This is a genomic window from Kitasatospora sp. NPDC004723 (assembly GCF_040609255.1).
Taxonomy (GTDB): Bacteria; Actinomycetota; Actinomycetes; order Streptomycetales; family Streptomycetaceae; genus Kitasatospora.
In genome coordinates this window covers 1-84,525 of the sequence record NZ_JBEXJT010000038.1, presented here as the reverse complement: position 1 = coordinate 84,525, position 84,525 = coordinate 1, and the positions used below count along the sequence as shown (strand labels likewise).

Below are 84,525 nucleotides of genomic sequence, written 5' to 3'. Positions count from 1 at the left end.
ACCCCCGCCCGCCGCGCCCGGCGGGGAGGGGGGGGGGGAGGCCCAACGGGTCCACGTGCTGTGCTTCTGCGCCCGGACCGGGGGTCCGGGCGCTTCTCCGTGCGGGCGGCGAGGGTGGGCGCCCGCGGCCGGGCCGGTCAGACGGCCGCCGGTACGGCGTCGTTGACCAGGTCGACGAACTGGCGCGGGGTCTCCGCGGTGCCGGCGAGGTCGTCGGCGAGCTTCACGCCGTACTCGCGCTCGACGCGGGCGACGGCCTCCAGCAGCGCGAGGGAGTCGTAGCCGAGCTCCTCGAACGGGGTGTCGGCGATGTCGCCGTCGAGGTCGACCGCCTCGTCCTCGCCCGCGCACTCGCGCATGATCCGGGTCAGGTCCTCGATGGTGATGCGGCTCATGGGTCTGCTCACTCTCTGTTCGGTGGTGCTCGATGGAGCTCGGTGGGGAGGAAGCGGGGGGCGGGGGCACGGGGGGCGCCCCCGCCCCGGGGGTCGTCAGGCGCAGGCGCGGACGACCATCGCGGAGTTGAAGCCGTGCCGGCCGCGGGCCAGCACCAGCGCGGCCTCCACCGGCATGGACCGGGCCTCGCCGAGGACGAGGTCGAGGCCGTGCCGCGGGCTGGTGAGGTTGACGGTGGGCGGTACGAGGCCGTCCCGGATCGACAGCAGCGCGGCGGCCACGTCCAGCGGGGCGCCGCCGGCGCCGAGCCGCCCGGTCATGGTCTTCGGTGCGGTGACGGCGACGCCGCCGGTGCCGAAGACCTCGTTGAGCGCGGCCGCCTCGTCGGCGTCCTCCTGCGGTCGGCCGTCCGCGTCGGCGAAGACCACGTCGATCCGGCCGGGTTCCAGCCCGGCCTCGTCCAGCGCGAGCCGGATCGCCCGGGCCAGGCCGCGCGGGCGGCCGCTGCCCCGGGGCGGGTCGAAGGTGGAGCCGTAGCCGGCGATCTCCCCGTAGGGCCGCTCGACACCGCGGGCCCTGGCCGACTCGGCGTCCTCGGCGATCAGGATGGCGCCGCCCTCGCCGGCCACGTAGCCGCTGGCGGCCTCGTCGAACGGCAGGTAGGCGCGGTCCGCCTCGGCGACGGTGGTCATCTCGCCGGTGCCCATCCGGGGCGTCCAGGCGTACGGGCACAGCGCGCTGTCCACGCCGCCGGTGACCATCATCGGGTGGCCCTTGCGGATGCCCCGGCGGGCGTGCGCCATCGCGTCCAGGCCACCGGCCTGGTCGGAGACCAGGACGCCGGAGGGGCCGCGCAGGTCGTTGCGGATGGAGATCTGGCCGGTGTTCACCGCGTAGAACCAGGCGAAGGACTGGTAGGCGCTGACGAAGCCCGGGCCCTGGCTCCACAGGTGCTGGAGCTCGCGCTGGCCGAACTCGAAGCCGCCGAGGGTGGCGGAGGTGACCACGCCGGCCCGGTACTCGCCGAGCGCGGCCGGATCGGCCTCGGCGTCCCGCAGCGCCCAGTCGGCGGCGGCCAGCGCCAGCCGGGTCATGTGGTCGGTCTGCGGCAGCAGGCGGCTCGGCAGGTGCTCGGCCGGCTCGAAGCCCGGTACCTCGCCGGCCAGCCGGACGGGGTACTCGGAGGCGTCGAAGCGGGTCAGTTCGGCGATGCCGCTGGTGCCGGCCAGGGTGGCCGACCAGTAGGCCTCGGTGCCGAGACCGTTCGGCGCGACGACGCCGATGCCGGTGATGACGGTCGCGCTCATGCGGCCACCGCCCCGGGGCGGGCGAGCACCATCGCGCTCTGGAAGCCGCCGAAGCCGCTGCCCACGGTGAGCGCGACGTCGGTGCGGTGGTCCCGGGCGGTCAGCGGCACGTAGTCCAGGTCGCACTGCGGGTCCGGTTGGTGCAGGTTGGCCGTGGGCGGTACGACGTTGTGCTCGATGGCGAGCGCGCAGGCCGCGATCTCGATCGAGCCGATCGCGCCGAGCGAGTGCCCGATCATCGACTTGATGGAGGAGACCGGGGTCCGGTGGGCGTGGTCACCGAGGGCACGCTTGAACGCGGCGGTCTCGTGCCGGTCGTTCTGCTTGGTGCTGGAGCCGTGGGCGTTGATGTAGTCGATCCGGTCGCCGTCCATCCGCGCCTCGTCCAGGGCGACCCGGATGGCCTCGGCCATCTCCCGGCCGTCCGGGCGCAGACCGGTCATGGTGAACGCGTTGGAGCGGGTGGCGTACCCGCCGATCACCGCGTACACGTGGGCGCCGCGCTTGCGGGCGTGCTCCAGCTCCTCCAGGACGAAGACCGCGGCGCCCTCGGCCAGCACCAGCCCGTTCCGGCTGATGTCGAACGGCCGGGAGGCGTGCTCGGGGTCGTCGTTGCGGGGCGTGGTCGCCTTGATGACATCGAAGCAGGCCACCGAGATCGGCGAGATCGGCGCCTCGGTGCCGCCGGCCAGCATGACGTCCACGCGGCCCTCGCGGATCAGGTCGGCGGCGTAGCCGACCGAGTCGAGCCCGGAGGTGCAGCCGGTGGAGATCATCGCCGCCGGTCCCTCGGCCGCGACGTCCCAGGCGAGTTCGGCCGCCATCGAGCTGGGCGCCAGGTAGTCGAACAGGTACGGCACGGTGTAGCGGTGGTCGACCTCCCAGTGCCGGCCGCCGTCGCTGGTGACGACGTACTCCTGCTCCAGCTTGGTCGGGCAGCCGACGGCGTTGCCGAGCGAGACCCCGATCCGGTGGGTGTCGAGCCCCTCGACCTCGAGCCCGCTGTCGGCGATCGCCTCCCGGGCCGATACCAGGGCGAACTGCCCGGCGCGGTCGAGCCGGCGGACCTCCTGGGGGGAGAGTCCGTGCACGGCCGGGTCGAAGTCGCATTCGGCGGCGACCCGGGAGCGGAAGGGTGAGGCGTCGAATGAAGAGATGGTACGCGTCGCGGTCCGGCCGTCGGTGAGCAGCTGCCAGAACGCCTTTGTTCCGACCCCACCGGGGGCCACCACACCTATTCCCGTTATTGCCACTTTCCTGGTCAATTTCCCCGTACTCCTCCGCCTGAACACTGTCGCGTACATGCAACCGCGACACCCCGGCACCGGACCCTCCGTGCCGACGCCAACAAGCCTGCAACCGACACCTTGAGCGCCACTGGAGGCCCACTGGAAGGAGGATTCGGGAAATTACAGGACGGCTCCGAAATGTCCAAGAATTAACTCCTTCGCCCCATCGTGATCGAGATCACACAGGGAGCACCCACCGCCGGAAGCCACCTACCGTACGCTGGTTAACCAATCCGGATTGCGATACTCCGCCATATCTTGGCGCTCGCTCGACGGCACGGCGGGGGTGCGCCGGATATATCGGGGGCTCGACGAGAGAATTTGATTTTTTAACAGATCCACGGGGGAAAGATGGATATTCGTGTTCTTGGGCCACTGTCGGTCAAGACAGACGAGTGTGCCTTCGAGCAGGTGGCGCCCAAGCCGCGCAAACTGCTCGCGCTCCTGCTGGCCCACGGCGGCCAGATCGTCCCGCTCTCGGCGCTGATGGCCGAGCTGTGGGGCAGCGAACCGCCGGTCAGCGCGATGACCACGCTGCAGACCTACGTGCTGCAGCTGCGCAAGGCGCTGGTGACCGCACTCGACCTCGCCGACCACACGACGGCCAAGGAGGTCCTGGTCACCCGGGCCGGCGGCTACCTCTTCCAGGCCGGCGGGCGCACCCTCGACCTGGAGGTCTTCCAGACGCTCACCACCCGCGGTCGCCACCTGCTCGCCGAGGGGCGCGAGCACGAGGCGGCCTCCGTCCTCGACCGGGCGCTCGCCCTGTGGCGCGGCCCGGCCTTCGCCGACGTCAACGTCGGCCGCCTGCTGGAGGCCGAACGGGCCCGGCTGGAGGAGTGCCGACTGGCCGCGGTCGAACACCGGGTCGAGGCCTACCTCCGCCTGGGCCGCCACCACGAGGTGCTCGGCGACCTGGCCGCGCTGTCGATCAGCCACCCGTACCACGAGAGCCTGCAGGCCCAGTACATGCTGGCGCTCTACCGGGCCGGCCGACGGCCGATCGCCCTGGACGTGTACCGCCGGATGCGCACCACCCTGGTGGACGAGATCGGCCTCGAACCGTCGCCCCGGGTGCGCGCCCTCCAGCAGGCGATCCTCGTCTCCGACCCGACGCTCGACCAGGCCCCCGGCCACGGAGACCTCTCCCTGTACCAGGTCCCCGGCCGGACGACGACGCCCGCCGCGCTCCACGCCTGACCACGGCCCCGCGAACGACGAAACCCCGGAGTAGCACCGTGGCACATCCCATCCCGCCCACCGCTCCCGACCAGGTCCAGCTGCTGACCCCGGACGGCCGCCGCGTGGCCCACCCCGACTACCGGCTCGACGCCGGGCCCGACCTGCTGCGCGCGCTCTACCGCGACATGGCGGTCGCCCGGCGGATCGACGCCGAGGGCGTCACCCTCCAGCGCCAGGGCGAACTCGCCCTGTGGCCCTCGCTGCTCGGCCAGGAGGCCGCCCAGGTCGGCGCCGCCCACGCGCTCGCCGACGACGACCACGTCTTCCCGAGCTACCGCGACCACGGCCTCGCGCTCGGCCGCGGACTCGACCCCCTGAAACTGTTCGCCCTGTTCCGCGGCGTCAGCAACGGCGGGTGGCGCTCGGCCGAGCACAACTTCCACCTCTACACCCTGGTGATCGGCTCCCAGACGCTGCACGCCACCGGCTACGCGATGGGCGCCGCCCTGGAGGACGCCGGGAGCGCCGTGCTGGTCTGCTTCGGTGACGGCGCCACCAGCCAGGGCGACGTCAGCGAGGCGTTCAACTACGCCGCCGTCTACGACGCCCCCGTGGTCTTCTTCTGCCAGAACAACCAGTGGGCGATCTCCGAACCCAACCACCGGCAGACCCGGGTACCGATCCACCAGCGGGCCGCCGGCTTCGGCTTCCCGGGCGTGCGGGTCGACGGCAACGACGTGCTCGCCTGCCTCGCGGTCACCCGGGCCGCCCTGGAGCGGGCCCGGACCGGCCGGGGCCCGATGCTGATCGAGGCCTACACCTACCGCATGGGCGCCCACACCACCTCCGACGACCCCACCCGCTACCGGGACGCGGCCGAGGTCGACGCGTGGACCCGCCGCGACCCGATCGCCCGGATCCGCGCCCACCTGGAGCGCGAGGGCCTCGCCGACGAGGCCTTCCTCGCCGGTGTCGACGAGGCCGCCGAGGCCGCCGCACTGCGGGTGCGCCAGGGGGTGCGCACCATGGCCGATCCGGAACCGGAGGCCATCTTCGACCACATCTACGCGGACGGACACGCGCTCGTCGACGAGGAGCGCGCCGAGTTCCGCGCCTACCAGGCGTCGTTCGCCGGAGCGGAGGGCCGCTGACATGGCCGCCATGACACCCGGGCGCACCGACACCGGGACCGACCCGACCGTACTGAGCCTCGGACGGGCGATCAACACCGCCCTGCGGCACGCCATGGAGGCGGACCCGAAGGTCGTCCTGATGGGCGAGGACATCGGCCCGCTCGGCGGCGTCTTCCGGATCACCGAGGGCCTGCACAAGGACTTCGGCGACCGCCGGGTGCTGGACACCCCGCTCGCCGAGTCCGGCATCGTCGGCACCGCGATCGGTCTGGCCCTGCGCGGCTGGCGCCCGGTCCTGGAGATCCAGTTCGACGGCTTCGTCTTCCCCGCCTACGACCAGATCGTTACCCAGCTCGCCAAGCTGCGGGCCCGCTCGGGGGGCGCGCTCGCGCTCCCGGTCGTCATCCGGATCCCCTACGGCGGCGGCATCGGCGCGGTGGAGCACCACAGCGAGTCCCCCGAGGCGCTGTTCGCGCACATCGCCGGGCTCAAGGTGGTCTCCCCGTCCACTCCCGAGGACGCCTACTGGATGCTCCGTCAGGCCATCGCCGGGAACGACCCGGTGATCTACTTCGAGCCGAAGCGCCGGTACTACCAGCAGGGCCCGGTGGACACCGCCGCCGCACCGCACCCGCTGCACGCGGCCGTCGTCCGCCGCCCGGGCCGGGACATCACCCTGGCCGGGTACGGCCCGACCGTCGGCACCTGCCTGGAGGTGGCCGAGGAGGCGGCGGCGGAGGGGCGGAGCGTCGAGGTGGTGGACCTGCGCTCGGTCTCCCCGCTGGACACCGACACGCTCGCCGAGTCGGTCCGGCGCACCGGCCGGCTGGTGGTCGTGCACGAGGCGCCGGTCTTCTTCGGGGCCGGCGCGGAGATCGCCGCCCGGATCACCCGGGACTGCTTCTACCACCTCCAGGCACCCGTGCTGCGGGTCGGCGGCTACCACGCCCCGTACCCGCCGGCGCGGCTGGAGGAGGAGTACCTGCCGACGCCGGACCGCGTCCTGGACGCGATCGACCGGTCCCTCTCCTTCTGACCCCCTCATCCGAGCACCCCGAGGAACCCGTGACCAGCCGCATTCGTGAGTTCGTCCTGCCCGATGTGGGCGAGGGGCTGACCGACGCACAGATCCTCCAGTGGCACGTCTCGCCCGGCACCCCGGTGCACGACGGGATGGTGGTCTGCGAGGTGGAGACCGCCAAGGCCGCCGTCGAGCTGCCGATCCCCTACGACGGGGTGGTGCACGAGCTGCGCTTCCCCGAGGGCACGACGGTGGACGTCGGCGCGGTGATCATCACCGTGGACACCGGCGCCGACCGGGAGGCCACGACGCCCGCCCGGGAGCCCAACCTGGTCGGCTACGGCGCCGCCGAGCCGGCCCGCCGCCGGCAGCGGCCCGTGCCGGCCGCACCCACGCCCGCCGCCCCCGCGGCCGTGCCCGCGTCCGCGCCGCCCGCCGGTCCCGCGCCCGCGCCGTCGGCCCTGCCCCTGGCCAAGCCGCCGGTCCGCAAGCTGGCCCGGGACCACGGCGTGGACCTCGCCGCCGTCCCGCCCACCGGCCCGAACGGCGTGATCACCCGGGCCGACGTGCTCGCCGCCGCCCGTCCCGCCGCGGCGGCGGCACCCGCCCCGGAGGACGGCCCGCAGGACCGCCGGATCCCGGTCGAGGGCGTCCGCCGGGCCACCGCGCGGGCCATGGTGGCCAGCGCCTTCACCGCCCCGCACGCCACCGAGTTCGTCACCGTCGACGTCACCCGGACGATGCGGCTGGTCACGGCCCTGCGCGAGGATCCCGAGCTGTCCGGCGTGCGGGTCAACGTCCTGCTGCTGGTCTGCCGGGCCCTGCTCGCCGCGATCGCCCGGCACCCGGAGATCAACGCCTCCTGGGACGAGGACGCGCAAGAGATCGTCCAGTACGGCCGGATCAACCTCGGCATCGCCGCGGCCACCCCGCGCGGCCTGCTGGTACCGAACGTCAAGGACGCCGGCCGGCTGACCCTGCGCAGGCTCGCCGAGGAACTGGACGCGCTGGTCACGACCGCCCGGGCCGGGCGCACCACACCCGCCGCGCTGACCGGCGGCACCGTGACGATCACCAACATCGGCACCTTCGGCGTTGACACCGGCACCCCGATCCTCAACCCCGGGGAGGCCGCGATCCTGGCCTTCGGCGCGGTCCGGGAGCGTCCCTGGGTGCACAAGGGCGAGGTCCGGCCCCGGCAGGTCACCACGCTCGCGCTCTCCTTCGACCACCGTCTGGTCGACGGCGAGCTCGGCGCGCGGGTGCTGGCCGACACCGCCCGCCTGCTGGAGGACCCGCGCCGGCTACTGGCCCGGTCCTGACGCGCGGGAGGCCGGCCGGTGGCCGGCCTCCCCCCGGCGGTCAGGGCGCGGTCAGGCCCGCCACCAGACGGTCGGCCGCGCCGTACGGGTCCAGCTCGCCGGTCACCACCCGCTCCGCGAGACCGGCCAGCTGCCGGTCGCCGTGCAGGTCGCCGATCCGGGCGCGCAGCGCGGCCAGCGCGATCGCCTCGATCTCGTCGGCGGCCCGGCGACGGCGCCGCACGGCCAGCTCGCCGTGCTCGTCCAGCCAGGCGCGGTGCTTCTCCAGCGCCTCGACCACCTCGTCGACGCCCTCGCCGCGGGCCGCGACCGTCTTCACGATCGGCGGGCGCCAGTCCCCCGCGTCCCGGGCCTCGCCCAGGCCCAGCATGTGGTTGAGCTCCCGGGCGGTGGCGTCGGCGCCGTCCCGGTCGGCCTTGTTGACCACGAACACGTCGCCGATCTCCAGGATCCCGGCCTTGGCGGCCTGGATGCCGTCGCCCATGCCGGGGGCGAGCAGCACCACCGTGGTGTCGGCCTGCGCGGCGATCTCCACCTCGGACTGGCCGACGCCGACCGTCTCCACCAGGATGACGTCGCAGCCGGCCGCGTCCAGTACCCGCAGCGCCTGCGGGGCCGCCCAGGAGAGTCCGCCGAGGTGGCCGCGGGTGGCCATCGAGCGGATGAACACCTCCGGGTCGGTGGCGTGGTCCTGCATCCGGACCCGGTCGCCGAGCAGCGCGCCGCCGGAGAACGGCGAGGACGGGTCGACCGCCAGCACGCCGACCCGCTTGCCCAGCCGCCGGTAGGCGGAGACCAGCGCCGAGGTGGAGGTGGACTTGCCCACGCCCGGCGAGCCGGTCAGGCCCACCGTGTAGGCGTGCCCGGTGTACGGCGCCAGCGCGGCCATCACCTCGCGCAGCTCGGGCGCGGCGTTCTCGACCAGCGAGATCAGGCGGGCGACCGCCCGCGGACGGCCCTGCCGGGCCTGCTCGACCAGGGTCGGCACATCGATCATCGGTAGCTGCTCCTTGCGCCGAAGGGCCGCGGACCACTTGTGGTGGTCCGCAGCCCCGTTGTGAATCGGTCGGTACTCCGGTCAGGCCTTGGGCACCCGGACGATCAGCGCGTCGCCCTGGCCGCCGCCACCGCACAGCGCGGCCGCGCCGACGCCGCCGCCGCGGCGCTGCAGCTCCAGCGCCAGGTGCAGCACCACGCGGGCGCCGGACATGCCGATCGGGTGGCCGAGCGCGATCGCGCCGCCGTTGACGTTGACGATCTCCGAGGAGACGCCGAGGTCCTTGGTGGACTGGAAGGCGACGGCGGCGAAGGCCTCGTTGATCTCGATCAGGTCGAGGTCCTCGACCGTGATGCCCTCCTTGGCGACGGCGTGCCTGATCGCGTTGGACGGCTGCGACTGCAGCGAGTTGTCCGGGCCTGCGACGTTGCCGTGCGCGCCGATCTCGGCAATCCAGCTCAGGCCCAGCTCCTCGGCCTTGGCCTTGCTCATCACGACCACCGCGGCGGCGCCGTCCGAGATCTGCGAGGAGGTGCCGGCGGTGATGGTGCCGTCCTTGGTGAAGGCCGGGCGCAGCTTGGCCAGGCCCTCCGCGGTGGTGTCGGCGCGGATGCCCTCGTCCTGGCTGAACAGGACCGGCTCGCCCTTGCGCTGCGGGATCTCCACCGGGACGATCTCGGCGTCGAAGACGCCGTCGGCCTGGGCCTTGGCGGCCCGCTGGTGCGAGGCGGCGGCGATCTCGTCCTGGACCTCGCGCGGGATGCCGAGGCGGGTGTTGTGCTTCTCGGTGGACTCGCCCATCGGGATGTTCTCGTAGGCGTCGGTCAGGCCGTCGTGCGCCATCGCGTCGAGCAGCTCGATCGCGCCGTACTTGTAGCCCTCGCGGGACTTCGGCAGCAGGTGCGGGGCGTTGGTCATGGACTCCTGGCCGCCGGCCACCACGACGTCGAACTCGCCGGCCCGGATCAGCTGGTCGGCCAGCGCGATGGCGTCGAGGCCGGAGAGACAGACCTTGTTGATGGTGAGCGCCGGGACGTTCATCGGGATCCCGGCCTTGACGGCGGCCTGGCGGGCGGGGATCTGGCCGGCGCCGGCCTGCAGGACCTGGCCCATGATCACGTACTGGACCTGGTCACCGGTGATGCCGGCCCGCTCCAGCGCCGCCCTGATCGCGAAGCCGCCGAGTTCGGCACCGGAGAAGCCCTTGAGGGAGCCGAGCAGCCGGCCCATCGGGGTGCGCGCCCCGGCGACGATCACTGAGGTGGTGTTGGTCATGGGACGAGCCCCTTCGCACGTCGTGGCCAGGTGGAGGATTCCGCTCAATGTACTGACCTGGTACCCGCCCGTCACCGGACCCAAGATGTGATCGAGCGCACTGGCACCATCCAGTCAACACCGTGCCGCGTCGATCCGGGTGAACCCTGCCGCCCGGCCCGTGTGAGCAGACTCGCACCCCGATCGCTGGCGCCGACGTCCGGCATGCGCTGCACTGTTGCCGTCCCGTCGCACCCGTCCCGGACCGGAGGCCCCCGTGCTCACCCGCATCGACCACATCGGCATCGCCTGCCGCGATCTCGACAAGACCGTCGAGTTCTACCGCGCCACCTACGGCTTCGAGGTGTTCCACAGCGAGGTCAACGAGGAGCAGGGCGTCCGGGAGGCCATGCTCAAGATCAACGACACCGGGGACGGCGGCGCGTCGTACCTCCAGCTGCTGGAGCCGATCCGCGAGGACTCCCCGGTCGGCAAGTGGCTGGCGAAGAACGGCGAGGGCGTCCACCACATCGCCTTCGGCACCGCCGACGTCGACACCGACTCCGAGGAGATCCGGGCCAAGGGCGTGCGGGTCCTCTACGACCAGCCGCGCACCGGCTCGATGGGCTCGCGGATCACCTTCCTGCACCCCAAGGACTGCGGCGGGGTGCTGACCGAGCTGGTCACCGCCGCCGGGCCCGACGCGCACTGAGGGCCGCCGCCGTCGCGGGGCGGCGCCCGGCCGTCCGCCGCCCCGCCACCCTCATGACCCGTCAGTAACCTCACCGGGCAACCCGGAAAACCCCCACGCGACCATTCCCCCGCAAGACGCTCCCACTACAATGCCCAGGTGCGCGAAGACTCCGGGGGACGGGGACGACGAGCACGGCCGAAGACAGGCCCGTCCGCCCCGGTGGGAGGCCCGTCGCAGGGGAGTCCATTTCGCGGGCACGGCTGAACAGTCGCAAGACGGATCTGTCACCATTCTCCACAAGGCAAGAGTTCGCCCAGGAGTCCACCCGGACGGGGGAACGCGGATCGACCGCGCTCCCGCCCCGGACTCCGACGACCGCGGCGGGCGTCCCCGACTAGGCAGGGGCGTCCGGACGGCCGCGGATGCAAGGACCAGTCGGACCGGTGCCCGGACAACGGGAGCACGGACCGGCCGGGTCGAGGACGCGACCAGGAGATGGATGGGACCGCGGAGTGCGGGGCTACGACCGCTACGAGGTTGACGATCACCTCTCCCAGTTCGAGGCCGAGATGGATCGGACTCGGAAGGAGCGGGACAAGTCAGTCGAGCATGCCGAGGACCTCGCCTACCAGGTGGAGGTGCTCCGGGCCAAGCTGCACGAGTCCCGCCGCATGCTCGCCCAGCCGCGCGCCTTCGACGCCGTGTCCGGCCAGGCCGAGCAGATGCTCCGCACCGCCGAGATGCAGGCCCAGCAGCTGCGCGCCGACGCCGAGCGCCAGCTGCGCGACTCCCAGGCCGCCACCCAGCGGATCATGGCCGAGGCCGCCGAGCGCACCGCCCGGCTGGAGGCCGAGCTGGCCGCACGCCGCCGCCAGCTGGAGGAGGAGCTCGCCGAGCTGCGGCGCAGCGCCGAACAGCACGTCAACGAGAACGTCAACTGGGCCGAGCAGACCCGGGCCGGCACCGAGCAGGAGGCCCAGCGCCTGCTCCAGGAGGCCCGCGCCGAGTCCGAGCGGATGATGGCCGCCGCCCGCGCCGAGGCCGCCGCGCTCTCCGACCAGGCCCGCGCCCAGACCGCCGCCGACGTCGACGCCGCCCGCGGCGAGGCCCAGGCCGCCGCCTCGGCCGCCCTCCAGCGCGCCCAGAGCGACGCCGAGCGCCTGCTGCGGGCCGCCTCCGAGCAGGCCCAGCAGGCCGGCGCCCAGGCCGCCGCGGACGTGGACGCCGCCCGTGGCGAGGCCCAGCAGCAGCTCGCCGCCGCGCACGCCGCCGCCGAGCAGCAGCTGGCCGCCGCCCGCGCCGAGATCGGCCGGCTCAAGGAGGCCGCGGCCGCCGAGCAGGCCCGCGCCCAGCAGGAGCTCGGCCACGCCCAGGCGGAGATAGCACGGCTGCGCGCCGAGGCCGTCGCCGAGGCCGAGCGGGCCCGGCAGGAGGCCGCCGAGCTGCGCTCGCACGCGGAGGCCGCCGCCGAACAGCTGCAGGCCGATGCCGAGGCCGCCGCCGAGCGGAAGGTCGCCGACGGCGAGGCCGCCAGCGAGCAGCGCTCGCAGACCGCCCGCGCCGAGGTGGCCCGGATGGTCGCCCAGGCCACCAAGGAGGCCGACGCGATCCGCGCCGAGGCCGCCACCAAGCAGGCCGAGGCGGACGCCGCCAAGGCCGCCGCCGCCGAGGAGAGCGAGCGGCTGCGTGCCACCGCCGAGTCGGTGGCCGGACAGCTGCGCGCCGAGGCCGAGGCCGCGATCGCCGAGCTGCGCGCCCAGGCCGACCGGGATGTCGCCGAGCTGCGGGCGCAGGCCGGGGCCGCCGCCGAGCAGCTGCGCGGCGAGGCCGAGGAGGCCGGCCGGGCGGCCGGGGCCACGGAGGCCGCCGCCCAGCTGGCCAAGGCCGCGAAGTCCGCCGAGGAGATGCTCGACCGGGCCGGCCGCGACGCCGAGGCCGCCCGCACCGGCGCCACCACCGAGGCCGAGCGGATCCGCGCCGAGGCCGCCGCCGAGGCGGAGCGGCTGCGCGAGCAGGCGCAGGCCGCCGTCGAGGCCGCCCAGAACGCCGCCCTGGACGACGCCGCCGCCGTGCGCGAGCGGATCCAGGAGATGCAGGACGAGGCCGCCCGGCTGCGCGCCGAGGCGGAGGAGCTGCGCTCGCAGGCCGCCGCCGAGGCCGACCGGGTGCGTGGCGAGGCCCGCCGCCAGGCGGTGCTGCAGATCGAGGAGTCGGCCAAGAGCGCCGAGGAACTGCTCACCAAGGCCAAGGCCGACGCGGACGACCTGCGCGCCGGCGCCGCCGCCGAGATCGAGCGGCTGCGCGAGCAGGCCAAGGAGCAGGCCGCCGAGACCCAGGGGCGGGCCGAGCAGACCCTGGAGCGGGCCCGCGCCGAGGCCGCGAAGACCACCGCCACGGCCGAGCAGCAGGGCCGGGACGCGCTCACCGCCGCCAAGGCCGCGGCCGCCGAGAACCGGTCCGCCGCCGAGCGCGAGACCGCCGAACTGCGGCGCGGGGCAACCGAGTTCGACCAGCAGGTGCGCGCCGAGGCGACGGCCGCCGCCGAAGCGGTGCGGGCCGACGCGCAGGCCGAGGCGAACGCCGTGCGCGACGCCGCGGTGGCCGACGCCGAGCGGGTGCGCACCGAGGCCGACGCCGAGGCCGCCCGGGCCCGGGCCGAGTCCGAGGCCGCCGCCGAGGCGCTGCGCGAGGAGAGCCGGCGCGAGCGCGCGGAGGCCTCCGCCGGGCTGCTCCAGGAGCGCGAGGAGACCGCCGAGCAGCTGTCCGCCGCCACGGCCGCGCGCGAGCAGGCCGAGAGCGCCGCGGCGGAGCTGACCGAGCGCACCGCTGCGGAGACGGCCGCCGTCCGCGAAGCCGCCGAGGCCCACGCCGAACGCGTCCGCACCGACGCCGAAACCGCCGCCACCGAACTCACCGAACGCACCACCGCCGAAACCGCGCGCCTGAAGGCCGAGGCCGAACGCACCCTCGAAGCCGCCGAAACCGCCGCCGAACAGCGCCGCGCCGAAGCCGAAACCGCCGCGGCGGAACTCACCGAGCGCACCGCCGCGGAGACGGCCGCCGTCCGCGAAGCCGCCGACACCCACGCCGAACGCGTCCGCACCGACGCCGAAACCGTCGCCACCGAACTCACCGAACGCACCACCGCCGAGGCCACCGCCGTCCGCGAAGCCGCCGAGGCCACCGCCGAGCGGCTCCGCACCAACGCCGAAACCGCCGCCAAGGAGCTGCGCGAGCGGGGCGCCGCCGACCTGTCGCTCGCCGAGGAGCAGGCCGGGACGGTCCGTGCCGAGGCCGGCCGTGAGCTGTCCGAGGCCCGCGCCACCGCCGCGGCGATCCGCACCGAGGCCGGCGAGGAGCTGGAGCAGGCCCGGCGCGACGGCGAGGAACTGGTCGAGGCCGGCCGGACCGAGGCCGCCGCGCTGGTCGAGGCCGCCGAGGAGGAGGCCGCCGAGGTCCGCCAGTCGGTGGCCGGGCTGCACGAGACCGCCTCCCAGCAGATCGCCGAACTCCGCGCCACCGCCGAGCGGGATGTCGAGGAGCTGCGCGAGCAGGCCGAGCGGGCCGCCGCCGAGGTGCGCGACACCGCCGACCGGGAGACCACCGAGCTGCGGGCGCTGGCCGACCGCGAGACCGCCGAGCAACGCGACACCGCCGAGCAGGAGGTCGCCCGGCTGCGCGAGACGGCCGAGCACGAGACCGCCGACCTGCGGGCCCGGACCGCCGCCGAGACGACCGCCCTGCGCGAGCAGACCGAGCTGGAACTGGCCGCCGACCGCGAGGCCGCCGAGGCCGAGCTGGCCCGTCAGTTCGCCGAGGCGAAGGCCTACGACGAGCAGCTGCGCGCCGAGGCCGAGGACACCCTGCGCGCCGCCCAGGAGACCGCCGAGCAGCAGCGCGCCGACTCCGAGCAGTGGGCCGCCCGGACGGTGGCCGCCGGCGAGGACCGGGCCGCCGCCACCGTCGCCGAGGCGGAGGAGTTCGCCGCCGCCCTGCGCGCCGAGGCCGAGGAGTACGCGCTCGCCACCCGCACCCTCGCCGACGAGTACGACACGGCCACCCACGGCCGCGCCGACGCCTACGACGCCGAGGTCCGGGAGACCGCCGAACAGTTCGACAAGGCCACCCGCGAGCGGGCCACGTCCGTACTGGAGAAGGCCTTCGCGGACGCCGAGGCGCTCGGCGAGGACGCCCGGACCACCGCGCTGGCCACCACGGCCGCCGCCGAGGAGCAGGCGGACGCGATGGTCGCCGCCGCCCGCAAGGAGGCCGACCGGCTGGTCGTGGCCGGCGAGGCCGCCGGGCAGGAGGCCGTCGAGAAGGGCCGGTCCGACGCCGACGCGCTGCTCTCCGAGGCCCGCCGGGACGCCACCGCGATCCGCGAGCGCGCCGAGGAACTGCGCGAGCGCACCGACGCCGAGGTGGAGGCCCTGCACGAGCGCGCCCGCAAGGAGAACGCGCAGGCCATGAAGTCGGCCGGCGAGCGGGTGGACGCGCTGGTGACGGCCGCCCAGGAGCAGCTGACCGAGGCCGAGGAGCAGGCGGTGGCCACCGTCGCCGAGGCCGAGGACCGGGCCGCGGCGCTGGTCGCGGCCGCCGAGGACCGGGCCAATGAGCTGACCTCGGAGGCGTCCACCGAGGCCAGCAAGGTCCGGCTGCAGGCCGTCCGCAAGGCGGAGGGCCTGCTCAAGGAGGCCGAGACGAAGCTCGCCAGCTCCACCGACCGCGCCGAGGCCCTGATCATCAAGGCCGAGGCCAAGCTGAAGTCCGCTCAGGACGAGGCGGAGGAGCGGCTGGAGTCGGCGTCGGCCGAGGCCGAGAAGCGGCTGCGGGCCGCCGACCGGGCCGCCGACGAGCAGGTCGAGCTGGCGAAGGCGGAGGCCGAGCGGCTGCTCGCCGAGGCACGGGCCGAGGCGCAGCGGGCCACCGACGAGGGCCGGCGCGAGCTGGACGAACTGGTGCGCCGCCGCAAGGACATCAACACGGAGATCTCCAGGGTGCAGGACGTGCTGTCCGCCCTGGAGGCCTTCGAGGCTCCGTCGCCGGTCGCACAGGCCAACGGGGGAAGCACCACCAAGAAGGACGGGGGGGCCAAGGCGGGTGCCGGAATTGGCTCTCCCCGGTCGGGCGGCAATCGCTCCAAGAGCGCACCACCCGATTGAGCGGACATTGTCCGCGGGACAACGGCGTTTCGTCGCCGACACTCCGGTACCGTGTCAGGATTCCCTCAACCACCTCAGCGGTTTGACGACAGGAAGCCCAGAACCCCATGAGCGACAGTCACTCCCCTCACGGCTTCGACCTGGTGCGCCGTGGGTACGAGCGCGCCCAGGTCGACGAGCGGATCACCAAGCTGGTGGCCGACCGTGACAGTGCCTTGACCCGGATCAGCGCCCTCGAGAAGCGCATCGAGGAGCTCCACCTGGAGACCCAGACCGCCCAGGCGGCGGTCGCCGAGGCGGAGCCGTCGTACGCCGGTCTCGGTGCCCGGGTCGAGAAGATCCTGCGGCTCGCCGAGGAGGAGGCCAAGGACCTGCGCGAGGAGGCGCACCGCGCCGCCGAGCAGCACCGCGAGCTCGCCGAGGCGGCTGCCCAGCAGGTCCGCACCGAGGCCGAGAACTACGCCAAGGACCGCAAGGCCAAGGCGGAGGACGAGGGTCTGCGGATCGTCGACAAGGCCAAGAGCGACGCCGCCCAGCTGCGCGCCGAGGCCAACAAGGACGCCCAGAACAAGCGCGAGGAGGCGGACGCCCTCTTCGAGGAGACCCGCACCAAGGCCGCCCAGGCCGCGCTGGAGTTCGAGACCAACCTGGCCAAGCGCCGCGAGCAGTCCGAGCGCGACCTGGCCGCCCGTCAGGCCAAGGCCGAGAAGCGGCTGGCCGAGATCGAGCACCGCGCCGAGCAGCTCCGCCTGGAGGCCGAGAAGCTGCGGACCGACGCCGAGCGCCGCGCCCGCCAGACCGTCGAGACGGCCCAGCGCCAGTCCGAGGACATCGTGGCCGACGCCAACGCCAAGGCCGACCGCATCCGCAGCGAATCCGAGCGCGAGCTGGCGGCGCTCACCAACCGCCGCGACAGCATCAACGCCCAGCTGACCAACGTCCGCGAGATGCTGGCGACGCTGACCGGCGCGGCCGTGGCCGCCGCCTCGCTGCCGAACGACGACACCATGGGCGTTCCCGCCCAGCAGTCGCGCTGACGCGGCCCGCAGGCCCCGACGGCCCCCGCCCTCCCAGGGCGGGGGCCGTCCCCTTTCCTCAGCGCGGGTAGGCGCCGTCCGGGCGCTGGTGCCCGCAGCTCAGCTGGTTGCCCTCGTCGTCCGAGACCGTCCCGAACCACGAGGTGCACCAGACCGACACCGAGTCCGGCCAGTACTGCACCTCGAAGGGGTGCCCGGGGCCGTAGTCGCCGTACGAGGTGACGATGAACGTCTCCCCCGGGCGCATCCAGTAGTCCTCGCCCAGCGGTTCCAGGGTCAGTTCGAGCAGCCCCTCGCCCCGATTGGTCAGCGGCATCCGGCCGGTCACCTCCAGCGCGGAGAAGTCCCAGCCGCCGGTCTCCGCCCGCTCCTCCCTCATCCCGCCGCCACCCTCTCCAGCAGGCGCAGCGCCACCGCGTCGAACGCCTCCGGCGCCTCGATCGCGCTCAGGTGGCCCACGCCGGGAAGCACCGTCAGCTCCGCGTCCGGCAGGGCCTCCACCATCAGCTCCGCCTCGGTGAGCGGCATCAGCGCGTCCTCGGCGCCCGCCACCACGGCGGCCGGCACCCGCAGCCCGGCCAGCACGTCGAGGCGCTCCGGCCGGGCCGCCATGGCCCGCTGCGCCCAGGCGACGGCGGCCGGCGGGGCGGCCTCGACCAGTTCCTGCACCCGGCCGACCAGGTGCTGCGAGCCCGGGGCCAGCTGACCGTTGGCCACCCGCTCGTCGAGCAGCAGCCGGACGCTGTCGCGGGCCAGCACGGCGGAGGCGATCCGCTCCCGGTTCGTCCTGGCGGCCTCCGGGTCGGCGGTGGCCTTGGTATTGGCCAGCAGCAGGCCGGCCAGCCGGTCCGGGTGCCGCTCGGCGAAGGCCATCGCCACGTACCCGCCCATGGAGAGCCCGCCGAGCACCGCCCGGTCGATCCCCGCGGCGTCCAGCAGCCGGGCGACGTCGTCGGCGACGGCCTCCAGCGAGGGTTCCTCGGAGCCCAGCCCGGCGGCGCCGAAGCCGCGCTGGTCGGGCGCGATCACCCGGGCCCGGTCCCCGCCCGGGCCGGGCAGCTCGTCCAGTTGGGCGGACCACATGGCGGCGTTGAGCGGAAAGGCGTGCAGCAGCACGAGGGGTGTTCCGGTGCCGCTCTCGCGGACCGACACTGCGGAGGGGAGCTGGGTCATGGGGCCACCGTATTCCGGTGCGCCCGGCGGGCCCACTCAGCAGGCCGCCTTGTCCGCATTGTCATAGTCTGACGGAGAGTGAGGGAGCTCCCATGATCGAGTTGCACGACCTGACCAAACGCTACGGCAGGACGCTGGCCGTGGACCGGCTGAGCTTCAAGGTCCCGGAGGGGGTGGTCACCGGGTTCCTCGGGCCCAACGGCGCCGGCAAGTCCACCACCATGCGCATGATCCTCGACCTCGACCGCCCCACCGGCGGCCGCGTCACCATCGACGGCAAGAGATACGGACAACTCAGCGAACCGCTCAAGTACATCGGCGCGTTGCTGGAGGCCAAGGCCGTCCACCCCGGCCGCACCGCCCGCGACCACCTGCTCTGGCTCGCCCAGAGCAACCGGATCCCCGAGCGCCGGGTGGACGAGGTGCTCGCCCTGGTCGGTCTCACCCCGGTCGCCCGCAAGCGCGCCCGCGGCTTCTCGCTCGGCATGGGCCAGCGGCTCGGCATCGCCAGCGCGCTGCTCGGCGACCCGGAGATCGTGATGTTCGACGAACCGGTCAACGGCCTCGACCCGGAGGGCATCCTCTGGATCCGCAACCTCATGAAGCGCCTCGCCTCCGAGGGCCGCACCGTCTTCGTCTCCTCCCACCTGATGAGCGAGATGGCCGTCACCGCCGACCACCTGGTGGTCATCGGCAAGGGCCGGCTGCTCGCCGACCTGCCGATGTCCGAGTTCATCCGCCGCAACTCCCGCTCCGCCGTCCGGCTGCGCAGCCCGCAGCCCGAGCGGCTGCTCGACGCCCTGGCCGGCGCCGGGCTGCGGCACGAACCCGGGCCGGACGGCTCGTTCGAGGTGGTCGACGGCGACCTCGCCGCGCTCGGCGAGCTGGCCGCCGCGCACGCCGTGGTGCTGCACGAGCTGAGCCCGCAGCAGGCCTCGCTGGAGGAGGCGTTCATGCAGATGACGGCCGACGCGGTCGAGTACCACGCCGGCTCCGGGCCGGTGCACGGCCCGGACGGCACACCCGCCGCGCCCGGCACACCCGCCGCACAGGACGCAGCGGGAGCACCGGGCGCCTGGGGTGCGAACTGGAAGGGCGGCCGGGCCGGACAGCCCGCCTCCCCCGGCACGGAGGAGAACTGAGATGGCGTCCTTCCCCGCGGTCCTGCGCTCCGAGTGGACCAAGATCCGCAGCGTCCGCTCGACGGTCTGGACCCTCGCGCTGACCTTCGTGGTCACCCTCGGCATCGGCGCCCTGCTGTCGCTGCTCACCAACAACAACTTCGAGGAGTTCCGCAGCGACAACTCCCCGTTCGACGCCACCGGCACGTCCTTCGCCGGCATCATGCTGGGCGAGCTGGCCATCATCGTCTTCGGCGTGCTGGCCATCGGCAACGAGTACAGCAGCGGCATGATCCGGGTCACCCTGGCCGCCGTCCCGCAGCGCGGCACCCTGCTCACCGGCAAGGCCGTGGTGCTCGGCACCCTGGCGCTGGCCGTCTCGCTGGTGACGGCCTTCCTCACCTTCTTCACCGGCCAGGCGCTGCTCGGCGAGCACTCCACCTCGCTCGGCGAACCGAACGTGCTGCGCGCGGTGTTCGGCGCCGCGCTCTACCTCACGATGCTCTGCCTCTTCTCGGCCGGCGTCACCGCGATGCTGCACAACCAGACCCTGGCGCTGGGCGTGCTGGTGCCGTTCTTCTTCCTGCTCTCGCCGATCCTCTCGGCGGTGCCCGGCGCCAAGACCGTCGCCCACTACTTCCCGGACTACGCCGGCTCCCGGATGCTGCTGGTCTACGAGCAGCACGACCAGCCGTACGGGCCGTGGGCGGGCTTCGCCATCTGCCTGGCCTGGACGCTCGCCGCGCTGGTCGGCGGGGCGCTGGTGCTGAAGAAGCGCGACGCCTGAGCCCGGGGCGGGTCAGTACCGGGGAGCGCCGCGGCCGCGGAGCAGGTTCGAGGCCCGGCGCTCCCGCGCGCCCCAGCAGGCCCGGTGCCAGTGCCGTCGGTCGTCCACCCCGGCGCCGTGCATCGGCCAGGCCACGATGTGGCCCGTGCCGGACGGGATCTCCTGGTCGCAGCCCGGGCAGCGGTAGTGCCGGCCGGCCGTCCCGGCAACCGTCTGGACCACCCAGTCGTCGCCCTGGTAGTTCTCGGTCCGGCGCATCGAGCCGCCCAGCGGTGCGGCCGGCTCGGCCTGGTCGCGGTCGGCGGCGGTCTTGATCCGGTTGCGTCGGGGCGACACGGCGGCTACCTCTCTACGAGTTGCGGGAACCGTTCCAGCCTACGGCCGGGCGCCACCCGACCGGGCCACTATCACGGCATCGGAGGATGATCGGGTGTTTCCCATGAGATCCACCCGTTTCTCCGGTAAATCGGTGCTCCGGTGTGCCATTGGCACATGACATGGGCTACTCACGAGGGGACAGGCGGGGCCCGCAGACCCTGCGCGCACCCGAGGAGGCCTCAGAAATGACCAGAACGAGCACCGCCACGGCCGTCGCCACCACCCCGGCGACCCCGCTACCGGCGGCCCAGGGCGCGAGCGCCGCCACCGCGGACACCGCACCGGTCCGGGTCGGCGCCTTCCTGCTCTCCGCACAGTTCCCCGGCCAGACCCACGGCGAGGCGCTGGACCGCACCGTGCGGGCCGCCGTCGAGGCCGAGCAGGCGGGGCTGGACAGCGTATGGCTGGCCGAGCACCACTTCGTCCCGTACGGCGTCTGCCCGAACGCCGCCACGCTGGCCGCGCTGCTACTGGGCCGGACCACGCGGATCGGCATCGGCACGGCGGTCAGCGTGCTCTCCACCACCCACCCGGTGGCGCTCGGCGAACAGGCCGCCCTGCTCCACCTCACCTCCGGCGGACGCTTCACGCTCGGGGTGGGGCGCGGCGGCCCGTGGATCGACCTGGACGTCTTCGGCAGCGGCGTGGACGCCTTCGAGGAGGGCTTCCCGGAACGGCTCGACCTGCTGCTGCGCTGGCTGCGCGGCTCCCGGGTGGGCGCGGCCGGACCGCAGTTCAGCTTCCCCGAGGTGGCCGTGGTGCCCCGGGCCACCGAACCTCCCCGCCGCCCGGACCTCGGCGCCTGGCTGGGCCTCGCCGACCGGACCGGCGCCGGTGTGCTGCGCTTCCCCCGTCAGCGCCAGGACGCCGACGGTCCCGCCGACGAGCAGCTCACCACCGTCGGCCGCCCGCCGGCCGGACCGCCCGTGGTGGTCGCCTGCACCTCACCCGGCGGGGTCCGCACCGCCGCCGAGCGCGGCCTGCCGATGCTGCTCGGCATGCACTCCGGCGACGACGACAAGCTGCGCATGCTGGAGCTGTATCGTTCCGCCTGGCTGGCGGCCGGACGCGGCGAGGAACAGCTGCGCCGGGTCGCCCGCCGACACGTCGCGGCCGGGGTGGCCCAGGTCGACGACCGCACCTCGGCGGCCCGGGCCACTCTGCTCCGTGCGATGCCCGGCTGGTTCGAGTTCGGGCTCGGCGCGCACCGCACGGTGGACGGCCGGGAACGCAAGATGCGCGACCCGCGCCAGTACACCGAGCTGCTCTGCGACCTGCACGCGGTCGGGACGCCGAGGCAGTGTGCGGACCGGCTGCTGGCCACCGCCGAGCGGACCGGCATCCGCCGCTTCGCCCTGCTCGCCGAGGGCAGTGGCGACCGGGAGGCGACCCTGCACAACATCGCCCGGCTCGGCTCCGAGGTCCTGCCGCAGTTGGGCTGAGATCAGCAGTCGCGGAGTTCCTCGGACTGGTTGAGCAGCTGTGCGCGGACCGATGTGAAGCGTTCGTACCGCTTCTTGTTGGCGGAGGACGGCACGAAGACCGCCACCCGGTGACAGTTCTGGAAGGCCAGCTGAACACCGAAGTGCCGCTCCAGGGCACCCCGGATCGCATTGCTGGCGAGTGCCCGCAGGAGCTGGCCGCGGGCCTGCTCACTGGGCGGCGGTACCTGGTTGTCGGCGAAGTCGGTGCCGTCGACCTTCGCCTGGGCGACCAGTGAGCTGATCAGGTCCCAGGCGTACGGCAGGGAGACGCGGACGCAGTCGACGAACTCCCGCTCGTCGACCTCGTCCCGCTCGGCCTTGTCCAACAGGGCCGGTGAGACGTCGAGCGACATGGGTTCTCCTCTCGCGGTCCACCCGCGCGACGCCCGGGTGGTGATGCGTAGTCCAAGCTGAGGGTGAGGGTGGGACGCGTGTGTGTCCGGGGCACCGTCGGACGGGTGTGACGCCGCCGGACGGCCGGGTTTCCGGCACCGCGCCGACGCGGGGGCGCCGCAGACCTTTCGAGGGACGTCGGTCGAGGGCGCCGGCCGCTCAGAACAGCGTGGCAGTCAACGACGGGCCAGGCCGGTCATTCCTGCGGATTGCTCCGGGAATGCGCCCGTGTGCACCACATTGGCCGGATCCCGTCGGATCGTTCATCTGAAGTCTCCATCCCCGTTGACAGCGCTCCCGCAAGCAGTCCGTCACACACCGTAGCGGCCTATCATGGTGGCCGCCAGGGTGCCGACGGGCTTTCGAGGATCGCAGGGCATCCATCGTGGCGGGGTTCGTGGATTCTTCACCCGCTCGTCGTGGAATCGCATCAACTGGCCCCGGTGGGCTAGCGTGGTCGACCGTGCGTCTCGTAATTGCCCGCTGCTCAGTCGACTATGCCGGTCGGCTCTCCGCCCATCTGCCCTCCGCCACCAGGCTCATCCTGGTCAAGGCCGACGGCAGCGTCAGCATCCACGCCGACGACCGCGCCTACAAGCCGCTCAACTGGATGTCCCCGCCGTGCGCCCTCAAGGAGGCCGACGGGGTCTGGACGGTGGAGAACAAGGCCGGCGAGAAGCTCATCATCACGCTGGAGGAGGTGCTGCACGACTCCTCGCACGAACTCGGCGTGGATCCCGGCCTGATCAAGGACGGCGTCGAGGCCCACCTCCAGGAGCTGCTCGCGGACCGGATGGAGGTGCTCGGCAGCGGCTGGTCGCTGATCCGCCGCGAGTACCCGACCGCGATCGGCCCGGTGGACATCCTGTGCCGCGACGCGGACGGTACGACGGTCGCCGTCGAGATCAAGCGCCGCGGCGAGATCGACGGTGTGGAGCAGCTCACCCGGTACCTGGAGCTGCTCAACCGGGACCCGCTGCTGGCGCCGGTGAAGGGCGTCTTCGCCGCCCAGGAGATCAAGCCGCAGGCGCGGGTGCTGGCCACCGACCGCGGCATCGGCTGCGTGGTGCTGGACTACGACGAGCTGCGCGGCATCGACGACGACAAGCTGAAGCTGTTCTGAGCGGTCAGGTGCCGCTCGGCGACGGGGACGTCGCGGACGCCGTCGGACTCGCCGAGTCCGACGGCGTCGTCGTCGGCGGCGAGGGCGTGGCGGTCTGCGCGGGCGCTGTGCTCGGCGGGGTGGACGGCGGGGTGGACGGCGTGGTCCCGCCGGTCGGCTGAGTGACGCCCCCGGCGCCGCCCCCGCTCGTCCCGCCCGACGTGGAGCCGCCGGAGCCGCCCGAGGTGCCCGAGCCGCCGGCCGCGCCCGCACCGCCCGTCCCGCCACCGGAACCGGCGGTGCCGCCCGCCGGGGGCTGCGGCGGGTTCGGGGCGGCGGGCTGGGAGGAGGCGGCCGTGCTGCTCTCCCCCGGGCTCGGCGAACGGCTCGGCCGCTTCGACGCCGACGTCGAGGCCGACGGCGAGCCGGACGGCGTCCGCGAGGCGGTGGCCGCGCCGCTCGGCGCGGGCTCGTCGTCGGGCTCCCCGGAGGCCGCCGCGGCGGCCCCGTCCGAGGGCAGGTCGGTGGTCGGCGCGGCCGACGGGGAGGTCGAGGAGGCCGAGGGTCGCGGCGCGCCGGAGCGCGGCGAGCTTCCCGCGCCCGGCAGCACCGAGCCGTCGTCGCTGCTGCTGTGCGGATCGTTGCCCTTGTCCTCGCCGGCCACGGTCATCCCGACCGCCGTGCCGAGCACCCCCAGTGCCAGGACCGCCGCCGAGGCGGCGATCGCCGTGCGCCGGCTCCCCAGCCGCAGCGGCACCCTGGCGATGGCCCGCAGCCCGGGCCGACGGGCCGGAGCCGCCTTGGCCGGTGCGGCGGGCGGCAGCTGCCGGCCCTCGGCCCGCAGCAGGTCCAGCATCCGGCGCGCCCCGGCCGCGCCGCGCCGCTCGCCGAGCGCGCCGCGCAGCGCCAGCGCGGCCTCCAACTCGGCGATGGCCCGGCCGGGTTCATGGACGCAGACGGCGTACACGCCCAGCTCGTGGCGGAACCAGGCCTCGTCGGCCCGGGCACCGGTGTGCCGGGCGGCCTCCAGGCCGAGCTGCAGGGCGCGCTCCCAGGCCCCCCAGCGCAGCGCCAGCGCCAGCGCGGGGGCCGCGGCCCGGGCCAGCCGCAGCACCGCGTCGTGCCGCCCGGCGGCCCGGTCGGCGAGCAGGACGCCGATCACCACCTCGGCCTCGGCGGCGATCTGCGGCAGCGAGACCGAGGAGTGGCCGACCCACCAGGCGAAGTGCTGGGCGGCGCCGTCGGCGCTGCCGCGGGCCGGCCAGTGCGGGGCGAGCAGTTCCAGCGCCCCGGCGGTGAGCCGGTGGTGGCCGCCGATCGAGACGGCGAGCCCGGCGTCGGCGAGTTCGGCGAGCGCGCTCTCGCCCTGGCCGACGTCGATCAGCGCGGGAAGGTGCGGGGCGGTCGGGCATTCGCCGCCGAGCGCCACGGCGAGCCGCAGCACGGCCTGCGCGGTCTCGCTCAGCCCCTCGGCGAGCCGGACGGCGGGCAGCGTGGACTCGGCGACCGAGGGCAGTGGCACGGTGCCGCGCAGCGCGGCCTCGCGGACCGCCGGATCGGGGTGGTGGACGGGCTCCTCCACCGCGCCGAAGACGTCCATCCGGTCCTCCTCGGCGGCCACCAGGGCGTCCACCGCGATGTCCCGCTGGCGCAGCAGGGCGGCGGCCTGGACGAAGCGCAGTGGCAGTCCCTCGGACTCGAACCAGAGGTCCACCGCCCATGCCTTCTCGGCGGCGTCCAGCGGCCGCCCGGCCAGCCGGGCGGCGAGGGCCAGGCAGGCCGGCCGGGAGAGGCCGGCGACCAGGTGGTCCCGGAGCCGGGAGTCCGCCGGGAGCAGCGGGCTGTCGGGGGCGGCGGAGATCAGGAACGCGCAGTCGGGGGCGGCACCGAGCAGCGCCTCCAGTTCGGCGCCGGTGGGCACCACCTCGTCGATGACGACGATCGCGCCGACCCGGGCGAGGTGTTCGACGAGCTGGCCGGGGTCGGGGCGGAAGCCGGGGGCGTGGTGGGTCGCCGCGAAGAGGTCCTGGAGCAGGTCGGCGGCGGTGCGGCGGTGGCCGCAGAGCTGCACCACGCCACCGGGGGCGAGTCCGCCGGCCGCCGCGGCGACGGCGGACAGCAGGGCGCTGCGGCCGGAGCCGGCCTGGCCGACCAGGCGTATCGACCGGCCTTCGGCGAGCTGGGCGAGCAGTTGGGCGACGTCGTCCTCGCGGTCGAGCAGCGGCAGGTCGGCGGGCCCGGCGCCGAGGGCGAGCGGGCCGACCTGGCGGCCGGCGTCGCCGGCCGGGCCGCGGGCGGGCGCACCGGGGACGACGGAACGGGGCCGGGGGCGCCATTCCTCGGGGCAGGGGCGCACCTCGGAGCCCTCGGGGCCGCCGACGGTCACCAGCAGTCCCCCGGAGACCAGTTCACCGCTCCGGGTGCGCACGGACTCCTGCCGGAAGTCACCGGTTGGCTGTGCCACGTTCTGCTCCGCCCCACGCTCGCGCCGTCAACCCCGACCGGCCGCCGCGCGCCCGGCAAGGGCGGGCCGGGCGGCCGTGTCCTGACGCCAGACTCTCGCACATCCGTGCCCACCCGCGCAGCGTCGCGCGGTCAGCGGCCCGGGGCCCCGGGCCGCCGGGTGGTCAGAGCGCGGGGAGGGTGGCGCCGTGGGCGTCGGCGGTGACGCCCTCGACGGCGAGGATGCGGTGCAGCCGGGTGGCCACCAGCAGGCGCTGGAGCTGCGCGGGGACGGAGCGGAGCACCAGGCGGCGGCCGATCCGCCCGGCCCGGCGGTGGGTCCCCATGATCACGCCGAGGCCGGTGGCGTCCCAGAACTCCAGCCGGGCGAGGTCGAGGACGAGATCGCCGAGCCCGCCGTCGACGGCCTGGTGCAGCCGGGCGCGCGCGTCGGCGGCGGTGCGCACGTCGAGGCGGCCTTCGATGGCCAGCGCCGCGTGGTCGCCGGTGATGCGCATGCTCTCCTCCTTCGCGTGGCGGGCCTGGGATGCGGGTGTGCGGGGGTGTTCGGGTGCGGTGCGGTGCGGTGCGCGGGTGCGGCGTGCGGGTGTCGGTGGGTACGGGTGTCGCCGGCGGTGCCGGGCCGGAGGGGGCGGTGGCGATCCGGGCGCCGGGCGGGCCCCGCGGCCCCACGCGCCGGCCCCGGCCGGAATGCCGGGTTCCCCGTCATCCATCTGACGGTGAGCCGGCCCCCTGGGTTGCTGGTCATGGCCGGATCTGAAGCGATTTCACTCGTCCGAGGGAATATACGCAGGAACTCTCCACACTTATGCTCGATTACCGCCCAAATCACCCGTCTGCGGCACCGGCGTGAGGAAACTCACCCGCCCCGGGAGGGACGGGCCGCCCGGTTCCACGACCGCACGGCCCGCCCGTTCACCGGCTCAGCGCCGGCTACCCGCCGTCACTTGCCCGGGTACGGGTAGAAGCCGCGGCCGCTCTTGCGGCCGAGGTCGCCGGCGGTGACCATGCGCGCCATGACCTCCGGGGCGGCGAACTTCTCGTCCTGGGTCTCGTTGTAGATGTTCCGCGCGGCGTGCAGCAGGATGTCCACGCCGGTCAGGTCGGCGGTCTCCAGCGGGCCCATCGGGTGGCCGAAGCCGAGCCGGCAGGCGGTGTCGATGTCCTCGGCGCTGGCGACGCCCGACTCGTAGAGCTTGGCGGCCTCGACGACCAGCGCGGTGATCAGACGGGTGGTGACGAAGCCGGCCACGTCGCGGTTGACCACCACGACCTCCTTGCCGACACCCTCGGCGAAGGCGCGGGCGGCGGCCAGCGTCCCGTCGCTGGTCTTGTAGCCGCGGACCAGCTCGACCAGCTTCATCAGCGGCACCGGCGAGAAGAAGTGCACGCCGACCACCGACTCGGGGCGCGAGGTGGCGGCGGCGATCCGGGTGATCGGGATGGCGGAGGTGTTGGAGGCGAGCACCGCGCCGTCCTTGGCGAGCTTGTCGAGCTCCTTGAAGACGCCCTCCTTGACGTCCAGCTGCTCGAAGACGGCCTCGACCACGATGTCGGCCTCGGCGACGGCGCCCAGGTCGGTGGTGGTGGTGATCCGGGCGAGCGCCGCCTCGGCGTCCTCGGCGGTGAGCCGGCCCTTGGAGACGAACTTGTCGTACGAGGCCCGGATGCCGTCGAGGCCGCGCCGCAGCGCCTCCTCGGTCACGTCACGCAGGACCACCGGGTGCCCGGCCTGGGCGGAGACCTGGGCGATGCCGGCGCCCATCAGGCCGGCACCGATCACGGCGATCTGCTTGCTGGACGCATTGCTCATGGCTTGGTCTCCCGATGCCGTCGCCGCCCCGATGGGCGGGCCCTGAAGGCGGCTCAAGGCAGGGGTCGCCCACCGAGCCGCATCGCTCATGGGCCGGACTTTAGTCCCCGGACGCGGCCCGTGGTGCCATCCGAGGGTGTGATCTGCGACCGACCTGGTCACCTGAGCAAATCACTCGATCAGATCATCAGCCCGAGGTCCTGGGCGAGGATCGCGGCCTGTACCCGGCTGCGCAGCCGCAGCTTCGCCAGGATCCGGCTGACGTGCGTCTTGGTGGTCGCCTCCGCCATCTCCAGCCGCCCGGCGATCTCACCGTTCGACAGGCCGGCCCCGATGCAGGCCAGTACCTCCCGCTCGCGCGGCGTCAGCCCGTCCACCGCCACCCGCAGCTCCGGCCCGACCACCCGCTCCGGGCGCGCGAAGGTGCCGATCAGCCGTCGGGTCACCGAGGGCGCCAGCATGCCGTCCCCGCGGGCCACCGTGCGGATGCCCTCGACCAGGGTGTCCGCCTCCAGGTCCTTCAGCAGGAACCCGGCCGCCCCGGCCCGCAGCGCACCGTAGACGTACTCGTCCAGGTCGAAGGTGGTCAGCACCAGGACCTGCGCCGCCCCGGCCGCCACCACCTGGCGGGTCGCCGAGACGCCGTCCAGCCGCGGCATCTGCACGTCCATCAGGACGACGTCCGGCCGCAGCTCCAGCGCCAGCCGGACGGCCTCCTCGCCGTCCGCCGCCTGCCCGACCACCTCCAGGCCCGGCTCGGCCCGCAGGATCATCACCAGCGCCGCCCGCACCGCCGCCTGGTCCTCCGCGACCAGCACCCGGATCGTCATGCCCGTCCCGCCCCTTCCTCCGTCCCCAGCGCCCGCGGCAGCACCGCGCGCACACTCCAGCGATCGTCCCGCGGCCCGGCCTCGAAGCCGCCGCCCAGCAGCGAGGCCCGCTCCGCCATGCCGACCAGCCCGGCCCGGGCGCCCGGCAGCGACCGCCCCGCCCCCTGGCGGAACGGGCTGTCCACGACGATCCGCAGCTCCTCGGGGCGGAAGTCCAGCAGCACCCGCACCTCCCCCGGACCGGCGTGCTTCAGCGCATTGGTCAGCGACTCCTGCACGATCCGGTACGCGGCCAGTTCCACCGGCACCGGCAGGGAGCCGCGCTCCCCGCGCTCGGCCAGCTCGAAGGCCAGCCCGACGTCCTGCCCGGCCGCCCGGGCCTTGGCGAGCAGCGCGTCCACCGCCGCCAGGTCCGGCGCGGCCCAGGACTCGTCGGCCTCGCCGCCGCCGCTGTCACGCAGCAGGCCGATGATGCGACGCATTTCGGCCAATCCCTGGACGCTGTTCTCCCGGATCACCCCGAGCACCTCCACCACCGGATCGTCCGCCGCCCGGTGCTGACGCCGCGCCATCGACTGCGCCCCGGTGGCATGGATCGCGATCGCCGACAGGTGGTTGGCCACCACATCGTGCAACTCGCGGGCCATCCGGGACCGTTCGGCGACCACCGCCTCGCGCCGGTCCATCTCCGAGAGCAGCGCGGTCTGTTCCGCCCGCAGCCGCTGTGTCTCCGCCTCCTCCCGGTGCTTGCGCACCGCGTCCGCGGTCCACAGCGGGCCCAGGAAGATCAGGGCGGTGACCACGGCCACCGCGACGGCCGTCGCCGAGTCGGCGTAGACGAAGGTCAGGGTGGTCAGCACCAGCACCGAGACGGTGCCGCTCACGTGCAGGACCGGCGACATCCGGCGGGGGCCGTACACCACCGCCGCGTAGAGCAGGTCGGTGTACATGATGGTGGTCGCCAGCAGCGCGCCGGAGAAGATGCTCCCGGCGAAGACCAGTCCGCCGAGCGTCACCACCAGGACCGGCCGGGTCCGCCGCATCAGCTCCAGGCCCGACATCGCCAGCAGCGCCGGCAGCACCTGCCACCGCTCGACCGTCGACGAGTGGTCGTACACCTGGAAGGCGATCAGCAGCAGCCCGCCGAACAGCCCGGAGAGCGCCAGTGCCCCGTCGACCTGCCGCGGGGTGGGGGTGGGTCTGCGCACGCCCCCATCAGATCATCCCGGCGGCCGACCCGGCTCCGGCAGCGGGGAGGAGCCCCCGTACATCGAAAGATGCAGCCCGGGTCCGTTCCCGGCGACGACGCGCACGCGAGGGGCCCCGGGGAGGCTGGAGGCATCGCCGAGAGCCGGAGCAGACCATGATCGTCACCCTGATCCTCGCCGCCGAGGCCGCCTTCTGGGTGGTCCTCGCCCTGGGACTGGTCACCCGCTACCTGCTGCGGTGGCGCCCGGTGAGCACCGTCCTGCTGGTCGGGCTGCCGGTGATCGACCTCGGGCTCTTCCTGCTCACCTTCCTCGACCTGCGCGGCGGCGCCACCGCCTCCTGGACGCACGCGCTGGCCGCGAGTTACCTGGGTTTCTCGGTCGGCTACGGCCCGTCGGTGGTCCGCTGGGCCGACGCCCGGTTCCTGCACCGCTTCGCCGGCGGGCCGAAGCCGCCGCCCGCGCCCAGGTACGGCGCCGAACGCAGCCGCCACGAGTGGCGGATCTGCGGGCGCACCCTGGTCTCGGTGGCGATCACGGTCACCCTGATCAGCGCGCTGAAGCTGTTCACCGACGCGCCCGGGACCGCCGTCTTCGACCAGTGGTACTGGAAGCTGGGCATCGCCGCGGTGGTCAACACCGCGATCGCGGCCAGCTACACGCTCTGGCCCAAGCAGCCGCCGAAGCCGAGCAGCTAGGCCGCGCGGCCGCTAGCGGTTCTCGCCCGGCACCCAGAGCACGTCACCGCGCTCCTTGTTGGCCGACCGGGCCAGGATGAACAGCAGGTCGGACAGCCGGTTGAGGTACTTGGCGGTCAGCGGGTTGACGGTGTCCCCGTGGGTGTCGATCGCCGCCCAGGTGGCCCGCTCGGCCCGCCGGACCACGGTGCAGGCCAGGTGCAGGTACGCGGCTCCCGGAGTGCCGCCGGGCAGGATGAAGCTGCGCAGCTTCTCCAGCGTCTCCAGGTAGTGGTCGCAGTCCGCCTCCAGCTTGTCGATGTACGACTGCTGGACCCGCAGCGGCGGGTACTTCGGATCCTCCACCACCGGGGTGGCCAGGTCGGCGCCGACGTCGAAGAGGTCGTTCTGCACCCGGGTCAGCACGGCGGCCACGTCCTCGGGCAGCGCGCCGGCGGCGATCGCCACGCCGATCGCGGCGTTGGCCTCGTTGGTGTCCGCGTACGCGACCAGGCGCGGGTCGGTCTTGGTCGTGCGGCTCATGTCGCCCAGCGCGGTGGTGCCGTCGTCGCCGGTGCGGGTGTAGATGCGCGTCAGATTGACCATGCGGCCAGCCTAGCCGGGCCGCTTGGGTCGCGGTGACCCCCGCTGACCCCCGTCAGGCGACGTTGGCCTCCCCATCCCGAGGGTCCGTCGCTACGCGACGTTGACCTCCCCCCCACCCCGAGGGTCCGTCGCTACGCGACGTTGACCCTCTGCCCGGGCGGGGCCGCCTCGAGCCAGGCGAGGAAACCGGTGAGCGCGTCCTCGCTCATCGCCAGCTCCAGCGGGGCCCCGTTGTGCAGGCAGCGCAGCACCACCGAGCCGGAGAGCAGGGCCAGCTCCTCCTGCCCCTCCGGGTAGCGCCGGCCGAGCACCTCGATCTCCCGGCGCGGCAGCACCTTGCGCGGGCGCGGGGCGTACGAGAAGACCCGGAACCACTCGATGGAATCGCCGCTGTACCGGCCGATACCAAAAACCCACCCCTTGCCATCGGTCTGCGGGACCGGGGCCGGGGTGGGTTGGCCGTTCTCGTCGAGGTCGGGCTGCGTCGAGGCGTCGGCCGGCATTTTGAGCCGGTAGCTGCAGTCGAACGTGCCACCGACCCGCTGGATCACACGGCGGCGTACCGCGAACGCGACCAACCCGATCACACCGAGCGCCACGACCGCCGCACACACCACAAGGGCGAGGACCATGCTCACCTACCTCCTCGCTACCCGCGTTCCCCGTGTCGGTCGTACCAGCCGACCGCGTTGACCTACCAACTGAGACGACAGTCCCGGGGTCACGCTCACGCGTCCCCGGGACCGTCGGTCGACCCCGCTCAGGCGGGATCCGGCGCACTCAGGCGTGGGCCTTGAGGCCGCGCGCCGCGAACAGCCGGACCTCGGCGCGCCGCTCGGCGTGCTCGTCCAGGTCGGACTTGGCCTTGTCCAGCGCGCGCTCGGCGCGCGCGACGTCGATCTCGTCCGCCAGCTCGGCGATCTCCGCGAGCAGAGACAGCTTGTTGTCGGCGAACGAGATGAAGCCGCCGTGCACCGCGGCGATCACGGTGTTGCCGTCCGTGGTACGGATGGTGACCGGACCGGTCTCCAGCACGCTCAGCACCGGGGTGTGACCCGCCATGATGCCGGTGTCACCGGAAGCCGTACGGGCGACGACGATGGTGGCCGCACCGGACCACACCTTGCGGTCGGCTGCGACCAGCTCGACGTGCAGCTCAGCCAACGTGGGCTCCTAGGCTCATGCAACGCCCGATTACTCGGGAGTTTCGGTAAGAATAACGGGCCCGCGCCCCCGGCATGAAACCGGCGGCACGGATTTGACCGGAATCACAGTCGATGCGACGCGAGGGGTGGGTCCCAGGGTTGGGGCCCACCCCTCGCGATCACGCTCGGCTGCTACCGGCCGGACTACTTCTTCGCCAGCTCGGCGGCGTTCTTCTCGAGGTCCTCGATGCCACCGCACATGAAGAAGGCCTGCTCCGGGACGGAGTCGTACTTGCCGTCCGCGATCGAGTTGAAGGCCTCGATGGTCTCCGACAGCGGGACGGTCGAGCCCTCGACACCGGTGAACTGCTTCGCCACGTAGGTGTTCTGCGAGAGGAAGCGCTCGATGCGGCGGGCACGGTGGACCGTGACCTTGTCCTCCTCGGACAGCTCGTCGATACCGAGGATCGCGATGATGTCCTGGAGGTCCTTGTACTTCTGCAGGATCCCCTTGATACGGACGGCCGTCTCGTAGTGGGTCGCAGCGATGTACCGCGGGTCGAGGATGCGGGACGTGGAGTCCAGCGGGTCGACGGCCGGGTAGATGCCCTTCTCCGAGATCGGACGCGACAGAACGGTGGTCGCGTCCAGGTGGGCGAAGGTGGTGGCCGGCGCAGGGTCGGTCAGGTCGTCCGCGGGGACGTAGATCGCCTGCATCGAGGTGATCGAGTGACCGCGGGTCGAGGTGATGCGCTCCTGCAGGAGGCCCATCTCGTCGGCCAGGTTCGGCTGGTAGCCCACCGCGGAGGGCATACGGCCGAGCAGGGTCGACACCTCGGAACCGGCCTGGGTAAACCGGAAGATGTTGTCGATGAAGAGGAGCACGTCCTGCTTCTCGACGTCGCGGAAGTACTCCGCCATGGTCAGCGCGGAGAGCGCGACGCGCAGACGGGTGCCCGGCGGCTCGTCCATCTGGCCGAAGACCAGCGCGGTCTTGTCCAGAACGCCCGAGTCGACCATCTCGTCGATGAGGTCGTTGCCCTCACGGGTGCGCTCGCCGACGCCGGCGAACACCGACACACCACCGAAGTTCTCGGCGACGCGGTAGATCATCTCCTGGATCAGAACGGTCTTGCCGACACCGGCACCACCGAACAGACCGATCTTGCCACCCTGGACGTACGGGGTGAGGAGGTCGATGACCTTGATGCCGGTCTCGAACATCTCGGTCTTGGACTCGAGGTCCTTGAACTCCGGGGCCTTGCGGTGGATCGGCCAGCGGACCTCGACCTGCTTGTCGAACTCCGCCTGGTCGACGTTCAGCACGTCACCGAGGGCGTTGAAGACCTTGCCCTTGGTGATCTGGCCGACCGGCACCGAGATGGCGGCACCGGTGTCGCTGACCTGCGAGCCACGGACCAGACCGTCGGTCGGCTGCATCGAGATGCCGCGGACCAGGCCGTCGCCGAGGTGCTGGGCGACCTCGAGGGTCAGGGTCTTCTTGCCCGAGCCGTCGGGGTTGTCCACCTCGACGTGCAGGGCGTTGAACATGTCCGGAATCGCGTCGACGGGGAACTCCACGTCGACGACCGGGCCGATGACCCGCGCGACGCGGCCCGTCGCCGTGGTCGGCTCAACAGTGGTGGTCATACTCATTCGCTCCCCGCGCTAGCGTCGGCCAGGGCGTTCGCGCCACCGACGATCTCGCTGATTTCCTGGGTGATCTCGGCCTGACGGGCCGAGTTGGCAAGCCGCGTGAGCGACTTGATGAGCTCGCCGGCGTTGTCCGTCGCGCTCTTCATGGCGCGGCGGCGGGCGGCGTGCTCGGAGGCAGCCGACTGCAGCAGCGCGTTGTAGATCCGGCTCTCGACGTACCGCGGCAGCAGCGCGTCCAGGACGCCCTCCGCCGACGGCTCGAAGTCGTACAGCGGGAAGATCTCCGACTTGGCCGGGTTCTGGTCGCTGAGCTGGACCTCGTCCAGCTTCAGCGGCAGCAGCCGCGCCTCGACCGCGTTCTGCGTCAGCATCGACACGAACTCGGTCGAGATCAGGTGGAGCTCGTCCACGCCGCCGGTCTCCGTGGTGAAGGCCTCGATCAGCTCGGCGGCCACCGTCTTCGCGTCACCGTAGGTCGGCTTGTCCGAGAAGCCCGTCCACGAGCCCGCGACCCGGAGGTTGCGGAAGCCGTAGTACGAGACGCCCTTGCGGCCGACGATGTACGTCACCACGTCCTTGCCCTCGGCGCGCAGGCGCTCGGAGAGCGTCAGCGCGGCCTTGATGGCGTTGGTCGAGTAGCCGCCCGCCAGACCGCGGTCCGCCGTGATCAGCAGGACCGCGGCGCGCGAGGCGCTCGGGTTCTCGGTGGTGAGCGGGTGCTTGGCGTTGGACCGGGTGGCCACCGCCGTCACCGCCCGGGTGAGCTCATCGGCGTACGGAGTGGAGGCGGCCACCGCGCGCTGCGCCTTGACGATGCGCGACGCGGAGATCATCTCCATCGCCTTGGTGATCTTCTTCGTCGCGGTGACAGAGCGGATCCGGCGCTTGTAGACCCGAAGCTGTGCTCCCATGGGTCGTTACGTCCTTTCCCTCGCTACCGGACTCAGGCCTGCTCGGAGAGCAGCTTGCCGTCAGCGGTCTGGTAGCCCGCCTTGAAGCTCTCGACGGCCTTGGTCAGCGCGTCGACGGTGCCGTCGGCCAGCAGACCGGTCTCGACGATGCCGGCCAGCAGGTCCTTGTGCTGCAGACGGACGTAGTCCAGGAACTCGCGCTCGAAGCGGCGGATCTCGGCGACCGGGACGTCGTCCAGCTTGCCGGTGGTGCCGGCCCAGATGGAGACGACCTGCTCCTCGACCGGGAACGGCTGGTACTGGCCCTGCTTCAGCAGCTCGACCATGCGCGCACCGCGCTCCAGCTGGGCCTTGGAGGCCGCGTCCAGGTCGGAACCGAAGGCGGCGAACGCCTCCAGCTCGCGGTACTGGGCGAGGTCCAGACGCAGACGGCCGGCGACCGAGCGCATGGCCTTGATCTGGGCGGAGCCACCGACGCGGGAGACCGAGATACCGACGTTCACGGCCGGGCGGATGCCGGCGTTGAACAGGTCGGACTCCAGGAAGCACTGGCCGTCGGTGATCGAGATGACGTTGGTCGGGATGTACGCCGAGACGTCGTTGGCCTTGGTCTCGATGATCGGCAGACCGGTCATCGAGCCGCCGCCCAGGGCGTCGTTCAGCTTGGCGCAGCGCTCCAGCAGGCGGGAGTGCAGGTAGAAGACGTCACCCGGGTAGGCCTCGCGGCCCGGCGGGCGGCGCAGCAGCAGGGAGACGGAACGGTAGGCCTCGGCCTGCTTCGACAGGTCGTCGAAGATGATCAGGACGTGCTTGCCGTCGTACATCCACTCCTGGCCGATGGCCGAGCCGGTGTACGGGGCGAGGTACTTGAAGCCGGCCGGGTCGGAGGCGGGAGCGGCCACGATGGTGGTGTACTCCAGCGCGCCGGCCTCCTCCAGGGCACCGCGGACGGACGCGATGGTGGAGCCCTTCTGGCCCACGGCGACGTAGATGCAGCGGACCTGCTTCTCCGGGTCGCCCGAGCGCCAGTTGTCGCGCTGGTTGATGATCGTGTCGACGGCCACCGCGGTCTTGCCGGTCTGGCGGTCACCGATGATCAGCTGGCGCTGGCCGCGGCCGATCGGGGTCATCGCGTCGATGGCCTTGATGCCGGTCTGCAGCGGCTGCTTGACCGACTTGCGGGCCATGACGCCCGGAGCCTGGAGCTCCAGGGCGCGGCGACCGGTCGAGGCGATGTCGCCCAGGCCGTCGATCGGGTTGCCCAGCGGGTCAACGACGCGGCCGAGGTAGCCGTCGCCGACCGGAACCGAGAGGACCTCGCCGGTGCGGCGCACCGTCTGGCCCTCCTCGATGCCGCCGAACTCACCGAGGACGACGACACCGATCTCGCGGGTGTCGAGGTTCAGCGCGAGGCCGAGGGTGCCGTCCTCGAACTTCAGCAGCTCGTTCGCCATGACCGAGGGCAGACCCTCGACATGGGCGATGCCGTCCGCCGCGTCAGTGACCGTGCCGACCTCTTCCACAGAGGCGGCGTCCGGCTGGTACGACTGGACAAAGTCGGCCAGCGCGTCCCGGATCTCCTCCGGACGGATCGTAAGCTCCGCCATCAGGCTTCCCTGCTCTCCTAGTTTGCGATCCTCGGCCCGCCATTGAGGGCCGCAAGTACTCGACTCTCGGCCGGGTCGTATGAACCGGCCGTACGTTTTCCCGACTCCGGTGGAGCCGGTTTCCCGACCGAGGGTCGGATGTGCTGCTTGGGTGCTCAGCCTTCGAGGGACTGGCGAGCGCCTTCCAGGCGGCTCGACACCGTGCCCTCGATGATCTCGTCACCGATCTGCACGCGGACACCGCCGACGACCTCGGGGTCGACGTCGATGTTCAGGTGGACCTGGCGGCCGTACAGCCGGCCGAGAGCACCCGACAGGCGCTCCCTCTGGCTGTCCGACAGCGGAACCGCCGTGGTGACCTGGGCCACCACACGGTCGCGCCGGGAGGCGGCGAGCTTGGAGTAGGACTCCAGCCCCTGCTCCAGGCTACGGCCACGCGGGTTGTTGACCAGGGTGGTGACCAGCCGCACGGTGCCCGCGTGAGCGCGGCCGCCGAGCAGCTTCTTGATCAGGGCCGCCTTGGCGACGGCACCGGCCTTGGGCTCGGTCAGCGCGGCGCGCAGCTCGTGCGAGCCGCTCACCACCCGGCCGAACCGGAAGAGCTCGTCCTCGACGTCGTCCAGGGCACGAGCCTTGTCGGCGGCGATGACCTCGGCGTACGCGGCCAGCTGCTCCGTGGAGTCGACCAGGTCGCGGGCGCCCGACCAGCGGGACCGCACCAGGCCGGCGACCAGGTCGGCCGTCTCGCCGGAGACCTGGCCGGTCAGCAGCGAGGAGACCAGCTGGGCCTTGTCCTGACCCGACCGGGACGGGTCGGTCAGAACGCGGCGCAGCGACACCTCACGGTCCAGCAGGGCCGTGACGGCGGTGAGCTCCTCGGCCAGCCTGGCCGCGTCCACCGAGGTGGAGTCGGTCAGGCTCTCCAGGTTCTGCCGCCCGGCGGCGAGGGCCTCACGGCTGGCGCCGATCACTTGGCCGCGCCCTGAGCAACGGCGGCCTTGGCCTCCAGCTCGGCCAGGAACCGGTCGACGACACCGCTCTGCCGCGCGTGGTCCTCAAGGGACTCACCCACGATGCGGGACGCCAGCTGGGTCGCGAGCGAGCCCACGTCCTGGCGCAGGGCGGCGGTCGCCTGCCTCTTGTCGGCGTCGATCTGGGCGTGGCCGGCGGCGACGATGGCCTCGCGCTGGCGCTGGCCCTCCTCGCGCATCTCGGCGAGCTGGGCGGCGCCCTGCTCGCGAGCCTGCTCGATGATGCGAGCAGCCTCGTGACGCGCCTCGGCGAGCTCGGCGCGGTACTGCTCAAGCAGGGCCTGGGCCTCGCCCTGAGCTGCCTCGGCACGCTCCATGCCGCCCTCGATGGCGTCCCGGCGGTCCGCCAGCACCTTCTCGATGCTGGGCAGGAGCTTCTTGCCGAGGATGCCGAAGACGATGAAGAAGCAGAGCAGGCCGATGATGACCTCGGGCCACGCGGGGATGAGGGGGTTCATCTCCTCCCCCTCCTGCGCGAGGAAGACCACGGGGTTCATATCTGAACCTTTCGTCGAAACTGGCTACCGATGTGTCGGACTAGCGGCCGAACACGAACGGCATGACGATGCCGATGAGCGCGAGCGCCTCGGTCACGGCCAGACCGATGAACATGTTGGTGCGGACCAGGCCGGCGGCCTCGGGCTGGCGGGCCATGGCCTGGACGCTGTTACCGAAGATGAGGCCCAGACCGATGCCGGGGCCGATGGCCGCGAGACCGTAGCCGATGGAAGCGACGGAACCGGTGACCTCAGCGAGGTTCTGCATCTCAAACTGTCCTTATGCGTGGTGGAACCGGTGGTGGTTGGCCACCGGGAGTCTTTGCCGGGAGTTGCCCGTGCGAGTCGGCGCCGTCGCTCCGGCGCCGGTTCGACGTCAGTGCGCCTCGTCGAGCGCCCCGCCGATGTACGTGCTGGCGAGGAGCACGAAGATGTATGCCTGGAGGAACTGGATCAGCAGCTCGAAGGCGGTCAGGGCGACCGTCACGGTGAACGAGGCGCCCGCGTACAGCGCGCCGATGCTCGGGCTGAGCAGGTACCAGGAGGCGACCGAGAACATCACGATCAGCAGGTGACCGGCGAACATGTTCGCGAACAGTCGGACCGCGAGCGTGAAGGGCCGCAGGAGGACGTTCGAGATGAACTCGATCGGCACCAGGATGAACATGACCCAGCCGGGCACGCCCGACGGCCAGCACAGGTTCTTCAGACCGCCCACGAAACCGTGGGTCTTGAAGGTCAGCCCCATGTAGGTGACCCAGACGACCAGGGCCAGCCCTGCGGGGAAGGCGATGTTGGCGGCAGCCGGGTACTGGACGAACGGGACGATCGACATCACGTTCAGGAGCCAGATGAAGAAGAACAGCGACACCATCATGGGGACGTACTTCTGTCCCCGCTTGCCGATGGATTCGAGCACGATGCTTCGCTTGACGAACTCGTAGCCGATCTCGCCGACCAGTTGCAGCTTGCCCGGCACGAGCTTCGGCTTGGCGAAAGCAGCCCAGAAGAAACCGATGACCAGCAGCGCGATGAGCATCGACAGGAGCATCGGCTTGTTGAACTCGATGCTGCCAATCGTGAAGATCGGCTTGAACTGGAACTCGTTCAGGCCGGGCGCCGGGAAGCCGCAGCCGGAGAACAGGTGGCAGTTGGCCTCGGAGGCGAGCTGCGTGAGCCTGTCAGCACTCACCACGGACTCCTTCGTCGTGACACATAGTTACGGCAACCTCGGTGTGTCGGCGCGGCTCTCAGCCACGGTGCGGCACTTTGACTGGATTCTTGTCTCGCGCGCCGGCCACAACGGGGCGCGGCGCCGAAGCGCGGCCCTCGTCTGGCCGACAGTGTGGAGACGGTGGGGTGCTGGAGCGCCATCCGTCCGGTCAGTGGAACGATCCAGCCGCAAGCCACACCCCGTGGCTGTCCCGGACGATAGCAGTCCGTCGACCGGGCACCGGACACCGCCCCCTCCTTGGGAGGGGGAGGAGGCAGCGTCACGGTTGACGCTCCGGGGGATCCCCCTTCTTGGAGGAGGAACCGGTCTCCACGTAGAAGATCTTGACCTTCATGCCGATCCGAACCACCGCCCCCGTCCAGACCAATGTGCAACCCAGTACGGTGAAGCCGAAGACCTTGGTGTCGAAGGCGGTCGTGTTCTTGAAGACCGCCAGCACGATCCCCACCAGGAGGATCTGAGCCATGTAGACCGACATGGCCACCGGTAGCAGAAGCTGGGGGTTTCCCCTGCTCAGGCGATCGACAGCGGCTTGGCCGACGCTGAAGAACGCCATCACCAGCACCGCTGCGAACAGGGCACCGTACAGCCCCTTGACCCCCACCACCGCGGTGGAGATCGCCATGGCGGCGACCCCGGCGACCGCAGTGGGGATTGCGGCGCCTCGGATGATCCGGGCGTCATGGGACGGCATGTCGGCAACTCCGGCGGCATGTCGGGCAAACGGACGTCGAGCAGCGTGAACACCCGACGAGTGCTCACATCTGGGACCGGGAGGATGACCTTCGTGGATCCGAGTCCTCATTGCACAGAGGCTCTCGACCAGGCCCGGGCTCCTCGTGAACGGTATCACAAGCTATTTGATGTGGTCTTTACCCTACGCATGTGCTGCTCGCCACACGGGTTCCCGATGATGTCACCCGAACGGACGAGGCGGCGAGCTGACGGCCGCGCCGAAGAGCCCGCCCGCGTCAGCACCAGGGTGTGCGGTCAGCCCCGGCCGCGCGGTCGGTGGCCGACCGCGGTGGCCCCGTCTCCGAAGCGCCTGAGCACCTCCTCGTCCATGACCGGGAAGTCGTCCTCCGGGGTCGGGGCAGGTGCGGCCGGGTCCGCGTCGCCCCCGACGGGCGACAGCTTCTCGGCGACCCGCACGACCTCCGGAACCGGACGGCGGCGGCGGTAGCGCGGCGGCACGAAGGCCTGCACGGCGCGCGGCGCCCGCGGCCGGAACCGCGGGGTGAGCAGCACCACCAGGCCGACCAGGCAGAGCCCGGCCAGCGTGAGGACGACGGTGCGGCCGGTGTTGGTGACCGAGAAGGCGACGGTCCCGAAGGCGATCAGCGCGGCCCAGAAGTACATGATCAGTACGGCCCGGCTGTGCGAGTGGCCGACCTGGAGCAGTCGGTGGTGCAGGTGGCGCTTGTCGGCGGCGAACGGGGACTGCCCCGCCCAGGTGCGGCGGACCACCGCGAGCAGCAGGTCGGCCAGCGGCAGCGCGATGACCGTCAGCGGCAGCAGCAGCGGGATGTAGATCGGCACCAGGGCGTGCACGGTGGCGGTCTGCGAGCCCAGCTCGCTGGTGATGAGGTCGGGGTCGACCCGGCCGGTGATGGAGATCGCGGCGACGGCCAGCATCAGGCCGAGCATCATCGACCCGGAGTCGCCCATGAAGATCCGGGCCGGGTGCATGTTGTGCGCCAGGAAGCCCAGGCACATGCCGATCAGCAGCACGCTGAACAGCACGGCGGGGGCGGCGTCGGTGATCGTGTAGCCGTACCAGAGCCGGTAGGAGTACAGGAAGAAGGCCATCGCGGCGATGCAGACCATGCCGCCGGCCAGACCGTCCAGGCCGTCGATGAAGTTCACCGCGTTGACCATCACCACGACCATGACCACCGAGATGACCATGCCCTGGGTGGGGCTGACGGCGACCGGTCCGACGCCCGGCACCGGGAGGGTGATCACCGTGACGCCCTGCCAGACCATCACACCGGCGGCGATCATCTGGCCGCCGAGCTTCACCAGGGCGTCCACGCCCCACTTGTCGTCCAGCACGCCGAGCAGCCACATGATGCCGGCCCCGGAGAGCAGCGCCCGGATGTCGGTGCCCTGGGAGAACACCTTGCTCAGGTTGTCCAGCTGGGAGGCGACCAGGATGCCCGCGCAGAGCCCGCCGAACATGGCGATGCCGCCGAGCCGCGGCGTGGGCTCGCGGTGCACGTCGCGGGCGCGGACCGGGGGCATCGCCCCCGCCGCGATGGCGAACTTCCGGACCGGCCCGGTCAGCAGGTAGGTGACGGCCGCGGTGCAGAACAGCACCAGCAGATACTCACGCACCACTGACCTCCTGCAGCGCTGTCCGACGGGTGGGTACCGAAGGTACTCCCGTGCCTGTCCGGGGTTCGAGGTGCGTCGCCACGGCACACACCTTATTGACTCCGACGCCGGGGCGCGCATCGCGGTTCGCCCCGCCGGGTAGGAGATTCGGATAACCGTTCAACGGCGCCCGGCGAACGCCCGTGCCAGCTCCCGGACCCGCTGCGCCACCCGGACGTCCGTGCCCGCGACGAGCAGCCGTCCGATCAGCCCGGCGATCTCCTCCAGCTCCGCCTCCCCCATGCCCTGCGAGGTCACCGTGCCGGTGCCGAGCCGGATCCCGGAGGCCTCGGACGGCGGCGCCTCGTCGTACGGCAGCGCGCACTTGCCGAGCAGCAGGCCGGCGGCGGCGCAGCGGCGCTCCGCCTCGGCGCCGCTGACCCCGAGCGCGCCGACGTCGGCGGTCACCAGGTGGGTGTCGGTCCCGCCGGTCAGCGGGCGCGCGCCGACCTGCGCGAGCCCCTCGGCCAGCACCCGCGCGCCGGTCACCGTGCGCTGCGCGTAGGCCCGGTAGGCGGGCGTCGCGGCCTCGGCCAGCGCGACGGCCTTGCCGGCCACCTCGTTCATCGCGGCGCCGCCCTGGCTGAACGGGAAGACCGCCCGGTCGATCCGCTCCGCCAGCTCCGCGGTGGACAGCAGCAGGCCCCCGCGCGGGCCGCGGAGCAGCTTGTGGGTGGCCGCCACGGTGACGTCCGCGTACGGCACCGGGGACGGCGCCAGGCCGGCCGCGATCAGTCCGGTGGTCTGCGCGGCGGCGGCCACCAGATAGGCGTCCGTCTCGTCGGCGATCTCCCGGAAGGCGGCCCAGTCGGGGTGCCGCGGGTAGGAGATGGAACCGGCCACGATCGCCTTCGGGCGGTGGCGCTGGGCCAGCTCGCGCACCTGGTCGAGGTCGATCAGCCCGTCCTCGCGGCGCACCCCGTAGCCGACGAAGTCGAACCAGCGGCCGGAGAAGTTGGCCCGCGAGCCGCAGCTGAGGTGGCCGCCGTGCTCCAGCGACATCGCGAGCACCACGTCGCCGGGCCGCAGCAGCGCGGCGTAGGCGGCCAGCATCGCCGAGGTGCCGGAGCGCGGCTGCACATTGGCGTGCGGGGCGGCGAACAGTTCCCGGGCCCGGTCGATCGCCAGCAGCTCGGCGGCGTCGGCGAGCGCGCAGCCGGTGTGGTGGCGGCGGCCGGGGTAGCCCTCGGCGTACTTGTCGATCAGCGGGCCGGTGAGGGCCGCCAGGACGGCCGCGCCGGTGAGGTTCTCCCCGGCCAGCAGCTGGACCGTCTCGGCCCTCCGCTCGGCCTCGGCGGCCAGCAGGTCGGCCAGCTGGGGATCGGCCCGGTACAGGGCCGCTGAGCGCGCCTCGGCGGTGTCGACGGGTCCGGTCGCGGCATCGGTGACGGTCATGGCGGGGCTCCCGGGCGCGTCGGGTCGGATTTCTCCAGCGTAGGACCGCCCCGGCGCCCCGGCACGGCGGCGCGTGCCGGGGTACGCCCGGGCGTACGAAGGGAGCCGTGAGCGGCGTTGGAGCAACGACCGTCGGGACCGCGCCGGGAGCACCCGGGCGGGGTGGGCTGCTGCCCGCCCGGGCGCGCCGGTGCCGAAAGGGAGGCGCGAGGACGCCGTGAGGTACGAGCGGCGTTGGAGCAACGACCGTCGGGACCGGGCCGGGAGCGCCCGGGCGGGCCAAATATCAGAGCGCGCGGACGCCGGTCAGCGCGGTGACCACCGGGTCGACGGCGTGGAATATCTCCTCGCCGCAGTTGCGGAACATCCCGATCGGCGCGCCGTAGGGGTCGTGCAGTTCGTCCGCCTCGGGGTCGGCGGCCAGCAGCCAGCCGCGCAGCGCGGCGGCGGCGCGGACCAGCGCGCGGGCGCGTTCGGTGACGTCCGCGCCGCGCCGGGGGTCCGGCAGGGTGCCGGGGTCGATGGTGCGGACCAGCCGGGTGAACTCCTTCAGCGTGAAGGTGCGCAGCCCCGCCTCGTGGCCCATCGAGATGACCTGGGCCCGGTGGTCCAGGGTCGCGGTGAGCACCAGGTCGGCCTCCACCACGTGCGCGTCCAGCAGTTCGCGGCCGGTGAAGCCGCCGCTGTCGGCGCCGTACTCGTCCAGCACCGTCGCGGCGTGCTCCTCCATCGGCGCGCCCACGTGGCCCCAGGTGCCGGCCGACTCGACCAGGATCCGTCCGGCCACCCGGGGGTTGAGCCGGGTGTCCAGCTCACGCCGGGTGAGCCGCTCGGCGATCGGCGAGCGGCAGATGTTGCCGGTACAGACGTAGAGGATCCGGAAGTGGTTCAGCGGCCTGGGGCCCACGCTCAGGTACGGCGATATGCCGGGCCCGGCATGGAGGGAGGCGGCCGTCAACTGCCGGCCTCCAGGTCGGGGACGACCTCCCTCAGCTGCTCGACGGAGATCGCGCCGGCCCGCAGCAGCACCGGCACCTTGCCGGTGACGTCCACGATCGACGAGGCCTGGGCGTGGTCGGCGGTGCCGCCGTCCAGGTAGACCGAGATGGCGTCGCCGAGCTGCTGCTGGGCCTCGTCGCAGGTGGCCGGGGACGGGCCGCCGGTCCGGTTGGCGCTGGAGACGGCCATCGGCCCGGTGGCGTTCAGCAGCTCGATGGCCACCGGGTGCAGCGGCATCCGGACGGCGACGGTGCCCCGGGTGTCACCGAGGTCCCAGCGCAGCGAGGGCTGGTGCCGGGCGACCAGGGTGAGGCCGCCGGGCCAGAAGGCGTCGACGAGCTCCCAGGCCTGCTCGGAGAAGTCGGTGACCAGGCCGTGCAGCGTGGTCGGCGAGCCGACCAGGACCGGCGAGGGCATGTTGCGGCCGCGGCCCTTGGCGGCGAGCAGGGCGCCCACGGCCTCCGGGGAGAAGGCGTCCGCGCCGACCCCGTACAGGGTGTCGGTGGGCAGCACGACGAGTTCGCCGCGGCGGATGGCCGAGGCGGCCTCGCGCAGGCCGGTGGCGCGGTCCCCGGTGTCGGCACAGTCGTAGCGGCGGCTCATCGGTGCGGTCCCCTTCCGAACGGGCTCATGGCGTGGTTCACAGCGACGCCTTGCGCGCCGTGGTGAAGCGGGGGCGGTTGTTGAGGTCCCGGTGGTCGGCGGCGTCGGTCCAGCCGCCCTCCTCGTTGAAGATCCACGGAACCTGTCCGCCCTGGGTGTCGGCGTGCTCGATCACCACGGCACCACCCGGACGCAACAGCCGGGCGGCGACCCGCTCGATGCCGCGGATGGTGTCGAGGCCGTCCTCGCCGGAGAACAGCGACATCTGCGGGTCGTGGTCGCGGGCCTCCGGGGCGACGTACTCCCACTCGGTGAGCGGGATGTACGGCGGGTTGGAGATGACCAGGTCGAAGCGGCCGTCCCAGGCGCGGTCGTCCTCGAAGGCCCGGGTGGCGTCGCCCTCGTGCAGGGTGACCCGGGCGCGGTCGGGCGAGGCCTCGATATTGCGCCGGGTGTACGGCAGGGCGCCCTCGTCGAGCTCGAAGGCGTGCACGGTGGAGCGCGGCAGCTCCTGGGCGAGGGCGAGCGCGATGGCGCCGGAGCCGGAGCACAGGTCGACCACCAGCGGCTCGGCGACGTCCATCTCGCGGACCGCGTCTATGGCCCACTCGACGACCGTCTCGGTCTCCGGGCGGGGCACGAACACGCCCGGCCCGACCGCCAGTTCGAGGTAGCGGAAGAAGGCCCGGCCGGTGATGTGCTGGAGCGGCTCACGGGCCTCGCGGCGGGCGACGGCCTCCCAGTACCGGGCGTCGAAGTCGCCGTCCTGGACCGTGTGCAGCTGGCTGCGCTTGACGTTGTGGACGTGGGCGGCGAGCTCCTCCGCGTCGAAGCGCGGCGACGGCACGCCGGCCGCGGCCAACCGCTGGGTGGCCTGGGCCACCTCCGCGAGTAGCAGGTTCATCCGTACGACCTCTTGCTTCCGCTCTCCGGCCTCGACGTCGGGCTCGCTGCCGCCGGTGTCAGTTCTGTTGGGCCGCGGCGAGCTTGGCCGCGGCGTCCGCGTCGACGCAGGACTGGATGACGGGGTTCAGCTCGCCGTCCAGCACCTGGTCCAGGTTGTAGGACTTGAAACCCGTACGGTGGTCCGAGATGCGGTTCTCCGGGTAGTTGTACGTCCGGATCCGCTCGGAGCGGTCCACCGTGCGGACCTGGCTGCGGCGCGCGTCCGAGGCCTCCCGCTCGGCCTCCTCCTGCGCGGCGGCCAGCAGCCGCGAACGCAGGATGCGCATCGCCTGCTCCTTGTTCTGCAGCTGGCTCTTCTCGTTCTGGCAGGACGCCACGATACCGGTCGGCAGGTGGGTGATCCGGACCGCGGAGTCGGTGGTGTTGACCGACTGGCCGCCGGGGCCGGAGGAGCGGTACACGTCGATCCGCAGGTCGTTGGCGAGGATCTCGACCTCGACCTCCTCGGCCTCGGGGGTGACCAGCACGCCCGCCGCGGAGGTGTGGATGCGGCCCTGCGACTCGGTGGCGGGCACGCGCTGCACGCGGTGCACGCCGCCCTCGTACTTGAGCCGGGCCCAGACGCCCTGGCCGGGCTCCGCGTTGCCCTTGGTCTTCACGGCGACCGAGACGTCCTTGTACCCGCCGAGGTCGGACTCGTTGGAGTCGATGATCTCGGTCTTCCAGCCGATCCGCTCGGCGAAGCGCAGGTACATCCGGAGCAGGTCGCCGGCGAACAGCGCGGACTCCTCGCCGCCCTCGCCCGCCTTGATCTCCAGGATGACGTCCTTGTCGTCGCTCGGGTCGCGCGGGACGAGCAGCAGCCGCAGTTCCTCGGTCAGCTCCTCGCGGCGGGCCTCGCCGTCCTTCACCTCGGAGAGGAACTCCGGGTCCTCGGCGGCGAGTTCGCGGGCGGCCTCGATGTCGTCACCGGCCTGCCGCCACTGCCGGTAGACCCGGGTGATGGGGGTCAGCTCGGCGTACCGCTTGGCCAGCTTGCGGGCGTTGGCCTGGTCGGCGTGGACGGACGGGTCGGCCAGCCTCGCTTCGAGGTCGGCGTGCTCGACGAGGAGCTCTTCGACTGCCTCGAACATGGGGTGGCCTTCTTCCCGGGGATCGTCGTGCAAGGGGGTGGGTACGCGGAGGTGCGGGGGGACGCGAACGGCGCCGGTCCCCAGCGCCCCCGGAAACGAGTTCGGGGGCACCGGGAGACCGGCGCCGAGGGAGCGCTAGGCCTTCGCGCTGTGCTGCTTGCCGAAGCGGGCCTCGAAGCGGGCCACGCGGCCACCGGTGTCGAGGATCTTCTGCTTGCCGGTGTAGAACGGGTGGCACTGCGAGCAGACCTCGGCGCGGATCTCGCCACTGGTCTCGGTCGAGCGGGTGGTGAACTCGGCACCGCAGGTGCAGGTCACGCGGGTGACCACGTACTCGGGGTGAACGTTGGGCTTCAAGGGGTTCTCCTAGTGTTCGGGAGGGCACCGGGTCGGCGGCTGGAATGCCGCACGTGAACCGGGACCGACGGTCCAGTCTGCCAGGACCGGCCGCTTCTTCCCAAACCGGGGGGCGCCGCGGGATATTCCGGGCCCCTCGGGAGCGCCCGGAACAGCGCGTTCAGGGGCGCTTGGCGGGCGCCTTCGCCGGGGCCGTGGCGGGCGCGGTGGGCGTGACCTGGGCGGGGTTCTGCGGCTGGGCGGCGACCACCGCCTGCGGCACCGGCGCATCGGCCTTGAGGGCCGCCCAGAGCTGGTCCGCCTGCGGCTGCTGCTGGACCACCCGGTCCCGGTCGGTCGGGGCGGGCTCCACCGGCAGGGTGACCATGGAGAGCTGGTCCGGGCCGATCCCCTTGAGCTCCTGGGCCAGTGCGACCAGCGAGTTGACCGAGGCGAGCGCGGAGTCGGTGGTGATCGAGCGGGTCAGGGTGTCGCCGACGGACCAGAGCTTGACCGGGTTGGTCAGCAGTCCGATCCCGCCGGCCTGCTGGAGCAGCGAGCGGACCATCTGCTTCTGCAGTTCGATCCGGCCGAGGTCGCTGCCGTCGCCCACCCCGTGCCGGGTGCGGACGAAGGCGAGCGCCTGCTGGCCGTCCAGGTGGTGCTCACCGGCCGGCAGGTCCAGGCCGCTGTCCTTGTCGTGGATGGCCACCGTGGTGGTCACGGTGGCCCCGCCTATCGCGTCCACCAGCCGGGCGAAACCGGCGAAGTCCACCTCGACGTAGTGGTCCATCCGCAGCCCGCTGAGCTGTTCCGCGGTCTTCACCGCGCAGGCCGCCCCGCCGCTCTCGTAGGCGCTGTTGAACATCGCGCGCTTGGCGGCCGGCACCGCCTTGCCCTTGGCGTCGGTGCACTCGGGGCGCGGGACGAGGGTGTCGCGCGGGATGGACACCACGTCGGCGCGGGAGTGGTCCTGGTTGACGTGCAGCACCATCGCGGTGTCCGAGCGGGCGGTGCCGCCGGTGTCGCCGCCGGCGAGGTCGGCGTTGCCGCCGGAGCGCGAGTCGGAGCCGAGCACCAGCACGTTGAAGGAGCCGTCGACGGCGGCGGCCGGGCGGGCGGTGCCGAGCCGAGCGTCGATGTCGACGCTCTTGAGGTTGCCGTCCAGCCGCAGGTACGCGTACCCGGCGGCCCCGGCGCCGAGGACGGTGAGCGCGGCGACGGCGCACGCGACCGCGCGCAGCAGCTTGCGACGGCGGCTCGGGACCCTCTTGTGTTCGGCCATACGGCCCAGAGTAAATCGGACAAGATGCTAAAAAGGGCCCAAGATGTCGCGAGTCTGGAACAAACCGGACCGGAACGGCAGCGGGCCCCGGACCGCTCGCGCGGTCCGGGGCCCGGGTGCTTCGACGCGTCCTGCCGCGTCAGTCGCCCGACCCGGGGGTCGTCTTGGCGATCTGCATCAGGAACTCGGCGTTGCTCTTGGTCTGCTTCATCTTGTCCAGCAGCAGCTCGATCGCCTGCTGCGAGTCGAGCGCGTGCAGCACCCGGCGCAGCTTCCAGACGATGGCGAGCTCCTCGCCGCCGAGCAGGATCTCCTCCTTGCGGGTGCTGGAGGCGTCCACGTCCACGGCCGGGAAGATGCGCTTGTCCGAGAGCTTCCGGTCGAGCTTGAGCTCCATGTTGCCGGTGCCCTTGAACTCCTCGAAGATCACCTCGTCCATCCGCGAGCCGGTCTCGACCAGCGCGGTGGCCAGGATGGTCAGCGAGCCGCCGTTCTCGATGTTGCGCGCGGCACCGAAGAACTTCTTCGGCGGGTAGAGCGCGGTCGAGTCGACACCACCGGACAGGATGCGGCCGGAGGCCGGCGCCGCCAGGTTGTAGGCACGGCCCAGACGGGTGATCGAGTCCAGCAGGATCACCACGTCGTGGCCCAGCTCCACCAGGCGCTTGGCGCGCTCGATGGCCAGCTCGGCGACGGTGGTGTGGTCCTCCGCCGGGCGGTCGAAGGTCGAGGAGATGACCTCGCCCTTCACCGACCGCTGCATGTCGGTGACCTCTTCCGGACGCTCGTCGACCAGGACGACCATCAGGTGGCACTCGGGGTTGTTGTGGGTGATCGCGTTGGCGACCGCCTGCAGCACCATCGTCTTGCCGGTCTTCGGCGGCGCGACGATCAGACCGCGCTGGCCCTTGCCGATCGGCGACACCAGGTCGATGATCCGGGTGGTCAGCACGCCCGGGTCGGTCTCCAGGCGCAGCCGCTCCTGCGGGTAGAGCGGGGTCAGCTTGTTGAACTCGGGGCGGCCGCGGCCGCTCTCCGGGTCCATGCCGTTGACGGAGTCCAGCCGCACCATGGCGTTGAACTTCTCGCGGCGCTCGCCCTCGCGCGGCTGGCGCACCGCACCGGTGATGGCGTCGCCCTTGCGCAGGCCGTTCTTGCGGACCTGGGCGAGCGAGACGTAGACGTCGTTCTGGCCCGGCAGGTAGCCGGAGGTGCGCACGAACGCGTAGTTGTCGAGGATGTCGAGGATGCCCGCGACCGGGATCAGGACGTCGTCCTCGCCGATCTGCGGCTCGGTGCCGGTGGTCTCGAAGCCCTCGCGGCGGCCGCGGCCACGGCGGTCGCGGTAGCGGCCACGACGGCCGCGGCGGCCGTCGCCGTACTCGTCGTCGTCGAAGCCGGCCTGCTGCTGCGCCTGCGGCTGCTGGGCCTGCTGGCCGCCCTGACGGCCCTGGCCCTGCTGGCCCTCGCCCTGCGCGCCCTGCTGCTGGGTCTGGCGCTCGGCGCGGTCACGGCGGTTGCGGCGGTCGCGGCGCGACTCGCGCCCCTCGCCGTCCTGGCCGGCCTGGGCCTCGGCGGCCTCCTGGCGGCCCTCGCGCTCGCCGCCCTCGCGGCGGTCGCGGCGCTCCCGGCGGTCGCGGCGGGTCTCGCGACCCTCCTCGCGGCCCTCGAAGGCGCGGGCGCCCTCGGTGCGGGTCTCGGCCGGCTTGGCCTCGGTCACCACGGCGGCGGGCGCCTCGGCGGCGGTCTCGGCGACCGGGGCGCCGGCGGCCGAGGTGGCCCGACGGCGGGTGCGCTCGGTGCGGGCCGGCGCGGCGGTCTCGGCGGCGGCCTGGACCGGGATCTCGATCTGGGCCTGCGCCTCGGCGGCGGAGGCCTCGGCCCGGGCGGCGGCGGCCTTGCTGGTCCGGCGGGCCGGCTTCTCGGCCGGCTCGGCGGTCTCGGTCTTGGCGGCGCGCTTGGCAGCCGGAGCGGCGGTGGCGCCGGCGAGCAGCGGGTCGCCGCCGCTCTTCTCCTTGATGGTCTCGATCAGCTGGCTCTTGCGCATGCGCCCGGTACCGGTGATGCCCAGGTCCGCGGCGAGCTTCTGCAGCTCGGCCAGGACCATGCCGTCCAGGCCCGCGGCGGCGGTACGACGGCGCCGCGCCGGGGCCGCGGGGGCGGCGGCGGCGTCCGACGCCTCGGCGTCCGGGCGCGCGCCCATCAGATCGGTGGTGTCGCTCACTAAGGGTCCTTCCCTGGAGCGGACGTCGGCCTGTCTGGCTCGGCGACCGGTTGTGCTGTCCTGACCAACGCTCGACTGCGTCGGTCCGAGGCGGTGATCCCCCGAATGGCGCTGGGTGCCGTTCGGGAGAGAGCTGCGAGGTGCGGTGCTTGAAGCACGGTGGTGCTGAGTGGCGTGGTGGGACGGTCGAGTGTCGACCCTCCCCCGGCCGCCGGCCGGGAGGTGCCCCCACGCTGCCTGCGAATCCCGGGCCCCCGTCGCGTGACGGTGACCCGCGCTCCGCCCGTCCTGGCCTCGAGGTGGGAGGCCGCGGGTGGGAGTCAGGTGCCGTCACGGCTTCGGGATGCGGCCGCAAGTCGCGCAGGCAGGCTGCGTACGCGCTGCGGTGGGCTCCCGGAGAATCGTCGCCCCGTGCATCGCCGGGACTCCGCTGGTGCGGAGTGCTGGGATCGGGACGCGGCGCACCGAGCCCCGGAGGGCACCTGGTGCAGCAATGAGGTTAACACTACCGACCCCCTCAGACATTCCCCAGCCTTGCGCTTGCCAATCGTGTCCGGACGGTCCGGCCCGGACGGCGTGCTCAGACGCCGAGCGGGAGCACCGCGGCGCCGGTCCGGTCGAGTTCGAGCCGGTGCGCGGCGAACGCCGGGCCGTCGGCGCCGTGGCCGTCGGCGAAGCCCAGGACCTTCTGCACGCCCGCCTCGTCGGTGAGCGCGAGCACGGTCGGGCCTGCGCCGGAGATCACCGCGGGCACGCCCTCGGCGCGCAGCGCGGCCACCAGCGCGGCGCTGTCCGGCATCGCGGAGGACCGGTAGTCCTGGTGGATCCGGTCCTCGGTGGCGGTCAGCAGCAGGTCCGGCCGCCGGGTCAGCGCCTCGACCAGCAGCGCGGACCGGCCGGCGTTGGCGGCGGCGTCGGCCAGCGGGACGGTCTTCGGCAGCAGGCCGCGGGCGGTCTCGGTGAGCACCTCGGTGCCCGGCACGAACACCACCGGGACGACCTCGGCGGACGGCGCCAGGGCGATCGCCCTGGCGGCGTCCTCCTCGGTCCACGCCACGGTGAAGTTGCCGCGCAGGCAGGCCGCCACGTTGTCCGGGTGGCCCTCCAGCTCGGAGGCGAGCGCCAGCAGCGCGTCGTCGTCCAGGGCGGACGGGCCGCCGATGGTGACGGCGCGGGCGGCGACGATGCCGGCGCAGATGGCGGCGGACGAGGAGCCCAGGCCGCGGCCGTGCGGTATCCGGTTGGCGCAGACCACTTCGAGGCCGCGCGGCTGGCCGCCGAGGCGGTCGAAGGCGGCGCGCATCGAGCGGACCAGCAGGTGGCGCTCGTCGCGCGGGAGCGTGTCGGCGCCCTCGCCGGCGATGTCGACGGAGAGCCCGGAGTCGGCGACCCGGACGACCACGTCGTCGTACAGACCCAGCGCGAGTCCGAAGGCGTCGAAACCCGGGCCGAGGTTGGCACTGGTCGCGGGAACCCGGACCCGGACGGCGGCGGCACGGAACGCAGGACCGGCCATGCGGTGGACTCTCCTGGGGAAATCGGGCGGCGCGAAGCGCGTCGGTGCGAGGGTGGGGAGCGGGCCTCGGGCCCCGGCCGGGGCGAACGGTCACAGTCGGTGGTGCGGCCCGTGAAGGAGCCGGACCCGGGGCATGTGCCACACGGCCGGACCCAGAGTATCGAAGAGAGGTTCCACAGCGGTACACCCCGTGGGCCTTCGATCTGGTGTGTTGCCGGTTCTGGCCGGAATGCATGCGGGAATCGGATCGGAATGCGCCGGTAAATTGACACAAAAGTGTCAGTCGAGAACGTAAACCGGGCCGACCCCCGAAAGGGTCGGCCCGGGTGGGGGCCTGGCCCCCGTGGCGGTGGGGGGCTAGTCGAGCAGGCCCAGACGCCGGGCGGCGGCCTCGGGGTCGACCGGGACGATCTGCGGCTGCGGCGCGCCGGCCACCGCCCAGTCCGGGTCCTTGAGGCCGTTGCCGGTCACGGTGCAGACGATCCGCTGGCCCGGGTCGACCAGGCCGGCCTCCGCCTTGGCCAGCAGTCCGGCCACCGAGGCGGCCGAGGCGGGCTCCACGAAGACGCCCTCCTGGGAGGCCAACAGCCGGTACGCGGAGAGGATCTGACGGTCGGTCACCTTGTCGATCAAGCCGCCCGACTCGTCCCGCGCGGCAAGCGCGTGGTCCCAGGAGGCCGGGTTGCCGATCCGGATCGCGGTGGCGATGGTCTGCGGCTGCAGCACCGGGGCGCCGTCGACGATCGGGGCCGAGCCGGAGGCCTGGAAGCCCCACATCCGCGGGGTGCGGGTGGCCAGGCCGTCCGCCGCATACTCGCGGTAGCCCTTCCAGTACGCGGTGATGTTGCCCGCGTTCCCGACCGGCAGCACGTGAATGTCCGGAGCGTCGCCGAGCATGTCGACGATCTCGAAGGCGGCGGTCTTCTGGCCCTCGATCCGGACCGGGTTCACCGAGTTGACCAGCGCCACCGGATACTTCTCGGACAGTTCACGCGCAAGGGTGAGGCAGTCGTCGAAGTTCCCGTCCACCTGGAGGATCTTCGCGCCGTGCACCAGCGCCTGGCCCATCTTGCCCAGGGCGATCTTGCCCTGCGGGACGAGCACCGCCGACACCATCCGCGCCCGCACCGCGTACGCGGCGGCGGAGGCCGAGGTGTTGCCGGTGGAGGCGCAGATGACGGCCTGGGCGCCGTCCTCCTTCGCCTTGGAGATGGCCATCGTCATGCCGCGGTCCTTGAAGGACCCGGTCGGGTTGGCACCCTCGACCTTGAGGTAGACCTCGCAGCCGGTGCGCTCGGAGAGCACCTGGGCGGGGACCAGCGGGGTGCCGCCCTCCAGCAGGGTGACCACCGGGGTGGCCGCGCTGACCGGCAGGCGGTCCCGGTACTCCTCGATCAGACCACGCCACTGGTGGGCGTGGGTGCCACGGGCGGCGTTCTCGGCAACGCTGCTCATCATCTGTTCCTATTCCCCTTCGACCCGCATGATGCTGGCCACGTCGCGCACGCTGTCGAGTGCGCGGAGCTTGTCCACCGTCGCCGACAGCGCGGCGTCGGTGGCGCGGTGGGTGACCACGACGAGCGAGGCGTCGCCGTCGCGGCCCTGCTGGCGCACGGTGTCGATGGAGACGCCGTGCTCGGCGAAGACGGAGGCGACCTGGGCGAGCACGCCCGCGCGGTCGTCGACGTCCAGGCTGACGTGGTAGCGGGTGACGACCTCGTCCATCGGCTTGGCCGGCAGCCGGGTGTACACCGAGTCGCCGGGGCCGGTGGCACCGGCGAGCTTGTTGCGGCACACCGCGACGAGGTCGCCGAGGACCGCGGAGGCGGTCGGCGCGCCGCCCGCGCCCGGGCCGTAGAACATCAGTCGGCCGGCCGCCTCGGCCTCCACGAACACCGCGTTGTACGCCTCGCGGACCGAGGCCAGCGGGTGCGACAGCGGGATCATCGCCGGGTGGACGCGCGCGGTGACCGACTCGCCGTCGGCGGCCCGCTCGCAGATCGCCAGCAGCTTCACCACACAGCCCATCGCCTTGGCGGAGGCGATGTCGGCGGCGGTCACCTCGGTGAGGCCCTCGCGGTAGACGTCCGCCGCGGTCACCTTGGTGTGGAAGGCGATGCCGGCCAGGATCGCGGCCTTGGCGGCGGCGTCGAAGCCCTCCACGTCGGCGGTCGGGTCGGCCTCGGCGTAACCGAGCGCGGTGGCCTCCTCCAGCGCCTCCGAGTACCCGGCGCCGGTGGTGTCCATCTTGTCGAGGATGAAGTTGGTGGTGCCGTTGACGATGCCCAGCACCCGGTTGACCCGGTCGCCGGCCAGCGACTCGCGCAGCGGGCGCAGCAGCGGGATCGCGCCGGCCACCGCGGCCTCGTAGTAGAGGTCCACCCCGGCCTCGGCGGCCGCCGCGTGCAGCTCGGTGCCGTCCTTGGCCAGCAGCGCCTTGTTGGCGCTGACCACCGAGGCGCCCTGCCGGAACGCCGACAGGATGAGGTGTTTGGACGGCTCGATGCCGCCCACGACCTCGATCACCACGTCGATGTCGCCCCGGTTGACCAGGGCCTCGGCGTCGGTGGTGAGCAGGTGCTCGGGCACCCCCGGGCGGGGACGGCCCGCCCGGCGGACCGCGATACCGGCGAGCTCGACCGGCGCGCCGATGCGCGCGGCGAGGTCGGCGGCGTCTGTCGTCATGATGCGCGCCACCTCGGAGCCCACCACACCACAGCCCAGCAACGCCACCTTCAGCGGCCGCGTACGCATCATCCGACTCCGCTCATTCATCGTGCTTCGGTCGTTCCGGCGGGATTTTCGGGGCCCCGCCGGACTTTCGGTTCCTACCAGTCTCCGGGACTTTCCGTACGGATCTACGGTCGTTCCATGATCTGAGACAAGGATTTCGTCATCCGATATCGAGACGCAGGAGATCCTCCTCCGTCTCGCGCCGGACGATCACCCGGGCCGCACCGTCCTGGACGGCGAGCACGGGGGGCTTGAGGGCGTGGTTGTAGTTGCTCGCCATGGAGCGGCAGTACGCGCCGGTGGCGGGCACCGCGACGAGGTCGCCGGGGGCGAGGTCGGCCGGCAGGAAGGCGTCCCGGACGACGATGTCGCCGGACTCGCAGTGCTTGCCGACCACCCGGACCAGCATCGGAGCGGCCTCGCTGGTGCGCGACACCAGGGCCACCGAGTACTCGGCGTCGTACAGCGCGGTGCGGATGTTGTCGGACATCCCGCCGTCCACGCTGACGTAGGTGCGCAGGCCCTCCAGCGGCTTGACGGTGCCGACCTCGTACAGGGTGAACGCGGTCGGGCCGACGATCGCCCGGCCCGGCTCCACGCTCAGCCGGGGGGCGGTGAGGTTCGCGGCGGCGCACTCGCGGCGCACGATCTCGGCCAGCGCGGCGGCGATCTCGGCCGGCTCGCGCGGGTCGTCCTCGCTGGTGTAGGCGATGCCCAGGCCGCCGCCGAGGTCGATCTCGGGCAGCTCGACGCCGTGCTCGTCGCGGATCGACGCCAGCAGGCCGACCACCCGGCGGGCGGCCACCTCGAAGCCGGCGGTGTCGAAGATCTGCGAGCCGATGTGCGAGTGGATGCCGCGCAGTTCCAGGCTCGCGCCGTGCGCCAGCACCCGGCGGACCGCCTCGGCGGCCGATCCCCCGGTCAGCGACAGGCCGAACTTCTGGTCCTCGTGCGCGGTGGCGATGAACTCGTGGGTGTGTGCCTCGACGCCGACGGTGACCCGGATCAGCACCGGCTGGCGCACGCCCTGGTGACCGGCGATGGCCGCCAGGCGCTCGATCTCCTCGTAGGAGTCGACCACGATGTGCCCGACCCCGGTCTTCACCGCGTGTTCGAGCTCGTCCACCGACTTGTTGTTGCCGTGCAGCGCGATCCGCTCCGGCGGCATCCCGGCGGCCAGCGCCACCGCCAGCTCGCCCGGGCTGCAGACGTCGAGGTTGAGGCCTTCCTCGTGCAGCCAGCGCACGACCGCCTTGGAGAGGAAGGCCTTGCCCGCGTAGAAGACGTCGGCGTCCGCACCGAACGCCTCGCGCCAGGCCCGCGCCCGGGCCCGGAAGTCGGCCTCGTCCATGACGTACGCCGGGGTGCCGAACTCGGCGGCCAGCCGCTTGACGTCGACGCCGCCGACGGTGACCACGCCCTCGGCGTCACGGGCGACGGTCCGGGACCAGACCTTGGGGTCGAGTGCGTTCAGGTCGCTCGGCGGCGCCTGGTAGTGGCCCTCGGGCAGCACGTCGCCGTGCCGGGGGCCTGCGGGGTGTGCGGAGCGAGACATGTCGTTGGTTTCCTCGACCTATGGCGAGGGGCGGCGACGGTCCCCGTTGACCGTCCGCCGCCCCCGCTGTGCACATGGGGGTGGTGCCTACATCCGCTCGGGCGCCGAGACGCCCAGCAGCGTCAGGCCGTTGGCGACGACCGTGCGTGTCGCGTCGGCGAGCCAGAGCCGGGCGCGCGTGAGGTCGGTGACCTCCTCGTCGCCCCGCGGCAGGATGCGGCAGTTGTCGTAGAAGCGGTGGTACTTGGCCGCGAGGTCCTCCAGGTACGTCGCGACGCGGTGCGGCTCGCGCAGCTCGCCGGCCGAGGCCAGCACGCGCGGGAACTCACCGAGGTGGCCGAGCAGGTCGGACTCCCACTCGGTGGCCAGCAGCTCCGGTTTGAAGTCCTCGGCCGCGCCGCGCGAGATGCCGTGCTCGTCGGCGTTGCGCTGGACCGCGCACATCCGCGAGTGGGCGTACTGGACGTAGTACACCCGGTTCTCGTTGGTCTGGCTGGTCAGGATGTTGATGTCGAGCGTGATGGTGGAGTCGGTGGAGGAGCGCGCCAGGGTGTAGCGGGCCGCGTCCACGCCGATCCACTCGACGACGTCGTCGATCGTGATGATGTTGCCGGCCCGCTTGGACATGCGGACCTCTTCGCCGTCGCGAAGCATCTTCACGAACTGGCCGATCTTCACCTCGATGTTGTGGTTCATGTCGTCGCCCGCGCAGGCCGCGATGGCCTTGAGGCGGTTGACGTAGCCGTGGTGGTCGGCGCCCAGCATGTAGAGCGCGACCTCGGTGCCGCGGTCCCGCTTGGACAGGTAGTAGGCGGCGTCGGCGGCGAAGTAGGTGGTGTCGCCGTCGGCCTTGACCAGGACGCGGTCCTTGTCGTCGCCGAAGTCGGTGGTGCGCAGCCAGACGGCGCCGTCCTGCTCGAAGACGTGGCCCTGCTCGCGCAGCCGCTCGATGGCCGTGCCGACGGCGCCCGAGTCGTGCAGCGACTTCTCCGAGAACCAGACGTCGAAGTGGGTGCCGAACTCGTCCATCGAGCGCTTGATCTCGGTGACCATGAGCTTCAGGCCCTCGGCGCGGAAGACCTGGAGCTGCTCGTCCTCGGACTTCTCCAACAGGCCCGGGACGGCCTCGGTGATCGCCTTGGCGATGTCGACGATGTACTCGCCGACGTAGCCGCCCTCCGGTACCTCGCGGCCGTTCGCGGCGGCCTGCAGCGAGCCGGCGAACTTGCTGATCTGCACGCCGGCGTCGTTGAGGTAGTACTCGGTGGTGACGTCGGCGCCGCAGGCCCGCAGCACGCGCGCCAGCGAGTCGCCGACGGCCGCCCAGCGCACGCCGCCGATGTGGATCGGGCCGGTCGGGTTGGCGGAGACGAACTCCAGGTTGATCTTCAGACCGGCGAGGTCCCCGTTGCGGCCGTAGGCCTCGCCCGCCTCGACGATGGTGCGCGCCAGCGCGCCCGCGGTGGCGGTGTCCAGGGTGATGTTCAGGAAGCCCGGGCCGGCGATGTCGACCTTGGCGACGCCGGTGATCCCTCGCAGGCGGTCGGCCAGCACCTCGGCAACGGCTCGCGGCGGCCGGCCGGCCGACTTCGCGAGCTGGAGGGCCACGTTGGTCGCGTAGTCGCCGTGGTCCCTGTTCTTGGGCCGCTCGACCGTCACGTGCTCGGGCACGGCGACGGCCAGCTCGCCCGCCTCGACGGCGGCGCTCACTGCGGCCTGGACTGCCTGGGAAAGCTCTGCGGGGGTCACGACGCCAAGCGTAGGCGAGAGGGGGAGTGCGCCCGCCACTCGGTTTACCGGTTGAGACGTCCGGCCCCGGCGCTCAGCCCCGATCGCTCGGATCTGTTCGCTGAGGGCGAAACCCGTCCAGCGCCTCGTCGGCCGTCGTGTCCCCGCGGCCGAGCTCGACCAGTCGGCGCACCAGCGCCACCAGGTCCGCCGGGTCGAAGGGCTTGCCCAGGTAGCCGTCCACCCCGACCGACTCCCCCAGGTCCAGATCGGCCGGGGTGCAGGCGCTCACGATCGCGATCGGCAGCAGCCTGGTCCCCGGCGCCGCCCGCAGCCGGGCCGCCGTCCGCAGGCCGTCCAGTCGCGGCATCATCACGTCCAGCGTCACCACGTCGGGCTTCACCCGGCGGACCACCTCCAGGCACTCGGCGCCGTCGGCGGCGGTCACCACCTCGAAGCCCTCGAGCTCCAGGTTGACCCTGATCAGCTGGCGGATCACCTCGCTGTCGTCCACCACGAGGACCCGCCCGGACACTCCCGACACCTCACCGAGGGTATCGGCGGCCCCGCCGCCCCGTCCGGCCTTTCCGCACTTCCGCCGGACCGCCCGCCCGGCCCCCGCGCGAAACCCGTGCACGGAGCACGCTCCGGGCCTGGTAGTGTTCTCCACGTCGAAGCGAACGCGACGACAACACCGAGCAAGCCCCCGTAGCTCAGGGGATAGAGCACCGCCCTCCGGAGGCGGGTGCGTAGGTTCGAATCCTACCGGGGGCACTTCGCGAGAAGTGCCGAAGAGGCCCAGGCCAGTGGCGAGTTGCCACCGGACTGGGCCTGATTCGTTTTCAGGAGGACGCGGCGGCCACGGCCTCGGCGTAGAGCGTCGCGACGGTGTGGTCGAAGTAGGCGCCGTAGGAGGTGTCGTCGGTGTCGCCGCCCTGCTGGTAACCGCCGATGACACCGACCACATGGCCGGTGGCGGTGGAGATCCAGGGCCCCCCGCTGGTACCGCCCGGGTAGTCGGGACAGTCGACGACACGCTGGAAGGCGCTCTGCCGGCCGGTGGTGTTGGTGCACAGCAGGGGCTGCTCGCCGGTGGCGGGGTAGCCGTAGAGACGGACGTCGGCGCCGAACGGCTCGTCGGTGCCGAGCGTGTTGCCGCCGACCACGTCCTCGATCCGGCGGCCGGCGGCGTCGGGGGCGGTCTCCAGGACGGCGAAGTCCTCGTCCTGGTCGCCGCCGTGGGACCAGCCGGTGGTGGTGTGCACGGCGGTGACCCGCCAGGTGCCGTACGGGGCGCGGCCGTCCCGGTAGCCGGGGGCGAAGGTGACGCCGCTCGGGTCGTCGACGCAGTGGGCGGCGGTGAGCAGCAGGTTGCCGGTGGCGCTGTGCAGCACGCTGGCGGTGCAGAAGTGGTCGCCGGCGTGCACGGCGCCGCTGAACAGGGCTCCGACGGTGGCCGCCTCGGGGGTGGCCCCGGCGGTGTCGGTGGTGCCCGGCGGGTTGCTCGGCGTCGGGGTCACGGTGGGGGTCGCGGTGGGGGTCGGGGTGGGGGTCACGGTGACGGTGGGGGCGGGGGTCGGGGTGACGGTGGGCATCGCCACCGGAGCCACCGGAGCCGTCCGGGTCGTCGGAGCCGTCGGAGCCGTCGGGGTGGTGGCCGCCGCGGTCTCCGGGGAGGCCACGGCGGTGGACCGGGGGGTCACGCTGTGGGTGCCGACGACGGCGGCCGCCAGGGTGAGCGCGGAGAGCGTCGCCGCGCCCAGGGTCGGGGCCAGGAGACGTCGTCGGGAGGTGCGGCGGCGGTGCTGGCCCATGCGTGGTCGACTCCTGCCTGGTCGGCGGCGGTACGGGAACCGACTATGGCGCCCTGAGCTGGGAGGGTCGTGATGCGCCGCTGGGAACGCGATGAGAATTCAGCCGGTCGACGGCGCGGCGCAGTGCGGCGGCCGGCGTGTCCGCCGGTTGCGGAGGCGCCGACCGCCGAGCAGGTCTCATCGGGCCCGCTGTCGCTGGTGGGCCGGGGACTGCGCCGGGGACTGCGGCGCCCGCGCGCCGGCTTCGGCCTCCGCCGGACCGCCGGCCGCCCCGACCGCCCCCGCCGTCCCGGTGGCCCCCGCGACCTCGGTGGCCCCGGTGACCTCGGTGGCCCCGGTGACCTCGGCGGCCCCGGTCGTTCCGGCGGCCTCGCCGGTTCCGGTGGCCTCCCCCGGCGCCGGCCGGTGGTTGATCATCAGGAACGCGATCAGTGCGGCGACCAGCAGGATGCCCATCGCCACCCAGGTCGCCACCACGTAGCCGTGCACGGAGCCCTCGGCCCGGACTGCGGGGTTCGCGGCGCCGAGGCCCCGGGCGGCCAGCCAGCTCGCGGTGGCGCTGGCCGCGATGGTGTTCAGCAGGGCCGTGCCGAAGGAGCCGCCGACCTGCTGGGCCGAGTTGATGGTGGCCGAGGCCGCGCCCGCCTCGTGCGGGGCGACGCCCAGGGTGGCCAGGCTCATCGAGGGCATGAAAACCAGGCCCATGCCGAAGCCCAGCAGCAGCTCGGCCGGCAGCACCATGCCGGCCCAGGGGCTGTCCACCCGCATCTGGGTCAGCCAGGCCATGCCGGAGGCGGCCAGCAGCAGCCCGGGGCCGATCAGGTTGCGGGACGGCACCCGGGTCATCAGCCGGGCCGCGAAGCCGGTCGAGCTGATGACGATGGCGGCGGTCATCGGCAGGAAGGAGACGCCGGACATCACCGGCGAGAAGTGCTTGATCACCTGGAGGTAGTAGGTCAGGAACAGGAACAGGCCGAACATCCCGATCATCGCCAGGCCGATCGAGAGGGCGCCGCCGCCCCGGTTCCGGTTGGCGACGATGTGCGTCGGCAGCAGTGCGTGCGGCGTCCGCTTCTCGACCAGCACGAACACCGCCAGCAGCAGCACGCCGAACACCAGCGAGCCGAGCACCAGGGCGTCGGCCCAGCCCCGGGTGACCGCCTCGGACATGCCGAACACGATGGCCAGCAGACCGCCGCAGCCGAGCAGCGCGCCGGGCAGGTCGAGCCTGATCCGGGTGCCCTTGCCGATGTGGTCGCGGGTGAGCACCGAGTACGCGGCAAAAGCGGCCGCCACCGCGATCGGGGTGTTCACGAACAGGCACCAGCGCCAGTTCAGGTACTCGGTGAGCACACCGCCGAGCAGCAGGCCGATCGCGGCGCCGCCGCCGGCGATCGCGCCGAAGATGCCGAAGGCCGTGCTCCGCTCCCTGGGATCGGAGAAGGTCGTGGAGAGCAGCCCCAGTGCGGAGGGGGCGAGCAGCGCGCCGAAGGCGCCCTGCAGGGCGCGCGCCGCGAAGAGCATGGTCGGGCCGCTCGCGCTGCCGCCGATCGCGGAGGCGAGGGCGAAGCCGAGCAGGCCGATGATGAAGACGCGCTTGCGGCCGAAGAGGTCCCCGAGCCTGCCGCCGAGCAGCAGCAGACCGCCGAAGGCCAGCGTGTAGGCGGTGATCACCCATTGCCGGTCGGCGTCCGAGATGCCCAGGTCCTTCTGGGCCGACGGAAGGGCGATGTTCACGATGGTGATGTCCAGCACGATCATCAGCTGGGCGATGGCGATGACCGCCAAGGCCCACCAGCGGCGGGAGTCCGCCGCCGTTCCGTGACCGGTGGTGGCTTGGGCTTGGGCAGACACTGGGGGAGCCTTTCCGGAGGGGTACGGAGAGGTCACGCAGTCGCCTTCCAGCCAAACGCGCGGGGCGTCGAATGGCAAGGAAAAACCTGGACAAATCAATGGAACCGGGACCAAATGACCAGAGGCCCCGGGACCACGGTCCGGGGCCCCCGGGACCGGTCCGTCCCGGGGGCCCCGCCGTCGCGACTAGAGCGCCGAGAGCTCCGCGACCAGGTCGTCCAGGCCCAGCGAGCCCTGCGACAGGGCCGCCATGTGCCAGGCCTTGAGGTCGAACACCTCGCCGCGCGCCTCGTGCGCGGCCCGGGCCGCCGCCCGGCCGCGCAGCCAGGCCCGCTCGCCCAGCTTGTAGCCGATCGCCTGCCCGGGCAGGCCCAGGTAGCGGACCAGCTCGCTGTCCAGGAAGTCGGCGGACAGCCCGCAGTACAGGCCGAAGAACTCCCGCGCGGCGTCCGGCGTGACCGGCTCCCCCGCGCGGTACGGCGAGTCCGCCGGGAACTCCAGGCCGGCGTGCATGCCGATGTCCACGATCACCCGCAGCGCCCGCATCATCTGCGCGTTGAGGTAGCCCAGCCGGTGGCCGGGGTCGGTGAGGTAGCCGAGCTCGTCCATCAGGCGCTCGGCGTACAGCGCCCAGCCCTCCAGGTTGGCGCTCACCCCGCCGAGGCTCACCTGGTAGGTGGAGAGCCGGTCGGCGACGTAGTTCCACTGCGCGATCTGCAGGTGGTGGCCGGGGACGCCCTCGTGGTACCAGGTCGAGACCAGGTCCCACTCGGGGAACCGCTCACGGCCCAGGACCGGCAGCCAGGTCCGGCCGGGGCGGCTGAAGTCCAGCGACGGGGCGGTGTAGTACGGCGCGGCGGCGCTGCCGGCCGGGGCGATCCGCGACTCGACCCGGGTGATCGGCTCGGCCAGGTCGAAGTGGGTGCCCTGGAGGTCGGCGATCGCCGAGTCCATCAGGCCCTGGAGGAACTCACGGGCGGCCTCGACGCCGACCCGCGCGGGGCCGTCGGTCTCCAGCCACTTCATCGCCTCCATCGGTTCGGCGCCGGGCCGCACCTTCCCGGCCTCGGTGCGCATCTGGGCGAGCAGGTCGTGGAACTCCTGCCAGGCCCAGGCGTAGGCCTCGTCGAGGTCGAGGTCGGCGCCGGTCCAGTAGCGCACCCAGCGGCCGTAGCGCTCGCGGCCGGCGGTGTCGGGGGCGTCGGCGGCGGCCGGCCCGTAGACGTCGCGCAGCCAGTCGCGCAGGGCGGCGAGCGCCTCGGCGGCGGCCACCGCGTGCCCGGCCAGTTCCCCGCGCAGCGCCTCGGGGGCCTCCTGGACCAGTTCGCCGAACCAGCCGCCCGGGACCTCCCCGGCGAGCCATTCGCCGAGCTGGCCGGTCACCGTGGTGACCTGGCGGGGTCCGGAGAGCAGGCCGCGCTCGATGCCCTCGGTGAGGGTGGCGCGGTACTCGGTGAGCGCCTGGGGCACCCGGGCCAGGCGGCGGCCGAGGATCCGCCACTGCTCCTCGGTGTCGGTGGGCATCAGGGTGAAGACGTCGCGGACCAGGTGTACCGGGGAGCCCAGGTTCTGGACGGCCCGGTAGCGCTCGCCGGCGTCGTGGACGGCGAGTTCGGCGTCGAGCCGCTCGCGCAGCAGGCGGGCGCAGCGACGCTCGGCCTCGTCCCGGGGGGAACCGGCCGCCTCGGCCGCGTCGAGCGCCGCCTCGGCCTCGTCGAGCCGGGCCAGGGTGGCGCGGCCGAGGTCCGCGATCGCCTCGGCGCCGGCCGGCGAGAGGTCGGGAAGACGGTCGTCCTCGGGGTTCAGGCCCAGGTACACCGCGGTCAGCGGGTCGAGCTCGGCGAGGTCCCGCACATAGGCGTCGGCGACACTGCGGGGTGTGGTGCCGTCGGAGCTGATCAGTTCAACCATCCGGACATCATTTCGTGACCCGCGCCGTTTGCAAGCCCCTTCTCCCTGGCATGGGCCGGCCAATTCGCGCGGGGGCCGGCCGGGTCAGCCGAGCGGGCGGCGCGGCCACCCGCGCCGCAGCACCCGGCCCGGGTCCCAGAGGGGCCGTCCGTGCGCGAAGGGGAAGAAGGCGAGGCCGATCAGCGCGGCGGTGAAGTGCCCGAGGTCCGTGAAGGTGTGCGAGGCCACCAGCGGCACCAGGTAGAAGACCACCACCGCGCCGCCGTACAGCCACCGCCAGCCGCCGGCGAACCGGTAGGTGAGCACCGCCACCACCCCGGCCAGCGCGTAGGAGACGCCGACGTCCACCGTCTCGGCCATGCTCCGCCGCAGGGTGCCCTGGACGATCCCCCAGGCCACCACTCCCTCGCTCACCAGGGTCGCCAGCACGTGCGAGGTCGCGGCCACCGTGAACCAGCGCGCGGTACCCAGCCAGCGCTCGGCGTTGGCGTGGAACAGGGTGAACAGGACGGCGTAGAGCGGCCAGCTCGACGTCTCGGTCCACAGCGCGCTGGCGACCAGGGCGTGCACCGGGCGCGAGCGCAGGTGCTCCAGGTTGGTCGAGCGGGCGGCCAGGAACCAGTCCAGGGTGCGCTGGTCCATCCGCGCCACGACGAAGCTGGTGGCCGCCAGCAGGAGCAGCCACAGATACGTGCCGGGCGCCGAGCGGACCCACGCCAGGAGCGCGCGCGAGGCCCCGCGCAGCCGGCGCGCGCGGGGCGGCCGTTCCAGCGTCCGGGCCATCCGGCGGGCCTCCTCGGTGCGGTGGCGTGGTGTGTCCCATCCTCGGACGGCGCCCGGCGGGCCGCCTCCCGGAGCGGGCCCCGGGCGGGCCGCGGGGCGGCACAAACGCCCGTTCGGAAGATCGGTGCAGACCCGCCTCCCATCCGGCCCGGGGCCGTTACGCTGACCGCCATGGAAGCCAGCTCAGCGCCCGTCCCGCCGGACCCCGAACCGGCCGCCCGGCCGCGGCGCGCCGGATACCGGCGCCTGCCGGTGCAGCAGCGGCGCGAGCAGCTGATCGCGGTGGCACTGGAGCTGTTCGCCCACCGGCCGCCCGAGGACGTCGGGCTGGACGACGTGGCGGAGGCCGCCGGAGCCTCCCGGCCGCTGGTCTACCGCTACTTCGCGGGCGGTAAACAGCAGCTGTACGAGGCGGCGCTGCGCAGCGCCGCCGAGGAGCTCACCGACCGCTTCACGGTGCCGCCGGCCGGGACCCCGACCCAGCAGCTGTCCGCCGTCCTGGAGCGCTACTTCTCCTTCGTCGCGGAGCACGACGCCGGCTACTCGGCGCTGCTGCGCGGCGGCTCGGTGGTGGAGACGGCCCGCACCTCGGCGATCGTGGACGACGTCCGGCGGGCGGCCCTGCGGCGGACGCTGCGCCACCTCGGGGTGCGGCAGGCCGGGCCGCGGCTGACGCTGCTGGTGCGCTCGTGGATCGCGGTGGTCGAGGGGGCCTCGCTCAGCTGGCTCGACGAGGGCCGGGCGCTGCCGGTGGACGAGCTGCGCGAGTGGCTGGTGGACCAGTTCGTGGCGATGGCGGCGGCGACGGCGCTGCACGACCCGCAGACCGCCGAGGTGCTGGCCGTGCTGCTCCTGCTGGAGGGCCCGGACTCGCCGCGGACGGCGCGGCTGCGGGCGGTGCTGGGAGCCTCCGGCGGGTAGCGCGGTCCGGTCGCCGCGGCCCCCGGCCCCCGCGCGGAGGGCCGGGACCGCGGCCCGCCCTACGCCTTGCCGAGGACCTGGCGCTGACGGCCGAGGCCGTCGATCTCGATCTCGACGACGTCGCCGGGCGCGAGGTAGGGCGTGCCCGGGCGGCCGAGGGTGACCCCGGCCGGGGTGCCGGTGATGATCACGTCGCCCGGTTCCAGCACCATGAAGTGGCTCGTATAGCGGACCAGCTCCAGCACCGGGAAGACCATCCGCTCGGTGGAGCCGTCCTGGCGCTGCTCCCCGTTCACCCACAGCCGCAGCGGCAGCCGCTGCGGGTCCGCCACCTCCTCCGCGGTGACCAGCCAGGGCCCGAGCGGGGTGAAGGTCTCCGCCGACTTGCCCTTGTCCCACTGGCCGCCGCGCTCGAACTGGAAGGCGCGCTCGGTGACGTCGTTGGCGATGGTGTAGCCGGCGATCACCCCGGCCGCCGCCGCGTGGTCCTCCAGGTAGCGGGCGGTGCGGCCGATCACCACGGCCAGTTCGGCCTCGTAGTCGGTCTTCTCGCCGCCGCGCGGCACCAGCACCTCGTCGTACGGGCCGACCACCGTCGAACTCGGCTTGAGGAAGATCACCGGCTCGTCCGGGATCGCCGCGCCCGCCTCGGCCGCGTGGTCCCGGTAGTTGAGGCCGATGCCGACCACCTTGCCGGGCCGGGCCACCGGCGGGCCGATCCGCTGCCCGGCGAGGTCGGCCACCGGCAGCCGCCCGGCCGCCACCCGGGCGGCCAGCTCGGCCAGGCCGGAGCCGTCCAGCCCGGCGAGGAAGCCGCCGGTGATGTCCGCGGTCACCCCGGAGAGGTCGTACGCGGTGCCGTCCTGGGCCAGCGCGACCGGGCGCTCGGCGCCCGGCGGGCCGACACGGAGGAGCTTCATCCGATCCCCACCTCCTGATTCGTCGATCGCCGGGGCGGTGAGGGCCCGCGCCCGGCTGCTGCCTGCGAGGTATATCAACGGCCCGCCGCGGCGGGCCAGGCCGGCCCGCGCCGTCCCCCCGGGGCCGTCACGCCCGGGGCGAACAGGGGCGTGAACCGGCGCCGCCCGGTACAGGATCCGCTCATGGAGATCACCCGTATACGCCCCGAACTGACCGCCATCACCCTGGAGTTCGGCACCGCCTACCTCTGGCGCGACGAGGACGGCACGCTCACCCTGGTCGACACCGGCATCGCCGGGCAGGCCGACGCCGTCGAGGAGGCGATCCGTGCCGTCGGCGCCGAGCCGGCCGCGCTGCGCGCCATCGTGCTCACCCACTACCACGAGGACCACACCGGCTCGGCCGCCGAGCTCGCCCGGCGGCTGGGCGCCGAGGTGGTCGCCCACCGGCTGGAGGCCCCGGTGGTCCGCGGCGAGCAGGAGCCGAAGCCGTTCGCGCTGAGCCCCTTCGAGCAGGAGCTGTGGGACGCGCTGCCGGCGCTGCCGCCCGCCCCGCCGTGCCGGGTGGACCGCGAGGTGGCGGACGGCGAGGTGCTGGGCTTCGGCGGCGGCGCCGTGGTGGTGCACGTGCCCGGCCACACCGACGGGTCGATCGCCCTGCACCTGCCGGAGCCGGGCGTGCTGTTCACCGGGGACCTCGCGGCCAACGTCGCGCACCGGACCACGCCCGGGGTCTTCAACACCGATCCGGCGGCGGCGCTGGAGTCCTTCCGCCGGCTGGCGGCGCTGGACGCCGGGACCGTCGTGTTCGGGCACGGCGAGCCGATCGCCGAGGGCGGCTCAGCCGCTCTGCGCCGGGCCGTCGAGCAGCTGGGCGAGCACTAGCGGCCGGTCCTGCTCCGGCGCGGCGGCGGCGCCCTCCCGCTCCCAGCGCTCCAGGTCGCGCCCGACGTCCTCACGGGCCCGCGGGTGGCCGTCCAGCACCGGCAGCAGCTCGCGCAGCAGCGCGACGGCCGCCCGCGGCCGCCCGGAGCGGGCCAGCCACAGCGCCAGGTCGTGGCAGGTCCGCAGGGTCCGCGGGTCACCCGGCCCGAAGGCCCGGGCGAACTGCGGTATCAGCGCGATCAGCTGCTCGACGGCCCGCTCGGGCGAGCCGGCCGCGCCGCGCCGCCAGGCGTCGTCGGCCTTCTGCCGCAGCGCGTCCGGGTCGGTGCCGAACTTGACGTCGCGCAGCCGGCGGCGGACCGCGGCGGCGTCGGCGGGCCGGTCCGCCGGGTCCTTGGCGAGCAGTTGGAGGATCAGCCGGTCCAGCGCCGGGTCGGGCGTACCGGGGGCCGGCGGCTGTTCGTTGAGGTGCTTGTACATCATGGTCACCGGCGTATTCGCGCTGAACGGGCGACGGCCGGTGCACAGCTGGTAGAGCAGCACGCCGAGCGCGTACAGGTCGGCCCGGCCGTCGATGTCCTCGCCGGACCAGCACTCGGGGGCCAGGTACGCCGGGGTGCCGATGACCACGCCGGTGGAGGTGAGCCCGCCGCCCTGCTGGGTGAGCAGGCGGGCGATGCCGAAGTCCAGCACCTTGGCCTCACCGGTGTCGGTGATCATGATGTTCTCGGGCTTGATGTCCCGGTGCACCACGCCGCTGCGGTGCGCGGAGTCCAGTGCCTTGCAGACCTGCCGCACCCAGCGCAGGGCGGCCGAGGACTCCGGCCGGGCCCCGCCGGCCAGCAGCGCGGAGAGCGGCCGGCCCCGGACCAGTTCCATCACCAGGTAGTGGGTCGAGCGCGCGCCGTCCTGCACCCGTCCGTAGTCGTACAGGATGACGATATGCGGATGGGAGAGGCCGCCGACGGTCCTGGCCTCGCGGATGAACCGGCCGACCGCCTCCTCGTCGCCGGCCTTCTCCTCGGAGAGCACCTTGACCGCGACCGCCCGCCCGATGGTCTCGTCGTGGGCGGCCCAGACCACACCGAACCCGCCGTGGCCGAGCTCGCGCTCCAGCCGGTAGCGGCCGCCCACGACATCGCCCGCCTTCATGCCTTCCCCCACAAGTCCGCCGGAACCGAGCCCCGTTCAACCTGACCGGGTCAGGGTAGCGGCGGCCGACGGTGTTCGGGTGAACCACCCCGGGCCCGGACCGGGACCGGCCCCGGGGCCGCGGCCGGGACTACGTCTTCGGGAGGCCGACCGGGTTGATCTCGGAGGTCGGCACGGCCTCGGCGTCCAGGCCCCAGCGCTTCAGCACCTGGGCGTAGGTACCGTTCTTGATCACCTCGTTGAGCGCCCCGTTCAACGCCTTGACCAGGCCGTTGTCCTTCTTGGTGGTGGCCCCGATCTTGCCGAGCACGTCGGCGCCGCCGCCCGAGTAGGTGCCGATCACCTCGGTGTCACCGCTCTGCACGGCGTGGAAGGCCGCCATCGGGTTGGGGCCGACGTACAGGTCGATCCGGCCGGAGGCGAGTGCCAGGTAGTAGTCCGAGGCGTTCTGGAAGTACTTGATGTCGGCCGGCTTGAGGCCGTTGCGCACGTTCTCCTCGTTCCAGGCGACGAGCAGCTTCTCCTGGTTGGTGCCGGAGCTGACGGCGACGGTCCGCCCGGCGATGTCCTTGGGGCCGGCGACCTTCCAGCCGCTGCCCTTCTTCGCCTCGAAGCCGAGGATGTCCAGGCGGTAGGTGGCGAAGTCGTACTTCTCCTTGCGGGCCTCGGTGACGGTGATGTTGGAAACGCCGACGTCGTACTTGCCGCTGTCCAGGCCGACGAAGATGTTCTCCCAGGAGACCGGGTTGAACTCGATGTCGAGCCCGAGCACATTGCCGATCAGCGAGGCGATGTCCGGGTCGACGCCGATGACCGTCTTGTCGTCGTCGGCGTAGAAGTCCAGCGGCGGCGTGGTGCCGAGCGAGTCGGCCACGGTCAGTTTTCCGCGCTTTCTGATCTCCTCCGGGACCAGCGCCGCGAGGGCGTCGACCTTGGGCGTGGTCACCCGGTTCTGCTTCGCCGTCAGGTTCACCGTGGTGCCGTTCGGCGCGGTGCTGCCCTGGGCCGGGGCGGCGAGGTCGGCCGACGCGTCCGAGGAACTGCCGCAGGCGGCCAGGGTGAGGGCGGCGGCGAGCGCGGCGGCGGCGGTCACGAGGGCGCGACGGGGTAGGGACATGGCGGGGCTCCTGCCGGTGAGGGGGGTTCGGTGGGTCAGAGGACCTTGGCCAGGAAGGCCTTGGTCCGGTCGTGCCGCGGCTCGTCGAGGACCGCCTGCGGCGGGCCCTGCTCGACCACGACGCCGCCGTCCATGAAGACCACGGTGTCGGCGACCTCGCGGGCGAAGCCGATCTCATGGGTCACCACGATCATCGTGGTGCCGCTGCGGGCGAGGTCCTTGACGACGTCCAGCACCTCGCCGACCAGCTCCGGGTCCAGCGCCGAGGTCGGCTCGTCGAACAGCAGCACCTTCGGGTCCAGCGCCAGCGCCCGGGCGATCGCCACCCGCTGCTGCTGGCCGCCGGAGAGCTGGCGCGGGTAGGCCGCCGCCTTCTCGGCCAGGCCGACCCGTTCGAGCAGCTCCAGCGCGCGGGCCCGGGCCTCGGCCTTCGGCCGGCCGAGGGCGCTGACCGGCGCCTCGGTGAGGTTCTCCAGCACGGTCAGGTGCGGGAAGAGGTTGAAGTTCTGGAAGACGAAGCCGATGCCGGTCCGCTGCCGCAGCACCTCGCGCTCCTTGAGCTCGTGCAGCTTGTCCCCGGAACGCCGGTAGCCGATCAGCTCGCCGTCGATCGCCACGAAGCCGCGGTCCACCTTCTCCAGGTGGTTGATCGAGCGCAGCAGGGTGGACTTGCCGGAGCCGGACGGCCCCAGCACCACGGTCACCGAGCCGGCCGGCACGTCGAGGTCGACGCCGCGCAGCACCGCGTTCGGGCCGAAGCTCTTCCACAGGCCGCGGACCTGGACCATGGGCGGCGCCGCCGGCTCGGCCTCTTCGGCGGCGGGGTCCTTGGCGACGGTGGTCACGAGCGTCCTCCGGTGGCGGGGGCGGTGGCGGTGCGGGCGCGCAGGCCCCGGACGAACGCCCGGGCCCGCTGGAGCGGGGTGGGCGGCGGGGTTCGGTCGGCGCCGCGGGCGAAGTAGCGCTCGACGTAGTACTGGCCGATCGACAGCACGGTGGTGAGCAGCACGTACCAGACGGTGGCGACCATCAGCATCGGCACCACCCGGCCGGTGCGGCCGTACACCACCTGCACCTGGTAGAAGAGCTCGCCGATGGCCATCACGTAGACCACCGAGGTGCCCTTGAACAGCGAGATCACCTCGTTGGCGGCGGCCGGCAGGATGCCGCGCATGGCCTGCGGCAGGACGATCCGCCAGGCCTGCCGCAGCCGCGGCACGCCGAGCGCGGCGGCGGCCTCGCGCTGGCCGGGGTCGACGGCGATCACGCCGCCGCGGATGATCTCGGCGGCGAACGCGGCCTGGTGCAGCCCGAGGCCGAGCACCGCCGCGCCGAGCGCGCCCAGCACGCCGACCGTCTCGAAGTCCCCGAAGGTCGGGCCGAACGGGATGCCGAAGCCGAACCGCTTGTAGAGGTAGGAGAGGTTGAACCAGAAGACCAGCTGGACGATCAGCGGGATCGAGCGGAACACCCAGACGTAGGCCCAGGCGACGGACTGGAGAACTACGCTGCGGGAGAGCCGCATCGCGGCGACGACGGCACCCAGCAGGAAGCCCAGCACGGTGCCGTAGGCGGTGAGCTCCACGGTCCGGCCGACCGCCTGCAGGATGGTCTCGGCGGAGAAGAACAGCCGGAAGGTCGCCCAGTCCCAGGCGGGGTTGGTGGCCAGGCCGTGGGCGAACTGGGCCAGCACGACGAGGGTGGCGACGCCGGCCGCCCAGCGCCAGGGGTGCCGGGCGCGGACGGTGGTCAGCCCGGTCAGCTCGGCGAGGTCGAGCGGGGCGGTCGCACCGGCGCCGGCGGCCTTGCCGGCTCCGGGTCTGCCGCCGGGTTTCGCGAGCGGTTCGGTGGTGGTGGTACTCATGGGGGGACTCCTCCCAACGGGCCCTGGACAGGGGGTCACGCGTGCTCGGGCGGGCTGATCAGCGATTCCTTGACGGCCGAGTCCGTCACCCCCCACTTCTTGAGGATCCGCTCGTACGTCCCGTCCTTGATCAGCTCGTTGACGGCCGCCTGGAACGCGGCGGTGAGCGGGGAGCCCTTCTTGAACGCGAAGCCGACGTCGAGGCGGTGGAACTCGCCGAGGAACCGGGTGCCCGAGGCCTCCTGGGAGGCCTGGTAGCGCAGGCCGTTGATGGTGGACATCTCGATGTCCACCCGGCCCTGCTGGAGGCTGGTCAGGAGGGCGCCGTTGTCGCTGAACGCCTTGACCTCGTAGGGCTGCTTGCCGGCGTCCGTGCAGACGTTCTTCTTCGCGTTGAGCGTGGTCTCGAAGGTGGTGCCGGCGCTGGTGCCGACGGTCAGCCCGCAGAGCTGGACGAGGTCGGTGACCGGCTGGATCGAGGTGTTGTCCTTCTTGACCGCGAAGCCCTGGCCGTCGTCGATGTAGGTGACGAAGTCGATCGTCTTCAGCCGGGCCGTGGTGACGCCGAAGTTGCCGGTGCCGACGTCGTACTTGCCGCTGCCGAGCGCGGGCAGGATGGTCTCGAACGCCGCGTCCTCGCGCTGCACACTCAGGCCGAGCAGCTTGGCCACCGCGTCGGCGAAGTCGACGTCCAGGCCGGCGGCCTTCTTGCTCGCCTGGTCGGCGTAGAAGGAGGACGGCGGGGCGCCGATCGAGGACCCGAACTTCACCGTCCCGGCGGCCCGGATGTCGGCGGGCAGCAGCGCGGCGGCGGTGTCCGACTTCTTCAGGCCGGAGACGACGTCCTCCGCGGCGGCGGAGACGGCCGGCTGCCCGGCGCCCGCCGCCGCCGGCTTCGGGTCCGAGCCGCACGCGGCCAGCGCCAGGACCGGGAGCAGGGCGGCGGTCGCGAGCAGGCGGCGGCGGACGGTGGTGGTTCTCACGGGTACGGGTGCCTTTCGGGGTGTGCGGGGTGTGCGGGGTGTGCGGGGTGTGCGGGGTGGGCCGTGGCGGGCCGGGTCAGCGCAGGTGCTTCTCGAACGGCAGCGGGCCGATCGTCAGCGGGTCGGCGGCGACGTCGAACAGCGGGGTGTAGCCGTTGGCCAGGTAGAGCCCCCGGGCCTCGGGCTGGAGCGGGCCGGTGGTGAGGTAGAGCCGCTGGTAGCCGACCGCGGCGGCGGCCCGCTCCAGTTCGGCCAGCACCCGGGTGGCCAGGCCCCGGCGGCGGTGCGCCGAGTGCGTCCACATCCGCTTCAGCTCGGCCGTGCGCGGGTCGTACCGCCGGTAGGCGCCGCCGGCCACCGGCTCGCCGCCCTCCAGCAGGAGCAGCAGGACGCCGTGCGGCTCGGCCCACTCCTCCGTCGGGTAGCGGGTCATCTCCTCGTACGCCCCGGGGCCGTAGCGGCGGACGTACTCCTCGGTCAGCTCGCGCACCAGCGGCTCGGCGAGCGGGTCGTCGATGCGCACCCGGCGCACCTCGACGTCGAGGGCCGGGCCGCCGGGCAGGGCCGTCACGCCTGGGCCGCGATCAGCTGGTGCCGGTCGCGCTCGCTCTGCTCGGCGCGGTCGGCCTCGGCGGCCGCCGCCTTGGCCGCGTCCCGCTTGGCGACCTCCTCGCGCACGATCGGGATCACGTACCGGCCGAAGTCGATCGCGTCGTCCACCAGGTGGTAGCCGCGGGCGGAGAGGATGTCCACGCCCAGGTCGTAGTAGTCGAGCAGGGCCTGGGCGACCGTCTCCGGGGTGCCGACCAGCGCGTTGGAGTTGCCCGCGCCGCCGGTGGCCGCGGCGGTCGGCGTCCACAGCGCGCGGTCGTAGCGCTCGCCCGCCTCGGCGATCTCCAGCAGCCGCTGCGAGCCGGCGTTCTCGGGGGCCTCCCCGGCCGGGCGTCCCCGGCGGATCAGCTCGCCGCCCTCCCGGCGGGCCCGGATCGCGTCCACCGTCCGGTGCGCCTTCTCCCAGGCCAGTTCCTCGGTCGGGGCGATGATCGGCCGGAACGCCACCTGGATCCGCGGCGCGTCCTCGCGCCCGGCGGCCCGCGCCGCCTCCTTCACCCGCTCGATCTGCTCGGCGGTGCGCGCCAGCGGCTCGCCCCACAGGCCGTAGACGTCCGCCTCGGCGCCGCCGGCCGCGTACGCCGCCGCCGAGGAGCCGCCGAAGGAGACGCCCGGCCGCGGCTGCTGCACCGGGAAGACGTCGGCGACGAAGTCCTTGAAGCGGTAGTGGACGCCCTCGTGGTCGAAGGGCTCGCGGCTGGTCCAGGCCTTCTTGACGATCCCGATGTACTCCCGGGTCCGCTCGTACCGCTCGTCCTTGGTGAGGAAGTCGCCCTCGCGCTGCTGCTCGTGGTCGTTGCCGCCGGTGATGAAGTGGACGGTGAGCCGGCCCTCGCTGATGTGGTCCAGGGTGGCGAAGGTCTTGGCGGCGAAGGTCGGGTACGAGACGTTCGGGCGGTGGGCGAGCAGGATCTGCAGCGTGTCGAGGCGGGAGGCGAGGAACGCGGCGGCGGGGGCCGGGTCGGGGGCGCCGGAGCCGTAGGCGAACAGCACCCGGTCCCAGCCGTTGTCCTCGTGGGCACGGGCCAGCCGCAGGGTGTAGTCGCGGTCGAACGCGGCCGTGGTGCGAGCGGTGGTCTCGGTACCGTCGGCGGTGGCGGCGATGCCGAGGAATTCGACGGGCATGGTGGCGGAACCTTTCGGGTCGTGCGCAGTCCGGTGGGCTGCGGGTGGGCAGACCGGATCGGGGCCCGGCGGCATGGCGGGCCGTGGTGCGGTGAGGGCGGCGGGCACGTGACGGCCCGCGCGCAGAACGGGGTACAGCCGGAGCGCAACGCGGTGAGGAGGAGAAGGGGGCGGCGGCAGCGCGCGATTGACGAACCGTCAGGAAACGACGGCTCTCCCGGCCCGGGACGGGGCACCGAGGGAGGTCCCTGCGAGGGAGGAACAGGCCGGACGAACGGCCCGCTGCCGGGTCAGCCGCGACACGCCGCGGACCACACCCGACCGAAGTCGATGTGGTCGCGGGTGACCAGTGGCTGCTCGGCGTACATGGCCTCAAGTTGAGCAGCGAACCGCGCACGGCGTCAACCATCCACCATTACCGCTCTGTTGCGATCTCCTGTCGCCCCGCGAAGCATCCCCGGCCCCGCCCCGGAGCGGGTCTCCCACCCTTGACACCCGCCTCTCGCTCACGCGTACGATCCAAGCGGAGTGCAACGCATCGCCGGCCGTGTTGAGGGACGCGGGCCGGCCGCAACGGCCGTACGTGACCACGCCGTACCCCGCCCGCGCGCCCGCGCGCGTCTCCGCCCTCCCGCCTGGAGCCTGAACATGGCCGCCCCGTCGGACGTCCTGCCCGCCCGCGCCCTCACCGAGCCCACCGCCCCGCCGCCCGCGACCGTCCTCGACGGCGCGGCCGCCACCGCCCGGATCGTCCCCCGCCGCCGCCCCGGCCAGTGGGTCGCCGCCGCCGTCGCCCTGCTGCTCTTCGTGATGGTCGTCAACTCACTCGCCCGCAACCGCGCGTTCCAGTGGGACGTGGTGGCCGACTGGTTCACCGCCGCCTCGGTCATGAACGGCCTCACCCTGACCCTCTGGCTGACCGCCGTCACCCTCGGCCTCGGCTTCCTGCTCGGCACCGTCCTCGCCACCATGCGGCTGTCCGGCAACCCGGTGCTGCGCACGCTCAGCTGGGTCTACATCTGGATCTTCCGCTCCACCCCCGCCCTGGTGCAGCTGCTGCTCTTCTTCAACATCGGCGCCCTCTACCCGACGCTCGGCCTCGGCATCCCGTTCGGGCCGGAGTTCCTCACCGTCCGCACCGTCAACCTGTTCGGCCCGACGCTCACGGCCGTCGTCGGCCTGACCCTGCTGGAGGCCGCGTACGCCGCCGAGGTGGTGCGCGGCGGCATCCTCGCGGTCGACCGGGGCCAGCTGGAGGCCGCCTCCGCGCTCGGCCTCGGCCGGTGGCGGGTGCTGCGCCGGATCGTCGTGCCGCAGGCGATGCGCTCGATCGTGCCGACCGCCGGCAACATGCTGATCAGCGCGCTCAAGGGGACCAGCATCATCAGCGTGCTGGCCGTCTCGGACCTGCTCTACTCGGTCCAGCTGGTCTACCTGCAGTCCTACCAGGTCATCCCGATGCTGATGGTCGCCACCATCTGGTACATCGTGATCACCACGGTGCTGTCGATCGGCCAGTACTACGTCGAACGGCACTACGCGAAGGGCGCCACCCGCGAGGGGCTGCCGCCCACCCCGCTGCAGAAGGCCCGCGCCGGGTACCGCCGGCTGCGCGCCGCCGCCTCGGCCGACCTGCCCGGGGAGGCCGGCCGATGAGCGCCGTCCTGGTCATCGTCGGCGCCGGGCCGCGCGGCACCGGCGTCCTGGAGCGGATCGCCGCCAACGCGCCCGAACTGCTGCCCGCCGACCGCCCGTTGCACATCCACCTGGTCGACCCGCACCCGCCCGGCGGGGGCCGGATCTGGCGCCACGAGCAGTCCCCGCTGCTGCGGATGAACTCGATGGCCGAGGACGTCACGATGTTCACCGACGAGCGCTCCACCATCGACGGGCCGGTCCGCCCCGGCCCCTCGCTCGCCGAATGGGCCTCCGACCCCCGGGCCTTCGCCCCCCACCGGGAGATCACCGACCCGGCCGTGCGGGCCGAGCTGCGCACCCTCGCGCCCACCGACTTCCCCACCCGCCGGGCCCAGAGCGCCTACCTGGACTGGGTGTTCCGGCGCGCCGTCGCCGACCTGCCGCCGCACGTCACGGTCACCGTCCACCGGGACACCGCGCACCGCGTCGAGGGCCCGGCCGACGGGCCGCAGCACGTCCACCTCACCGACCGGGTGCTCACCGCCGACCACGTCGTGCTCACCCTCGGCCACCTCGACTCCGCCCCCGACCCCCGCTACGCCGCCGACACCGCCTTCGCCACCCGGCACGGCCGCTTCCACCTGCCGCCCGCCTACTCCGCCGACGCGGCCGGCGACCTCGACCGGATCGCCCCCGGCGAGCACACCGTGCTGCGCGGCTTCGGCCTCGCCTTCGTCGACCTCGTCTCCCTGCTCACCGAGGGCCGCGGCGGCCGCTTCGATCCGGACGGCGCCGACGGCCTGGTCTACCGCCCCTCCGGCCGCGAACCCGTCCTGCACGTCGGCTCCCGGCGCGGCGTCCCCTACCACTCCAAGACCGACTACCGCCTGCAGGGACCGCCCGCACCACTCCCCCGCTACTTCGACGCCGCCGCCGTCGACGCCCTGCTCGACCGGCCCGGCCCGCTCGAACTGCGGCGCGACGCCTGGCCGCTGATGGCCAAGGACATCGGCTTCGGCCACTACCACGAACTGTTCCACGCCCACCCGGAGCGCACCGCCCTGCCCTGGGCCGAGTTCCTGGCCGGCTACGACGCCCACCCCTGGGCGTCCCCCGGGCTGCGCGCCCTGGTCGAACGGGCCGTCCCCGACCCGGCCGACCGGCTCGACCTCGAACGCCTGGACTTCCCGCTCGCCGGCCTCGAACTCGGCTCCGCCGAGGAACTCCAGCGGCACCTGCGCCGCTACGTCACCGAGGACGCCGACCGCCGCGCCGACCCCGCCCACAGCGCCGACCTCGGCGCCTTCCTCGCCCTGCTCTCGCTCTTCGGCCAGCTGCCCCGGCTGCTCGGCTCCGGCCGGCTCACCGCGCGCTCGGTGGCCGAGGAGATCGACGAGTGGTTCTTCGGCTACTTCAGCTACCTGGCCTCCGGCCCGCCCGGCTTCCGGCTGCGCCAGCTGCTCGCGCTCTCCGAGGCCGGGGTGGTCCGCTTCCTCGGCGCGGGCATCCGGGTCGACCGGGACGAGGCCACCGGCACCTGGCGGGCGTCCGGCGCCACCGTGCCCGGCCACACGGTCACCGCCACCGCGCTCGTCGAGGCGTACCTGCCCAAGCACGCGCTGGCCCGCACCCGCGACGCGCTGCTGCGCGACCTGCACCGCACCGGACGGATCACCGAGGAGGTCGTCGCCGACCCCGAGTACACCCACCGCTCCGGCCTGCTCACCATCCGCCCCGGGGACAGCCGCGTCCTCGACCCGGCCCTCGACCCCGCCGCCGACGGCGGCGCGCACCCGCGCCGCACCGCGCTCGGCCCGCACACCAGCCTGCGCGCGGCGGCGGCCTTCGCCCGCCCGCGCACCGACTCGCCCGGCTTCCGGCAGAACGACGCGGCGGTCCGGGCCCTGCTGCGCGCGCTCGCCCGCGAGGGCTCGGCGGTGCCGGTGTAGGGCGCCGGGTATGACGCGCCCCGCCGCGTCACGGGCCGTAGATCTCCTCCACCAGGTCCTCGGCCGTGACGTGGTCCGGCGCGGAGAGCACCCAATCGCCGACCCGCTGGATCCCGGTGCCGCGCTCCAGCGCGGTCAGGCAGGCGTTGGCCTCCTGGTCCGAGGCGAAGTCCCGGGCCAGCAGGCGGCGGACGAGCAGCAGCGCCTCGCCCGGGTGCATCCGCGGCTGCCGTCCCGGCCGCGCCCGCCCGGCCGGGGCCGCCGCCGGCCGCAGCCGGTAGCCGACGAGGTCCTGCCGGGCCTGGACGGTGGCCGGGTGCTGCTCGCCGAGCGCCCGGGCGAGCTCCGGCAGCAGGGTGCGCAGCTGGAGCACCGCGCCGTCCAGGTCGCCCCGGTCGGCCGTGTACACCGCCAGGTCGTGCCGCGCCCTGAGCACCCGCGGGTCGTGGCCGCCCCAGGCCTCGTGCAGGTCCGGCAGCAGCTGGGCGAGCCGGCGCAGCGCGGTGACCGTCTCGCCGCTCTCGCCGATGCACCACACCAGGTGGTAGCGGGCGGCGAGGGTGTCCGGGTCGCCCTGGCCGAGGGCGAGCCGCATGTCCTCGGTCACCGTGGAGAGCAGCCGGATCGCGCCGTCGAGGTCGCCGGCCCGGCTGAGGAACCAGGTGAAGTCGCGCCAGGCGACGAGGGTCTCGCGGTCGGCGGCGCCGAGCGCGGCCACGGCCTCCTGGGCCACCGCCTGGAGCTGGCGGGCGGACTCGCCGGCCGTCGGCGCCCGGAAGGCGGCGTTGCGGCGCTCGCGCAGCGCGGCCCGGACGTCCTCCGACCGGCCCTCCACACGGTCCTCCGCCCGGCCCTCCGGCCCGCTCCGTCCCGCCGTCCGCCGCTCCGCCAGCTCCGCCAGCCGCCGCTCCACCGTGCGGGCGTCCGCCGGCCGCCGCTCCGGGTCCTTCGCCAGCAGCTCCGCGACCAGCCCCGCGAGTTCCGCCGGCAGCCCGAACGGCGCCGGGTCCAGCGCCGGCGGCGGCTCGTTGAGGTGCTGGTACATCAGCACCGGCGTCGAGTCCCCGCTGAACGGCCGCGCCCCGGTGCAGAGTTCGACCAGCACGCAGCCGAACGCGTAGAGGTCCGCCCGGCCGTCCACCCGGCCCCCGGTCCAGCGCTCCGGCGCCATGTACGCCGGGCTGCCGATGACCGTGCCGGTGGTGGTCAGCCCGCCCGTCCCGATGTCCAGCTGGGCGATGCCGAAGTCCAGCACCTTCACCGCCCCGGCCTCGGTGACCATGATGTTCTCGGGCTTGATGTCCCGGTGCACCATCCCCGCGTCGTGCGCGGCCGCCAGCGCGGAGCAGATCTGCCGCCCCCAGCGCAGGCTCCGCACCGGGTCCACCGGTCCGTCCCGCAGCACGGCGGTCAGGGTGCGGCCGAGGAGCAGCTCCATCACCAGGTACGTCACCGTCCGGCCGGCCAGCTCTCCCTCGCCGAGGTCGTGCACGGTGACGATGTGCGGGTGCGAGAGGTTCCCGGCCGCACAGGCCTCCCGGACGAACCGCAGCGCGGCCTTCTGCTGGTCCTCGCCGTGGTGGTTGATGACCTTGACCGCCACCGGCCGCCGCATCCGGGTGTCGAAGGCCCGCCACACCACGCCGAACCCGCCCTGCCCCAGCCGCTCGACCAGCTGGTACCGCCCGTCGAGCACGTCGCCGACCATCACCCGCCACCCCCGGACCTGTCGAAGCATCTGCACTCTATCCGCGCCGCCGTCCCGGCCGCCCTCCCCCGTTCCCGCCCCTGCCGCCCCCGGCCGCCGGGTGCGAGGATGAGTCAGGCGCCGCGACGAGACGGCGGCCCGACGCACAGCCGAGGAGCGCAGTCATGGCCAAGCAGGCCCCGCAGAGCGACCCGGCGCAGGACGCCCCCCAGGTGTCGGCGCCCCAGCACGCGGCCGCCGGGCTGCCCGCCGTCGGCCACACCCTGCGGATGGCCACCGAGCAGATGGGCGCCCGTCGCACCCTCAGCACCCTGCGGAAGATCAACCAGCCCGACGGCTTCGACTGCCCCGGCTGCGCCTGGCCGGAGCCCGGGAAGACCCACACCGCCGAGTTCTGCGAGAACGGCGCCAAGGCCGTCGCCGAGGAGGCCACCGAGCGCCGGATCCGCGCCGAGTTCTTCGCCGCCCACCCGGTCGCCGAGCTGGCCGAGCGCTCCGGCTACTGGCTCGGCCAGCAGGGCCGGCTGACCCGGCCGATGCTCCTCGACGAGGGCGCCACCCACTACACGCCGATCTCCTGGGACGACGCCTTCGCGCTGATCGCCGAGGAGCTGCGCGCCCTGGACACCCCGGACGGCGCCGCGTTCTACACCTCCGGCCGGACCAGCAACGAGGCCGCGTTCGCCTACCAGCTGTTCGCCCGCCGGCTCGGCACCAACAACCTGCCGGACTGCTCCAACATGTGCCACGAGTCCTCCGGCTCCGCGCTCACCGAGACGCTCGGTGTCGGCAAGGGCAGCGTCAGCCTCAAGGACCTCTACCAGGCCGATCTGATCATCGTGGCGGGCCAGAACCCGGGCACCAACCACCCCCGGATGCTCTCCGCCCTGGAGCGGGCCAAGCGCGCCGGCGCGACCATCGTCAGCGTCAACCCGCTGCCCGAGGCCGGGCTGGAGCGCTTCAAGAACCCGCAGCAGGCGCGCGGCCTGGTCGGCCACGGCACCAAGCTGACCGACCTCTTCCTGCAGATCCGGCTCGGCGGCGACCTCGCCCTGTTCCGCGCCCTCAACCAGCTGCTGCTGGAGCAGGACGCCGTCGACCACGCCTTCGTCGAGGAGCACTGCCACGGCTTCGAGGAGTTCGCCGCCGAGGCCGCGTCGACCTCCCGCGAGGAGGTGCTCGCCGCCACCGGCCTGCCCTGGGCGCACATCGAGGAGCTCGCCCGGCTCGTCCTCGCCTCCGAGAAGGTCATCGTCTGCTGGGCGATGGGCCTCACCCAGCACAAGCACGCCGTGCCGACCATCCGCGAGGTCGTCAACTTCCTGCTGCTGCGCGGCAACGTGGGCCGCCCGGGCGCGGGCGTCTGCCCGGTGCGCGGGCACAGCAACGTCCAGGGCGACCGGACGATGGGCATCTTCGAACGCCCCACCACCGCCTTCCTGGACGCCCTCGGCCGCGAGTTCTCCTTCGAACCGCCGCGCGAGCACGGCCTGGACTCCGTCGACACCATCCGCGCGATGCGCGACGGCCGGATCGGCGTCTTCTTCGCGATGGGCGGCAACTTCGTCGCCGCCACCCCGGACACCGAGGTCACCGAGGCCGCGATGCGCCGCTGCCGGCTCACCGTGCACGTCTCCACCAAGCTCAACCGCTCCCACGTGGTCACCGGCGCCCGCGCCCTGATCCTCCCCACCCTCGGCCGCACCGACCGGGACGTCACCGCCGGCGGCGCCCAGTTCGTCAGCGTCGAGGACTCGATGGGCCAGGTCCACTCCTCGCGCGGCGGCCTGCGCCCGCCGGCCCCCGGCCTGCTCTCCGAGACCGCCATCGTCTGCCGGCTCGCCCGCGCCGTCCTCGGCCCGCAGGACACCGTGCCGTGGGAGGACTTCGCCGCCGACTACGACACCCTGCGCGACCGGATCGCCCGGGTCGTGCCCGGCTTCGAGGACTACAACGACAAGGTCCGCCGCCCCGGCGGCTTCACCCTCCCGCACGGCCCGCGCGACTCCCGCACCTTCCCCACCGCGAACGGGAAGGCCAACTTCACGGTCAACCCGCTGACGGCGCCGGAGGTCCCCGAGGGCCGCCTGCTGTTGCAGACGCTGCGCTCGCACGACCAGTACAACACCACCGTCTACGGCCTGGACGACCGCTACCGCGGCATCAAGGGCGGCCGGCGGGTCGTCCTGGTCGCCCCGGCGGACGCCATCGAGCTGGGGCTCTCCGACGGCCAGTACGTCGACCTGGTCAGCGAGTGGAAGGACGGCGTCGAGCGCCGCGCCCCGCACTTCCGCGTCGTCCACTACCCGGTCGCCCGGGGCGGCGCTGCGGCGTACTACCCCGAGACCAACGTCCTGGTCCCGCTCGACTCCACCGCCGACATCAGCAACACCCCCACCTCCAAGGCCGTCGTCATCCGCTTCGAGCCCGACAGCGGCGCCGATGCCTGACCCCGCCGCCCTCCACCCGATGCCGGAGCAGCCCCGCGTGGTGCTGCTCCGGCCGCTGGTGACGTCCCCGCTGATCGAGGTCGGGGAGTTCACGTACTACGACGACCCGGACGACCCCACCGCGTTCGAGACCCGCAATGTGCTGTACCACTACGGCCCGGAGCGGCTGGTCATCGGCGGGTACTGCGCCCTGGGAACGGGCGTCCGGTTCATCATGAACGGCGCCAACCACCGTACGGACGGCCCGTCGACCTTCCCGTTCCCCATCATGGGCGGGGAGTGGGCCGCCCACTTCGACCTGCTCACCGACCTGCCGAACCGGGGTGACACGGTGGTGGGCAGCGACGTCTGGCTCGGCAACGGCGTGACGGTCATGCCGGGTGTCCGCATCGGCCACGGCGCCGTCGTCGCCACCGGCTCCGTGGTCACCGCCGACGTCCCCGCCTACGCCGTCGCCGGCGGCAACCCCGCCCGCGTCATCCGCCACCGCTACGACGAGGACGACATCGCCCGCCTCCTGGCCGTCTCCTGGTGGAACTGGCCCACCGACCACATCACCGCCCACGTCCGCACGATCATGTCCGGCACCGTGGACGAGTTGGAAGCCGCCGCCCCGGAGTAGGAAGTCGGCCGGGCCGACTTCCTACTCCGGAGGGGGTCACCGCTGGTCCGGGCGCTCGGTGTCGCCCACCACCGTTCCGTTCACGCGCCGTGCAGAGCCCACCATTCCGTGAAGGGAATCGAGTGCGCCATCGCGGTGTCGCGATACGCCTTGAACTCGTCGAGCCGTGCGGGGGCGAGGAAGTCGGCGCCGAGGTACTTGCCGTTGCCGTCGTAGTTCATCGCGGCCACGGTCTCGTCGTCGAAGAGCCAGAAGTCCGGCGCCTGCGGGACGGGGTTCTGCTGGTCGGTGGTGTCCAGGATGAAGAACTCCTCGCCGGCCGCCGTGTTGCGGTGGTACCCCCACGCGAGTTCGAACCGGAGGTAGTCGGTGAGCGGGCGGGAGAGGACGTGAACCCGGTACATGCGCTTCCCCGAACGGGTGGCCTCGGCCACCGTCCCGACCCAGCCGGCGGTCCGGTAGTCCTCCGGCTGCTCCTCCCTGCGAGGAACGCATGGTAGGCGTCCACCCCGCCGGACTGGCTGTAGTCGTCCAGCGTCTCCAGCCGGAAGGCCGTCCGTTCGAACGCCGCGAACCAGTCCCCCAGCGTCCTGGATGAGGTTGTCATTGACGGCCTTTCGGATGAGTTCGACAGGAATTTCGACCAGGGTCTCGCGAGCCGGGATCCGGAGACCGTGCTCGGTGATGGCCCTCACGTTCCCAACACTGGAAACCACCGCGACTGCGAACCGATGGGCGCTACTCCCAGCGGTCGAACTCTCCGGCCTTTATGGAGTTGAGAAGGCCAGTGAAGGCGAAGAGTGGCGGGCGGACTATGACGCCAGGGTCATCGGACTCACGCAGTTCGACCAGCCCACCTGCTGTGCGAACCTCGATGCAGTCGTTGTTGGCGCCTGAGTAGCTGGACTTCTGCCAGGTGTGGCTAGCCATGCCTTCCGGTTTCCTTCTTGATCGACTGGATGAGGTCGCGGGACTCCCCCTCGGAGAGGGAGTTCGACTCCATCTGCACGAGAACAGCCCGGAACTTCGCCACATGAGCCGGGGCATCGAACATCTGACAGCCGAGACCCGTGTCGATCTGTACGGTGTCCAGCTCAGGGATCGGCCCTTCGGCATAGGTGAAGTTCTCGCTGGGGCTTGGCAGGCCGTCCACGGCAAACGGGACAACCCGAACAGAGGTTGCCGACCTCTCGGAGCTCTCGACGAGTGCGTCAAGTTGATCGGTGAAGACCTTTGCTCCGCTGAACCGCATCCTCAGAGCCGCCTCATGGATGTATGCGGTGTACGGAACGGCACCGGAACGAACCACTTGCTGTCGCCGCATGCGAAAGGCCGTTCGCAGGTCGACCTCGTGGCGCGGCAATGGCGGGATGGAGTTGCCGAACACAGCGGATGCATAGGCGTCTGTCTGGAGCAGCCCGGGAACAAAAGTCACGGTGTAGGTCACGAGCCGCTTCGCGTGGCCTTCGAGTTCGGCGTTCTCCAGGAAGTCCGTCGCCAGGGCGTCTCGGTACTCCTCCCACCAACCGGGCCTACCGCGCTCAGTGATGATCTCCGCGAGGGCGTCGATCAGTGACTCATTGACGCACATGCACGTCGCGGCGATCGTGCGCAGGCGCTCGACGCTGATGCCGGTCCGGCCGGCTTCCATCTGCGTGATCTGAGCTGGGGTGGCGCCAATCGCTCGGGCGAGCTGGCTACCTCCGAAGCCCGCCTGCTCCCGCATTCTCCGCAGCTCAACTCCCAGTCGACGCTGACGGAGGGTGGGATTCGATCGAAGGGCCATGACGTCCTCTCTGCGGGCGTGGGATCAGTCTGCCGCGCGGACGCCATGCGGGGCCATTCGGGGTGCGAGCCACGTTAGGGGGAACTTCCGTCGGCTCGCCACAAATTTATGGCGAGCTGCGCTATGGTCGATCTCACAATGATCCGACGGATCGTCAGTAACGCCTGTTCGCCGGGGCAGTAGGTGCATGCTGCCCATTTCGCACCGCAGAGCAGCCAGGTCCGGGCTGGCCTCGTTCACGGTGACGCATCCGTTGGCGCTTTCCTCCCCTTCTTGCCTCTTCCCCTGGAGGTCTCTCATGCGTGCCCTCAACCCGCCCGACTGCACCACCGTCCGCGCTGAACTCCGCGCCCTCCTCCACACCGCCGGCTGGCCGCCGGACACCATCTCCGACGCCGAACTCGCCTTCCAGGAGCTCTTCGTCAACGCCTGGCAGCACGGCCGCTCCCCCCGCGCCCGGCGTCCTGGTCTCCCTCCTGCCGAGCACCTTGCGCGTGGCGGTCTGCGACAACTGCCCCCTCCTCCCCGAACCCCCCACGCCCACCGACCCCTACGCGACCTCCGGGCGCGGACTCCACCTCATCCGCGCCCTCACCCACCGCTTCGGCGCCCACCCCACCAAGACCGGCAAGGTCACCTGGTTCGAGCTGGACGCCGCCGCGTGAACCTCCCCCTCACCCCGCACGACCCCTACCTCCGCACCTACACCGAACCCGAGATCGCCTCCCTCCT

74 protein-coding genes, 1 tRNA gene and 2 pseudogenes are annotated in these 84,525 nt (G+C 72.9%); 21 read left to right on the top strand and 56 right to left on the bottom strand.

Going from position 1 to position 84,525, the window contains the following annotated elements; translation table 11 throughout:
• Positions 1-137: 137 nt before the first annotated feature.
• The 3 genes from ABZW10_RS28925 to ABZW10_RS28915 all read right to left on the bottom strand — a co-directional run bounded on the left by ABZW10_RS28925 (position 138) and on the right by ABZW10_RS28915 (position 3,007).
• Positions 138-395 carry an acyl carrier protein gene (locus ABZW10_RS28925; protein ID WP_355371409.1) on the bottom strand — a complete coding sequence of 86 codons (258 nt, stop codon included), beginning with the start codon at positions 393-395 and terminating at the stop codon, positions 138-140.
• Between the two features lie 96 nt (positions 396-491).
• Complete coding sequence (locus tag ABZW10_RS28920) at positions 492-1,703, bottom strand: ketosynthase chain-length factor (RefSeq protein WP_355371406.1); 1,212 nt, start codon at positions 1,701-1,703, stop codon at positions 492-494.
• Entirely contained in the window at positions 1,700-3,007 is a 1,308-nt protein-coding gene (locus tag ABZW10_RS28915) for a beta-ketoacyl-[acyl-carrier-protein] synthase family protein (protein ID WP_355371404.1), read from the bottom strand. The genes ABZW10_RS28920 and ABZW10_RS28915 overlap by 4 nt, the downstream gene beginning before the upstream one ends.
• A 396-nt stretch (positions 3,008-3,403) precedes the next feature.
• Here ABZW10_RS28915 and ABZW10_RS28910 point away from each other — a divergent pair, with 396 nt between their 5' ends.
• Genes ABZW10_RS28910 through ABZW10_RS28895 form a run of 4 tightly spaced genes read left to right on the top strand, consistent with a single transcriptional unit; the run spans position 3,404 to position 7,650 of the window.
• The gene (locus tag ABZW10_RS28910) at positions 3,404-4,192 is read left to right on the top strand and encodes an AfsR/SARP family transcriptional regulator (RefSeq protein WP_355371401.1); all 789 of its coding nucleotides are present in this window, start codon (positions 3,404-3,406) and stop codon (positions 4,190-4,192) included.
• A gap of 38 nt (positions 4,193-4,230) precedes the next feature.
• On the top strand, positions 4,231-5,325 hold the full coding sequence (gene pdhA, locus ABZW10_RS28905) for a pyruvate dehydrogenase (acetyl-transferring) E1 component subunit alpha (protein WP_355371398.1): 1,095 nt from the start codon (positions 4,231-4,233) through the stop codon (positions 5,323-5,325).
• A gap of 1 nt (position 5,326) precedes the next feature.
• Positions 5,327-6,343, top strand: coding sequence for an alpha-ketoacid dehydrogenase subunit beta (locus ABZW10_RS28900; protein WP_355371395.1), 1,017 nt, complete (start codon positions 5,327-5,329; stop codon positions 6,341-6,343).
• A 29-nt stretch (positions 6,344-6,372) separates the two neighbouring features.
• A complete protein-coding gene (locus ABZW10_RS28895) occupies positions 6,373-7,650 on the top strand; it encodes a dihydrolipoamide acetyltransferase family protein (protein WP_355371392.1) in 1,278 nt (425 codons plus the stop codon).
• A 40-nt stretch (positions 7,651-7,690) separates the two neighbouring features.
• Here ABZW10_RS28895 and meaB read toward each other — a convergent pair whose 3' ends face one another.
• The gene (meaB, locus tag ABZW10_RS28890; protein WP_355371390.1) at positions 7,691-8,647 is read right to left on the bottom strand and encodes a methylmalonyl Co-A mutase-associated GTPase MeaB; all 957 of its coding nucleotides are present in this window, start codon (positions 8,645-8,647) and stop codon (positions 7,691-7,693) included.
• 81 nt (positions 8,648-8,728) lie between these two features.
• Positions 8,729-9,922, bottom strand: coding sequence for an acetyl-CoA C-acetyltransferase (locus tag ABZW10_RS28885; protein WP_355371387.1), 1,194 nt, complete (start codon positions 9,920-9,922; stop codon positions 8,729-8,731).
• 256 nt (positions 9,923-10,178) lie between these two features.
• On the opposite strand from ABZW10_RS28885, the gene mce reads away from it, so the two are divergent.
• The 3 genes from mce to ABZW10_RS28870 all read left to right on the top strand — a co-directional run bounded on the left by mce (position 10,179) and on the right by ABZW10_RS28870 (position 16,794).
• Positions 10,179-10,613 (top strand): methylmalonyl-CoA epimerase, encoded by a 435-nt coding sequence (gene mce / locus ABZW10_RS28880; protein WP_355371384.1) that lies wholly within the window; start codon positions 10,179-10,181, stop codon positions 10,611-10,613.
• 551 nt (positions 10,614-11,164) lie between these two features.
• A complete protein-coding gene (locus tag ABZW10_RS28875; RefSeq protein WP_355371381.1) occupies positions 11,165-15,757 on the top strand; it encodes a hypothetical protein in 4,593 nt (1,530 codons plus the stop codon).
• Positions 15,758-15,864: 107 nt separating this feature from the next.
• Positions 15,865-16,794, top strand: coding sequence for a cellulose-binding protein (locus ABZW10_RS28870; RefSeq protein WP_344345574.1), 930 nt, complete (start codon positions 15,865-15,867; stop codon positions 16,792-16,794).
• A 58-nt stretch (positions 16,795-16,852) separates the two neighbouring features.
• Here the strand turns inward: ABZW10_RS28870 and ABZW10_RS28865 are convergent, their stop codons facing one another.
• Together ABZW10_RS28865 and ABZW10_RS28860 are read right to left on the bottom strand one after the other, a co-directional pair.
• Positions 16,853-17,173, bottom strand: coding sequence for a hypothetical protein (locus ABZW10_RS28865; protein ID WP_355371377.1), 321 nt, complete (start codon positions 17,171-17,173; stop codon positions 16,853-16,855).
• Entirely contained in the window at positions 17,170-17,967 is a 798-nt protein-coding gene (locus ABZW10_RS28860) for an alpha/beta hydrolase (protein ID WP_355371375.1), read from the bottom strand. The genes ABZW10_RS28865 and ABZW10_RS28860 overlap by 4 nt, the downstream gene beginning before the upstream one ends.
• Positions 17,968-18,059: 92 nt before the next feature.
• Here ABZW10_RS28860 and ABZW10_RS28855 point away from each other — a divergent pair, with 92 nt between their 5' ends.
• Entirely contained in the window at positions 18,060-19,109 is a 1,050-nt protein-coding gene (locus ABZW10_RS28855) for an ABC transporter ATP-binding protein (RefSeq protein ID WP_355371372.1), read from the top strand.
• Position 19,110: 1 nt separating this feature from the next.
• A complete protein-coding gene (locus ABZW10_RS28850) occupies positions 19,111-19,875 on the top strand; it encodes an ABC transporter permease subunit (RefSeq protein WP_355371369.1) in 765 nt (254 codons plus the stop codon).
• A 12-nt stretch (positions 19,876-19,887) separates the two neighbouring features.
• Here ABZW10_RS28850 and ABZW10_RS28845 read toward each other — a convergent pair whose 3' ends face one another.
• Positions 19,888-20,211, bottom strand: a complete 324-nt coding sequence (locus tag ABZW10_RS28845) for an ATP/GTP-binding protein (protein WP_355371366.1) — start codon at positions 20,209-20,211, stop codon at positions 19,888-19,890.
• A 227-nt stretch (positions 20,212-20,438) separates the two neighbouring features.
• Here ABZW10_RS28845 and ABZW10_RS28840 point away from each other — a divergent pair, with 227 nt between their 5' ends.
• Positions 20,439-21,695: an LLM class flavin-dependent oxidoreductase gene (locus ABZW10_RS28840; RefSeq protein WP_355371363.1), complete on the top strand. Its 1,257-nt coding sequence runs from the start codon at positions 20,439-20,441 to the stop codon at positions 21,693-21,695.
• 2 nt (positions 21,696-21,697) lie between these two features.
• On the opposite strand, the gene ABZW10_RS28835 is transcribed toward ABZW10_RS28840, so the two are convergent.
• Positions 21,698-22,090: an SCO5389 family protein gene (locus tag ABZW10_RS28835; protein ID WP_355371360.1), complete on the bottom strand. Its 393-nt coding sequence runs from the start codon at positions 22,088-22,090 to the stop codon at positions 21,698-21,700.
• A 503-nt stretch (positions 22,091-22,593) separates the two neighbouring features.
• Between ABZW10_RS28835 and nucS the strand changes: the two genes are divergently transcribed.
• Entirely contained in the window at positions 22,594-23,253 is a 660-nt protein-coding gene (gene nucS, locus ABZW10_RS28830; protein ID WP_350575981.1) for an endonuclease NucS, read from the top strand.
• Between the two features lie 4 nt (positions 23,254-23,257).
• Here the strand turns inward: nucS and ABZW10_RS28825 are convergent, their stop codons facing one another.
• The 5 genes from ABZW10_RS28825 to ABZW10_RS28805 all read right to left on the bottom strand — a co-directional run bounded on the left by ABZW10_RS28825 (position 23,258) and on the right by ABZW10_RS28805 (position 29,546).
• Positions 23,258-25,696, bottom strand: a complete 2,439-nt coding sequence (locus tag ABZW10_RS28825; RefSeq protein WP_355371358.1) for an ATP-binding protein — start codon at positions 25,694-25,696, stop codon at positions 23,258-23,260.
• A gap of 163 nt (positions 25,697-25,859) precedes the next feature.
• Complete coding sequence (locus ABZW10_RS28820) at positions 25,860-26,192, bottom strand: STAS domain-containing protein (protein ID WP_355371356.1); 333 nt, start codon at positions 26,190-26,192, stop codon at positions 25,860-25,862.
• A gap of 446 nt (positions 26,193-26,638) precedes the next feature.
• A complete protein-coding gene (locus tag ABZW10_RS28815; protein ID WP_355371353.1) occupies positions 26,639-27,508 on the bottom strand; it encodes a 3-hydroxyacyl-CoA dehydrogenase family protein in 870 nt (289 codons plus the stop codon).
• 179 nt (positions 27,509-27,687) lie between these two features.
• A complete protein-coding gene (locus ABZW10_RS28810) occupies positions 27,688-28,338 on the bottom strand; it encodes a response regulator transcription factor (RefSeq protein WP_355371351.1) in 651 nt (216 codons plus the stop codon).
• Positions 28,335-29,546 (bottom strand): histidine kinase, encoded by a 1,212-nt coding sequence (locus tag ABZW10_RS28805; protein ID WP_355371348.1) that lies wholly within the window; start codon positions 29,544-29,546, stop codon positions 28,335-28,337. Before ABZW10_RS28805 ends, ABZW10_RS28810 begins: the two co-directional genes overlap by 4 nt.
• A gap of 155 nt (positions 29,547-29,701) precedes the next feature.
• On the opposite strand from ABZW10_RS28805, the gene ABZW10_RS28800 reads away from it, so the two are divergent.
• The gene (locus ABZW10_RS28800; RefSeq protein WP_355371345.1) at positions 29,702-30,244 is read left to right on the top strand and encodes a hypothetical protein; all 543 of its coding nucleotides are present in this window, start codon (positions 29,702-29,704) and stop codon (positions 30,242-30,244) included.
• A gap of 12 nt (positions 30,245-30,256) precedes the next feature.
• On the opposite strand, the gene ABZW10_RS28795 is transcribed toward ABZW10_RS28800, so the two are convergent.
• The 26 genes from ABZW10_RS28795 to ABZW10_RS28670 form a co-directional block, all read right to left on the bottom strand.
• Complete coding sequence (locus ABZW10_RS28795) at positions 30,257-30,829, bottom strand: cob(I)yrinic acid a,c-diamide adenosyltransferase (protein ID WP_355371343.1); 573 nt, start codon at positions 30,827-30,829, stop codon at positions 30,257-30,259.
• A 131-nt stretch (positions 30,830-30,960) separates the two neighbouring features.
• Complete coding sequence (locus ABZW10_RS28790; protein ID WP_344324216.1) at positions 30,961-31,461, bottom strand: DUF2550 domain-containing protein; 501 nt, start codon at positions 31,459-31,461, stop codon at positions 30,961-30,963.
• 148 nt (positions 31,462-31,609) lie between these two features.
• Entirely contained in the window at positions 31,610-31,993 is a 384-nt protein-coding gene (locus ABZW10_RS28785) for a F0F1 ATP synthase subunit epsilon (protein ID WP_355371340.1), read from the bottom strand.
• A gap of 185 nt (positions 31,994-32,178) precedes the next feature.
• Positions 32,179-33,624: a F0F1 ATP synthase subunit beta gene (gene atpD / locus ABZW10_RS28780; protein WP_355371337.1), complete on the bottom strand. Its 1,446-nt coding sequence runs from the start codon at positions 33,622-33,624 to the stop codon at positions 32,179-32,181.
• 2 nt (positions 33,625-33,626) lie between these two features.
• A complete protein-coding gene (locus ABZW10_RS28775; RefSeq protein WP_355371334.1) occupies positions 33,627-34,541 on the bottom strand; it encodes a F0F1 ATP synthase subunit gamma in 915 nt (304 codons plus the stop codon).
• 32 nt (positions 34,542-34,573) lie between these two features.
• On the bottom strand, positions 34,574-36,148 hold the full coding sequence (atpA, locus tag ABZW10_RS28770; protein ID WP_355371332.1) for a F0F1 ATP synthase subunit alpha: 1,575 nt from the start codon (positions 36,146-36,148) through the stop codon (positions 34,574-34,576).
• 155 nt (positions 36,149-36,303) lie between these two features.
• A complete protein-coding gene (locus tag ABZW10_RS28765; RefSeq protein ID WP_355371330.1) occupies positions 36,304-37,119 on the bottom strand; it encodes a F0F1 ATP synthase subunit delta in 816 nt (271 codons plus the stop codon).
• On the bottom strand, positions 37,116-37,676 hold the full coding sequence (locus tag ABZW10_RS28760; RefSeq protein ID WP_355371327.1) for a F0F1 ATP synthase subunit B: 561 nt from the start codon (positions 37,674-37,676) through the stop codon (positions 37,116-37,118). Before ABZW10_RS28760 ends, ABZW10_RS28765 begins: the two co-directional genes overlap by 4 nt.
• A 40-nt stretch (positions 37,677-37,716) precedes the next feature.
• On the bottom strand, positions 37,717-37,944 hold the full coding sequence (gene atpE, locus ABZW10_RS28755) for an ATP synthase F0 subunit C (protein ID WP_355371324.1): 228 nt from the start codon (positions 37,942-37,944) through the stop codon (positions 37,717-37,719).
• Between the two features lie 108 nt (positions 37,945-38,052).
• Positions 38,053-38,868, bottom strand: a complete 816-nt coding sequence (gene atpB / locus ABZW10_RS28750; protein WP_355371321.1) for a F0F1 ATP synthase subunit A — start codon at positions 38,866-38,868, stop codon at positions 38,053-38,055.
• 301 nt (positions 38,869-39,169) lie between these two features.
• Positions 39,170-39,535 (bottom strand): hypothetical protein, encoded by a 366-nt coding sequence (locus tag ABZW10_RS28745; protein WP_355371318.1) that lies wholly within the window; start codon positions 39,533-39,535, stop codon positions 39,170-39,172.
• 365 nt (positions 39,536-39,900) lie between these two features.
• Complete coding sequence (locus tag ABZW10_RS28740; RefSeq protein WP_355371315.1) at positions 39,901-41,247, bottom strand: MraY family glycosyltransferase; 1,347 nt, start codon at positions 41,245-41,247, stop codon at positions 39,901-39,903.
• 159 nt (positions 41,248-41,406) lie between these two features.
• Positions 41,407-42,681, bottom strand: a complete 1,275-nt coding sequence (locus ABZW10_RS28735; protein ID WP_355371312.1) for a serine hydroxymethyltransferase — start codon at positions 42,679-42,681, stop codon at positions 41,407-41,409.
• A 286-nt stretch (positions 42,682-42,967) separates the two neighbouring features.
• Complete coding sequence (locus tag ABZW10_RS28730) at positions 42,968-43,606, bottom strand: protein-tyrosine-phosphatase (RefSeq protein WP_355371418.1); 639 nt, start codon at positions 43,604-43,606, stop codon at positions 42,968-42,970.
• Between the two features lie 29 nt (positions 43,607-43,635).
• The gene (locus ABZW10_RS28725; protein WP_355371309.1) at positions 43,636-44,283 is read right to left on the bottom strand and encodes an L-threonylcarbamoyladenylate synthase; all 648 of its coding nucleotides are present in this window, start codon (positions 44,281-44,283) and stop codon (positions 43,636-43,638) included.
• 37 nt (positions 44,284-44,320) lie between these two features.
• Positions 44,321-45,187 carry a peptide chain release factor N(5)-glutamine methyltransferase gene (prmC, locus tag ABZW10_RS28720; protein WP_350553031.1) on the bottom strand — a complete coding sequence of 289 codons (867 nt, stop codon included), beginning with the start codon at positions 45,185-45,187 and terminating at the stop codon, positions 44,321-44,323.
• Between the two features lie 58 nt (positions 45,188-45,245).
• Entirely contained in the window at positions 45,246-46,322 is a 1,077-nt protein-coding gene (gene prfA / locus ABZW10_RS28715; protein ID WP_355371306.1) for a peptide chain release factor 1, read from the bottom strand.
• A 135-nt stretch (positions 46,323-46,457) separates the two neighbouring features.
• Entirely contained in the window at positions 46,458-46,679 is a 222-nt protein-coding gene (gene rpmE / locus ABZW10_RS28710; protein ID WP_030057539.1) for a 50S ribosomal protein L31, read from the bottom strand.
• A gap of 160 nt (positions 46,680-46,839) precedes the next feature.
• Positions 46,840-47,943, bottom strand: coding sequence for an LCP family protein (locus ABZW10_RS28705; RefSeq protein WP_355371302.1), 1,104 nt, complete (start codon positions 47,941-47,943; stop codon positions 46,840-46,842).
• A gap of 139 nt (positions 47,944-48,082) precedes the next feature.
• Complete coding sequence (gene rho, locus ABZW10_RS28700; RefSeq protein WP_355371299.1) at positions 48,083-50,167, bottom strand: transcription termination factor Rho; 2,085 nt, start codon at positions 50,165-50,167, stop codon at positions 48,083-48,085.
• A 580-nt stretch (positions 50,168-50,747) separates the two neighbouring features.
• Positions 50,748-51,683, bottom strand: a complete 936-nt coding sequence (gene thrB / locus ABZW10_RS28695) for a homoserine kinase (protein WP_355371297.1) — start codon at positions 51,681-51,683, stop codon at positions 50,748-50,750.
• Positions 51,684-52,040: 357 nt separating this feature from the next.
• On the bottom strand, positions 52,041-53,138 hold the full coding sequence (gene thrC, locus ABZW10_RS28690) for a threonine synthase (protein WP_355371295.1): 1,098 nt from the start codon (positions 53,136-53,138) through the stop codon (positions 52,041-52,043).
• Positions 53,139-53,147: 9 nt separating this feature from the next.
• Positions 53,148-54,440: a homoserine dehydrogenase gene (locus tag ABZW10_RS28685; protein ID WP_355371293.1), complete on the bottom strand. Its 1,293-nt coding sequence runs from the start codon at positions 54,438-54,440 to the stop codon at positions 53,148-53,150.
• A gap of 136 nt (positions 54,441-54,576) precedes the next feature.
• Complete coding sequence (lysA, locus tag ABZW10_RS28680) at positions 54,577-55,971, bottom strand: diaminopimelate decarboxylase (RefSeq protein ID WP_355371291.1); 1,395 nt, start codon at positions 55,969-55,971, stop codon at positions 54,577-54,579.
• A gap of 87 nt (positions 55,972-56,058) precedes the next feature.
• Complete coding sequence (gene argS, locus ABZW10_RS28675) at positions 56,059-57,720, bottom strand: arginine--tRNA ligase (protein ID WP_355371288.1); 1,662 nt, start codon at positions 57,718-57,720, stop codon at positions 56,059-56,061.
• 73 nt (positions 57,721-57,793) lie between these two features.
• Positions 57,794-58,243, bottom strand: a complete 450-nt coding sequence (locus tag ABZW10_RS28670) for a response regulator (RefSeq protein ID WP_355371286.1) — start codon at positions 58,241-58,243, stop codon at positions 57,794-57,796.
• Between the two features lie 158 nt (positions 58,244-58,401).
• On the opposite strand from ABZW10_RS28670, the gene ABZW10_RS28665 reads away from it, so the two are divergent.
• Positions 58,402-58,473, top strand: a tRNA-Arg gene (locus ABZW10_RS28665).
• A 68-nt stretch (positions 58,474-58,541) separates the two neighbouring features.
• On the opposite strand, the gene ABZW10_RS28660 is transcribed toward ABZW10_RS28665, so the two are convergent.
• From ABZW10_RS28660 to ABZW10_RS28645, 4 genes are all read right to left on the bottom strand, one after another.
• The gene (locus tag ABZW10_RS28660; protein WP_355371283.1) at positions 58,542-59,513 is read right to left on the bottom strand and encodes a serine protease; all 972 of its coding nucleotides are present in this window, start codon (positions 59,511-59,513) and stop codon (positions 58,542-58,544) included.
• A 177-nt stretch (positions 59,514-59,690) separates the two neighbouring features.
• Entirely contained in the window at positions 59,691-61,367 is a 1,677-nt protein-coding gene (locus ABZW10_RS28655) for an MFS transporter (RefSeq protein ID WP_355371280.1), read from the bottom strand.
• Between the two features lie 186 nt (positions 61,368-61,553).
• The gene (locus ABZW10_RS28650) at positions 61,554-63,278 is read right to left on the bottom strand and encodes a DUF885 domain-containing protein (RefSeq protein WP_355371278.1); all 1,725 of its coding nucleotides are present in this window, start codon (positions 63,276-63,278) and stop codon (positions 61,554-61,556) included.
• Between the two features lie 84 nt (positions 63,279-63,362).
• Positions 63,363-64,061 (bottom strand): rhomboid-like protein, encoded by a 699-nt coding sequence (locus ABZW10_RS28645; RefSeq protein WP_355371275.1) that lies wholly within the window; start codon positions 64,059-64,061, stop codon positions 63,363-63,365.
• Positions 64,062-64,232: 171 nt separating this feature from the next.
• Here ABZW10_RS28645 and ABZW10_RS28640 point away from each other — a divergent pair, with 171 nt between their 5' ends.
• Entirely contained in the window at positions 64,233-64,982 is a 750-nt protein-coding gene (locus ABZW10_RS28640) for a TetR/AcrR family transcriptional regulator (RefSeq protein WP_355371272.1), read from the top strand.
• A 59-nt stretch (positions 64,983-65,041) separates the two neighbouring features.
• Here the strand turns inward: ABZW10_RS28640 and ABZW10_RS28635 are convergent, their stop codons facing one another.
• Positions 65,042-65,902 (bottom strand): fumarylacetoacetate hydrolase family protein, encoded by an 861-nt coding sequence (locus tag ABZW10_RS28635; protein ID WP_355371269.1) that lies wholly within the window; start codon positions 65,900-65,902, stop codon positions 65,042-65,044.
• Between the two features lie 183 nt (positions 65,903-66,085).
• Between ABZW10_RS28635 and ABZW10_RS28630 the strand changes: the two genes are divergently transcribed.
• A complete protein-coding gene (locus ABZW10_RS28630) occupies positions 66,086-66,787 on the top strand; it encodes an MBL fold metallo-hydrolase (protein ID WP_355371266.1) in 702 nt (233 codons plus the stop codon).
• Here ABZW10_RS28630 and ABZW10_RS28625 read toward each other — a convergent pair.
• From ABZW10_RS28625 to ABZW10_RS28595, 7 genes are all read right to left on the bottom strand, one after another.
• On the bottom strand, positions 66,743-67,939 hold the full coding sequence (locus ABZW10_RS28625; protein WP_355371264.1) for a serine/threonine-protein kinase: 1,197 nt from the start codon (positions 67,937-67,939) through the stop codon (positions 66,743-66,745). The two genes, ABZW10_RS28630 and ABZW10_RS28625, sit on opposite strands and share 45 nt — an antisense overlap.
• A 130-nt stretch (positions 67,940-68,069) precedes the next feature.
• Positions 68,070-69,056 carry an ABC transporter substrate-binding protein gene (locus ABZW10_RS28620; protein WP_355371261.1) on the bottom strand — a complete coding sequence of 329 codons (987 nt, stop codon included), beginning with the start codon at positions 69,054-69,056 and terminating at the stop codon, positions 68,070-68,072.
• A 35-nt stretch (positions 69,057-69,091) separates the two neighbouring features.
• The gene (locus tag ABZW10_RS28615) at positions 69,092-69,844 is read right to left on the bottom strand and encodes an amino acid ABC transporter ATP-binding protein (RefSeq protein ID WP_355371415.1); all 753 of its coding nucleotides are present in this window, start codon (positions 69,842-69,844) and stop codon (positions 69,092-69,094) included.
• Positions 69,845-69,897: 53 nt separating this feature from the next.
• On the bottom strand, positions 69,898-70,920 hold the full coding sequence (locus ABZW10_RS28610) for an amino acid ABC transporter permease (RefSeq protein ID WP_355371258.1): 1,023 nt from the start codon (positions 70,918-70,920) through the stop codon (positions 69,898-69,900).
• 35 nt (positions 70,921-70,955) lie between these two features.
• Positions 70,956-71,903, bottom strand: a complete 948-nt coding sequence (locus ABZW10_RS28605) for an ABC transporter substrate-binding protein (RefSeq protein WP_355371256.1) — start codon at positions 71,901-71,903, stop codon at positions 70,956-70,958.
• A gap of 76 nt (positions 71,904-71,979) precedes the next feature.
• Positions 71,980-72,435: a GNAT family N-acetyltransferase gene (locus ABZW10_RS28600; RefSeq protein ID WP_355371412.1), complete on the bottom strand. Its 456-nt coding sequence runs from the start codon at positions 72,433-72,435 to the stop codon at positions 71,980-71,982.
• Positions 72,436-72,470: 35 nt separating this feature from the next.
• Complete coding sequence (locus ABZW10_RS28595) at positions 72,471-73,640, bottom strand: LLM class flavin-dependent oxidoreductase (RefSeq protein ID WP_355371254.1); 1,170 nt, start codon at positions 73,638-73,640, stop codon at positions 72,471-72,473.
• A gap of 648 nt (positions 73,641-74,288) precedes the next feature.
• On the opposite strand from ABZW10_RS28595, the gene ABZW10_RS28590 reads away from it, so the two are divergent.
• Together ABZW10_RS28590 and ABZW10_RS28585 are read left to right on the top strand one after the other, a co-directional pair.
• Positions 74,289-75,296 (top strand): amino acid ABC transporter permease, encoded by a 1,008-nt coding sequence (locus tag ABZW10_RS28590; protein ID WP_355371251.1) that lies wholly within the window; start codon positions 74,289-74,291, stop codon positions 75,294-75,296.
• On the top strand, positions 75,293-77,227 hold the full coding sequence (locus ABZW10_RS28585) for an FAD/NAD(P)-binding protein (RefSeq protein ID WP_355371248.1): 1,935 nt from the start codon (positions 75,293-75,295) through the stop codon (positions 77,225-77,227). Before ABZW10_RS28590 ends, ABZW10_RS28585 begins: the two co-directional genes overlap by 4 nt.
• A 28-nt stretch (positions 77,228-77,255) precedes the next feature.
• Here ABZW10_RS28585 and ABZW10_RS28580 read toward each other — a convergent pair whose 3' ends face one another.
• The gene (locus ABZW10_RS28580; protein WP_355371245.1) at positions 77,256-78,965 is read right to left on the bottom strand and encodes a serine/threonine-protein kinase; all 1,710 of its coding nucleotides are present in this window, start codon (positions 78,963-78,965) and stop codon (positions 77,256-77,258) included.
• A 134-nt stretch (positions 78,966-79,099) separates the two neighbouring features.
• Between ABZW10_RS28580 and ABZW10_RS28575 the strand changes: the two genes are divergently transcribed.
• Together ABZW10_RS28575 and ABZW10_RS28570 are read left to right on the top strand one after the other, a co-directional pair.
• Positions 79,100-81,385 carry an FdhF/YdeP family oxidoreductase gene (locus ABZW10_RS28575; protein WP_355371242.1) on the top strand — a complete coding sequence of 762 codons (2,286 nt, stop codon included), beginning with the start codon at positions 79,100-79,102 and terminating at the stop codon, positions 81,383-81,385.
• Positions 81,378-82,007 carry a CatB-related O-acetyltransferase gene (locus ABZW10_RS28570; protein WP_355371239.1) on the top strand — a complete coding sequence of 210 codons (630 nt, stop codon included), beginning with the start codon at positions 81,378-81,380 and terminating at the stop codon, positions 82,005-82,007. The genes ABZW10_RS28575 and ABZW10_RS28570 overlap by 8 nt, the downstream gene beginning before the upstream one ends.
• Positions 82,008-82,087: 80 nt before the next feature.
• Here ABZW10_RS28570 and ABZW10_RS28565 read toward each other — a convergent pair.
• The 3 genes and pseudogenes from ABZW10_RS28565 to ABZW10_RS28555 all read right to left on the bottom strand — a co-directional run bounded on the left by ABZW10_RS28565 (position 82,088) and on the right by ABZW10_RS28555 (position 83,793).
• Positions 82,088-82,614: pseudogene (locus tag ABZW10_RS28565) on the bottom strand (DUF6879 family protein).
• A gap of 131 nt (positions 82,615-82,745) precedes the next feature.
• Positions 82,746-82,937 carry a DUF397 domain-containing protein gene (locus ABZW10_RS28560; RefSeq protein WP_355371237.1) on the bottom strand — a complete coding sequence of 64 codons (192 nt, stop codon included), beginning with the start codon at positions 82,935-82,937 and terminating at the stop codon, positions 82,746-82,748.
• Positions 82,930-83,793 carry a helix-turn-helix transcriptional regulator gene (locus ABZW10_RS28555; RefSeq protein ID WP_355371234.1) on the bottom strand — a complete coding sequence of 288 codons (864 nt, stop codon included), beginning with the start codon at positions 83,791-83,793 and terminating at the stop codon, positions 82,930-82,932. Before ABZW10_RS28555 ends, ABZW10_RS28560 begins: the two co-directional genes overlap by 8 nt.
• A gap of 187 nt (positions 83,794-83,980) precedes the next feature.
• Between ABZW10_RS28555 and ABZW10_RS28550 the strand changes: the two are divergent.
• A pseudogene (locus tag ABZW10_RS28550) lies at positions 83,981-84,232 on the top strand (hypothetical protein); the annotation flags it as partial.
• Positions 84,233-84,287: 55 nt separating this feature from the next.
• Complete coding sequence (locus ABZW10_RS28545) at positions 84,288-84,458, top strand: ATP-binding protein (RefSeq protein ID WP_355371421.1); 171 nt, start codon at positions 84,288-84,290, stop codon at positions 84,456-84,458.
• Positions 84,459-84,525: the final 67 nt, after the last annotated feature.

Coding starts and splice junctions, on each gene's coding strand:
- ABZW10_RS28925 (WP_355371409.1), bottom strand. CDS start 395: ATGAGCCGCATCACCATCGAGGACCTGACCCGGATCATGCGCGAGTGC.
- ABZW10_RS28920 (WP_355371406.1), bottom strand. CDS start 1,703: ATGAGCGCGACCGTCATCACCGGCATCGGCGTCGTCGCGCCGAACGGT.
- ABZW10_RS28915 (WP_355371404.1), bottom strand. CDS start 3,007: ATGTACGCGACAGTGTTCAGGCGGAGGAGTACGGGGAAATTGACCAGG.
- ABZW10_RS28900 (WP_355371395.1), top strand. CDS start 5,327: ATGGCCGCCATGACACCCGGGCGCACCGACACCGGGACCGACCCGACC.
- meaB (WP_355371390.1), bottom strand. CDS start 8,647: ATGATCGATGTGCCGACCCTGGTCGAGCAGGCCCGGCAGGGCCGTCCG.
- ABZW10_RS28885 (WP_355371387.1), bottom strand. CDS start 9,922: ATGACCAACACCACCTCAGTGATCGTCGCCGGGGCGCGCACCCCGATG.
- ABZW10_RS28875 (WP_355371381.1), top strand. CDS start 11,165: ATGGATCGGACTCGGAAGGAGCGGGACAAGTCAGTCGAGCATGCCGAG.
- ABZW10_RS28870 (WP_344345574.1), top strand. CDS start 15,865: ATGAGCGACAGTCACTCCCCTCACGGCTTCGACCTGGTGCGCCGTGGG.
- ABZW10_RS28865 (WP_355371377.1), bottom strand. CDS start 17,173: ATGAGGGAGGAGCGGGCGGAGACCGGCGGCTGGGACTTCTCCGCGCTG.
- ABZW10_RS28860 (WP_355371375.1), bottom strand. CDS start 17,967: ATGACCCAGCTCCCCTCCGCAGTGTCGGTCCGCGAGAGCGGCACCGGA.
- ABZW10_RS28855 (WP_355371372.1), top strand. CDS start 18,060: ATGATCGAGTTGCACGACCTGACCAAACGCTACGGCAGGACGCTGGCC.
- ABZW10_RS28850 (WP_355371369.1), top strand. CDS start 19,111: ATGGCGTCCTTCCCCGCGGTCCTGCGCTCCGAGTGGACCAAGATCCGC.
- ABZW10_RS28840 (WP_355371363.1), top strand. CDS start 20,439: ATGACCAGAACGAGCACCGCCACGGCCGTCGCCACCACCCCGGCGACC.
- ABZW10_RS28835 (WP_355371360.1), bottom strand. CDS start 22,090: ATGTCGCTCGACGTCTCACCGGCCCTGTTGGACAAGGCCGAGCGGGAC.
- ABZW10_RS28820 (WP_355371356.1), bottom strand. CDS start 26,192: ATGCGCATCACCGGCGACCACGCGGCGCTGGCCATCGAAGGCCGCCTC.
- ABZW10_RS28815 (WP_355371353.1), bottom strand. CDS start 27,508: ATGAGCAATGCGTCCAGCAAGCAGATCGCCGTGATCGGTGCCGGCCTG.
- ABZW10_RS28810 (WP_355371351.1), bottom strand. CDS start 28,338: ATGACGATCCGGGTGCTGGTCGCGGAGGACCAGGCGGCGGTGCGGGCG.
- ABZW10_RS28800 (WP_355371345.1), top strand. CDS start 29,702: ATGATCGTCACCCTGATCCTCGCCGCCGAGGCCGCCTTCTGGGTGGTC.
- ABZW10_RS28795 (WP_355371343.1), bottom strand. CDS start 30,829: ATGGTCAATCTGACGCGCATCTACACCCGCACCGGCGACGACGGCACC.
- ABZW10_RS28790 (WP_344324216.1), bottom strand. CDS start 31,461: ATGGTCCTCGCCCTTGTGGTGTGTGCGGCGGTCGTGGCGCTCGGTGTG.
- atpD (WP_355371337.1), bottom strand. CDS start 33,624: ATGACCACCACTGTTGAGCCGACCACGGCGACGGGCCGCGTCGCGCGG.
- ABZW10_RS28775 (WP_355371334.1), bottom strand. CDS start 34,541: ATGGGAGCACAGCTTCGGGTCTACAAGCGCCGGATCCGCTCTGTCACC.
- atpA (WP_355371332.1), bottom strand. CDS start 36,148: ATGGCGGAGCTTACGATCCGTCCGGAGGAGATCCGGGACGCGCTGGCC.
- ABZW10_RS28760 (WP_355371327.1), bottom strand. CDS start 37,676: ATGAACCCCGTGGTCTTCCTCGCGCAGGAGGGGGAGGAGATGAACCCC.
- atpE (WP_355371324.1), bottom strand. CDS start 37,944: ATGCAGAACCTCGCTGAGGTCACCGGTTCCGTCGCTTCCATCGGCTAC.
- ABZW10_RS28745 (WP_355371318.1), bottom strand. CDS start 39,535: ATGGCGATCTCCACCGCGGTGGTGGGGGTCAAGGGGCTGTACGGTGCC.
- ABZW10_RS28735 (WP_355371312.1), bottom strand. CDS start 42,681: ATGACCGTCACCGATGCCGCGACCGGACCCGTCGACACCGCCGAGGCG.
- ABZW10_RS28725 (WP_355371309.1), bottom strand. CDS start 44,283: ATGAGCCGCCGCTACGACTGTGCCGACACCGGGGACCGCGCCACCGGC.
- prmC (WP_350553031.1), bottom strand. CDS start 45,187: ATGAACCTGCTACTCGCGGAGGTGGCCCAGGCCACCCAGCGGTTGGCC.
- prfA (WP_355371306.1), bottom strand. CDS start 46,322: ATGTTCGAGGCAGTCGAAGAGCTCCTCGTCGAGCACGCCGACCTCGAA.
- ABZW10_RS28705 (WP_355371302.1), bottom strand. CDS start 47,943: ATGGCCGAACACAAGAGGGTCCCGAGCCGCCGTCGCAAGCTGCTGCGC.
- thrB (WP_355371297.1), bottom strand. CDS start 51,683: ATGGCCGGTCCTGCGTTCCGTGCCGCCGCCGTCCGGGTCCGGGTTCCC.
- thrC (WP_355371295.1), bottom strand. CDS start 53,138: ATGAGCAGCGTTGCCGAGAACGCCGCCCGTGGCACCCACGCCCACCAG.
- ABZW10_RS28685 (WP_355371293.1), bottom strand. CDS start 54,440: ATGATGCGTACGCGGCCGCTGAAGGTGGCGTTGCTGGGCTGTGGTGTG.
- lysA (WP_355371291.1), bottom strand. CDS start 55,971: ATGTCTCGCTCCGCACACCCCGCAGGCCCCCGGCACGGCGACGTGCTG.
- ABZW10_RS28660 (WP_355371283.1), bottom strand. CDS start 59,513: ATGGGCCAGCACCGCCGCCGCACCTCCCGACGACGTCTCCTGGCCCCG.
- ABZW10_RS28650 (WP_355371278.1), bottom strand. CDS start 63,278: ATGGTTGAACTGATCAGCTCCGACGGCACCACACCCCGCAGTGTCGCC.
- ABZW10_RS28645 (WP_355371275.1), bottom strand. CDS start 64,061: ATGGCCCGGACGCTGGAACGGCCGCCCCGCGCGCGCCGGCTGCGCGGG.
- ABZW10_RS28640 (WP_355371272.1), top strand. CDS start 64,233: ATGGAAGCCAGCTCAGCGCCCGTCCCGCCGGACCCCGAACCGGCCGCC.
- ABZW10_RS28635 (WP_355371269.1), bottom strand. CDS start 65,902: ATGAAGCTCCTCCGTGTCGGCCCGCCGGGCGCCGAGCGCCCGGTCGCG.
- ABZW10_RS28630 (WP_355371266.1), top strand. CDS start 66,086: ATGGAGATCACCCGTATACGCCCCGAACTGACCGCCATCACCCTGGAG.
- ABZW10_RS28625 (WP_355371264.1), bottom strand. CDS start 67,939: ATGAAGGCGGGCGATGTCGTGGGCGGCCGCTACCGGCTGGAGCGCGAG.
- ABZW10_RS28620 (WP_355371261.1), bottom strand. CDS start 69,056: ATGTCCCTACCCCGTCGCGCCCTCGTGACCGCCGCCGCCGCGCTCGCC.
- ABZW10_RS28615 (WP_355371415.1), bottom strand. CDS start 69,844: ATGGTCCAGGTCCGCGGCCTGTGGAAGAGCTTCGGCCCGAACGCGGTG.
- ABZW10_RS28610 (WP_355371258.1), bottom strand. CDS start 70,920: ATGAGTACCACCACCACCGAACCGCTCGCGAAACCCGGCGGCAGACCC.
- ABZW10_RS28595 (WP_355371254.1), bottom strand. CDS start 73,640: ATGCCCGTCGAATTCCTCGGCATCGCCGCCACCGCCGACGGTACCGAG.
- ABZW10_RS28590 (WP_355371251.1), top strand. CDS start 74,289: ATGGCCGCCCCGTCGGACGTCCTGCCCGCCCGCGCCCTCACCGAGCCC.
- ABZW10_RS28585 (WP_355371248.1), top strand. CDS start 75,293: ATGAGCGCCGTCCTGGTCATCGTCGGCGCCGGGCCGCGCGGCACCGGC.
- ABZW10_RS28580 (WP_355371245.1), bottom strand. CDS start 78,965: ATGCTTCGACAGGTCCGGGGGTGGCGGGTGATGGTCGGCGACGTGCTC.
- ABZW10_RS28575 (WP_355371242.1), top strand. CDS start 79,100: ATGGCCAAGCAGGCCCCGCAGAGCGACCCGGCGCAGGACGCCCCCCAG.
- ABZW10_RS28570 (WP_355371239.1), top strand. CDS start 81,378: ATGCCTGACCCCGCCGCCCTCCACCCGATGCCGGAGCAGCCCCGCGTG.
- ABZW10_RS28560 (WP_355371237.1), bottom strand. CDS start 82,937: ATGGCTAGCCACACCTGGCAGAAGTCCAGCTACTCAGGCGCCAACAAC.
- ABZW10_RS28555 (WP_355371234.1), bottom strand. CDS start 83,793: ATGGCCCTTCGATCGAATCCCACCCTCCGTCAGCGTCGACTGGGAGTT.